We start from the raw sequence: 89,486 nt of genomic DNA on the forward strand, positions 1-89,486 counted from the left end.
CTCCTACTACGACGACCTCTTTCTCGCCCGAAGCAAAACCATCAGCCCCGAAGCCTACCTTACGCTGCTTGCACAAAGCATCACACGCGTACAGCAAACACAAGGCCGTCTGAAACAAACACTTGCCCAATCCAGTTTCAGCGCATGGGACAAGTTCTACAAACAAGACGAAAACAGCCCCAACGCCATCGTCAGCTACTATCAAAAAGGCGCACTGGCCGCACTTTGCCTCGACCTCATCATCCGTGAAAAAAGCCAAGGCAAATACACCCTCGACAGTGTAATGCAGCAACACTATCGCGACTGGTGCAACACCCATCAAGGCATACCTGAAAAACACTGGCAAACCCGTTGCCAAGAAATGACCGGTTTAGATTTAGCAACCTTCTTTCAGACGGCCTTATACAGCACCGAAGACCTTCCGCTCGCAGAATGTCTGCAAAGCGTAGGTGTCAAACTCGACTTTATCCCCCTGCCACGCCAGCACGGTGGAGCATTTGCCAGCGAACCCCAATCGGTTGCCCCCACCAATGATTTGGGCGCACGTTTCAAACAAAACGGCGACCATGCTGTCCTGACTCATGTATTTAACGGCGGCAGCGCAGAAAATGCCGGACTCTGCCCGCAAGACAAAATCATCGCCTTAGGCGGCTATGCCTGCAACGACCTTGCAGCGCAGTGGAGCAAACTGCCTATCGGCACACGCACCACCATCCATTTCTTCCGCCAAGGCCTATTGCGCGAAACCAGCATCACAGTTCAAGCAGCAGAAGCCAATACCGCCCTGCTGCACATTACCGATCGCCAAAAACTCGAAAACTGGTTGTACAATCATTAAATAAAACTTCAAACGGCCTACCACTTCCTAGGCTGCCTGAAATCAACATATCCGCTCAATATAAAGAAAGGAAAAACTATGCCCATCCGTAAACTGACCGACACCCTCTATATCGCCCCCCAACTGACCGAAGCCGATGTCCAAGAAGCCGTACGCTTCGGCATCCAAACCGTCATCTGCAACCGCCCGGACGGCGAAGAAGAAAACCAACCGGCTTTTGCCGAAGTGCAAAACTGGTTTAAAGAGGCCGGCATCAACCAATTCTCACACCAGCCCGTTGTTGCGCCTCAAATCAACGCAACCGATGTTGCAGCCTTCCAAAATCTGTTGCAACAATCTCCGGCTCCTATTCTTGCCTTCTGCCGCACCGGTACTCGCTGCTCCCTGCTTTGGGGTTATCATCAAGTGCAACACGGCGCATCTGTAGCCGAAGTAGTTGCCGCAGCCGAACAGGCAGGCGTCAATCTCAGCAACTTTGAAGCCCGCCTGCAAGAAGCCAAAGATAAAGGTCTGGCTTAATACTTAATTTATGTATAAGTAGCAGCCTTTAAACCAATCAGGCCGCCTGAAACCAATTCTTTCAGACGGCCTAATGACTTTTATTCACAATCAAACCTTATTTTTAATTTATTTCCACTATCCTAAAAATATATTTTCTAAATCAAGCCCGAATTGACCTGTATCAATACCCTAACCCTATTTTCATTTATAATGCCTTTCAATGCTTCAGGGCCAAGCCCGAATCCTCCAGTTTTCCTCTATAAGAGCCAGCTCTCTTATTAAATGATTTTTCTTTCCTCTTGATGTGTGTGTGTTTGGGTGTGGCCGAAAGCCACCCCCTTTTTTTTATACCTACTCTCTTTAAGGCCGTCTGAAAACTTTCAGACGGCCTTTCCTTTCCCCTCACAAAAATAGTATAAAATCCCCTTATCGTTCAAACCACAAACTCAAAACGCCATGGTCAATAAACTCACTCCCCCTCCAAGCCTGCCCGATCCGCAAGACCTCCGCGCCGTTATCGCTTACAACATGCGCCTCTACCGCGTTAATCACGGCTGGTCGCAAGAAGAACTAGCACGCCAATGCGGACTTGACCGCACCTACGTTTCCGCCGTCGAGCGCAAACGCTGGAACATCGCCCTTTCCAACATCGAAAAAATCGCATCCGCACTTAAAATCGCCCCGTACAAACTCCTCCTTCCGCCGCAAGAAATGCTCCGCCAAATGACCGAGCCTGCCGATACCCAAGCTTAATTCACAGCCAGATACCATCATGACCGCCGCCCAACAAGCCATCCAAACCTACCAGCAGCAAAAAGCCGCAGCAGAAACTGCCTACCGCAAAAACAACCGCCCTACCGTTTACTTCCGCGACCATATCGCCGCTGCTGAAACCCTGTTGCAAACCCTCTGGCAAATCCACTTCCCCGACAGTAACGACATCAGTCTCATTGCCATCGGTGGCTTCGGGCGTTGCGAACTCTATCCCCATTCTGACTGGGACTTAGCGATTATTTCCTCGACCCCATTTTCAGACGGCCTGCAACAACAAACCGCCCAATTTATCCAAACCCTTTGGGACGCACGCCTCAATCCCGCCATCAAAAGCGGCAGCATAGAAGAAATCCTCCAAAGCACCCAAAACGACATTACCGGCGAAACCGCCTTTCTAGAAGCACGCCACCTACAAGGCAATGCCGACCTTACCGCCCAGCTGCTAAACAAACTCAACACACGCCGCGACACAGCCGCCTTTATCGAAGCCAAACTCCTCGAAATGGAGCAACGCCATACCAAATCCCAAGGCACAGGCGCACAACTCGAACCCAACATCAAAACCTGCCCCGGCGGCCTGCGCGACATCCACACCCTTATTTGGACAGCCAAAGCACAAGGCATAGACAGCAACCCCACCGCCCTCGTTACCGCCGGCGTCCTTACACGCACCGAAGCCGGCATGCTGGCTCATGGCTACCGCCGCCTCGCCAACATCCGCATTCACCTCCACCTTACCGCCGACCGCTCCGAAGACAGGCTGCTTTTCGACTACCAGTCCCAAGTTGCCGAAAGCTTAGGCTATACCCAACCCGACATCCGCGGCCGAAGCGAAGCCCTGATGCACACCTTCTACCGCGCCACCAAAGCCATCAAACAACTCAACGGCATCCTCATTCCGGTTCTCAAAAACCATCAAACCCCCGGCCGCCTCCAGCACATCCACCCCATCGACAGCCGCTACAAACGCATCGGCCACCAAATCGCCGCCAACGACCTTGCCCTGTTCGAACAAAATCCCGAACACATCTTCACCATCATCCAAACCATGCAGGAGCAAAACATCACCACCATCGAGCCGCAAACCCTGCGCGCATGGTGGGCGGCCACACGAAAAATCAACACCCGTTTCACCCAAAATCCAGAAAACCGCCGCCGCTTCATCCAATTCTTCAAACACGGCACCGGCCTTACCCAAACCCTCCGTTTTCTCAACCTCTACGGCGTACTTGGCCGCTATCTCCCCGCATGGGAAAAAATCATCGGCCTGCTCCAACACGACCTCTTCCATATTTACCCCGTAGACGACCACATCCTGACCGTCGTCCGCAATATGCGCCGTCTCGCCATCGAAACCCACAGCCACGAAATGCCCGAAGCCAGCGCCATCATGCAGGCCTATCCGCGACCACATGTCCTCTACACCGCCGCCCTGCTGCACGACATTGCCAAAGACCGTGGCGGCGATCACGCCAAAGAAGGCATCAAAGACGCACAACAATTCGCTGCCAACCACTACTACACCGAAGAAGAAAGCCACCTCCTCGCATGGCTGGTTGAAAACCACCTGCTCATGTCCACCGTTGCCCAAAAAGAAGACATCCAAGATCCCCATATCCTCCAAGCCTTTTGCCGCCGTATTCCCACACGCGAATACCTTGACGCACTCTACCTACTTACCATTGCCGACATCCGCGGCACCAACCCCAAACTTTGGAACACATGGCGCGCCAGCCTGCTCCAAACCCTCTACCACAGCACCGCCGCCGTTTTAAACAGCAAACACCACGATCCCGAACGCCTCCCCAACCGACGCGAACAAGCCTCGACCGATCAGCTCACGCGCGCCGCCGTCCCCCTCAAAAACCAACAAAAACTCCGTCGCATCCTCGGCAGCGCATACTACGTCCGCCATCAAACACGGGAAATCCTCTGGCACACCGCAAACCTCGCCTACGACACCGAAAGTCCGGCCGTCCGCAGCCGCATCCTTCCCCAAAGCAACAGCCTTCAAGTCATGGTATTCATGCCCAATGGCGACCGCCTCTTCGCACGCCTCTGCCGCATCTTCAGCAGCCACCGCTTCGACATCCAAGCCGCCCGTGCCTTTATTACCGAGCACGACTACATCCTCGACACCTTTATCCTCCAACTTCCTGACAATCTCCCGCCCGAAGAATATCCCGACCGCCAAAGCGCACTCGAAGCCGAACTCAACAGCTTCATCCACGGCAATACCACCGTCCAAAAACAAAGCGGCCGCCCGCACATCAGCCGCCGCATCCGCCACATCCCCATTCCGCCTACCGTAATCATCACCCCCGAAGAAGATTATCCCGGCTGGCACACCATAGACATCACCGCAGTCAACCGCCCTCACCTCCTCGCCGACATCGCCGAGACCTTCTTCGCACACAACATCAGCCTGCGCTACGCCAAAATCACCACCTTGGATCAGCGCATTGAGGACAGCTTCATCACCTACAGCCCATCCCTGCAAGACCCGCAAACCCAAAACACCCTAAAACAGGCATTGATCGAAGTCTTAACCCCATAAAGGCCGTCTGAACATCTTAAAAACATAGGGTGAGCATTTTTTGCCCACCCTAATCACATCCAAAAATATAAACATCCTGAATATACCCTTCTAAAACACTTAAGAAATCCAAAGCCTTAAAATTTAAAACCAGAACTTCCTTCTGACATAAAACTACATTCCAAAATCATAACTCATATGAATATAATTCTAATAACAAATTTTCATTCACCTATTACGCCAAATTCTCTTCAAAAATACTTCCTTTCAAATCTTTTCCTCATCCGTATTCAAACAAAATACGCATAAAAAATAAAACCCATAAAAAACAAAAAAATAAAATCACAAGATATTAAACCCACCGATTAATCCATAAAAACACCGCCCATCTAAATCAATTAACATATTATTAACCAAGCCAAATTTCTGACAAAAAACGTCACATAACCAAACTTGCACACACTCTCTGTCACAAAAAACACAAAACTGACAAAAAACGTCAACCCCCTAATTTTCCTAAAATCCTGAAACTTTCAAACAAAACCACAAAAAACTTAAAAATTAAAAAATAATCCCAATAAAAACAATAAACAAAAAATAAAAAATAAATTTTTTAATCAATTTTGCGCACTTGGCACACAGACTGCTTGAAGCAACACGTCCGATAAGGCCCAAGCCTCAAAGCAGCAAGCCCGACGGAAGCTGTATATTCCTTCTTACTTATGGTTTACTCATAATACATAGTGCCAAGCACATTACGGACTTTTTACTTAAACACAATTATTCACACTTTCAAACTGGAGTTTTAATCAATGAAAGCAATCCAAAAAGGTTTCACCCTGATCGAATTGATGATCGTTATCGCGATTATCGGCATCTTGGCAGTTATCGCCCTGCCTGCATACCAAGACTACACTGCACGTGCTCAAGTTTCTGAAGCCATCTCTTTGATGGAAGGTCAAAAGTCTGCTGTGGTTGAATACTATGCAGATAAAGGCAAATGGCCTACTAGTAATGCCGAAGCAGGTATTGCAGATAAGGAAAGCATTAAAGGTAAATATGTTGCACAAGTAGAAGTTGGTAGCAATGGTATTATTACTGCCACAATGAAAGATAGTGACGTAAATAACGAAATTAAAGAAAAAACCGTATCACTTACTCCAACAGCAACTACAACTACAGGACAAGGTCAAAATGCCAAAACATCTGGCAACGGATCTTTTACTTGGACTTGTAAATCAGGTACAACCAATGGCGTAGATTCAAAATTCTTACCTTCTTCTTGCCGTTAATAATTTGTTACCAACAAATTTAAAAGCTTATAAAGCAAATCCCATAAATATAATTATGGGATTTGCTTTATAAAATAAAAATAAGAAAACGATATACTCAAAAAATGAAAAAACTACGCAAAACCCAAACCGGTTTTAGCCTGATTGAGTTGATGATTGTTATCGGCATTATCGGCATTTTGGCAGTAGCAGCTCTTCCCGCATACCAAAACTATGTTGCCAGAGCACAAGTAGCAGAAGGCATCATGCTTGCCGGCAGTATGAAAAGCTACGTCGAAGAAGCCTATGCAAATAAAGGCAGCTTGCCGCTTGACCTAAATATCAAGCAACTCGCTTCAGACGACAATAAAGTCGGCAACTATGTAAAGATTGTCCGTATTGAAGATAACGGCACCATTGTTGCCGCCATCGGTAATCAAGCCGCTGTTCCTGTGAAGAATACCGAAATCCACCTGACACCAAGTTTTGCAAAAACAGGGGCTACTAAAGGTACAACAGTTTGGTCTTGCGGTGGCACCATGGATACACACTTCCTTCCCGTATCCTGCAAACAGAGCCTGTAAGCTTATTTCCCAAAACACAAAAATACATTGCGAAGAAAATACCCCAAAAAAAAGCCAAATACAAACGCGGAAAATGAATCAAAGCAAAAGAACAAAACTCTCCAAAACAAGGTCATTAAGAGCCTGAATGATCACATTACGAAAATAAATGCCGTCTGAAATCATTTTCAGACGGCCTCTTTATATCCAATTCTAATATGACATAAAGCTTTGGCCTTGATTAGTTTCAGACGGCCTTCATCTTTTCACCACTACATAAAACAAATTCGCAACACTCCTTATAAGACAATTTGTCGCACATCTGAACTCAATATATAATTTAACCATACAAGTCTTTATTTTTAAGCATTTTTCATTTCCAAAACATACATTGCCTACATTGGGAGAACCATCATGCCTCATCTGAACTTGGACAAAACGGATTTAAAGATTCTGCAGGTTTTGCAGGAAAATGGGCGGTTGAGCAATGTTGAACTTTCTGAAAAAGTGGCGCTCTCCCCTTCTCCTTGCCTGCGCCGTCTCAAACAGCTTGAAGATGCGGGCATTATTCAAAAATACGCGGCCCAGCTTTCTCCCGTATCTTTGGGCTTGGGCTTGCAGGCTTTTATCCGTGTATCGATTAGCAAGGCAAAAGATGCGCGCGAGGATTTTTCCGAATCTGTCCGCGCTTGGCCGGAAGTATTGAGCTGCTTTGCTTTAACGGGTGAAACCGACTATCTGCTCCATGCCTTTTTTACCGATATGAACGCGTTTTCCCATTTTGTTTTGGATACGCTGCTTTCGCACCACGGCGTGCAAGATGCGCAATCGAGTTTTGTGTTGAAAGAAATTAAAAACACGACCGCTCTGCCTTTGGTTCATTTGGTTCAGGATTGATAACTTGAAACTGATAAAGGCCGTCTGTTGTTCAGACGGCCTTTTAAATTCCAATGGTTTGCTTTCACGTCCATACACTTGTATACTTTTTAAGAATAATTCACATAAGCTTTTACTATGACTGACGTCGCCCATCTCGATATCGATACTGTTTCAGAACATACCAAACAATGGCTGGAAAAAGCCGTTATCGGGCTGAATCTCTGCCCGTTTGCCAAAGCGCCGCACGTTAAAAACCTGGTTCGCATCGTTGTCAGCGAAGCCCGTCATTTGGACGGTTTCCTTGAGGACTTGGATCGTGAATTGCAGCTTCTGGGCAATACACCCGCTTCAGAATTGGAAACCACTTTACTGGTTCATCCGACGCTATTCCCTGATTTTGAAACCTTCAACCAAGTGCTGGAAATTGCCGACGATGCCGTTGTAGAAAACGAATTGGAAGGCATTGTCCAAATTGCACCGTTCCATCCCGATTTCCAATTTGAAGGCACGGAAGCCGACGACATCAGCAACTACACCAACCGCTCGCCTTACCCAACCTTGCATCTGATTCGTGAAGACAGTATTGCCAAAGCCGCTGAAGCATTTCCTGATGCCTCGGCAATTTTTGACCGCAATATCGCGCTGCTGGAAAAAATGGGGCATGAGGGCTGGGATAAATTAGACATTCCGCGTTGCCCATTTCCACATCACAAGCCGTCTGAAAACAAATAATTGGTGATGGGAAGATGGTTCGCTATTTATTGATTTTTTGCGGCGCAGTGTCGCTTGTCTTGGGCATTATCGGCATTTTCCTGCCATTACTGCCGACTACGCCTTTCATTTTATTGACCGCCGCCTGCTGGGCAAAAGCTTCGCCGCGCTTTCACAATTGGCTCTATCATCACCGCCATTTCGGCCCGATCATACAAAACTGGGAAAACAACGGCGCCGTGCCGCGCAAGGCAAAGTTCTTCGCTATCGGCATGATGGCCCTTTCTTGCCTGTTTATGTTTTGGCGGTTTCCGGAACGCTGGTGGATCGGTGTCATATCATCAGTCTGTTGCAGCTGCGTAGCTGTGTGGATGTGGTTACGGCCGGAAGCATAAAATAAAACAGGTGGGCATTTTCGCTTACCTGTTTTTTATTTTCATACCCAATTTATCCATTAAAACAATCAGTAAGAACCAAAACACCCTATTCATCCTCATTTTTCAGACGGCCTCCATTTATTCAATCAAATGTAAATTTTAGCTAAAATTAATTCAAAGCATTTTTTCGATAGCATTCTTTTCAAGATTTCAAACTCCTGTTTCAAAATCATTTTTTTACTACTTCCCACTACTCCCATCGCTTTTATTTCTTTATTTTTATCAACATTTCTTTTGATTCCAATATTCTAAACCATCCCTTAACACTTGCTTTGCGTTATACTTTCCCCTGACACAACCGCGCAGTTCGTCTGGATATTTTCAGACGGCCTGAATATTTCACCGCCGTGCTCTCTCAACGAAGTTCCTCACGGCGCAACAGAATAAAAAGGAAATACCATGCGCTATCTCTCATTTTCACTGCTTCTTGCCGCCCTTCCTGCTGCGGCATCCGATTTTGACGGCTCATCCGCAAGCCTGCTTTGGGGTCTGCCGTTTGCACTGATTCTCTTGTCTATTGCACTCGGGCCTCTGTTTTTCTCCCATACTTGGCACCATCACTTCGGCAAAATTACAGCGTTTTGGACACTGCTGTTTTTAACGCCGTTTATCGTAACCTTTGGTTTCGGAGCCGGCGTACATACCGTTGCCCATGCTTTGGTTGAAGAATATATCCCTTTTATCCTGTTGCTTTTGGCGCTCTATACCATTTCAGGCGGTATTTTTGTCAGCGGCGATTTGCACGGCTCGCCCAAATTGAACACAACCCTGTTGGCAGTCGGCACGGCTTTGTCTTCCATCATGGGGACAACAGGCGCGGCGATGTTGATGATTCGTCCGCTTTTGAAAGCCAACCATAAACGCCACTACCGCGTTCACATCGTGATTTTCTTCATTTTCTTGGTGGCGAATATCGGCGGCGGTCTCACTCCTTTAGGCGATCCTCCGCTGTTCTTAGGATTCCTGAAAGGCGTAGATTTCATGTGGACGGTCAAACACATGCTGATGCCTGTATTGATTAGTTCTGTGGTTTTACTGACCGTTTTCTACATCATCGACAGCCGACACTTCAACCGTGAACAAAGCGAACACCTGGCTCCTACTCCTTCCGATAAAGAAGACAAAGTCAAAATCTACGGCAAATGGAATTTTCTGTTACTGGCCGGTGTAGTCGGCGCGGTTTTGCTGTCCGGTTTGTGGAAACCAAATCATCCGGGCTTTGAAATCTTGGGCAGCCATTATGCCTTGCAAAACCTGATGCGCGATGGCATTTTGCTGGCTTTGACCGCCGTATCTTGGATTATTACGCCCAAACAGGTACGCGCAGGCAATGAGTTCAACTTCGAGCCGATTGCCGAAGTGGGCAAACTGTTTTTGGGTATTTTCATTACCATTTCACCTGTTTTGGCAATTTTGAAAGCCGGCGAAACAGGCGCATTGGCTTCCGTTGTTTCTTTGGTTCACGACGCGGCAGGCAATCCGATTAATGTGATGTATTTCTGGATGAGTGGCATTTTGTCGGCATTCTTGGATAACGCGCCGACTTATTTGGTGTTCTTCAATATGGCCGGTGGCGATGCCCAAGCCTTGATGACAGGCCACCTGTTCCATTCGCTGCTGGCAATATCCATGGGCTCTGTATTTATGGGTGCGCTCACTTATATCGGTAATGCGCCGAACTTCATGGTCAAATCCATTGCCGAACAACGCGGCGTACCGATGCCTTCCTTCTTCGGCTACATGGTATGGTCGGTGATTGTATTGGTACCGCTGTTTGCCCTGCATACGATGATTTTCTTCGTTTGGCAGCTCTTTTAAACTTAGAGGCCGTCTGAATTTCAGACGGCCTTTTATTTTCAGCTACACCATCAAATATAGCGTTTAAATATCAATCAGTTAAAAATTATTCCTCTTAACACTCGATTACACATTCCTACTTTTTTCCCACTTTCCCCGTAAAAATAAGCGTAAAACTGACATAAAGCAGCCTATACCTGATAAAATCTAAAGATCTGTTGTTTGCGTTTATTCGTTGTTTTTATAGCAAACCTCTGCTTTTTTCAGACGGCCCATCCTTTGTTTCAAAGCATTACATGCCGTCTGAAAAAACAATCCGACATCCGAATCTCAACCCACCAAAAAGTAACGCATCCTTATGATTAAGATAAAAAAAGGCTTAGACCTGCCTATCGCGGGCAGACCGGAGCAAGTCATTTATGACGGCCCGGCCATTACCGAAGTCGCGTTGCTTGGCGAAGAATATGTCGGCATGCGCCCCTCGATGAAAATCAAGGAAGGCGAAGCCGTCAAAAAAGGCCAAGTGCTGTTTGAAGACAAAAAGAATCCGGGCGTAGTATTTACTGCTCCGGCTTCAGGCAAAATCGCCGCGATTCACCGTGGCGAAAAGCGCGTACTTCAGTCAGTCGTGATTGCCGTTGAAGGCAACGACGAAATCGAGTTCGAACGCTACGCACCTGAAGCGCTGGCAAAATTGAGCAGCGAAGAAGTGCGCCGCAATCTGATCCAATCCGGTTTATGGACTGCGCTGCGCACCCGTCCGTTCAGCAAAATCCCTGCCGTCGATGCCGAGCCGTTCGCCATCTTCGTCAATGCGATGGACACCAATCCGCTGGCTGCCGATCCTACGGTCATCATCAAAGAAGCCGCCGAAGACTTCAAACGCGGCCTGCTGGTATTGAGCCGCCTGACCGAACGTAAAATCCATGTATGTAAAGCAGCCGGCGCAGACGTGCCGTCTGAAAACGCTGCCAACATCGAAACACATGAATTTGGCGGTCCGCATCCTGCCGGTTTGAGTGGCACGCACATTCATTTCATCGAGCCAGTCGGTGCGAACAAAACTGTTTGGACCATCAATTATCAAGATGTGATTGCCATTGGCCGTTTGTTTGCAACAGGCCGTCTGAACACCGAGCGCGTAATTGCCTTGGGCGGTTCTCAAGTCAACAAACCACGCCTCTTGCGTACCGTTTTGGGTGCGAAAGTATCGCAAATTACTGCGGGCGAATTGGTTGACGCAGACAACCGCGTGATTTCCGGCTCAGTATTGAACGGCGCGATTGCACAAGGCGCGCACGATTACCTCGGCCGCTACCACAATCAGATTTCCGTTATCGAAGAAGGCCGCAGCAAAGAGCTGTTCGGCTGGGTTGCGCCACAACCGGACAAATACTCCATCACGCGCACAACCCTCGGTCATTTCCTGAAAAACAAACTCTTCAAGTTCAACACAGCCGTCAACGGCGGCGACCGCGCCATGGTACCGATCGGCACTTACGAGCGCGTAATGCCCTTGGATATCCTGCCTACCCTGCTCTTGCGCGATTTAATCGTCGGCGATACCGACAGCGCTCAGGCACTGGGTTGCTTGGAATTGGACGAAGAAGACCTCGCTTTGTGCAGCTTCGTCTGCCCGGGCAAATACGAATACGGCCCGCTGTTGCGCAAGGTGCTGGAAACCATTGAGAAGGAAGGCTGATTATGGGCTTGAAACATTTTCTTGAAAAAATCGAACCGCACTTCCTGCCGGGTGGCAAACATGAAAAATGGTATGCCCTCTACGAAGCTGCGGCGACGATTTTCTATACATCAGGCGCGGTAACGCGCAAAGCGGCCCACGTCCGCGATGCGCTCGACTCCAAGCGTATGATGATTTTGGTGTGGCTGGCTTTGTTCCCTGCCATGTTCTACGGTATGTACAACGTCGGCGTACAGGCATTTGGTGCGTTAACGCCTGATTTGTTGCAACAAAATATCGCCAACGACTGGCATTACGCCCTTGCCAACGCTTTGGGCATCAATATGTCGTCTGAAGCGGGCGTATTGAGCAAAATGCTGTTCGGCGCGATTTTCTTCCTGCCGATTTACGCGACTGTATTTGTTGTGGGCGGCTTCTGGGAAGTCTTGTTCGCCACTGTACGCAAACACGAAATCAACGAAGGTTTCTTCGTGACTTCGATTCTGTTTGCTTTGATCGTTCCCCCTACCCTGCCTTTGTGGCAAGCGGCTTTGGGTATTTCTTTCGGCGTTGTGGTTGCGAAAGAAGTATTCGGCGGTACGGGTAAAAACTTCATGAACCCTGCTCTTGCAGGCCGTGCGTTCCTGTTCTTCGCCTACCCTGCCAACATTACCGGTGACACCGTTTGGACTGCGGTTGACGGCTATTCCGGTGCCACTGCTTTGGCTCAATGGGCTGCACACGGTTCGGAAGGTCTGAAAAACGCCGTTACCAATCAATCCATTACTTGGATGGATGCGTTTATCGGTAACGTGCCCGGCTCAATCGGCGAAGTATCCACTTTGGCGCTCTTAATCGGCGGCGCGTTTATCGTGTTTGCCCGCATTGCCTCTTGGCGCATTATTGCCGGCGTGATGATCGGCATGATTGCCATGTCTTCGCTGTTTAACTTCATCGGTTCGGACACCAACGCCATGTTCTCCATGCCTTGGTACTGGCACTTGGTAGTCGGAGGCTTCGCCATCGGTATGCTGTTTATGGCGACCGACCCCGTTTCCGCTTCCTTTACCAATGTCGGCAAATGGTGGTACGGCGCGCTTATCGGTGTAATGTGCGTATTGATCCGCGTGGTCAACCCTGCTTACCCCGAAGGCATGATGTTGGCGATTCTGTTTGCCAACCTGTTTGCCCCGATTTTCGACTATTTCGTCGCACAAGCGAACATCAAACGCAGAAAGGCGCGCAGCAATGGCTAAGAAATTCGATAAAGACAGCTTCAGCGGCACGCTGATTGTGGTATTGGTTGTCAGCCTGATTTGTTCCATCATCGTTGCTGGTGCGGTCGTTGGCTTGAAACCCATCCAAGAAAAACAAAAACTCCAAGATAAACAAGGCTATATCTTGAGCGTAGCCGGTTTGATGGATAAAAACACCGACATCAGCAAAACCTTTGCCGAGCGTATCGAGCAACGTGTCGTGGACTTAGCAACCGGCGAATACGTCGCCGATGCGCCTAAAGACTTCAGCGCACGCGTTGCCGGCAAAGACCCTGCCCAAAGCATCCAAATCAAACCTGAAGACGATTTGGCAGGCATCAAAAGCCGTGCCAAATACACTGAGGTTTACTTGGTAAAAGGCGAAGACGGCAAAGTCAGCCAAATCATCCTGCCTATGCACGGCAACGGTTTGTGGTCTGTCATGTACGGTTTTGTCGCCATTCAACCTGACGGCAACACCATCAACGGCATTACCTACTACGACCAAGGTGAAACCCCGGGTTTGGGCGGCGAAATCGGCAACCCTCTGTGGCAAAAAAAATTCGTCGGCAAAAAACTGTTTGACGAACAAGGCAAATTTGCCCTGCATGTCGGCAAAGGAGCAAGCTCAGACAAAGAACACGGCGTAGATGCCCTCTCCGGCGCATCGCTGACGTCTAAAGGTGTGCAAGGTTCGTTCGACTACTGGTTCGGCGAAAACGGCTATATCCCCTACCTGAACAAATTGAAATCAGCAGGAGCACAATAATGGCTGACATGAAACGCTTGAAACATTTGATGTTTTCACCCTTTATCGACAACAACCCGATTGCCTTGCAGGTTTTGGGTATTTGTTCGGCTTTGGCGGTTACCACCAAACTTCAGACGGCCATCGTAATGGGTATTTCCGTAGCTTTGGTAACCGGTTTTTCCAGCTTCTTCATTTCTTTGGTACGCAACTACATCCCCAACAGCATCCGTATTATCGTGCAAATGGCGATTGTTGCTTCCTTGGTAACGCTGGTTGACCAACTGCTCCAAGCCTTTGCTTATGAGCTGTCCAAACAGCTCTCCGTATTCGTCGGCCTGATTATTACCAACTGTATCGTAATGGGCCGTGCCGAAGCATTCGCAATGAAAGAGCCGCCGCTGGAAAGCTTGGTTGACGGTATCGGCAACGGCGCAGGTTACGGCATGATGTTGATCATCATCGCAACCATCCGCGAACTGATCGGCTCTGGCAAGCTCTTTGGCTACACCATTTTCCAAACCGTACAAGATGGCGGCTGGTATCAAACCAACGGCTTGTTCCTGCTCGCCCCCAGCGCGTTCTTCATCATCGGCTTCTTGGTATGGGGGCTGCGCACTTGGAAACCTGAACAGGCGGAGAAATAACACATGGAACATTACTTAAGCCTCTTTGTAAAATCCGTCTTTCTGGAAAACATGGCACTTTCCTTCTTCTTGGGGATGTGTACATTTTTGGCGGTATCTAAAAAAGTATCCACTGCGTTCGGTTTGGGCGTGGCTGTAACTTTCGTACTCGGCCTGTCCGTCCCTGCCAACCAACTGGTTTACTCGCTGTTGAAAGACGGCGCGCTGGTTGAAGGCGTGGACCTGACCTTCCTGAAATTCATCACCTTCATCGGCGTGATTGCCGCTTTGGTGCAGATTTTGGAAATGTTCTTGGACAAATTCGTCCCTGCCCTTTACAACGCATTGGGTATCTACCTGCCTCTGATTACCGTAAACTGCGCGATTTTCGGTGCCGTATCGTTTATGGCGCAACGCGAATACAACTTCGGTGAGTCCGTTGTATACGGTTTCGGTGCAGGTTTGGGCTGGCTTTTGGCTATTGTCGCTTTGGCGGGCATTACTGAAAAAATGAAATATTCGGATGTCCCTAAAGGCCTCAAAGGCTTGGGTATTACCTTTATTGCCGCTGGCCTGATGGCAATGGCGTTTATGTCGTTCTCCGGCATCCAGTTATAAGAAAGGAATCGGCATGGAGATTATTTTAGGTATCGTGATGTTTACCCTCATCGTCTTGGTTTTGGCACTGATGATTCTGTTTGCCAAATCCAAGTTGGTGAGCGAAGGCGACATCACCATCAAAGTCAATAACGAAAAAGAGCTGACGATGCCTGCCGGCGGCAAACTGCTGGGTGCGCTTGCCAGCCAAGGCATCTTCGTTCCTTCCGCCTGCGGTGGCGGCGGCTCATGCGGCCAGTGCCGCGTTGTCGTGAAAAGCGGTGGCGGCGACATTCTGCCAACCGAATTGTCCCACATCAGCAAACGCGAAGCGCGCGAAGGCTGCCGTCTGTCTTGTCAGGTCAACGTTAAAACCGATATGGACATCGAAGTACCGGAAGAAGTGTTCGGTGTGAAAAAATGGGAATGTACTGTCATCTCCAATGACAACAAAGCAACGTTCATTAAAGAACTCAAGCTTGCCATTCCCGAAGGCGAAGAAGTTCCCTTCCGCGCCGGTGGCTACATTCAAATCGAAGCCCCGCCGCACACCGTTGCCTACAAAGACTTCGACATTCCTAAGGAATACCACGAAGACTGGGACAAATACAATCTGTGGCAATATGTTTCCAAAGTGGATGAGCCGATTTTGCGTGCCTACTCTATGGCTTCATACCCTGAAGAAAAAGGCATCATTATGCTGAACGTGCGTATCGCCACGCCACCTCCGCGCGTACCTGATGCGCCTCCGGGACAAATGTCTTCTTACATCTGGTCGCTTAAACCCGGTGATAAAGTAACCATCTCCGGTCCGTTCGGCGAATTCTTTGCAAAAGATACCGATGCCGAAATGGTATTTATCGGCGGCGGTGCGGGTATGGCTCCGATGCGTTCTCACATTTTCGACCAACTGAAACGTTTGAACTCCAAACGTAAGATTACCTTCTGGTATGGTGCACGTTCTAAACGCGAGATGTTCTATGTCGAAGACTTCGACCAACTCGCAGCAGAATTCCCGAACTTCACATGGCACGTCGCCCTGTCCGACCCATTGCCTGAAGACAACTGGGACGGTTACACAGGCTTCATTCACAACGTGGTTTACGAAAACCACCTGAAAAACCATGAAGCACCGGAAGACTGCGAATTCTACATGTGCGGCCCTCCGATCATGAACCAGTCCGTGATCAAAATGCTCAAAGACTTGGGCGTGGAAGACGAAAACATCCTCTTGGACGATTTCGGCGGCTAACAAACAAAAAGGAAGAAACTTCGGTTTCTTCCTTTTTTATTGCCAGGCCGTCTGAAAACCATACTTTCAGACGGCCTGAACCTTTCTTTTACGATACAATAAAGGCTTCAAAAAATAATCCGCAAATCCCTTATGCCGTTTCTTTCCAATTCGTTTTACCGTCCGATAATCGTTTGTACCGTTGCCATCGTTTCCGCACTCACACTCTCTGCCTGCCAACCTGAAAAACAACAAACCATTACCCTGCAAGGCGAGACCATGGGCACGACCTATACCGTCAAATATCTTTCAGACGGCCAAGACAAACTCCCCTCCCCTGCCGAAATACAAAAACGCATTGATGACGCGCTTAAAGAAGTCAATCGGCAAATGTCTACCTACCAGACCGATTCCGAAATCAGCCAATTCAACCAGCTGCGCACCGTCAATCAGGCAATGCCCATTTCCCAAGACTTTGCCTATGTAACCGGCGAAGCCTTGCGTTTAAGCAAACTGACGCACGGCGCACTGGACGTAACCGTCGGCCCTTTGGTCAACCTTTGGGGATTCGGCCCGCAAAAAGAAATCACACACGAACCGACTGCGCAAGAAATCCAACATGCTTCAGAAATGGTCGGTACGGACAAACTCAAACTTTCCCAAGACGGCCAGCAGCCTACACTAGCGAAAACCCATCCCGAAGTCTATTTAGACCTATCCTCCATCGCCAAAGGCTTTGGCGTGGATAAAACCGCTGCCGAACTTGAAAAACTCAATATCGGCAATTATTTGGTAGAAATCGGGGGCGAGTTGCATGGCAAAGGCCATAATGCGCAAGGCAACCCTTGGCGTATCGGCATCGAGCAGCCCAATATCATTCAAGGCGGAGCAACCCAAATCACCATTCCATTGGACAATAAATCACTGGCTACGTCCGGCGACTACCGCATTTTCCATGTTGATAAGTCAGGCCGCCGCCTTTCCCATATCATCAACCCTAAAACCAAACAACCCATCAGCCACAACCTTGCTTCCATCAGCGTAGTAGCTGAAAACGCCACACTTGCAGACGGCCTTTCAACCGGCTTATTCGTCCTCGGAGAAACCGAAGCACTTAAACTTGCCGAGCAAGAAAATCTCGCCGTTTTCCTTATCATCCGAACTCCGCAAGGCGGCTACCATACTGAAATGTCCAGCGCATTCAAAAAATTATTAAACTAACCTTCAGGAATACACACATGAAAACCCTCCTCCTTACTTTCGGTATCTTTATCCTTGTCATCCTCGGCATGGCAGTCGGCTATATTTTCTCCAAACGCACCATCAAAGGCAGCTGCGGCGGCATTTCCTCTCTCGGTATGAAGAAAATGTGCGATTGCGATACGCCATGCGATACCTTGCAAAAAGAGCTGGGTAAAAAACAACATTCCGACAACCAAGGCATCAAGGTCGATCATTAAGTCATTGTTGAATGTTTACTCATGATTTAAGGCTGCTTATCTCCTATCAGGCCGTCTGAAAAATAAAAGAGCGCAATCCCAATGGATACACGCTCTTTTATTTTGCCTCTTATTAAAGCAATTCAAAAATATCTTGCATACACATTTGAAACAAGCCTCCAAACCAATCGGGAAATAAAAAAGAAAAGCTCCTGCAAAACAGGAGCTTTTTCTTGGAAGAAACCGGATTATTTCAATTTAGTTTCTTTGTAAATAACGTGTTTACGGGCTACTGGGTCAAATTTTTTGATTTCCAGTTTGCCAGGCATAGTACGTTTGTTTTTAGTAGTTGTGTAGAAGTGACCAGTACCAGCGCTGGACTCCAGTTTGATTTTATCGCGCATTGCAGTAATCCTTAATTAATGGTGTTTAAATTAAGCTTCGCCGCGAGCACGCAAATCAGCCAATACGACATCAATGCCTACTTTATCGATGGTGCGCAATGCAGCGTTAGAAACGCGCAGGCGAACCCAGCGGTTTTCACTTTCTACCCAGAAACGACGTGATTGCAAGTTAGGCAAAAAACGACGTTTGGTTTTGTTGTTGGCGTGTGATACGTTATTGCCAGACATCGGGCGCTTACCGGTCACTTTGCAAACTCGTGCCATGGTTAGTCTCCAAACTTCTAAAATAGTAAAACGCGATTTATACCACGAAATCCGCCTTCAGTTCAAGTCGTTTGCTGAAAAAACGGGATTTGTGGAAATAAATCTTCTCAATATGTTGCATCTGCGAAACGGTATTTCGCAAAGCCTTAACTTTTCAATTATAACGGATTTCTTTAAAAAAATCATCTGTCGTTTGCGTGGCCGGCGAAATAAACAGGCCGTCTGAACATTTCAGACGGCCTGTTTGTTATCATGCCTTTTTCTTCAATGCCGCATTCAAAATGCAGCCGAGTATAAAGCAGGCTAAAGAGGGAACAACCCATCCTAAACCGATATTGTAAAACGGCAATGCGCGCTCGATGGCAGCCGCGGTTTCGGCATCAAATCCAAACGCGGCCTTATAGGCATCGAGTAAGCCAACCATAAGAGCCGCCATCATGGTACAGAAATAGACAATACGGCCGCCGCCAAACAATTTATCTGTCAAAGCCAGCAGAATAATAACGATGGTCAGCGGATACAACAGCATCAACATAGGGATAGAAAACTGCAAAATCGCTGACAGGCCTTTGTTGGCCAACAGGATAGACACCACCGTATTCAGTATCACAAAGATTTTATAAGAAATACCCGGGCAAAGACGGTTGAAATATTCGGCGCATGAAGTAATCAAGCCAACCGCCGTACTCAGACAGGCAAGCAACACCATGACGCCAAGCAACACAATACCGGCCGTACCGAAATAGTGCTGTGCGGTTTTAGATAAAACCGACGCTCCGTTTTCCTGCAAGCCGATACCTGCCACACCTGTCGCGCCCATATAGCCGATAAACAGGTAAACCACTGCCAAACAAGAAGCCGCCAACACACCGGAAATCGTCGTGGTCTTCAGCAAGTCCGCGCGGTTGTCCACGCCCATGGCGCGAACAGCATCAATGACGATAATGGCAAACACCAGCGAAGCCAGCGCGTCCATGGTGCCGTAGCCTTCCAAAATGCCTTTAACCAACGGATAAGTGGCAAAATCGCCTTGCGCCGCCTGCGGCACACCCATCGGATTAATGGCGGCATAGCCGACCAATATCGCAATTGACAACAACAAAACAGGCGTGAGGATTTTACCGATACGGTCAACCAGCTTACCTGGAGAAACCGACAGCCAATAAGTAATACCGAAAAACACCAAGCTGAATACGGCCAATGCGATGTTTTTCCAAGATTCGTCAATGAAAGGGGAAATCGCAGTTTCAAAAGACACAGTCGCCGTACGCGGCATGGCAAACAAAGGGCCGATTGCCAGATAGAGCGCAGTGGCAAAAGTCACGCCGTACCAAGGCGCAACACGGGAGGCTAATGCTTCCACATCGCGCGAGCCGGAATAGCCGACGGCAATCACACCCAGCAATGGCAAACCCGCCCCTGTCAGCAAAAAGCCAAACATCGCCGAAAGCCAGTTTTCACCGGCCTGTTGTCCCAAAAAAGCAGGAAAAATCAGGTTCCCCGCCCCAAAAAACAGGGCAAACAACATTAAGCCCACTGCCCATAAAGAAGCTTTGGTATGGCTTGTCGTCGAATCCATTTTAGTTCTCTTTATTCAAATTCTCGTTATCGGTTTCATCGGTTTCAAGGCCGTCTGAAAGCATTTTGGCTTCATTTGTTTCCAAACCGTCTTTCAGGCTGATTTCAATTTCCCCATAATTTTCAGGCTGCACGATACGCACTAAGCCTTCTTTAGCCAATTCCAGCAATGCAATAAAATTGACCACTACATATGTCGCGCCCTGCTCCGGCTTAAACAAATCGCTAAACTTGCTGATACCACTTTCGTTCAAGCGACGCAAAATCGCCGTCATCTGCGCGCGCACGGAAATGGTTTCCCGCACCACTTCATGACTGCGTGTATGCTTGGCACGCGACAAAATACCCAACCAAGCCTGCGTCAAATCAGCAACGTACACTTCCGGCAACTTCGCTTCGATCGCAATTTCCAACGGCAAATACGCCCAAGTAAAATCACGCCCAGCACGCGGCAATGCGTCCAAACCCTGAGCCGCCAGTTTCATCTGTTCGTAAGCCAAAAGACGGCGCACCAACTCAGCACGCGGATCCGCCTCTTCATCCTCAACTTCTTCAGGACGCGGCAGAAGCAGGCGCGATTTAATTTCAATCAACATCGCCGCCATCAGCAGGTATTCCGCCGCCAAATCAAACTGATACGCTTCCATTTGGGCAATATAGTGCAGATACTGCTCGGTAATCTTCACCATCGGAATATCGAGGACATCGATATTTTGCTTGCGGATAAGGTACAGCAGTAAATCCAACGGCCCTTGGAAGCTGCTCAATACCACCTTCAACGCATCAGGCGGAATAAACAAATCCTGCGGCACATCGGTGACAGGCTGACCGAACACCCACGCAACGGTATGTTCAGACGGCGTTGCGGCAGTGGAAGAAATAAGGTGTTCTGAAGGCATGGTTAAAGGGTCTTTTTCTTTTTAAGTTTAGTAAGAAGTTTCATCAACAAAAGGCCGTCTGAAATGAGGACAGCCCGTTTTTAATATAAAAATCAACGTTTTTTACGATTGATTTGCAAAGAAACAATGGCAACGGCAAAGGTCTGGGCCAAGGCCATCCCCAACAGCGGCAGGCTGGCAAAAACTGTACCCGTCAGTACCGAGCCAATATCTCGGGACAACACAAAACCATCCCTCGCAAGCATCGCCACGATCAAAGCCAACAGCAACAAACTTTCGCAGCCGACCAAAAACCAAATCATTTTAACCGAACGGCGTTTGCGCCATTTCATAATACCGGCGTGCAAAAGGCTAAATATCACAATAGACAGAAACGGATAAAGAAAAGTGGTGAGTGGGCGGTCATAACCGCTTTGCACACACAAATAATCGCCCGGCAGCGTATTGCATTCCATCACATCGAGAAACATCGGATCGACAGCATACATCAACACGCCGAACCATACCGCATAAATCAGACTAGCAATAAAGTAGGCTTTAAAAAATCGGCTCATAGGCAAAAAAGGTCGTCTGAAAAAATAAATTTCAAAAGGCTTAAACCCACATCAAATTTTCTGATTGGCATTTGCAGAAGAGTCCAACACACTCAGGGCTTGAACTGCTGCCATGCCATAAACAGGCAATCCAAAAAAAATGACTCCCGTTATTGCCGTCCAACTACTATCCAGACTACTCCACTCCCACAGTAAAAAAACAAACCAAACAATCCACCATTCGATGATAGGCAAGGCAAGAGTCGTTAAAGTTGTACAGCGTTTGGTCCACTTCATAATGCCGGCATTGAGTAGGGACAATAACATTACAGATAAAAACGGAAAGAAGAAAAACTCCAAAGATGCTTTCTCAAAAGCCGACATTTCATGAGCTCGTGAACAATACTGTAGACGCTGTTCATTTTCAGGGTCAATATCAAAACAATCGAATCCTGTAAGCAGCAAATCGACACCGTACATCAACAAACCAAAGACAATTGCATAAATCAGACTACTGATAAAGTAGGCTTTAAAAAATCGATTCATCTCACTTCCGTCCCGCAATATGCTCCACCGCCGCCTGCGCACAATACAATCCAAACGAAGCCGTCACCAGCATACTCGCGCCGTAGCCCGCGCAGGACAAACCTTGCGGCGCGGCATCGGTCGAACACGCTTCGCCGGATTGTGGCGGCGTAATATTCTCGGTTGAATAGACGCAAGGCACGCGCATTTTTTCTTTGGTATCGCGGCTGAAGCCGTAGCGTTTGCGCAAGGTGTAGCGCAAATTGGAAAGCAGAGGATCGTGGGTAACGCGGCTCAAATCGGCGGTTTGAATCAAAGCCGGATTTTTCTGTCCGCCCGCGCCGCCGCTGATAATAAACGGTTGTTTATGTTGCACGAAATACGCCGCCATCGCCGCTTTGACACGGATTTGATCAATGGCGTCAATGACAAAGTCAAAAGGCCGTCTAAAAAGCTCGTCCAGATTGTCTTCGGTAACAAAATCTTCAATTTCCGTCACTTCGCATTGCGGATTGATTTGGGCGATGCGTTCGCGCAAAGCGGTAACTTTTGCCTTACCGAAATCATCGGTCAAAGCGTGCAATTGGCGATTGACATTGGACTCGGCAACGTTGTCCAAATCAATCAGCGTTAAACGACCGATACCGCTCCTCGCCAAAGCTTCCACCGCCCACGAGCCGACGCCGCCGACACCGACCACGCATACATGCGCACATGAAAAGCGCGCCAGTGCTTCGTCTCCGTAAAGTCTGGCAATGCCGCCAAAGCGGCGCGAAGAAAGAAAAGCGGCGTCCTGCATAAGTAACCTTGTGATATATCAATAAATTAATGAAAAACGCCACAGGCGAATCGGACCGATATTATACTTGAAAGCAGATGGGCTGTTGTACCCGCCCGAAAGAGTTTATAATCGTTTCACATTCAGACAAGTTCTGATTTCATATTAAACGAAAGTGCCGCTACTCGGCGCAAAAGGAGAATAAATATGTACAAACATCTGGTTGTAGCCGTTGACGGTAGCGAGACTTCCCTCAATGCATTGAAACACGCCGCCGAACTGGCAAGCCTCAACAAAGCCCAACTGACTTTGGTTCACGTTGCCAACCCTGCCGAATACATGGCTTTGGCTCCTGAATTCCTGCAACACGAAAGCTATGAAGCCGCCGCAGTGGCTCAAGGTAACGAAGTTTTGGATTTCGCAGAAAAAACAGCGCGTGAAAGCGGCGTTGAAAACATCGTGAAACACCTGTTGGTTGCCAACAAAGGTGCGCGCGAAATGGCGCAAGACTTGGTTGACTACGCCGACAACAACGGCGCAGACCTGCTGGTACTCGGCACACACGGCCGCACCGGCCTGATGCACCTGCTGATGGGCAGCTTCGCCGAGACCGTCATGCGTCAAAGCCACCTGCCTCTGCTGATTATCCGCAGCAAAGCCGAAGAAGCATAATCAAGCATTGATTTAAAATAGCGAAAGGCCGTCTGAATATTTTTCAGACGGCCTTTTTTTCACATGACAGCTTCAGCTTTTATTTCGCCATTTCTTTGAACACTTCGTGTGCCACAGCAATGGTTTCGTCAATCAGCTCAGGCGTATGCGTGGCGGAAACAAAACCGGCTTCGTAAGCTGACGGGCCGAATGCGACATTGCGGTCGAGCATACCGTGGAAGAAATGTTTGAAACCGTCGATATTGGAACGCGCCATGTCGGCATAGTTTTGCGGCGTATGGCTGGCAAAATACAAACCAAACATGCCACCCACGCTGTCCGCCGTAAATTCAACGCCATGTGCTTTAGCCGCATCGGCAATACCGTTGGCAAGGCGTTGGGTCAAGGCAGTCAGGTTTTCATAGAAGCCTTCGCGCTGAATGATTTCCAGCGTTTTCAAACCGGCGGCAACCGCAATCGGATTGCCGGACAATGTACCTGCCTGATACACGCCGCCCAATGGGGAAATACATTCCATAATGTCTTTACGGCCACCGAACGCCGCCAAAGGCATACCGCCGCCGATCACTTTGCCCATGGTGGTCAAATCAGGCTTGATGCCGTGCAAAGATTGCGCACCGCCCAGCGCCACGCGGAAGCCGGTCATCACTTCGTCGTAAATCAACACGGCACCGTGTTTTTCAGTCAATTCGCGCAAGGCTTTGACAAAGGCTTCAGACGGCCTAACCAGATTCATATTGCCGACAAAAGGCTCCAAAATCACACAGGCAATGTCATTACCGCTTTGAGCAAAGGCTTCTTCCAGTTGGGCGATATTGTTGTACTCGAGTACCAAAGTATGTTTGGTAAAATCGGCAGGCACACCGGCGGAAGAAGGATTGCCAAACGTCAACAGGCCGCTGCCTGCTTTCACCAACAGGCTGTCGGAATGGCCGTGGTAGCAGCCTTCAAACTTGATGATTTTGTCGCGGCCGGTAAAACCGCGTGCCAGACGGATGGCGGTCATCGTTGCTTCCGTGCCGGAGCTGACAAGGCGCAGCTGCTCGACGGACGGCATGATTTTGGCGATTTCTTCGGCAATGACAATTTCGCCTTCAGTTGGCGCACCAAACGACAAACCGCCCAATGCTGCTTCGCGCACGGCTTCAATGACTTCGGGATGGGCATGGCCGACAATCGCGGGGCCCCAAGAGCCGACATAGTCGGTATAACGCGTGCCGTTTTCATCCCAAACATACGCGCCTTCTGCCTTTTTGATAAAGCGCGGCACGCCGCCGACGCTGCCGAATGCGCGCACAGGAGAGTTTACGCCGCCGGGAATAATGGCTTTGGCGCGGTTGAACAAGCTTTCATTACGGTTCATGGTCAATTCTTTCGTAAGAGGTCGTCTGAAAATCAAATCGGAGCCATTTTAACACCAAATCCTTTTCAGACGGCCCAAGCTTCAAAATAAGAATCGGGAGCAAAATCAAAATTATTCTTTAAAAACAAACACTCTATCCACATTTTTCCTGCTTGTGCTATAATCCGCGACCTATTGAAACAATAAAAGAAAAGCATCATGTTACGCGGATTCATACTCAGCCTCGCCCTTTTGGCGTCCTCCCTCGTCCATGCACAACGCAGCCTGCCTGATGATATGGACGTGGCCGTTTTAAAAACTGTCGATCTGCCTTATCTGAAAGTCAGCAAAGGTGGTTTTTCTTGGACGCGCCTGCTGACCTTGGGCATTGTGGACGGCAATGCGGCCAAACTGCAAATCACCCGCTTCACCAAAATCCACGATGAAAACGATCGTTTCATCCCCATGGGCCGCCTGCTGAACCAAACCGGCAAAGCCGTCGCGTTCAAATACAACGAAGAAAGCCGCCTCGTCCGCGAAATCTGGATTTTGACCGACGCCGAAGCCGACAGGTTCATCGAACACGCCAAAAAGCAGAAAAAGGCGGAAGAATAATTTTTCAGACGGCCCGAATATTTCACAGGCCGTCTGAACCCTTTTACAACAAGCAAATCAATCAAAACAAACCATGAAAAAAGTATTTATCCGCACCTTCGGGTGCCAAATGAACGAATACGACAGCGAAAAAATGCTGTCCGTCCTCGCCGAAGAACACGGCGGCATCGAGCAGGTTACCCAACCTGACGACGCCGACATCATCTTGTTCAACACCTGCTCCGTGCGTGAAAAAGCGCAAGAGAAAGTCTTCTCCGACTTAGGCCGCGTACGTCCGCTCAAAGAAAAAAATCCCGACCTCATCATCGGCGTTGCCGGCTGCGTTGCCTCTCAAGAAGGCGAAAATATCGTCAAACGCGCTCCGTATGTGGACGTGGTTTTCGGTCCGCAAACGCTGCACCGCCTGCCCAAACTCATCGTCGACAAAGAAACCACCGGCCTGTCTCAAATCGACATTTCCTTCCCAGAAATCGAGAAATTCGACCACCTGCCGCCTGCGCGCGTAGAAGGCGGTTCGGCATTCATTTCCATTATGGAAGGCTGCTCCAAATACTGCTCTTACTGCGTCGTCCCTTACACCCGCGGCGAAGAATTCTCCCGCCCACTTAACGACGTATTGACTGAAATTGCCGGTTTGGCGCAACAAGGCGTTAAAGAAATCAACCTCTTAGGCCAAAACGTCAATGCCTATCGCGGTGAAATGGAAAACGGCGAAATCTGCGACTTTGCCACCTTGTTGCGCATCGTCCACGAAATCCCCGGCATCGAACGCCTGCGCTTTACCACCAGCCATCCGCGCGAATTTACCGACGCGATTATCGAGTGCTACCGCGACCTGCCGAAGCTGGTTTCCCACCTGCACCTGCCGATTCAAAGCGGTTCCGACCGCGTATTAAGCGCGATGAAACGCGGCTACACCGCCTTGGAATACAAATCCATCATCCGCAAACTGCGTGCCATCCGTCCTGATTTGTGCCTCAGCTCCGACTTTATCGTCGGCTTCCCGGGCGAGACCGAGCGCGAGTTCGAGCAAACCTTGAAATTGGTCAAAGACATTGCCTTCGACTTGAGCTTCGTCTTTATTTACAGTCCACGCCCTGGCACGCCTGCCGCCAACCTGCACGACGACACGCCGCACGAAGAAAAAGTGCGCCGCCTCGAAGCTTTGAACGAAGTCATCGAAGCCGAAACCGCGCGCATCAACCAAACCATGGTCGGCACGGTTCAACGCTGCTTGGTTGAAGGCATCTCCAAAAAAGACCCTGACCAACTGCAAGCCCGTACCGCCAACAACCGCGTGGTCAACTTTACCGGCACACCCGACATGATCAACCAAATGATCGATTTGGAAATCACCGAAGCCTACACCTTCTCCCTGAAAGGCAAACCGGTATAAGCACACACAAACAAAGGCCGTCTGAAACTGTTCAGACGGCCTTTATCTTGGTTCGGCCCGGCATTATCTGATTCATGTATTTTTATTACCCGAACAAAAGGCTTTTCAGTATAATACCGCCCGAAAATTCCCTTATCTGTTGAGAAGTTAAGGCCAAAAACCAAACTTTTTGCAGACCAATCCGACGATGCCGTCCCGCAAGCGGCTTTCCCAAAAGGAATATTTTTAAATGAGTTCTTCAAATCAAAGCGTTTTGGAACGATTGTTCAACCTGAGTGCCAATCAGACCAACGTCCGCACTGAAATCATGGCCGGTTTGACCACCTTCCTCGCCATGTGTTACATCATCATCGTCAACCCCCTGATTTTGGGCGAAACCGGCATGGATATGGGCGCAGTATTTGTGGCCACCTGTATCGCCTCCGCCATCGGCTGTTTCGTGATGGGCTTTGTCGGCAACTACCCGATCGCCCTAGCTCCGGGCATGGGTTTGAACGCCTACTTTACCTTTGCCGTCGTCAAAGGCATAGGCGTGGACTGGCGTGTGGCTTTGGGTGCCGTCTTCATCTCCGGCATTATTTTCATCCTGTTCAGCTTCTTTAAAGTGCGTGAAATGCTGGTCAACGCCCTGCCTATGGGTTTGAAAATGTCGATTGCCGCAGGCATCGGCCTCTTCTTGGCATTGATTGCGCTCAAAGGCGCAGGCGTGATTGTGGCCAATCCTGCCACATTGGTCGGCTTGGGTGACATCCACCAGCCTACCGCCCTGCTGGCAATGGCTGGCTTTGTCATGGTGGTTGCACTTGGCCACTTCCGCGTTAAAGGCTCCATCATCATTACCATTCTGACGCTGACCGCTATCTCCACCATCTTGGGCTTGAGCGAGTTCAAAGGCGTGGTCGGCGAAGTTCCGAGCATTGCGCCAACCTTCATGCAGATGGACTTCAAAGGCTTGTTTACCGTCAGCATGGTCAGCGTGATTTTTGTATTCTTCCTGGTTGACCTGTTTGACTCTACCGGCACATTGGTCGGCGTTTCCCACCGCGCAGGCCTGTTGCAAGACGGCAAACTGCCGCGTTTGAAACGCGCCCTGCTTGCCGACTCTACCGCCATTATCGCAGGCGCCGCCTTGGGTACTTCTTCTACTACCCCTTACGTTGAAAGCGCGGCAGGCGTTTCTGCCGGCGGCCGTACCGGCCTGACTGCCGTCACCGTCGGCGTACTGATGCTGGCCTGTCTGATTTTCTCCCCGCTGGTTCAAAGCATTCCTGCATTCGCTACCGCACCCGCCCTGCTCTATGTTGGCGCGCAAATGTTGCGCAGCGCGCGCGAAATCGATTGGGACGACATGACCGAAGCCGCACCGGCATTCCTGACCATCGTCTTCATGCCGTTTACCTACTCGATTGCCGACGGTATTGCGTTCGGCTTTATCAGCTACACACTCATCAAACTCTTGTGCAACCGCACCCAAGACGTACCGCCTATGGTATGGATTGTCGCCGTATTGTGGGCATTGAAATTCTGGTTCTTGGGTTAAACCGTTCAAAAGAACAGGCCGTCTGAAAACTTTTCAGACGGCCTGTTTTATTTTACCCAGCGTTTAAAGCTGTTGGTAAAAAATTATTTTTTCGCTTTTTTAGCAGCAGCTTTCGCGCCTTTGTCCAGTGCGCAGAAGCGGGTAACGATTTGATCAACTACTTCTTGTTTACCGTTTACTTCGGTAGTACCGCGGATAGTCAGCATGTTGCCGTCAACTTTGTCTACGTTGGCTGCAGTGGCTGCCTCAGCAACCCAAGCGACATTGCCGCCCCAGAATGCGTTTACATCTTTGCTGCTGTCAGTGATACGGAACAGGTTTTCAGTTAATTGACCTTTGTATTTTACTTGTGCAGCAACAACTTCGTTGCCTTTGAAGCCGTACATTACGCTCAGAGGCTCTTTGCCGTCTTTACCGCATTTGTAGTGAACTTCTTTAGTACCGTCGATAGAGTCTACTTTCAAAGTATTAGGTACTGGAGCTTGAGCTTGTTGAGCCTGAGCTTGAGTTTGTTGTTGCGCAGTAGGCGCAGCTTTGGCTTCAGGTTTGGCTTTAGAACCGCTGCTACATGCAGTCAGGGCAACAGCCGCCAAAACAGCAGGAACGATTAATTTAACATTCATATTCATAATTGACTCCCAAATGGTTTCAATAAAAAACCGGCAAACGCCGGCTGACATTTACACATTAACAGAGATATTCTGTCTTGTCTTTATTTCAGACGGCATTTTTTAAGAAAAGTTCAAATAAATATTTTTATAATATAAAATCAAATAATTATAAATATGAAATCATGTAAATTCAGGTTTGGGAATTTTTAAGATGAATACTATTGTCAATAAATTGAGTTTTGGCAATGGTAAAATAAGATTGAAAAGCGCATATAGACGACCAAAAGTCTGGGCAATTATTTTACACACTTCTGTCTCTTGACTTGCTGAGCGTTTCAGACGACCTTAGAATACAAACAGTAAATGCAATAAAAAAACGCAATCTGAAACAGATTGCGTTTTTTTGAAAACTGGCACGCCCACGGGGAATCGAACCCCGGTTACCGCCGTGAAAGGGCGATGTCCTAACCGCTAGACGATGGGCGCGGATAAATCTTGTGGCGCACCCGGAGCGATTCGAACGCCCGACCCTCTGGTTCGTAGCCAGATACTCTATCCAACTGAGCTACGGGTGCATCCTCATCACTTCGCAAGTGCGTTGTGAATCAAGAAGACCGAATAATATAGGCTTTGCTGAAACCTGTCTACTCTTTTCACAGATATTTTTTTATATTTTTATTTAACCAATTGAAGTTAAACAATATAAAATTAACGCAAAATCCCTACTCCTGACAAATCCTGTGCCATTTTGGCGGCGGAGTTATCGGTCATGCCGCCGACAAAATCCAAAATCTTCATATAAGCCTGATACAGACTGTCTTCAGGAAGAATCGGATTGTGCTTTTTCAATAATTCCAACGCCAAAGACTGACGTGTTGCCAGCTGTTTTTCAGCAATCAGGGCATATGCGGCAGGGACAAGTAAATCCAAGATGGAGCCTAAACATGGGAACGTGGCGATCTCGGTCAAGAGCTTGGTGTGATGGCGGAAAATCCGTGTTTGCGCCAATTCTTTCGCTTTTGCCAAAGTGTTTTGCACTTGCGGGCTACACAGAGCAAGCAAGTCTTTGCCTTTGAATGTTCCGTCCAGTAAATCGGACTGATGCAGCATAAAGGTTTGTGCGACATCATCAATCGCCTTGCCAATCGCAATGCCGCGCAACATGGCGCAACGCTGGCGGCTGGAGCTGGCGTGCCATGCGCTTTCGGCAAAGGTCAGCTCGGACAAGATACTCTCCACTTCCGTATCCGTGAGCAAATCCAATTCGACGGCATCTTCCAAGTCCAGCAAGGCATAGCAAATATCGTCGGCGGCCTCCATCAAATAAGACAAAGGATGGCGCGCCCAGCTGTCTACTCCTGCGGAAACCAGCCCCAATTCGTCGGCAACTTGACGGATAAACGGCAACTCGGTTTGATAAATATTGAATTTCTTTCTGCCGTTTGGATGTTGCGTTGTCCACGGATACTTCAGCAATGCGCCGATGGCTGCCGCAGTCAGGCGCATTCCGCCCGCCTCCGGATACATTTCAAGGCTGGCGACGATACGCAGGCTATGCGCATTGCCTTCATAAGTTTGAATATCGTTGCGTTCCGCTTCGTTTAATGTGTTCAGATAAATTTGATGTTCAGGCCGTCTGAACCAATCGCGCAAAGCATCTTCGCCGGTATGGCCAAACGGCGGATTGCCCAAATCATGTGCCAAACAGGCAACCTGCACCACGGCACCAATATCGCTGGGCGTATTACCCTGCGGCAGAAAACCGCCGTTGTGCAACATCACGCCCACGCGGTTGCCCAAGCTCCTGCCCACGCTGGCAACTTCAACGCTGTGCGTCAGACGGTTGTGCGTCAAGTCATGTTGCGCCAACGGATGCACCTGCGTTTTACGGCCAAGGCGGCGGAAGGCTCCGGAAAAAACAACCCGGTCGTAGTCGATGTGAAAATCCGTACGCAAAGCATCGGCACCTTCCTGAGTCGATGGGGTAACGGTCGGCACGATTTCGCCGTTTTTGGTACGAAAGCGTTGGGTGGACAATAAGTTTTGCCAATTCATTCGGATGGTCATAAAGGTTCCTCAAGCAAAGTAAAGGCCGTCTGAAACATATTCAGACGGCCTTATGCTTATTTACCGCGCATCAATTCAAAGAAATCGTCGTTATTTTTAGAGTCTTTGAGTTTACCCACCAAAAACTCGGTTGCTTCGATTTCGTCCATAGGATGCAGGAATTTGCGCAAGAGCCACATACGTTGCAACTGATCGTTCGGCACCAGCAATTCTTCGCGGCGCGTACCGGATTTGTTGATACTGATGGCCGGGAACAGGCGTTTTTCTGCCATACGGCGGTCAAGGTGCAATTCCATATTGCCCGTGCCTTTGAATTCTTCGTAAATCACGTCGTCCATGCGGCTGCCGGTTTCAACAAGCGCCGTCGCAATAATGGTAAGCGAACCGCCCTCTTCCACATTGCGCGCTGCGCCGAAGAAGCGTTTCGGACGGTGCAAAGCGTTGGCATCGACACCGCCGGTCAGAATTTTGCCCGAAGTCGGCACGACGGTATTGTAGGCGCGCGCCAAACGGGTAATCGAATCCAGCAGAATCACCACGTCTTTTTTGTGTTCAACCATGCGTTTGGCTTTTTCAATCACCATCTCGGCCACTTGTACATGGCGTTGCGCCGGCTCGTCAAACGTAGAGGAAACCACTTCGCCGCGTACAGAACGGCTCATTTCGGTTACTTCTTCCGGACGCTCGTCAATCAACAGGACAATCAGCTCGACATCGGGATAATTGGCGGTAATCGCATGGGCAATGTTTTGCAACATCACGGTTTTACCGGTTTTAGGCGGCGCAACCAACAATGCACGTTGGCCTTTACCGATTGGGGAAACCAAGTCGATGGCGCGGCCGGTCAGATTCTCTTCGGCTTTGATGTCGCGCTCGAGTTTGAATTGTTCGGTTGGGAATAAAGGCGTGAGGTTTTCAAAAAGGATTTTGTGTTTGCAGACTTCGGGCTGATCGCCGTTGATGGTATCGAGGCGGACAAGCGCGAAATAACGCTCATTGTCTTTAGGCACGCGTACGCTGCCTTCGATGGTGTCGCCGGTATGCAGATTGAAGCGACGGATTTGCGTGGGCGAAACATAAATATCGTCAGGGCCGGCAAGGTAAGAAGTATCCGCGCTGCGCAAGAAACCGAAGCCGTCAGGCAGGATTTCAAGTGTACCGGAGCAGGTGAAGCTAACATTCTGCTTCATCATCTGGCGGACGATGGCAAAAACGAGGTCTTGTTTGCGGAAACGGTTGGCGTTTTCAATGCCATGTTCTTCTGCCATTTCCAAGAGTTTGGAAATGTGGAGGGTTTGGAGTTCTGAAACGTGCATAGTATTGATATATTTTGAATGGTATCAGAGAGATGGCACAAAGGCCGTCTGAAAGTATGAAATCGTACCGCAGGATACGGTAGATTTTTGAGAAAGTTGAATTTTAGGCAGTTGGAGGCAGGGTGTCAAATTTTTAAATCGAACACTGAGGCCGTGACTTGGTCTTATCCTTCAATAAGATTACGGCTGGAAGTAACGTGGCAACCGCAATCTTATTATCAAAAATCCGAGTATTTGCCCAACTTCAGACGGCCTTTTGCCCGTAGCGCATCAGCGTCATACCGCCAACCGCCGCCGCACAACCTGCGACCAGTGAAATATGCAGCGGTTCGCCCAAAAACCACGCCGAAGACAGTACACCGAAAATCGGCACGAGCGTAATATACGCCGCCGCGCTGCCTGCACCCAAAGTCTTCACGCCTTCAAAATACCACGCATAGGCCAATACCGTCGCACCGATAACCAGCCACGCCAAGGCCGTCCAGCCACGCCCATCCATTGCCGCTATTGCCTCAAACGGCAATCCGTCCGTCCACAACGCCACCATCGATAACATCAACGCGCCGATGAACGAAGTTGCCGTCGTTACCGTCAGCGCATCTATCCCGCGTAAAACCGCACGTCCGATTAAGGTATAAGCTGCCCAACAAACCACGCAGCCGAAAATCAGCCACTCTCCTGCCTTGATGCCACCGGATAACACTATCAACGGCTGCCCTTGCGTTACCACCATAATGGCGCCGCCGACCGCCAGCAGCATACCCGCCAAAATCTTCGCATTTAAACGCTCGCCGAAAAACCAAGTCGCCAACAGCAGCGTCAGCACGGGATTCAACGCCACGACCACCGCCGCCTTGCCTGCCGGCATAGTCTGCAAACCCAGCATAAAAAACACCGCATAGCCGCACACACCGACAGAAGCGGCCGCAGTCAAGCCCAGCCATTGCCGCGCCGACAAAGCCGCCAAAGTCGCAAACCTGCTGCGTGCAAACAACCAGCCCAACAACAAAACCGAAGCCAGCACAAACCGAACCGCCCCGCCCGTCAACGGCGGCAGCGACTGCCCCAGCATCCGCCCCATCGGCCAAGACGCACCCCACAACACCGCCATTCCCAGCAGTTTCAAATGTACAGAATAACGTTCCATCTCATCCCTTTTATCGACAAAGGCCGTCTGAAAACCGGATTTCACGTTTTCAGACGGCCTTCAATTTAACGACTGCAAACAGATTACTTAGGCTGCCAAGAATCTTTCAACGTCACCGTGCGGTTGAACACCGGAGTGTCTTTGCTGTGGTCTTTGCGGTCGGTGACGAAATAGCCGATGCGTTCAAACTGCCAACGGCTTTCTGCCGGCAGATCTTTTGCAACAGGTTCGGCGTAGGCGGTGATTTCCTTGATGGATTCTGGATTGAGGAAATCGGTGAACGGCAGGTAGTTGCCGTCTTCGCCGCGCACGGCATCGGGACGCTCGACAGTAAAGAGGCGGTCGTAGAGGCGGACTTTGATTTCGGCGGCGTGTTCGGCAGAAACCCAGTGAATCACGCCTTTGACTTTACGGCCTTCGGGGTTTTTACCCAAGGTATCGTGGTCGATGCTGCATTTGAGTTCAACCACATTGCCTGCCTCATCTTTGACTACTTCATCGCACTTGATGACATAGCCGTGGCGCAAACGCACTTCGCCGCCGGGAATCAGGCGTTTGAAGCCTTTAGGCGGATTCTCGGCGAAGTCGTCGGCTTCGATGTAGATGGTTTGTGAAATAGGTACTTCGCGATCGCCCATTTCCTCGTGGTTCGGATGGAACGCGGCACGGCGGCTTTGGGTTTTACCGGCTTCAAAGTTGGTCAGGGTTACTTTGAGCGGGTTCAAAACCGCCATCAGGCGTGGCGCAGAGTTTTCCAACTCTTCGCGAATCGCGCCTTCCAACACGCTCATGTCGACGATGTTTTCAGATTTGGAAATACCGGCGCGTTTGGCAAACAGGCGCAGGCCTTCGGGCGTGTAACCGCGGCGGCGCATGCCGGAAATGGTCGGCATACGCGGATCATCCCAGCCGGCAACGTGGCCGTCTGAAACCAGTTGGTTCAGCTTGCGTTTGGACGTGATGGAATACAAAAGCTCCAAACGGGAAAACTCGTATTGGCGCGGACGTGTGGCGTGCGGCGCGGGAATGTTGTCCAACACCCAGTCGTACAGCGGACGGTGGGCTTCAAATTCGAGTGTACACAAGGAATGCGTGATGCCTTCGATGGCATCGGAAATGCAATGTGTGTAGTCGTACATCGGATAGATGCACCATTTGTCGCCGGTGTTGTGGTGATGGGCGCGGCGGATGCGGTAGATGACCGGATCGCGCATATTGATGTTGCCTGCCTCCATGTCGATTTTCAGGCGCAGGGTTTTGCTACCGTCTGGAAATTCGCCGTTTTTCATGCGCGTGAACAGGTCGAGGTTTTCTTCGATACTGCGGTCGCGGTAAGGGCTGTTTTTGCCCGCTTCGGTCAGCGTACCGCGGTATTCACGCATTTCTTCTGGCGTCAAATCATCGACATACGCTTTGCCGTCTTTGATTAAACCGACGGCGTAGTCGTAAAGCTGGTCGAAATAGTTGGAAGCGAAACGCGGCTCGCCAGCCCAATGGAAACCGAGCCACTCAACGTCTTCTTTGATGGCGTTGACGTATTCGTCGTTTTCTTTTTCAGGGTTGGTATCGTCAAAACGCAGATTGCACAAGCCGTCGTAAATATACGCCAAACCGAAGTTCAGGCAGATGGATTTGGCGTGGCCGATGTGCAAGTAACCGTTCGGTTCAGGCGGGAAACGGGTTTGGATGGCTGTATGTTTACCGCTTTTGAGGTCTTCTTCGATGATGGTACGGATAAAATGGTTGTCCGCGAATTGGTCTTTATTCAACATAATATTTCTTTGATGGGAAAATGATTTTCTGTTTTCAGACGGCCTGAGCATTCAATCAGGCCGTCTGAAAGGAATGGAATGATGGCTCAATTGTACCCGACTTGGCTACTTTGATACAGGGTCGGCAACCTGCCACGCTACGCCGCGCTCGTTTAAAGTTTTCTGCATGGCGGCGGATGGTGTGCGGTCGGTAAACAGCTTATCGAATGCGCCGATATCGCCCAGTCTGACCAAGGCATTGCTGTTGAACTTGCTGTGATCGACGCCAAGATAGCGCACGCGGGCATTGTTTACCATCGCCTGCATGACGCTGACTTCCTTGTAATCGTCATCTAAAAGCGAGCCGTCGTTTTCTATGCCGTGGGTACTCATGATGGCATAGTCGACTTTGAATTGGTTGATGAAATCGACGGTCGCCACGCCAGTAATACCGCCATCCAAAGGGCGGACCACGCCGGAAGCGATGATGACCGTGTAGTCGGTACGCGCCGCAGTGATGGAGGCGGCGTAGATATTGTTGGTGATAATCCGCAGGTTTTTACGCTGTCTAACCAACTCGGCGGCAACGGCTTCCATGGTGGTGCCGATGCTGATAAACAGCGAGGCATTATCGGGAATGGTGGAAGCAATCAAACGGGCAATGGCGTTTTTTTCCTGCTGCTGATGGTTGCGCTGATCCTGCCCTGCCGTTACGACTGAAACGTCGCCCAAAGATGCGCCGCCATGATAGCGTTTAAGCTGTCCGGTCTCGCTTAACTCTTGCACATCGCGACGTATGGTTTGCGGCGTCACATCCAAATTCGCCGCCAATTCTTCCACCGTCATAAAGTTATGTTCGCGGACAAGGGTGAGGATATGTTCGTGTCTTTGGATTTTGGGTTTCATGGCGTTTCGTTTTATAGGGATAAACCAATGGCCGTCTGAATATTTCAGACGGCCTTTTTATTGTCAAACCGATTACATCTCGAGTTTCTGTTCCAAGCGTTCCATGCACGCGCCCAAGTGGCGGCGCATGACTTTGGTCACACGGTTGCGCTTACCTGCCAGCAACAAATCGAGGATTTCTCGGTGTTCATGGTGCGAATTGGAATCGATGTTGCGCTTTTCTTTGCGAAGCGGATCGGAAACGGCCACAATCAATGAAGAGCGCGCGCACAAGGTATTCATGATTTCAAACAAGACATTATTATCCAACAGCCGCGCCAATTCGACATGGAAGGCATTGGACAGGCGGTTCCAACCCACGCGGTCGCCGCTTTCGGAAGCTGCGCCCTCTTGCTCAATCATGGCGTAAAGCGGTTGCAGACGCGTTTCCAAATCAGGCATATCGATGAGGACGCTCAAAATCATGCTTTCCATTTCGATACGCGTGTTGAACACGTCTTTCATTTCTTTCAAATCCGGCACATGGACAAATGCGCCACGATTGGGCTGTAAATCGACAATTTTGTCGTGCGCCAAAAGCGACAATGCGCCACGCACGGTATTGCGCGAGCAAACCATTTGTCGGCAAAGCTCGGACTCGGTCAGTTTTTTACCCGGCAACAGCAGATGGTCGGTAATGCCGTCCAAAATCAATGCGTACACGCGGAAGAGTTCGGAATCGTGACGCTCTTCCAAAATAAGCGATGACGTTGCAGGCGCAACGTTGGTATTATTTTCGTAATCCATACTGTTTCCCCAGTATCCGTATTAAGGCGCAAGCGTTTACAAACCTGCATCTTTCGGGGTTGTTTAAAATATAATTAAAAATTGTTGACAATGTTAAACGAAACTTGCACAATGAGATCAACAAGCCAAGTTATAAAGGCTGATAGAGAGAGAGAAAAAGGAATAAAAAGCAAGCAGATATATTCATGTTAATGCGTGAATATATCTGCTTTTTTTGTGGGTAGCCGGTTCACGCTCCGACACGCCCACCCTAAAACCTCCCTATTCTGTTTCAACTATCTCGAAGCTGTGGCTCATTTTTGCCGCTTTGCCCAGCATAATCGATGCGGAGCAATATTTTTCGGCAGACATCTGTACGGCGCGTTCAATCGCGCTTTCTTGCAAATCCCGACCATACACTTTGAAATGGATCTGGATTTCAGTAAACACGCGCGGCGCGGTGTCAGCACGTTTGGCAGTCACTTCGGCACGGCAGTCGGTGATTTTTTGGCGTTGTTTCTCGGCAATCATCACGACATCGATGCTGGAACAGCCTGCTACACCCAACAACAGCATTTCCATCGGGCTGGGGCCGCGCTTGACTTCGCCTTCAGCCGCCGCGCCTTCCATCACAACGCTGTGTCCGTTTGCCGTTGTACCGACAAAGCACATTCCATCTATCCATTTTGAAGTAACTTGCATGGTGTCTTTTTTATCCGTAAAAGCATTCATCCGATATTGTAAACAATTTCAAGTGATAAACCTAGTCAGGCCGTCTGAAAAATACAATCAATTACAATTGGTCTGAACGCATGATTCGTCCCGATACGCCCAGTGGTTGACCGGCCCGTGCCCTGCCCCGATGCCCAAAGGATGGGAAATGGCGGCGGCAATATAGTTTTTTGCCGTTTGAACCGCCTCTGGAACGCTAAACCCTTTTGCCAACTCGGCTGTGATGCAGGCAGAAAACGTGCAGCCCGTGCCATGTGTATGCGGCGTCGGGAAACGTTTGCTGTTCAGCTCAATGGTTTCGTATGGCATAAACAGCCAGTCGGTGCAATATTCGCTTCGGCTGTCGGCAAGATGGCCGCCTTTAATCACCACATTTTTCACGCCCCAATCCTGAAGAATTTTGGCGGCACGTTCCGCATCTTGGCGGTTTTCAATATTGATACCCGTCAAAGCCTGCGCTTCGGGCAGATTGGGGGTCAATACGTCCGTATGCGGCAGCAGCAGGCGTTTCATGGCTTCGACGGCTGAGTTTTCCAACAACTGCGCGCCGCCTTTGGCAATCATGACCGGATCCAACACGCGTTTGCCGAAGTCGCATTCGGCGGTTTGTTCCGCCACGCATTCGATGATTTCCGCCGTACCCAGCATGCCGATTTTATAGGCACGGATTTGGAAATCCTCCTGAATCGCGGCAATTTGCGCGGCAATCATGTCGGTCGGTATCGGATGCACTGCCGATACGCCCAAAGTATTTTGTGCGGTAACCGCGGTCAGTACGCTGGTGCCGAACACGCCGCGCATCTGAAATGTCTTCAAATCCGCCTGTATGCCTGCGCCGCCGCCGGAATCTGAGCCAGCAATCGTCAACGTTTGAATAAAAAGTTCGTCCATCGTGTCCTCCTGTTTTTCAGACGGCCTTTTGCTTATCGTTATGGAAAGCCGTTTGGTTTTATCCGCAAACAAAGGCATGCGCCGTTTATCTTTCCGAATGCCTTATCCGTTGTTTTACCAAAAACAAATGTATGTTCTCGGGCGAAATATCTTAACAAACAAAAGGCCATCTGAAAACTATTTTCATTTTCAGACAGCCTGTTCAATTTTAAACCTATTCAGGCTTAATCTTCGTATGCGTCAATCGGCAAGCAGGAGCAAATCAGATTGCGGTCGCCATACACTTCATCTACACGTTTCACGCTCGGCCAGAATTTGTGTTCGCGGACAAACGGCAACGGGAAGACAGCTTCTTCGCGAGAATACGGATGCGTCCATTCGCCGGTTACGTCGGACGCGGTGTGCGGAGCGTTGACCAGCGGATTGTCTTCTTTCGGCCATTCGCCGCGCTCGACTTTCAGCACTTCCTGTTTGATTTGTTTCAAGGCGGCGATGAAGCGGTCGAGCTCGGCTTTGCTTTCGCTCTCGGTCGGCTCAATCATCAGCGTACCGGCAACAGGGAAGGAAACCGTCGGCGCGTGGAAGCCGTAGTCCATCAGGCGTTTGGCGATGTCGGTTTCGGTGATGCCGCTTTCGGCTTTGAGCGGACGCAAATCGACGATACATTCGTGCGCGACGCGGCCGTTTTTGCCTGTATACAGGATCGGATAGTCTTCGCCCAGACGTTTGGCAACGTAGTTGGCGTTGAGCAATGCCCAGCGTGTCGCCTGCTCCATGCCTTGTTTGCCCATCATGGTCAGGTACATCCAAGTAATCGGCAGGATGGACGCAGAACCGAAGGCCGCAGCAGCAACGGCGGTTTGGTCGGCACTGGCGCTGTGGGTGTCGGTCAAAGCGTGTCCCGGTGCAAACGGGGCAAGGTGGGCTTTCAAACCGATAGGGCCGACGCCCGGACCGCCGCCGCCGTGAGGGATACAGAAGGTTTTGTGCAGGTTCATGTGCAACACGTCCGCGCCGACTTCGGCAGGCTGCATGATGCCGATTTGGGCGTTGAGGTTGGCGCCGTCCATGTAAACCTGTCCGCCGTTTTCATGGATGATGCGGCAGATGTCGCGGATGCCTTCTTCGTACACGCCGTGGGTGGACGGGTAAGTAATCATGATGGCGGACAAAGCGTCGCGGTATTGCTCGGCTTTGGCTTTCAAATCGTCGATGTTGACGTTGCCGTGTTCGTCGGTATCGACAACGACGACTTTCAAACCGAGCATGGCGGCGGTGGCGGGGTTGGTGCCGTGGGCGGATTTGGGAATCAGGCAGATGTTGCGGTGTCCCTCGCCGTTGGCTTCTTGATAGCGGCGGATGGACAGCATGCCGCTGTATTCGCCCTGCGCGCCGGAGTTGGGCTGGAAGGAAATCGCGTCAAAGCCGGTGATGGCTTTCAGGCTGTTTTCCATGTCGGTCAAAAGCGCGCGGTAGCCTGCGGCTTGGTTTTTGGGGGCGTAGGGGTGGATGTCGGTGAACTCTGCCCAAGTAATCGGCAACATTTCCGCAGTCGCATTGAGCTTCATGGTGCAGCTGCCCAATGAAATCATGCTGCGGTTCATCGCCAAGTCGCGGTCTTCGAGTTTTTTCAGGTAGCGCAGCATTTCGTGTTCGGTGTGGTAACTATTGAACACAGGATGTTGAAGAATGTCGTCCTGACGCAGCAATTCGGCGTTCAGACGGCCTTTGACATCATCGGCAAATGCGAACGTATCCTTGCCGGTAAACGCACGGTACAAATCAACCAAATCTTCGTATGCCGATGTTTCATGGAATGCAGCTGCAACTTGAGTATCGTTGACGCGGCGCAGGTTGTAACCCGATTCCAGAGCAGCGGCAAACACTTGGTCTGCTTTCTCTTTGCTGCCGAAATCGACGGTAACGGTATCAAAGAAGACTTTGTGAACCACATTCAGGCCGGCTGAAACCAGTGCATCGGCAAAGGCAGAAGCCAATGCATGAATGCGGTTGGCAATGCGTTTCACACCTTCAGGGCCGTGGTAAACGGCGTACATGCCCGCCAAGTTCGCCAGCAACGCCTGTGCGGTACAAATATTGGACGTGGCTTTTTCGCGGCGGATGTGTTGCTCGCGGGTCGATAGTGCCATGCGCAGCGCGGGTTTGCCCGATGCGTCTTTGGATACGCCGATGATGCGGCCCGGAGCGGAACGTTTGAACTCGTCTTTAAATGCGAAATAAGCAGCGTGCGGACCACCAAAGCCCATCGGTACACCGAAGCGTTGGGTGTTGCCCAAAGCAATATCCGCGCCCAATTCAGCCGGAGACTTCAGCAAAACCAAGCTCATGATGTCGGCGGCAACGGCCACAATTGTGCCTTTTGCTTTCAGACGGCCGATAACATCCTGCAAGTCTTGTACGTCGCCGTCTTTGCCGACGTATTGGAGCAGCGCGCCGAAGTATTCGCCTTCATCCGCTTGGGCAAAATCACCGACCACCAGTTCAAAGCCGAAATATTTGGCGCGGGTTTTCATCACGTCCAAAGTTTGCGGATACACGCGCGCATCCACAAAGAAACGCTCAGTTTTCACTTTACCCACGCGGTGCGCCATCGCCATTGCTTCGGCGGCGGCAGTCGCCTCGTCCAACAAAGACGCACCTGCCACAGGGAAACCGGTCAAATCGATACACACTTGTTGGAAGTTCAACAAAGCTTCCAAACGACCTTGGGCAATTTCCGCCTGATATGGGGTGTAGGCGGTGTACCAACCCGGATTTTCCAATACGTTGCGCAAAATCACATTCGGCACACGGGTTGGGTAATAACCCAAACCGATATAGGACTTATTGATCACGTTTTTAGACGCAATGCCTTTCAATTTCGCCAACGCGTCCGCCTCGGTCAAAGCCTCGGGCAAATCGAGTTCGGACGGCATACGGATGCTTTGCGGCACGGTATTGCCGACAAAATCATCCATGCTCTTCTCGCCGAGCGCTTCCAAAAGCGCAGCCTCGTCGCCAAAGCTCAAATGGCGCGCGGCAAATTCGTTCGGGTTGAACAATTCAGATAGTTTCATTTCTACTCCTTCGGTGTTATCGATATCAACACTGTTTTTCTTGCAGATGTTGTTTCAGACGGCCTCCGCCCACTTTGGACGACATGCCAATATTTCCCTATAAACCGGGCAGGTTTCCACATGCGCGCCGGGCAGGTAGCCGGTACTCATCAGAAATTCGCCGACGATTTCGCCGCCGACAAATTTGAAATGTTTTTTAAACAGCTTCACCCATTCAGCCTTGTCGAGCGGATGGTTCGCATCGAGCCAGTTTTTGAATGAGCCGTACTCTTGCTGTATTTGTTTGATTTGTCGCGCATTGTAGATGGCTGCGTTGATTTTCAGGCGGTTGCGGACGATACCTGCATCGGCAAGCAACCGCTCAATATCGGCTTCGTCAAATGCGGCGACCGTATCGATGTCGAAACCTTTAAATGCCGTCTGAAATGCCTGCTGCTTCTTCAGCATCAGCGTCCAGCTTAATCCTGCCTGATTGATTTCCAACACCAGCCGCTCAAACAATTCATTGTCGTCCTCAATCGGAAAACCGTATTGCGTGTCGTGATAATGTTTGTTGGGGTTGTCCGTATCGTCAGAAAGCGTGGCGACAAATTCGCAGTAATTCATGTTTGCTGAGGAAAAATTGAAACAAAGGCCGTCTGAAAGCATTTTTCAGACGACCTAAGACCTGCAATATCAAACAGGCGCAAAACCTGCTTGGATGTTTGCAAAAATCAAGCTACTTCGCCTGCGTATTGTTCGGCAGTCAGCAGACCGTCGTAATCGGCAGGGTTGGCAGGTTTGATTTTGAAGAACCAGCCTGCGCCGTAAGGGTCGCTGTTGGCAGTTTCCGGAGCGCTTGGCAAATCTTCGTTGACGGCAACGATTTCGCCTGCAATCGGCGCGTATACGTCAGATGCGGCTTTTACAGATTCAACCACACCAGCTTGCTCTTCGGCAGCCAGGTTTGCGCCGACTTCGGGCAGCTCGACGAACACGATGTCGCCCAACAGCTCTTGCGCGTGATGGGTAATGCCGACGGTGATGGTACCGTCTTCTTCAAGGCGCAGCCATTCGTGGCTGGCAACGTATTTCAGTTCGGCTGGGATGTTGTTGCTCATTAAATGTTCTCCTATTAGATAAATATTTGCGTATAAACCTGGTTATAAACAAAGTTCCATATTAACGCTTTACTTACTATAAAAATCTTCTTTCGTTACTGCCACAATGTCTGCTTCAGAAACTCTTCCATCACCTATATAATCAGATTGATACTCATAAGAAATAACAACCATACTCTTCCTGAAAAATCGCAGTAATTAAAGCTTTACTGCCATCCTTTAATTTTACTTCATTATTAATTTTATATTTAGGCTCCATTGTTTTCCTTTATTCAATAGTTCAATCAAACTGTTTTTGACCGTTGCGGACAAACGGCAGCTTCAGTACGCGTACGTCCACTTCTTTGCCGCGCATCAGCACTTTGGCGGTATCGCCGTCAAAATCTTTCGGCACGCGGGCGATGGCGATGGATTGTTTCAGGCTTGGGGAGAATACGCCGCTGGTTGTTTCGCCTTTGCCTTTGTCGGTCAACACTTCCATATGCGCGCGCAGGATGCCGCCTTTTTCGAGCAACAGGCCGACCTGTTTGACGGCAACGCCTTTTTCTTTCAATGCCAGCAAGGCGGCTTTGCCGACGAAATCGCGGCTTTCGTCTTTTAAGTCAACGGTCCAACCCATGCCTGCTTCGAGCGGGCTGGTATTGTCGTCCATATCGTTGCCGTAGAGGTTCATACCGGCTTCCATGCGCAGGGTGTCGCGTGCGCCGAGGCCGCAAGGTTGTACGCCTGCTGCTTGCAGGGCTTTGAAGAATGCGACGGCTTCAGTGCCCGGCAGAATCACTTCGACGCCGTCTTCGCCGGTATAGCCTGTACGGGCGACAAACCAGTCGTTGCCCAAGTCTGCACCTTGGAACGGTTTGAGGCCGTGAATTACGTCCGCCCATTCAGGTTTGACGGTCAGGAGTTTTTCGATGGCTTTCGGGCCTTGTACGGCGAGCATGCCGAGGTCGTAGCGCGGATTGAAGGCAACGCCGAACTCTTGTCCGACTTTGTGGAATTGCGCCGTATCTTTTTCACGGGTCGCGCCGTTGGACACGATGCGGTATTGTGTTTCGGCTTCGTTGGTGCGGTAAACGATCAAGTCGTCAATCACGCCGCCGTTGTCGTTGAGCAAAGCGGAATAAAGGGCTTTGCCGACAAAAGCGAGTTTGGCGACATCGTTGGCAATCAATTTGCGGAAAAAAGCTTTGGCATTTGCGCCTGCTACGTCGGTAACGAGCATATGGGATACGTCAAACATACCGGCGTCGGTACGCACGGCTTCGTGTTCGGCGATTTGTGAACCATAATGGATGGGCAGCTCCCAGCCGGCAAAATCTACCAGCTTCGCGCCTGCATCTTGATGGGCTTGATGAAATGGGGTGGTTTTCAGAGCAGTCATTCTCAAGTTTCTCCGGATTTTTTGTTCAGATGCCGCCCGCGCACCTATGCGCGGATGACCCTATCTGTCCTTGAACCTGAGATTTTCGGCCGTATCCGCATGATGGCAAACCAGTCTGCTCACTGCTTTGCGCGGTTGTCTGAATGGTGGTTCAGACGGCCTTCTCCCCTTCGGTGGACGTTATTCTAACGCCGCTCTCCAGATTGTTTGTTTCAATGTGCAGTCCCTGATACCTGAGCGATTTAAGGGTGTCTGCGCCTTCGGTGGTTACATTGTAGTTGGGTGTAACACTCTCCTGCACATTTCCCGATTATGTCTTGAATCGGCGGTTTGGGCAAGTAGCCGACGAATATTTATGATGCGAATATTCGTCTTTTTATTGAGGCGGCAAAACCTTAGCCTTTATAAAATTGTTAGCTATGCGGCAAATGTTTTTGCAAAAGTCTCAGGCCGTCTGAAGCCCTTGCCCGTTTTTCCTATATAATTCTGTTTTTTCGATTTATCTGCGTCCATCATGAACCGCCTCAAACGCATTAAAACCATCCTCTGCACGCTCTACCGCTACCGCCTTGCCGAGCTGATTGCCTCGCTGGTCCGTCCAGGTTGGGCGCGGACTTTCCTCAATATGCTGCCGCAGTCGTCCAAGTTCAAACACGAGACGCCTGCCGTGCGCCTGCGTTTGGCGTTGGAAAGCCTGGGGCCGATTTTCATCAAATTCGGACAGGTATTGTCCACGCGACCCGATTTGATTCCGCATGATTACGCGGTCGAACTGGCAAGGCTGCAAGACAAAGTGCCGCCGTTTGACGCGCAGCTTTCGCGCTCGCAAATCGAAAAATCTTTGGGCCAATCCATCGACACTTTATACGCGGAATTTGAAACCGAGCCTGTCGCCAGCGCATCCATCGCCCAGGTACACAAAGCCCGCCTGCATTCTGGCGAACAGGTCGCTGTGAAAGTCTTGCGCCCCAACCTTTTGCCCGTTATCGAACAGGATTTGTCGCTGATGCGTTTTGGTGCAGGCTGGGTAGAGCGTTTGTTTTCAGACGGCAAGCGTTTGAAGCCGCGCGAAGTGGTGGCTGAGTTTGACAAATACCTGCACGACGAATTGGACTTGATGCGCGAAGCCGCCAATGCCAGCCAACTCGGGCGCAATTTCCAAAACAGCAATATGCTGATTGTGCCGAAGGTGTTTTACGATTACTGCACCAGCGACGTGCTGACCATCGAATGGATGGACGGCACTCCGGTATCCGATATTGCCAAACTCAAAGCAGACGGCATCGATTTACACAAACTTGCCGATTACGGCGTGGAAATCTTCTTCACGCAAGTTTTCCGAGACGGCTTTTTCCATGCGGATATGCACCCCGGCAATATTCTGGTCGCCGCCGACAACCGTTACATCGCCCTTGATTTCGGCATCGTCGGCACGCTGACCGATTACGACAAACGCTATCTCGCCATCAACTTCCTCGCCTTCTTCAACCGCGATTACCACCGCGTCGCCACCGCCCACATCGAATCGGGCTGGGTACCTGCCGACACGCGCGCGGAAGAGTTGGAAGCAGCTGTCCGCGCCGTGTGCGAGCCTGTATTCAACAAACCGATTTCGCAGATTTCCTTCGGCTTGGTGCTGATGCGCCTATTTGAAGTCAGCCGTCGCTTCAATGTCGAAATCCAGCCGCAGCTTGTGTTGCTGCAAAAAACACTGCTCAACATCGAAGGCTTGGGACGCCAACTAGATCCCGATTTGGACTTGTGGAAAACCGCCAAACCGTTTTTGGTGCATTGGATGAACGAACAGGTCGGCCCCAAAGCCCTTTGGCGCAACCTCAAAAACGAAGCCCCCGACTGGGCGCAAATCATCCCTTCCCTGCCGCGCAAAATCAGTGCTCTGGTTGATGAAAACCGCCAGCAGGAAATGCGCGATGCCTATGTGCATCTGGTCAAAGTACAGCAACGCCAAAGTCTGTGGCTGGGTATGATTGCAGTTGTTTTGCTGCTGATTTTGCTGTTTAAATAAACCTCAATACAGCTTTAAACGACATAATAAAGGTCGTCTGAAATTTAGTTTTCAGACGGCCTTTTATATGCCTATCTATTCTTTTTTCTCATGCGGAACATGTCCGCTTTCGGCTTCGATATGCCGTCTGAAGCGCAAACCTGCAGCATGGTAAAACGGATGCGGCGAGAATTGACGCGAGACTTGCGAAGCGAAGATGCAAGTCAGCAGCATCCAAAACAGTAAATTCTGTCCGCCCGTCATTTCCATTACCACCACGGCGGCGGTCAACGGCGATTGGGTCGCGGCGGCAAGAAATGCGGCCATACAGAGCAAAACCGCGACATTGGACGCGTCGCCCAGTTGCGCGAAAGAAGCCATGTGTTCGCCTATCATCGCACCGATGGTTAAAGACGGCGTGAAGATGCCGCCGGGAATGCCTGCCCAATAACTGAACACGGTCGCCGCCCATTTTGCGGCGGCCAAGCCGAACGGCGCTTCATACGCGCCTTTGAGTGCGGCAGCGGCTTCGTGATAGCCCGTACCATAGGTTTTGCCTTGATAAAACGTACCGAGCAGCGCCAGCAAGATACCCATTGCAAAGGCGACCACAAACAAATGACGGCGGATGAAACTGCGCCAGCGTACCGGTGCGAATGCCGCCGCGCCGCGATACAAAAAGCTGCCGAACAATCCGCCGGCCACGCCGCAGACAATACCCGACACCGCGGCCCACATCAGCATGTTTGGCAGCTCATGCCCTTGAAACCCTGAAAAATACGGGTTGTTGCCCTGTATCGCCACTTGAATGAAACCGGCCGCCAACACGCCCATCAAGATTTGGCGCTCCCAACGCAAAAGCACACCGCGCCCCAATTCTTCGATGGCAAACACCACACCGGCCAAAGGTGCGTTAAACGCCGCCGCCAAACCGCCGGCCGCGCCTGCGGCAATCAAATCGTTTTCCTGCATGCCCCTAAATGCCAGCCCGTGCTTTTTACACCACGCGCCCCAAGCGTTCATGACCGCCGCGCCCACTTGTACAGACGGCCCTTCCCTACCGATCGACGCCCCCAAAATCATGCCCAAAAACGTCAGCGGAATCTTAAAAAAGGTTTCGCCCAGACGAATCAGACGGGTTTTCTGTGCGCCATACGGCAAAGACAAAGAAGCGATGACCTGCGGAATACCGCTGCCGGAAGTGTACGGCGCAAATTTGCGCGTAAACCACGCCAAAAGCGGCAAGCCCAGCGGCAAGGCCACCCACGCAAACCACGGATATTTGCCCACCAGCAAAGCATTCCATTCCAAAGCCAAATCCGCCAAACGCGCAAACAGCAAAGCCGTCAGGGCAACCAGCGCCGAGCCTGCCAGCAAAAACAGAAAAGCCATGCTTTTTTTCGACAGGCGTTTGGTTTGGCGGATTTTGTGGGCGAGGCGCGCCGCCCAAGTCTGTGGAAATTTCATAATAGGCATGCAGTCAATGTGTTCAGACGGCCTTGATGCTTTTCTCAAAGGCCGTCTGAACACAAGGATAAAGGTTTTTAAGAACGATAATCCGCGTTAATCGACACATATTCGTGCGACAAATCGCAGGTATAAACAACCGCCTCCGTATCGCCGCGTTGCAAATCGATGCGGACGGTGATTTCCGGATGGTTCATCACCGCTTGTCCGGCCTCTTCGGTATAGCTTTCCGCACGGCCGCCGTTTTCGGCCACCAACACGTCATCCAGCCACATTTTCAAAGCATCGACATCCAAGTCTTCAATACCGGCATAGCCGACGGCTGCCAACAGACGACCCAAGTTCGGGTCGGAGGCAAAGAACGCGGTTTTCACCAAAGGCGAATGGGCGACGGTATAAGCCACTTTACGCGCCTCTTCGCGGGTTTTCGCGTTTTGCACTTCAATCGTGATGAACTTGGTCGCGCCCTCGCCATCACGGACAATCGCCTGCGCCAATTCCAATGCCAGCGAACCGAGCAAGGCTTTGAGCTGGGCATAGCGCGGATCGGCGGTATTGTCGATTTCGCTCTGACCGCAACGGCCTGTCGCCATAATCACGAAGCTGTCGTTGGTGCTGGTATCACCGTCCACGGTAATCGTATTGAAACTTTCATCTGCGATTTCTTGCGTCATCAGCTGCAAAATCGGCTGGGACACTTTGGCATCGGTGGCGATAAACGACAACATGGTCGCCATGTTCGGATGAATCATGCCCGAGCCTTTGGCGATGCCGGTGGCACGGACTGTGTGTTTTTCGCCGACCAAGCCTTGGCGCGAAGCGGCTTTCGGCACAGTGTCCGTCGTCATGATGGCACGCGCCGCATCCGACCAGAATGCAGGGCGCACTTGCGGCAAAGCGGCCACGATTTTATCCACAGGCAAGGGTTCTAAAATCACGCCGGTCGAAAACGGCATCACCTGATTGGATTGGCAGCCGACCTGTTCCGCCACAGCCGCACACACTTTAATCGCATCCAGACGGCCTTGTGCGCCGGTACCCGCATTGGCATTGCCCGTATTGACGACCAAGGCACACACGCCATCTTGGTCAAACAGGTGCGACTTGGCGATATGCACCGGCGCGGCGCAGAAACGGTTTTGCGTAAACACCGCGCCCACCGTATGGCCGCCGCCCAACACCATCAGCGTCAAATCGTCGCGGTTTTGTTGCTTGATGCCGGCACGACCCGTAAACAGACGGATGCCGTCGATTTCCAACAATTCATCTGCACGTTTTTCAGTCAAATTTACAGCCATATCATTTTCTCCTGTTTACACTATTTTCAGACGGCCTAAACGCTATACGCCCAATAAGGGAATCAAGATAGGCACCAATATCGCCGTCAACACACCGTTGAGCGTCAAGCCCAAGCCGGCATATGCGGCCATACGGCGGCCGTATTCCAAAGACGCCGCAATACCCATCGCATGTGAGGCTGTCCCCAAAGACATTCCCACTGAAGAAGGCATATACAACGCCCCTTTCAACACTTTATATCCGGCCATCTGTCCAAAAAGTCCGGCAATAATCACCGTTGCCGCCGTAATCGCCGGAATACCGCCGATAGACGCCGTGATTTCAATCGCAATCGGGTTGGTCACCGATTTGGGAGCCAGCGACAAAATCACTTCGCGCGAAGCGCCCAGCCATTTGGCAAAATACACACCCGTAACAATGCCTGTCACGCTGCCCGCCAACTGCGACAACACCACCGGAAACCACTGGCTGCGGATACGGTCCCAGTTTCGATAAAGCGGCACGGCCAGCAACACGACTGCCGGTTTCAACCAAAAATCAATAAATTGCGAAGCAGAATGGTACAGCTCGTAATCGATGGCAAATACCTTCAAATAACCCATCAACACCAGCGTACTGATCAATACCGGATTACACAGCACATTCCCCGTGCGCGCCCGAATCTGCACCGCCAAAGCATACACGGCCAAAGTCAGGAACAGCATGACCGAGGGCATACGCAACAGCCCGTCTATATTCATCACATCCACCTCCTGACCCACTCATGCACTTTGCCAGTCACCAACAATACGCAGATCGTACTGCCGATTGTGGCCGTCAAAATTGAAAACCAGTCGTTTGCAATCACATCCAAATAGCTGATGACGGCCACGCAAGGCGGCACCAAAAACAAAGTCAGGTTTGCCATCAAAATGTCTGCCAGTTCTCCCACCCAAGACAATTTGACCCAGCCGGCCTGAAGCGCGGCAAACAGCAAAGCCATGCCGACAATACTGCCCGGCAGCTTCAACCCCAAAATCCAAACGGTTGCCTCGCCCAAAGCCAGGCAACCCAATACCACCAATAAGGCACGAATAATATTCATTAAGCCGGTTTCTCCTTATCCTTTTTCAGACGGCCTCAAAAAATTTATTAATCATTGAATCATATCGTGCCACAGGCCGTCTGAAAAGGGAAGAAACGCCTTCCTTCAAGTTTAATGAAAGATAAGTATGATTACTCTAGCGGATTGGCTTAGGAATGTTGAAACCCCTACCCTGCTTTTTGTCTTTAACGGCCACTGCAAACCGGGCATTCGGGATTGCGTCTCACCCCGTATTGCTGCCATTTTCCGCTCAACGCGTTGTAGGTAGAAAGTTTGCCGTGCGACGGCGTACCGATACCGATCAGCACTTTAAGCGCTTCGGCGGCTTGAGTCGTTCCGATAACGCCGACCAACGGCGAAAAAACGCCGAACAATGCACAAGCGCCATCGCTGGCTTGTTCGCCGTCAAACAGACAGGCATAGCAAGGCGTATCGGGAAGATCGGGACGGTACACGGCGATTTGTCCGTCAAAGCCGACGGCCGCGGCGGAAACCAAAGGCGTGCGCGTGGCAACGGCGGCGCGGTTGACCGCTTGGCGTGTGGGATAATTGTCGGAACAATCGAGAATGATGTCGGCGGCCTTTGCTAATTCGACAAGCCTGGCCTCATCAAGAAATTCGGCAATGGCTGTAATGTGTATTTGGCTGTTGATTTGTTTCAGACGGTCTTGCATGACCAAAGCCTTATTTTTACCAATGTCGGCTTCGGTAAACGTGATTTGGCGTTGAAGGTTGGTCTCGTCGATGGTATCGGCATCGGCAATAGTCAGGCGGCCGATACCGGCGGCGGCAAGATACGGCAAGGCCGCCGCACCCAGCCCGCCGCAACCGACAACGAGCACATGGGCGACTAAGAGTTTTTCTTGGCCTTCGATACCGATTTCGTCAAGCAAGATATGGCGGCTGAACCGCAGGAGTTGTTGATCGTTCATCATGATAATAAGGCCGTCTGAAACCCAATGTCCAGACGGCCCGAGTGATTTAGAAATTAATATTTTCGTATGCGTTGTCAAACAGGAAAGGACGGCCTTCGCTGCTGGTTTCGGATTCAAGGCGGATGCCGCTGAGCATCATATTGCGGTCAACGTCTTTCATCATGTCGTAAACGCTCAAGAGCGCCAAATTGAGGCCGGTCAAGGCTTCGGTAGCAATGCTGCCGTTGCTGTGCGCTTGGACGGTCAGCGTGGCCTTCAGGCAGGCCAACTCAACGTTAATATCGAAATCAACCTGCACTCCAATGATACGGCCGGGCAGGTGCAGCGGAATCAGGTTGGCGGTTTGTTTGATGCTCTGAATGGCGGCAACACGGGCGATGGTCAGGATACTTGCCTTTTCGGTGGCATTCTCTATCAACACCCTTATCGCCTGCTGGCTCATGTTGACGGTGCCGACGGCGATGGCGGTGTGTTGTTCAGGAAAATCGGGCTGGTTGGGAAATTCAATCATGGGTTTCTCGCCTCTGTTTTAATGGGCAATATTTTACGGCATTTTATAGACAGCGACCACGCGGCGGATACGGACGGCCGTTTTCCGGTTTGAAATGTATCGGACGGCAGCATTGGCAGTTTACAAAAATTTGCTATACAATGGATTCACGATATACCCAAATTAACATTTAAATAAGAGAAAAATCATGCAACTGCATATCTTAAATAATCCAAAAGATGCCGCTCTGGCGGCGGATGCGGAATTTTTAAAACAGTCTCTTTTCAATCTGCTGCATGAGGAAGCGTCGCCTTTGGTGGTCGAAACCGTTAAGTTATTATCGACTTCAGACGACAGCGCTGCCTTGATTGAAAAGGTGTTGCCGCAATTGGACGAACAACAAACCCACGATTTAACCTTGGCCTGCGGCCTGTTCGCACAGATTTTGAACATCGCCGAAGACGTACACCACGAACGCCGCCGCCAAATCCACGAAGAGGCCGGACACAACAGCGCCGAAGGCAGCCTGACGGAAACCGTGCGCAAGCTCAAAGCCGGAAAAATCAACGGAAAAGCGGTGCAACAACAACTGGACAACACGGTCGTTACCGCCGTTTTGACCGCGCACCCGACCGAAGTGCAACGCCAAACTGTCTTAAGCTTCAACCGCCGCATCCGCGCTCTGCTGCCGCAACGCGAACGCTGTACCAACCCTGATGCGCTGGCTCAGTTGCGCCGCGAAATCGACACCGTGCTTTTGGGCCTGTGGCAGACCAGCGAAACGCGTCGCCACAAACTTAGCGTCAACGACGAAATTAACAACGGTGTATCCATCTTCCCGATGAGCTTCTTTGAAGCCCTGCCCAAGCTCTACCGTACAATGGAGCGCGATTTTCAGACGGCCTATCCCGGAGTCCGCGTTCCGAATATCCTCAAAATCGGCGGCTGGATCGGCGGCGACCGCGACGGCAACCCGTTCGTTTCTGCCGAAACCTTGCGTTTTGCGTTCAGACGGCATGCCGACGCAGTGTTCCGTTTCTATCGCGGCGAACTCGACAAACTTTACCGCGAATTGCCGCTCTCCATCCGCCGCGTCAAAGTCAACGACGATGTGATGGCACTGGCCGCCCTCTCGCCTGACGAAGAAATCGCCCGCACCGAAGAACCCTACCGCCGCGCCATCGCCTACATCATGGCACGCGCCATGGGCAAGGCACGCTCACTCGGTTTGGGCATGGGCTGCAAATTCGGCTTCCTCGAGCCTTATGCCACGGTCGAAGAGTTCCTCAACGACCTGAAAAAACTGCAACGCTCACTCCACGAAAACGGCAGCCAACTGCTGGCAGAAGGCCGTCTGTCCGACATTATCCGCAGCGTGTCCGTGTTCGGCTTCCACATGATGCCGCTCGACCTGCGCCAACACGCAGGCAAACACGCCGATGTGGTTGCCGAGCTTTTCCAACACGCAGGCTTGGAAGACTACAACAGCCTGAACGAAGAGCAAAAACAAACCGCCCTGTTGCGCGAATTGAGCCATCAACGTCCGCTGTACAGCCCGTTCATCACATACAGCGACCATACCCGCCACGAATTGGCAATTTTCAACGAAGCGCGCAAAATCAAAGACGAATTCGGTGAAGATGCCGTCACACAAAGCATTATTTCCAACTGCGAACAACCCAGCGACCTGCTCGCCTTGGCATTGCTGCTGAAAGAAAGCGGCCTGTTGGTGGTTGAAAACGGCAAACCGCACAGTCGCATCAACATCGTGCCTCTGTTTGAAACCATCGAAGCACTCGAAAACGCCTGTCCGGTCATGGAAACCATGTTCCGCCTCGACTGGTATGATGCCCTGCTCGAAAGCCGCGGCAACATCCAAGAAATCATGCTCGGCTACTCCGACTCCAACAAAGACGGCGGCTACGTTACCAGCTCATGGTGTCTATATCAGGCAGAGTTGGGCTTGGTCGAACTCTTCAAAAAATACGATGTCCGCATGCGCCTGTTCCACGGCCGCGGCGGCAGCGTAGGTCGCGGCGGCGGCCCTTCTTACCAAGCCATTTTGGCGCAACCTGCAGGCAGCGTTGCCGGACAAATCCGCATTACCGAGCAAGGTGAAGTCATTACCGCCAAATACGCCGACCCGGGCAATGCCCAACGCAACTTGGAAACCTTGGTTGCCGCGACTTTGGAAGCCAGCATCCTGCCGGATAAAAAAGACCCTGATGCCAAACTGATGCAGGATTTGTCGGACGTATCGTTCAAATACTACCGCGAACTAATTACCCACCCCGACTTCATCGACTACTTCCTGCAAACCAGCCCGATTCAGGAAATCGCCACCCTCAACCTCGGCAGCCGTCCCGCCAGCCGCAAAACCTTGGCTCGGATTCAGGACTTGCGCGCAATTCCGTGGGTATTCTCATGGATGCAAAACCGCCTCATGCTGCCGGCTTGGTACGGTTTCGGCAGCGCAGTGGAAACCTTGTGCGAAGGCAATCCCGACACACTGGCCGCCCTACGCGAACACGCCCAAAGCAACCCGTTCTTCCAAGCCATGCTCTCCAATATGGAACAAGTGATGGCGAAAACCGACATCACTTTGGCGGAAAACTATGCCGGCTTGAGCGAATCACCCGACAAAGCAAAAGTCATCTTCGGCATGATCAAGGAAGAATACCAACGCAGCCGCAAAGCACTGCTCGACTTGCTGCAAACCGAAGAGCTCCTGCGCGACAACCGCAGCCTCGCCCGTTCGCTTGCCTTGAGGATTCCATACCTGAACGCCCTCAACGGCCTGCAAGTCGCCATGCTCAAACGCCTGCGCAAAGAACCCGACAATCCGCACGCCCTGCTGATGGTTCACTTGACCATCAACGGCGTGGCGCAAGGTTTGCGTAACACCGGCTAAGGCAGCACGGAAAAAAGGCCGTCTGAAACAGTTTTCAGACGGCCTTTTATTATAAGAACACACCAGCATTGCGGCTGTTTTGAGTACCTCCACAATATGCTATAATCCGCCGTTAAACTTTTATCTTTTCAGGAAAAACCATGAGCTTGAAATGCGGCATCGTCGGTTTGCCCAACGTCGGCAAATCCACCCTCTTTAACGCGCTGACCCAATCGGGTATCGAAGCGGCAAACTATCCTTTCTGTACCATCGAACCCAACGTCGGCATCGTTGAAGTCCCCGATCCGCGTATGGCCGAATTGGCAAAAATCGTCAATCCGCAAAAAATGCAGCCCGCCATCGTCGAATTTGTCGACATTGCCGGTTTGGTTGCAGGCGCGAGCAAAGGCGAAGGCTTGGGCAACCAGTTCCTCGCCAACATCCGCGAGACTGACGCGATTGTTAACGTCGTACGTTGCTTTGACGACGACAACATCGTTCACGTTGCAGGCAAAGTCGATCCGATTGCCGACATCGAAACCATCGGCACCGAGTTGGCACTGGCCGACTTGACCAGCGTCGAAAAAGCCATCGTCCGCGAAGAAAAACGCGCACGCTCAGGCGACAAAGACGCGCAAAAACTGGTCGAACTGTGCAAAAAACTGCTGCCGCATTTGGACGAAGGCAAGCCTGTACGCTCCTTCGGTTTGGACGCGGAAGAACTCGCCATGCTCAAACCGCTGTTCCTGCTGACTGCCAAACCTGCCATGTATGTCGGCAACGTTTCCGAAGACGGTTTTGAAAATAACCCGCACCTCGACCGCCTGAAAGAATTGGCTGAAAAAGAAAACGCGCCGGTTGTGGCCGTATGCGCCGCGATGGAAAGCGAAATCGCCGAATTGGAAGACGACGAAAAAGCCGAATTCCTCGCCGAAATGGGCTTGGAAGAACCGGGCCTGAACCGCCTGATTCGTGCCGGCTACGACCTCTTGGGCCTGCAAACCTACTTCACTGCCGGCGTCAAAGAAGTCCGCGCCTGGACCATCCACAAAGGCGACACAGCCCCGCAAGCCGCTGGCGTGATTCATACCGACTTTGAACGCGGCTTCATCCGCGCCCAAGTTATCTCCTACGAAGACTTCATCGCTTTAGGCGGCGAAGCCAAAGCCAAAGAAGCAGGCAAAATGCGTGTGGAAGGCAAAGAATACGTCGTACAAGACGGCGATGTGATGCACTTCCTCTTTAACGTATAAACCCAGCGTACCGCTTTTTTCAGACGGCCTTTTCTAAGATTAAGGCCGTCTGAATTTATTTTCAGACGGCCTCATGTCTTAAAATATCAACAAAACAAGATATTATCTCCATAATCAATGCGGGCATGTCCCGTAATTTTTCTTTCTTAAAATCTCCCATTTCTTGCCGACGCCTTACCTAAAAATAGCGCAAGGTTACATCATCAACAACAATACCATTGATATGACAATAAACAATTAAACAATACCACATCGTATTGATTCATTATAAAAACAACATATTAAATATTATGTTGAAACTATCAACTGTATTCCTACTCTAATCCATTACTATTCAAACGCATATCATCAGCAATCATTCTAAGAAGGCAAACAAACTGCCCAATACTGACAAACAATGGCCGACCTCCGAAATGCCGCCATTCTCGGCAGGAATCACTTTTCAGACGACGCCATTAAAATAAACTAATTAAAATCAAAATATTATGAGCAAAGTTTTATCTTACCGCCCAGATATTGATACATTGCGTGCCGTTGCTGTTCTATCCGTTGTCGTTTTCCATATTGAAAAAAACTGGCTGCCTGGCGGCTTTCTTGGTGTTGATATCTTTTTTGTCATTTCCGGCTTTCTGATCACGATGATTATCCATCGTGAAATGAGCAGCGGGATTTTTTCGTTCAAAAAATTTTACATCCGCCGTATCAAGCGGATACTGCCCGCATTTTTTACCGTATTGACGGTAACGCTGGTATGCGGCTTTCTTTTATTCACCAAAGATGATTTCTTCCTTTTATGGAGGACAGCCCTGTCCACCTTGGGGTTCATCTCCAATATCTTTTTTGCAAAGGGCCAGGGCTATTTCGACCCCATACAAGAAGAAAAACCTTTGCTTCACATTTGGTCTTTATCGGTCGAAGAGCAATATTATTTCGTCTTCCCGATATTGCTGTTACTGGTTGTCCGCAAAAGTTGGCGCACTCAGTTTGCCTTTCTCATCACACTATGCGTATTCAGCATTTTGGCTTCTTTTATACCGACTACACTGGATAAATATTACCTTCCCCACCTGCGCGCCTGCGAAATGCTGATCGGCTCGTTGACGGCAGTGTGGATGCAATACCGGCAACAACAAGGGCTGGATACCGGCAAACAATATGCGGCGGCAGGCGCATTACTTTCCGTATGCGTACTGTTTGCCTGCCTGTTTACCTATACGGAAAAAACCGCCTATTTCCCGGGGCCTGCCGCCATCATTCCTTGTTTGGCCGCCGCCGCATTCATTTATTTCAATCAATTTGAACACCGGCTGAAAAAATTTTTCCAATGGAAAATTACTGTCGGCATAGGCTTGATTTCCTATTCACTGTATCTGTGGCATTGGCCTGTATTGGCTTTTATGAGATACATCGGTTCAAACAATCTGCCTTCGTATTCGACTGCGGTCGCGATTGTCTTAATGTTTGCACTCTCTCTGCTTTCTTATTATTTTGTCGAGAAACCGTTTAAAAACTGGAAAGGCTCTTTTGCCCAATCTGTGACATGGATTTATGCCGTCCCCATGCTTGTTTTGGCCATAACGCCTTTTCTTGCCATGAGGCTTCCGTTTATGGAGCAGTACGATCATATGGGATTGGCGCGTTCCTACACTTCTTGCCACAACAATACCGACAAGCAATGTGTTTGGGGCGATACCGACAAACAGCCGGAATTACTGATTTTGGGCGATTCGCATGCCGACCAATATAAAACGTTTTTTGATACCGTCGGCAAAAAAGAAAAATGGTCGGCAACGATGGTCACGGCAGACAGTTGTGCCTATGTAGAAGGTTATGCCGCCCCCGTATTCAAGCAAAACGCCTCCTGCCGTGCTGTTTATGAGTATGCCAAAGAGCATCTACCCCAATACTCAAAAGTGCTTTTGGCCATGCGCTGGGGCAGCCAAATGCCTGAAAACAGTCACTCCCTTGCTTACGATGCCGATTTTTTCAAAAAATTCGACCTCATGTTGCAAAAACTTTCTTCGGAAAAACAAGCGGTTTACCTGATGATAGACAACCCTAATCTGTCATACAACGGCTTGCGCGCCTATATTCTGTCTTACCGCATACCGGGATTTAGTCAGAATCTTGCCATTGATGAAACAGTCACCTCAAAAGGAAATGAACGCATCAAAGAATTGGCAGAAAAATATGCCAATGTGCACATTATCAATGCCACTGCCTATATTCCGGAAAATTTCAAAATCAACGGATTGCCGGTTTATTCCGATAGAGACCACATCAACCCTTACGGCGGCAGAGAACTGGCCAAGCGTTTTTCTGAAAAACACACGCTTCTTCAGTAAGCCATAGCCATTCATCCGATGAAATTTGTTACAATTAGCAGTTTGTAAAACTGCTAATTTTTTTGGAAGATAACAATGAGCGTCATCAAAGACCTACAATCGCGTGGCTTAATCGCGCAAACTACCGACATCGAAGCCTTAGACGCTTTGCTAAACGAACAAAAAATTTCCCTCTATTGCGGTTTTGACCCGACAGCCGACAGCCTGCACATCGGCCACTTGCTGCCTGTATTGGCATTGCGCCGTTTCCAACAAGCCGGCCATACACCGATTGCTTTGGTGGGCGGTGCGACCGGCATGATTGGCGACCCAAGCTTTAAAGCCGCCGAACGCAGCTTGAATTCTGCCGAAACCGTTGCCGGCTGGGTAGAAAGCATCCGCAACCAACTGACCCCTTTCTTAAGCTTTGACGGCGACAACGCGGCCATTATGGCCAATAACGCCGACTGGTTCGGCAGCATGAACTGCCTCGACTTCCTGCGCGACATCGGCAAGCATTTTTCCGTCAACGCCATGCTGAACAAAGAATCCGTCAAACAGCGTATCGAGCGCGACGATGTGGGCATTTCCTTCACCGAATTCGCCTATTCCCTGCTGCAAGGCTACGACTTTGCCGAATTGAACAAACGTCATGGCGCGGTTTTGGAAATCGGCGGCTCCGACCAATGGGGCAACATCACTGCCGGTATCGACTTGACCCGCCGTCTGCACCAAAAACAAGTATTCGGCCTAACCCTGCCTTTGGTAACCAAATCAGACGGCACCAAATTCGGTAAAACCGAAGGCGGCGCGGTATGGTTGAACGCAAAGAAAACCTCTCCGTATCAGTTCTACCAATTCTGGCTGAAAGTCGCCGATGCCGATGTGTATAAATTCCTGAAATACTTCACCTTCCTGTCCATCGAAGAAATCGATGCCATCGAAGCGAAAGACAAAGCCAGCGGCACCAAGCCAGAAGCGCAACGCATTCTTGCAGAGGAAATGACCCGTCTGATTCACGGCGAAGAAGCCCTTGCTGCCGCCCAACGCATTTCTGAAAGCCTGTTTGCCGAAGACCAAAGCCATCTCACCGAAAGCGACTTCGAGCAGCTGGCACTCGACGGCCTGCCGACTTTTGAAGTTTCCGAGAGCCTCAACGTGGTGGAGACTTTGGTAAAAACCGGTTTGGCGTCTTCCAACAAAGAAGCACGCGGTTTTGTAAACAGCAAAGCGGTTTTGCTCAACGGCAAACCTGCTGAAGCCAACAATCCGAACCATGCCACTGAAAAACCTGACGATGCCTACATGCTGACCGACGAACACAAACGTTTCGGCAAATACACCATCGTCCGCCGCGGCAAACGCAACCACGCTTTGTTGGTTTGGAAATAATCTTTAAACATTAAACGCATCGTTTAAAACAATCATGCCGTCTGAAATCAGCCACGCTTTTTCAGACGGCATTTTCTATTGATGATATTCAGTTTTCCCAAAAAGAAAGGGCAGGTTTTACACCTACCCTTCTATTAAGCCAATTTCCTTAAGAAACTTTTATCCCGTGCTTACTGCAAACGCTCATTTTCTTGGCGTACGGCATTCACCACATCCGCGCCAAACAAAGCGTTGACATCGGTTTCATCAAACACATACTTGGTATGACAGAAATCGCAATCGATTTGAATGCTGCCTTGTTCCGCCACCACACCGCCAACTTCCTGACCGCCAAGCATCAACAGCATATCGCTGACTTTGCCGCGAGAGCAGGTGCAGGCAAATTCAATGGCTTCCGGTTCAAAAACGCGGGGCGGGGTTTCATGGTAAAGGCGGTAAAGGGCGTGATGCGCATCTAAACCGGTCAATTCTTGCGGAGTAAGCGTTTGCGCAAGCGTAGTCACATGCTCCCATGCGGCATCATCCAATTCTTCTTCCGGCAGACGTTGCAGCAATAATGCGCCTGCGGCTTGGTCGTCGGCGGCAAGCGTAATATAGGTATCGAGCTGCTCGGAACGTTTCATATAGTTGACCAGCATTTGCGCAATGCTGTCGCCTTCCAGCGGGACAACACCTTGCCATGGGTCGGCATCTTTAGGCTGATGGGTCAAAACGAACACGCTGTTTTCGCCCAACAGCGCAGTCAGGCTTTCATCATCACGGATGTCAGCGGTTTCGTCCCAACGCGCGGTAGCACGGACAGTATTTTCAGAAGTCGCTTCCACCACCAACATTTTCAGACGGCCCTGACCTTGAACCTGAACAATCAGCGTGCCTTCGTTTTTAAGGTTGGCAGACAATAAAGAACCGGCGGCCAACAATTCACCCAATGCGCGACGAATGGCGACAGGATAATGTTTTTGGTTGACGATGTGGTGCCAAACCTTTTCGAGGCGGATGTGCATGCCGCGGATAGGCATATCGTCGAAGATAAAGCGTGTACGGATATCGCTGTGATTTTGTGTCATGTCAGTCTCTGAAAATAAATCAATGAATGCCGCTTATATGGTTGCAGCGGCGGATAAATCAAGCGAAACCGCTTTTGATGTTTTTCTAGTTTGTTTGGAAACAAGGGTTTAACGCAAAATAACAGCAGTTTTTTTGCCAAAAAGACGGTTTTTGAATACAATCAAACAGATAACAAGAGAATGATACGGGATAACATCTCAGAAACCGGCAATGTGCCTGCAATCGGCAGGGAATGCCTTCTGAAACGGAAGTTTTTATAATGAATTTTTTACTCCGGCTCGCAGCAGTTTGGACTTCGGTCGCCATGCTCGCGAGCGTCAATTTTTCTTACGCCGATGATTTGGAAAACCTGATTACCACCCGTCAGCGTGTTTTAAACCAATTCAACGACAACGCCAACGTTTACGGCGATACGCGTCAGGCAACCCCTGTCCACCCCGTCAATACATACTCCGCTCCAAGCAACAATACGCGCTCCCCTTCAGGCAATGCAGACGAATTGATCGGCAGCGCCATGGGCTTGCTCGGCGTGGCCTACCGCTACGGCGGCACATCAGCTTCTACTGGCTTTGACTGCAGCGGCTTCATGCAACACATCTTTAAACGCGCCATGGGCGTAAACCTGCCGCGCACCTCTGCCGAACAGGCGCAAATGGGCGTTGCCGTGAGCCGTTCCGAGTTGCAGCCGGGCGACATGGTCTTTTTCCGCACCATGGGGCGCGGCCGTATTTCCCACGTCGGCCTTTACATCGGCAACAACAATTTCATTCATGCGCCGAGAACAGGCAAACGTATCGAAATTACCAGCCTCGGCCATAAATATTGGAACGCGAAATACGCCTTTGGCCGCCGCGTGAAGAAAAATGATCCATCCCGTTTCTTGAATTGAGGTACATGATGGCAATGCCGCAAATGCCCAAATGGTATGACGATGACGGTCAGATTGTTTCCTGCACCGAAAAAGTCAAAGTCATGACCGAAAACTTGAACGAACTGTACCAAATAGCGCAGGACGCATTTGAAGACGCGCTACTGATGGGTTGCTCCGAAAAACAGTTGCGCGAATACTTCCGCGACTTAATGGCCGGACTGGAAAACCCTTATCAAAAAAACGGTTAGTTATTCGATCCATACAAAAAAAGGCCGTCTGAAAGTTTCTCAGACGGCCTTTTTTTATCGGGCATATCCCCTACCCTATTACTAACATTCCACCACGCGCACGGATACCGGCACGGCTTTTTTCTGCAAGGTAATAGCCAAACCTGCGAGTGAGGTTTCTTTATAAGTTGCCTTCATATCGCGGCCGGTTTGCAACATAGTTTGAATCACTTCATCAAGGGAGACTTTTTTGTCTGTGCCGTCTTCCAAAAGCGCGAGGGTGGCGAGCTTGAGGGCTTTTTCGGCGGCGATGCCGTTGCGCTCGATACAGGGGATTTGCACCAAGCCGCCGACAGGGTCGCAGGTCAGACCTAAGTGGTGTTCCATGGCCATTTCGGCGGCGTTTTCCACTTGTTTCGGGGTACCGCCGATAACTTCGGCGTATGCGCCTGCCGCCATGGAACACGCCACGCCGACTTCACCTTGGCAACCGACGTCCGCACCGGAAATCGACGCGTTGGTTTTATACAAAATACCGATGGCGCCGGCAGTCAGCAGGAAATCTTCGACACGCGATTGGTTGGCGTGCGGATTAAATTTGCGGAAATAGTGCAAAACGGCAGGAATAATGCCTGCCGCGCCGTTGGTGGGTGCGGTTACGACACGGCCGCCGGCGGCGTTCTCTTCATTGACCGCCATGGCGTATACCATCGGCCAAAGTTGGGTATTGACGATTTCGCTCTCGCGCAGGACTTTGAGTTTGGCTGCCAACTGCGGCGCGCGTCGGCGCACGTTCAAGCCGCCGGGCAACTGCCCTTCCGCACCCAAGCCGCGCTTGATGCAGTTTTCCATCACATCGGCCACAGCGGCCACACGGCGGCGCACTTCAGCCTCATCGCAACCTGCCAACGCCGCTTCATTGGCCAACACAACTTCGGAAATATTCAACTGGTTCAGACGGCATTGTGCCAACAACTCGTCGCAGTTTTTGTATGGATACGGCACATCGCCATTTTCCTGCGCCTCTTGTGCAAATCCTTCGTCTGTTACGATAAAACCGCCGCCGACCGAATAATAAATCTGCTCTTTCAGCTTCAAGCCGTCTGAATGGTAGGCGATAAAGTTCAAACCGTTCGGATGTTTGGGCAACACTTTGTCGCCGCGGATATCCAAATCTTTTTCAGGATTGAAGGCCATTTCGCGGCCGTTGAGTTTTAAAACGTGCTGCGTTCGGATGAGTTCCAAGCGTTGGGGGATATCTGCAAGCGGGATATCGTGCGGCAGGCTGCCTTCCAAACCGAGCAGCAATGCGTCGAATGTGCCGTGTCCGATGCCGGTTAAAGCAAGCGAGCCGTATACTTCAATGACAATGCGCGCCACTTGTGTATCCAAGTTTTCGGCATGCAGCAAATCGGCAAAAGCAGCCGCTGCCTTCATCGGGCCGACAGTGTGCGAGCTGGACGGGCCGATGCCGATTTTGAAAATATCAAAGATGCTGATCATAACTTTCCTATTATTGTGTGTGCGGGCTGTGTTTTTCAGACGGCCTTAAGGCCTAAAGAGGAATCTTGTACGCCGCTTGCCAATGCAAGTACCAGATGCCCAACAGTCATCAAAGGATCGCCTGCTTCCGGCGAGGTGTATTTCAGCATCAGCGGTTTTTTACGCAAGGGTTCGTAACGGCTGACTTTACAATGCGGGTCTTCCAAACTTGTAGAGCCGGAGCGGTATCTGTATGCCAACAGCCGTAAATCGTTCAAGTCCATCTTCATGCCGTTATCCAACAATTCGCGCAACTGGTTTTCCCAGGCAATATCGTTGCTTCCGTCTTTAATGGCAATCAAGATGGACTTTTCGAGGATTTTTTTGATGTGCTGGTTCAAGGAGCGGATTGGGAAATGCCCCAGCCACAACAAATCGGTCTCTGCAAATTGTGCGGAAAACTGCTCGATAAACCAGGAATGTAAACCTCGATAATCCGGCGAATGAAACAGGGTTGATTTAACCTTATTGCCATCTTTATCCAACATATAATGGCTGCCGATAATCATGCTGCAAGATTCAGCAGCCCATCTGGGAATAATGACTTTGGGGGTAAAGAGCGTTTCGAGGCGTTGCTCGGTAAATTGTGTGGTGAAATCGGGGTTGTATTGCAACGATGTCGGCAAATAGCCGCGCCAAAGGTACATACCGATCCTGCTTTCTCCGATGATATCCAAGAGTTGTTCCAGCATGGTACGGCTAGGACATGAAATAAATTCGTCCGCATCCAGCGGGAAAACGAAATCTATCGCTTCATCTTTTGCTACAAGCTGCTTCATAAGCAGGTTTACCAATTGGTCTTGATTGAACTTGAGCGCTTGATATTGATAGATAAATATCGGTAAACCTTCTTCTTTCAATTGAATCAGGATTTCCCTTGTGCCATCGCTGCTGCCATGATCGATGATGTGCATTTCATCCATCAGCTCGAGATTATGACGGACAAACGATTCGATAACGTCGTTTTCGTTGCGCACCATACTGATGCTGATTAATTTTTTTCCCATAAATTACGCAATGTATTGAGATGTTTTAATATTTTTCAGACGGCCTCTATCCAACCGGCAATGCGTTTTTCAACGGCTTCGGCATTCAGCCCCAAATCGGCTAAAAGTTTTTTCGGATCGCCGTGTTCGGTAACTTTGTCTTCTACACCCAGCAGCAATACAGGTTTGCAGATGCCGTGTTTCGCCAACACTTCCAACACCGCGCTGCCTGCGCCGCCTTGTTCGGCGTTTTCTTCAGCGGTAACGATGTAATCGTGGCTCCGGGCAAGGCTGACGATCAGCTCTTCATCTATCGGTTTGACAAAGCGCATATCGGCAACGGTCGCATTCAGCTTGTCGGCGGCGGTCAATGATGGGGCAACCATGCTGCCAAAAGCAATAATGGCAATTTTCTCGCCTTCGCGACGGATGATGCCTTTGCCGATTTCAACGGTTTCCAGGCCGTCTGAAACGGTTGCGCCCGTGCCTGTGCCGCGCGGATAACGGACGGCGGACGGCGAATTTGCCTGATAGCAGGTTGAGAGCAGCAGGCGGCATTCGTTTTCATCGCTAGGTGCGGCAATAATCATGTTCGGCACACAACGTAAAAAACTCAAGTCGTATAAGCCGGCATGGGTCGGGCCGTCTGCACCGACAATACCTGCACGGTCGATGGCGAACAAAACAGGCAGGTTTTGCAAGGCAACGTCGTGCACCAACTGATCGTAAGCGCGTTGCAGGAAAGTGGAGTAAATCGCCACGACAGGCTTAATGCCTTCGCATGCCAAACCGCCTGCAAAGGTAACGGCGTGTTGCTCGGCGATGCCGACGTCGAAATAGCGGTCGGGGAATTGCTGTTCAAACTCAACCAAGCCGCTTCCCTCGCGCATGGCAGGCGTAATGGCAACCAAACGTTCGTCCGCCGCCGCTTGGTCGCACAGCCATTGGCCGAACACTTGCGTATAAGTCGGTTTGGCCGCGGCAGGTTTGACTTCCGGCGCAGGCACTTCGCTCGGCAACTTGGCGACGGCGTGGTATTTGACAGGGTCGTTTTCGGCGAATTTGTAGCCGTTGCCTTTTTTGGTGATGACGTGCAACAACTGAGGGCCTTTGCGGCCGCGCAAGTCTTTTAATACGTCCACCAGATTTTCAACGTTGTGGCCGTCCACCGGGCCGGTGTAACGGAAACCGAAGTTTTCAAACAAAGACAGCGACTGTTTAGCGTGTTCCGCTTCGCCTGCCAAGGTTTTGATTTTATTTTCGACTTTTTGGGCAAGCTCCATCGCGCCGGGCAATTTATCCAATACTTTGCTCGATTGGGCTTTGATGGTGCTCAACAGGCCGTGCATATCGCGCACGACGTTGCTGGCAAGGTATTTCGGCAGCGCGCCGACATTGGGGGAAATCGACATTTCGTTGTCGTTAAGGATAACCAGCAAATCGACATCCATATCGCCTGCGCAGTTCAGGGCTTCAAATGCCTGACCTGCCGTCATGGCTCCGTCGCCGATGATGGCGACGCTGCGGCGGTTGTTGCCCAACTGTTTGTCAGCAACGGCCATGCCCAATGCCGCGCCGATGGATGTGGAAGAATGCCCCACGCCGAACGCGTCGTATTCCGACTCACTGCGTTTCGGGAAACCCGCCAAACCGCCGTATTGGCGCATGGTATGCATTTGATTTTTGCGGCCGGTGAGGATTTTGTGCGGATAGCTTTGATGGCCGACATCCCAGACCAAATGGTCTTCGGGCGTGTCGTACACATAATGCAGCGCCACCGTCAGCTCGACCGCGCCCAAGTTACTGGCGAAATGGCCGCCCGTCTTACCGACGGAATCCAACAGAAATTCGCGCAATTCGGCGGCGACTTGCGGCAGCTGTTTTTTCTCCAGACGGCGCAAATCCTGAGGCGTATCGATAATATCGAGCAAAGGGCTTGGGTTCATGATTTTTGGCGGTGATTTTTTGTGTAACGGACGATTATATCAAGAGATTGCACAACTTGTTACAAATGCTTTCAGACGGCCCGAACCTTTATCCTTTATAATACTGCCAACTGAAAACACAAGGCCGTCTGAAATGACCCAAAACGCAAACAATCTCTGCTGGCTCGATATGGAAATGACCGGCCTCAACCCGGAACATGACCGCATTATCGAAGTTGCCATGATCATTACCGACTCCGATTTGAACGTACTGGCGCAATCGGACGTTTACGTCATCCATCAAAGCGACGAGTTGCTCGACGGCATGGACGAGTGGAACACCGCCACCCACGGCCGCACCGGCCTGACCCAACGCGTGCGCGAATCCAGACTGACCGAAGCCGAAGTCGAGCAAAACCTGTTGGACTTCATGTCCGCATGGATACCCGAAAAATCCACGCCCATGTGCGGCAACTCCATCCATCAAGACCGCCGTTTCATGGTCAAATACATGCCGCGTTTGGAAGCCTATTTCCACTACCGCAACTTGGACGTATCCACGCTGAAAGAATTGGCCAAACGCTGGAATCCGGCTGTTGCCAAAAGCGTGGTTAAACGCGGTTCGCACAAGGCATTGGACGACATCCTCGAAAGCATCGAAGAAATGCGCCATTATCGCGAGCATTTCCTCAAACTTCCTTCCGAACAATAATCCCAAGGCCGTCTGAAACAGGTTTTACACCGTTCAGACGGCCTCATCGGCTTCCTTCATCTCATGAAAATCACCAAAATCTTTACCTTCGATTCCTCGCACATGCTCGACGGGCATGACGGCAAGTGCCAAAACCTGCACGGCCACACCTACAAACTCGAAATCACCGTCTCCGCGCCCGTTATCCAAGGCGGCGCAAAAGACGGCATGGTGATGGACTTTACCGACCTGAAAGCCATTGTCAAACAACACATTACCGACCCGTTCGACCATGCCTTCATCTATCACGGCAACAACGAACGCGAAAGCCAAATCGCCGCGCTTTTGGAAGGCTGGAACATGAAAACCCTGCGCCTGCCCTGCCGCACCACCGCCGAAAACATGAGCGTAGAAATGTATGGCCGTCTGAAAAACGCCGGTGTCAAAGTGTGCAGCGTAAAATTATGGGAAACGCCGACTTCGTGTGCAGAATATGAAGGGGAATAAACCGACGGCCTGTATTTTTCAGACGGCCTGTTCCCCAAACACACCCATCCGCCAAACATCAAAAGGAATCTTCATGAAACTCCTCTCCACCCTCCTCGTCCTATTCGTCGCTGTCGAACATTTCTACATCGCCTGGCTCGAAATGACGCAAATCCCAAGCGAAAAAGCATCAGAACTGTTCAACATGCCTTACGAATTTATAGAACAAAAACACGTGCAAACCCTGTTTTCCAACCAAGGTCTGTACAACGGCTTCCTCGCCATCGGCTTGGTATGGGCGCGCTTTGCCGCACCCGACAACGCGGTTTACGGCGCGACCATCCTGTTCCTCGGCTTCGTCCTCATCGCCGCCGCATGGGGCGCGTTTTCATCCGGCAACAAAGGCATCTTGCTCAAACAAGGCTTGCCGGCATTTTTGGCCGCCGCAGCCGTCATTAACGCTTAAATACAACAGCCATTCTTTCCCCTCAAACTAACAGAAAGAATGGCTGCCTCAACCGATTTCTCAAAACGCTTCACCACAACAATTAAAACCCGCACACCCAATATTCATGACCATTCAAATCACTCCGAACAATCCCCAATACCGCATTGTCGAAATCTTTGAAAGCCTGCAAGGCGAAGGCTGGAATACAGGCATGCCCGCCGTTTTCATCCGTTTGGGTAAATGCAATCTCGCCTGCAGCTGGTGCGATACCGACTACCTTAAATTCGGCATGATGAGCCTGTCCGATATTTTAGGCCGTCTGAAAACCTACACGGCGCGCAACATCATCATTACCGGCGGCGAACCCACCATTCAACCGTATTTGGATACCCTGCTCAATGCACTCAAAGCCGAAGGCTATTTTCTGTGTATCGAAACCAACGGCCTCAACCCCGCGCCGCCGCAAATCGACTACGTTGCCACCAGTCCTAAAGCCTGCTATGCCGCCAAATATGAATCTAGTTGCATTGAGAAAGCCAATGAAGTGCGCATTATTGCCGACGGCGATGTCATTGCGTTTTGCCAAGAAATGGAACGCAAAATCCGCGCCCAACATTACTACCTCTCGCCTTGCGAACAAGACGGTGTGATGAATATCTACGACACCATCCGCCAAATCGGCGTATTAAACAGCCGACCCGACGCCCCCGTCCATTGGCAACTGAGCGTACAAACGCATAAATGGGCAGGAATAGAATAATTCGTTTGAAATCAATTAAAAACAAAACCTTTACAAAATATTGAATGTAAATACCATTAGATATTCGACCAAATGCACTACTGGCAATGCTCTCAGGCCGTCTGAAAACCCAATTTCAGACGGCCTTTTTTGTTACAAACCTCTTGACCGATTACATAAGATTACGTAAAGTGTGCAACAGTTTTCATAAATTGGTAAAACCAATTTACCTGATAACTGGTTGCATCTAAAAGGTGGCAATCCTTATTCGAAAAACATCTATTACTCAACACATCGCATCAAACCGCCATTGATTGACGGTTATGATGCTTGTTGCCCCGAGGATAATCCCATGGCTCTCTTTCTCAGTATTTTTCCCATCGTGCTGCTGATCTGGCTGATGGTTAAGAAAAACAGTATGCCGTCCTACGTCGCGCTGCCAATTACCGCCGCGCTGATTTATGCCATCAAACTGTTTTATTTCGGCGACGACGCCATGTTGCTCAATGCAACAGCCGCATCCGGCCTCGTCTCTACCCTGACCCCGATTACCGTGATTTTCGGTGCCATTATGTTTAACCGCATGATGGAAACCACCGGCTGTATCGACGTCATCCGCAAATGGCTGGCTACCATCAGCCCGAATCCGATTGCCCAGTTGATGATCATTGGCTGGTCTTTCGCCTTTATGATTGAAGGCGCATCCGGTTTCGGTACGCCTGCCGCCATTGCCGCGCCAATCCTGATGAGCTTGGGCTTTAACCCGTTAAAAGTAGCTATCTTCGCTTTGGTCATGAACTCCGTACCTGTTTCCTTCGGTGCAGTAGGTACTCCGACTTGGTTCGGCTTCGCACCTTTGGGCTTGGACCAAAAGAGCATTATGGAAATCGGTATGCAAACCGGCGTAATGCACTTCTTTGCAGGTTTCGTGATCCCTGTTATCGGCTTGAGCTTCATCGTACCTTGGGCTGAAATCCGCAAAAACTTGGGCTTCATCGGTATCGCCGTATTCTCCTGTACCCTTCCTTACGTCGCGTTGGCAATGGTCAATGAAGAATTCCCATCTCTGGTTGCTGGCGCAATCGGTCTGATGGTGTCCGTATTCGCGGCCAACCACGGCTGGGGCTTGAGCAAAGACCATCCGAAAGACCCGAATGCCGAAAAAGTACCTTTCGCCCAAGTTGCCAAAGCACTTGCCCCTCTGGGTATGCTTATCGGTATGCTGGTGGTTACCCGTATCAAACAGCTCGGCATCAAAGGCCTGCTGACCAGCAAAGAAGAATGGTTCAGCTTCCAACTGCCGTTTGATTTGTCCAAAATCACCGTCAGCGACTCTCTGACCATCACCTTCGGCAACATCTTCGGCCAAGGCGTAAATGCTTCCTACCAAACCCTCTACGTTCCGGCCTGGATTCCGTTTGTCTTCACTGTTTGGATTTGCATCCTGCTGTACAAAACCAAATTCAAAGATGCGTGGTCTTTCTACGCTGCAACCTTCAACCAAACTAAAAAACCTCTGCTTGCCCTGATGGGTGCGCTGATTATGGTTCAACTGATGATGGTTGGCGGCGACGACTCCATGGTAAAAATCATCGGTAAAGAATTTGCCAATATGGCCGGTGAACACTGGGTGTACTTCTCCCCATACTTGGGCGCAATCGGTGCATTCTTCTCCGGCTCCAACACTGTATCCAACCTGACCTTTGGCCCGATTCAACAACAAATCGCGCTTGATACCGGCCTGTCCGTTACCCTCATCCTCGCCCTGCAATCCGTCGGCGGCGCAATGGGCAACATGGTCTGCATCAACAACATCATCGCCGTGTGCAGCGTGTTGAACGTGAACAACGCCGAAGGTGCCATCATCAAGAAAACTGTTATTCCTATGACCATCTACGGCATCATCGCCGTGACTGTGGCTGCAATTTTCTTCTTGTAAACCGCTTCATATCAAAGGCCGTCTGAATATTCAGACGGCCTTTTTTGTATTCTTTCGCTATATTTCTTAAAGAATCATTAATGTATATATTCCGCAACAACCCGCATAACCACTTTGCAACACCAAATCACAAACAACTTTCTATTAATAAACAATCGGGTAACCATAAGTAAACACTGTTTTGCAATTTACCTAATTGCCACTACCGACAAAACGCCTAAAATACGCTTCATCTGCAAACGAAAACCCTTTCTCACTTTGCAAGATAACACACAACCCTCATATGGAGCTTAGATCATGAAATTACTTTCTGTTATCACTGCAGCCGCATTGGCTACTGTTTCCTTCTCCGCTGCCGCTGCACCTGCCGGCTTCGTTTCTTACAGTTGTGACGGTGGCAAATCACTGAACGTGATGTACGGCTTTGACCGTAGCGGCCGTGCAGTTACTGCCGACGTAAACGCCGGTGGCAAAAAAGCCTCTTTGGTTGTCGACAAAAAACGTTCTGACAGCACTGGCACTACTTTCACCAACCGCCGCGGCTATACAATGTCTGCCGGTTTCATCGACAAAAACACCCACACTACTTCTGAAGTAGTTGGCGTGAACGCCCCTAACGGCTCATTCCTGGTGAAAAACTGCGAACCACGTCCACGTTAATCCCAGTTTTCCTATTTAACCGAATCATCCCGGTTTGATAGAAAGACCGTCTGAAAAACAATTTTCAGACGGCCTTTTGATTCAAGCATATAAAAAAGAGCGTGTACTGTACACGCTCTTTTTGTTTGTTCACACAACAATTAAATACGCATCGGCATTACGATGTATTTGAAGTTCGGATTGTTCGGCATAGTAAACAGCGTTGAACGATTGGCATCGCCGAAGGCAAGCTGCATATCGTCGGAGTGGATGTTACGCAACACATCCATCAGGTAGCCGATATTGAAACCGACTTCAAGTTCTCCGCCTTGGTAAGCGATTTCCAGCTCTTCGCGCGCTTCTTCCTGCTCGTTGTTGCTACATACGACACTCAGCAAACCAGGCTGCAGGAACAGTCGCGCGCCGCGGAATTTTTCATTGGCAAGAATGGCAGCACGTTCAAGCGCACCCAAAAGCTGGGTACGGGATACGAGGAAAATCTTGTCGTTATCCAAAGGAATCACGCGGTTAAAGTCAGGGAACTTGCCGTCGATGACTTTGCTGACAATCGTTGTGCCATTGCATTGGAAGCGTACTTGATTGTCCAAAAGCTCAACGGTGATGGACTCGGACGGATTGTTCAACAGCTTGAAGAGTTCCAATACCGTTTTGCGCGGCAGGATCACTTCCGTTTTCGGCAGTTCTGCTTCAATTTGGCTGGCCGCATAAGCAAGGCGGTGACCGTCGGTTGCAACAAGGCGCAGTTGGTTTCCTTCAACCTGCATCAGCAAGCCGTTGAGGTAATAGCGGATATCTTGAACCGCCATGCTGTATTGCACTTGCGAAAGCATGGTTTTGAAGGTTTCTTGAGTCAGTGAGAAAGTCGCGCTGACGTCGCTGCCGACATTCATCAACGGAAAATCTTCAGCCGGCAGGGTTTGCAGGGCAAAACGGGATTTGCCCGCGCGCAGAGTCAAACGGTTGTCCGCCCAATCCAGTGACACCAGCGCACTGTCAGGCAGGGCACGCAGGATGTCCTGGAATTTTTTAGCGTTGGTCGTAATACGGAAATCGCCTGCCTGACTTTCAGGGCCGGCGGTATTGATTTGGATTTCCAAGTCGGTTGCCAAAAGTTTGGTTTGTCCATCTTTGCTTTCCAGCAACACATTGGACAAAATCGGCAGAGTATGGCGACGTTCGACAATACCGGTAACGGCTTGCAACGGCTTGAGCAGACTGTCGCGATCGGCTTGTAAAATCAGCATGTTCCATTCCTTTGAATTTGAAATCGGTTGATTTGGATATTTTAAAATATTTTTTGTTTTCAGGCGGCCTCATATTGACATCAGGCCGTCTGAATATTGCATTAGGTCAGTTCTGAATCAAAATCAGCAGTTTTTCGTAGTCTTGCGCCAATTCGGGATCTTCTTCACGCAGTTTCGCCACCGCTTTGACGCCGTGCATCACAGTCGTGTGGTCGCGGCCGCCAAAGGCATCGCCGATAGAAGGCAGGCTGAGCGTGGTCAGCTCTTTGGTCAGGCTCATGGCAACTTGACGCGGACGGGCAATATTGCGCGTGCGTTTTTTGCCCAATATATCGCTGATTTTAATACGGTAGTATTTGGCTGTCGCATCGATAATGATGTCGGCGGTAATGACTTTGTGTTTCTCGGCAATAATATCCTGCAAAGCCGTACGCGCCAAATCCATATCGATGACAGGACGGTTCATAAAACGGCTGCTGGCGCTGACACGGTTGAACGCGCCTTCCAGCTCACGCACATTGGAGCGGATCAGATTGGCAATAAACAAAGCGGCTTCGTCTTCGATACTGATACCGGCTGCTTCTGCCTTTTTCTGCAAAATCGCCACGCGCATTTCCAATTCGGGCGGTTCGAGTTCCAAAGTCAAACCCCATGAGAAACGGGACTTGAGACGGTCGTCCATACCTTCGATTTTGGCAGGCAATACGTCGCACGTCAGGATCAGCTGTTTTTTCTCGTTGTGAAAATGGTTGTACAGGTAGAAGAATTCTTCCATCGTACGGTCTTTGCCTTTGATGAACTGAATATCGTCGATAATCAGCAGGTCATATTGTTTGTATTGTTGCTTGAACACATCATAAGTGTTGTTGCGCACAGCCTTCATAAAGCTGCGAATATAGTCGTCCGAGTGCATATAGCGCACTTTGGCATCAGGACGGTTTTTCAGCAATTCATTGCCGATGGCTTGCACCAAGTGGGTTTTACCCAAACCGGTACTGCCGTATAAGAAAAATGGGTTATAGCCCTGCCCCGGATTTTCAGCAATCGCTTGGGCGGCTGCGGCGGCAAGGCGGTTGCCCTTACCTTCTACCAAAGTTTCAAATGTATAGTCACGCGACAGATTGGTCTGTTCGTAGCGCGCTTCTTCCGCATCGTGTTGCGCGTCGGTTTTGGCTTTGGCAACTGCTTTAGACTCAGCCGAAGCAGCAGTTTGCACTTGAGGCTCATGCGGCAGGTTTTTCATGCGTTGCGCCAAAATCTCGGCAGCCGTCATGGCAGCGGCAGGTTTGGAAACCGTTTCAGACGGCCTGTCTTCTTGCGTCGCAGCAGTTTGCAAAGGCATTTGAACAGGCTCTACAAATTCTTCAACTTCAACGACTTCTTGCACTTGCACCGGCGCAACAGTCTGAGCCGCCATTTCATAATGCGTACCTACGCCCGGCTTAAACGCGAAAGCAGCCTGCTGAGGCACCAATTCGGCACGCACAGCATCAATTTTGGCGGCAAACTGGCTTTTGAGCATATTGCAGGCAAATTGGTTTTTACCATACACCACCCATACTCCGTTTTCTTCACCCACGGTCAAAGGCGCAATCCATTGCGCAAACTGCCCGGCAGGCAACATTTCGTGAAGGCGGCGAAGGCACAGCGGCCAAAATTCAGCTAACGTCATGAGATTAAGCTCGGAAAATGGAAGATTTGGGAAATACAAGAAGGCAGAGCAGACAGGCAATCCGATAAAAATCAAATTTTTACGATACTCCCGCTACTTTCAGACGGCCTTGCGCACAGAGAAAAGCAAGGTTGGGCGATTATACCCATTCCGCTCTTTTTTATCCACAACCGCCGCAAAATTTTATCCACAAATTCTATCAATGCATAAAACCCATTGTCACACTTTGGCCAACGAAAAGTTTTTATATTGATTGACAAAAGCAGCAAATTGGAGTGTAATTCACGGTTTAATTATCTACCAATTTTTAGGAAACATCATGAAACGCACTTATCAACCTTCCGTTACCAAACGCAAACGCACCCACGGCTTCTTGGTTCGCTCCAAAACCCGCGGTGGTCGCGCAGTATTGGCTGCCCGTCGCGCCAAAGGCCGCAAACGCCTGGCTGTATAATTTTGAATTACGGCTTCTCGAAGCAGTATCGCTTATTAAAAACGGATGATTTTTCATCCGTTTTTGCGTTGAAAAACCGACGCAGCCGCGATTTGCTGCAAGTCTCCCAGTCCGCAGACAACGCGCTTGGTCATCCGCGCCTTGGCTTGGTCGTCAGCAAAAAAACCGCCAAACGCGCCCATGAGCGCAATTACATGAAGCGCGTCATCCGCGACTGGTTCAGGCTGAATCAACACCAGCTGCCGCCGTATGATTTTGTTGTGCGCGTGCGTCAGGCGTTTAATCGGGAAACTGCTCCGGAAGCCCGAAACCAACTTGCCCAGCTGATGAAAAAACGCCGATGAACACCCTGCTTTCCAAGCTCCTCCTTGCACTCATCCGCTTTTACCAATACTGCATCAGCCCCCTCATTCCGCCGCGCTGCCGCTATACCCCGACCTGTTCACAATACGCGGTCGAAGCCGTCAAAAAATACGGCGCATTCAAAGGCGGATGGCTGGCAATCAAACGCATCGCACGATGCCATCCTTTCGGCGGACACGGACATGACCCTGTTCCATAATGCTGCTGTCAACCATTTAAAGAACACGATTTCCTTTAATTTCCCGTCGGTTTCTATATAATGCCGTCTGAAGCAGTTTTCATCTCGATTACCTATCCGTCAATTCCAGGAATCTCTTATGGATTTTAAAAGACTAATGGCGTTTTTTGCCATTTCAGTGGCAATCTTTGCCGGCTGGGAACATTTTTTCCCCAGCCCCAAACCTAATCCGGCGCAACAAGCCGCGCAACAGCAAACGGCTGCCGCTCCGGCAAAAGCCGCTGCCGAAGCCGCGCTTACCCCGGCCTCTCCTATTACCGTTACCACAGACACGGTTAAAGCCGTCATCGATGAGAAAAGCGGCGACCTGCGTCAGCTGACCCTCTTGCAATACAAAGCAACCGGCGACGAACACAAACCTTTCGTCCTGTTTAACGACGGCAAGGAATACACCTACGTTGCCCAATCCGAGCTTTTGGACGCACAAGGCAACAACGTTCTGAAAGGCATCAGCTTTACCGCTCCGCAAAAACAATACAGTTTGGAAGGTGACAAAGTTGAAGTCCGCCTGAGCGCACCTGAAACCAATGGCCTGAAAATCGACAAAGTTTATACTTTTACCAAAGGCAGCTACTTGGTTAACGTCCGCTTTGACATTACCAACAGCAACGGCCAACCTGTCAACCTAAGCGCAGACTACCGCATCGTTCGCGACCACAGCGAACCTGAAGGCCAAGGCTACTTTACCCGCTCTTACGTCGGCCCGGTGGTTTACACCCCTGAAGGCGACTTCCAAAAAGTCAGCTTCTCTGATTTGGACGACGATGCCAAATCCGGCAAATCCGAAGCCGAATATATCCGCAAAACCCCGACCGGCTGGCTCGGCATGATTGAACACCACTTCATGTCCACTTGGATTTTGCAGCCTAAAGACGGCCAAAGCGTATGCTCTGCAGGCGAATGCAACATCGACATCAAACGTCGCAACGACAACCTGTACAGCGCAAGCGTCAGCGTGCCTTTAGCCGCCATCCAAGCCGGCGCAAAAGCTGAAACCGCCATCAACCTGTATGCCGGTCCGCAAACCACTTCCGTTATCGCTAACATCGCCGACAAACTGCAACTGGCCAAAGACTATGGCAAAGTACACTGGTTCGCCTCACCGCTCTTTTGGCTCTTGAACCAACTGCATAACATCATCGGCAACTGGGGTTGGGCAATCATCGTCTTGACCATCATCGTCAAAGCCGTACTGTATCCATTGACCAACGCCTCTTACCGCTCTATGGCAAAAATGCGTGCCGCCGCACCTAAATTGCAAGCCATCAAAGAGAAATACGGCGATGACCGCATGGCGCAACAACAAGCCATGATGCAGCTTTATAAAGACGAGAAAATCAATCCGCTGGGCGGCTGTCTGCCTATGCTGTTGCAAATCCCCGTCTTCATCGGTCTGTATTGGGCATTGTTCGCCTCCGTAGAATTGCGCCAAGCGCCATGGTTGGGTTGGATTACCGACTTGAGCCGTCCGGATCCTTTCTACATCCTGCCTTTGATTATGGCGGTAACCATGTTTGCACAAACTTATCTGAATCCGCCATCAACCGACCCTATGCAGGCGAAAATGATGAAAATCATGCCTTTGGTTTTCTCCATCATGTTCTTCTTCTTCCCTGCCGGCTTGGTTCTGTACTGGGTAGTCAACAACCTCTTGACCATCGCCCAACAATGGCACATCAACCGCAGCATCGAAAAACAACGTGCCCAAGGCGAAGTCGTTTCTTGATAAAGGTTTAGGCAACACAAAGGCCGTCTGTTGTTCAGACGGCCTTTTTTATTTCCTCAAATACAGTTTGAGATTGAACCCAATACAGTTTTAAGCGGCATGCAACACAAAAATCGTCGGGCGTTTTTTCAAATTCGGCATTTCTTTTCTTTTTCGCCACTGCGCAATCGTCTGACTGATAATTTCCTGTGTCGGCAAGGTCAAGTCCGTAGCCACACACAAACGCGTTTCAGGATACAGGTTCTCCACCGCATCAGCCAACAACGCATCGTTGCGATACGGCGTTTCGATAAACAGCTGCGTTTCATTCTGCTGACGCGAACGTTGCTCCAAAGCCTTCAAACTCTGAATCCGCTCATTTTTTTCAGACGGCAAATAACCCTTAAACGCAAAGTTCTGCCCATTCGCACCCGAAGCCATCAGCGCCAGCAACAAGCTGGACGGGCCGACCAAAGGCCGTACTTCAAAACCGTGTTTATGCGCCAATGCCACCAAATTCGCGCCCGGATCGGCTACAGCCGGGCAACCTGCCTCACTGACAATACCCATGCTGCGTCCCTCTTGCAAAGGTTTCAGCAATTCCGGCAAAGTCTTCAAATCCGTGTGTTCATTCAACGTTTGCAGATTCAGCTCACGGATAGGCGTAGTCACGCCCAAATGCTTCAAATGCGCGCGCGCTGTTTTTTCCGCTTCTACGACAAAATCCGTCAGCCCGACAATCGCCTGTTGTTCATGCGGCAACAGGCATGGCGTATCAGGCGCACCCAAAGGGGTAGGAATCAAATACAAAATCGGTTTCATTCTTGCAACTCCAAAAAATCTCAGGCCGTCTGAACACATTCAGACGGCCTCAAACTATAAAACTTCCACACCTTCGTTTTTCAAAAAATCAATCAGACGGAAAATCGGAAGGCCGATCAAAGCATTCGGGTCCGTACTTTCAATCCGCTCCAACAAAGCGGCGCCCAAACCCTCGCTCTTCGCCGCACCGGCACAATAAACCGCATCCGGCTCGCGTGACAAATATCGGCTGATTTGTTCCTGCGTCAACTGGCGCATGGCAACCACCGTATGATCGACATGATACTGAACCTTACCCGTAGCAGTATTCAAAAGCACGATTGCGCTGTAAAATTCAATCCGTTTTCCGCTCAAGTCCGCCAGCATCTGTTGTGCATTTGCGACGTTCATCGGCTTGCCCAATTGCCGTCCTTCGCACCATGCGACTTGGTCTGCGCCGATAATCAGCGCGGCAGGAAAAGCTGCCGCCAATGAACGGGCTTTGCCTTCAGCCAAACGCAGCGCCGTCTCGCCTGCATGCTCGCCTGCAATAGGCGTTTCGTCAAAATCAGGCGATGCCGTCTGAAAATCGATACCCAAACGGCGAAGCTGTCCGCAGCGGAAAACCGAACTCGACCCTAAAACCAAAGGCAGTTTTACTTCCATATTTTTACTTAAAAACATTGACGTTAGACTGCCGAAATTATATCATACTCCGTTTATGTCATACCCTAATTTGATTGACCCAGAAGTTTTCGCCGCCGAAGGGCAGAATCTGCAAGGCAGCTTCCTGCTCGAAGAATTGGATGAACGAGTTAGTTCGCACGATTATCCGGCCGACAAACAGACACGCGTGTCGTTTACGCTGCAAGGCGGTCGCGACCGGCTGCAACGTCTGTTTCTCGATTTAAACGTCAAAGCCGACATGCCCCTGATTTGCCAGCGTTGCATTACGCCCATGCCGTTTCTGCTCGATGAAACCAGCCGTATCGTCCTGTTTGCCGATGAAGAGAGTTTGGACGAAGCCATGCTTGCCGATGAAGAATTGGAAGGCATGCTGCTCGAAAAAGAGCTTGACGTGCGGACTCTGGTTGAAGACCAAATCCTGATGTCGCTCCCTTTCTCCCCTCGACACGAAGACTGCGGCAACGATGGAACACTGGACGAAGTCAATCGGGACAAACCAAACCCCTTCGCTGTTTTAGCAGGTTTGAAAAGCAGTTAATTAGGACACAGTTTATTTATCTAGGAGCTTGAAATGGCCGTTCAACAAAACAAAAAATCCCCTTCTAAACGCGGTATGCACCGTTCACACGACGCTCTGACTGCGCCTTCTCTGTCTGTTGACAGCGCAACCGGCGAAGTGCATCGTCCACACCACATTTCTCCAAACGGTATGTACCGTGGCCGTAAAGTGGTAAAAGCTAAAGGCGAATAATCCGTTCGTCTGACTGAAAAAGCCAGAATATTGCCATGCAATGACTGGCTTTTTTGCATTGCACCCTGTATTTTCCTCTTCGGAAGCACACCATGAAACGTAAAATCTGGTACACCTACGACGACATCCACCGCGTAATCAAAGGATTGGCGGAAAAAATCCAAAACTCCGGCACAAAATACGATGCCATGATTGCCATTGGCGGCGGCGGTTTTATCCCTGCCCGCATGTTGCGCTGCTTCTTGGAAATTCCAATTTACGCCGTCACCACAGCCTACTACGACAGCGATAACGAAGGTCAAGTGACCGAGGAAGTGAAAAAAGTCCAATGGCTTGATCCCGTTCCCGATGTACTGAAAGGCAAAAACGTACTGGTTGTTGACGAAGTGGACGACAGCCGCGTTACCATGGAATTCTGCCTGAACGAATTGTTGAAAGAAGATTTCGGCACCATCGGCGTGGCAGTATTGCATGAAAAAATCAAAGCCAAAGTCGGCAAGATTCCCGAAGGCATCCCTTATTTCAGCGGCATTACCGTGGAAGACTGGTGGATCAACTATCCTTGGGACGCGCTAGACATCGACGAACACAACAAATTGGCCGTGCAAAACCAATAAATTTGGTACGACTATCGCAACAAGCCTTTTCATCTGATTTTCAATTCAATTTCCTGAAAATCAGATGAGCGTGCTTGTCCGATTGTTTGAGGCCGTCTGAAACACACAAACCGGAGAACAACATGATTACACTGGCCGTAGATGCCATGGGCGGAGATGCAGGCCTTGCGATTACCGTCCCCGGTGCAGTGGATTTCCTAAAACAACAATCCGACGTACATCTGATTATGGTCGGTGATGAAGCAGCAGTCCGCCAAGCATTAAACTCAGCAGGTGCGCCTATGGACCGCATCACCGTCTGCCATGCAGCGCAAGTCGTCGAAATGGATGAAGCGCCACAATCTGCGCTGAAAAATAAAAAAGAATCCTCCATGCGCATCGCCATCAACCAAGTTAAAGAAGGCAACGCGCAAGCCGCCGTATCGGCAGGCAATACCGGCGCACTAATGGCGACCGCCCGATTCGTCCTCAAAACCATTCCCGGCATTGAGCGCCCTGCCATCGCCAAATTCCTGCCATCCGACAGCGAACACGTTACGTTGGCCTTGGATTTGGGTGCCAACGTTGACTGTACGCCCGAACAACTGGTTCAATTTGCCATCATCGGCAGCGAGCTGGTACACGCACTACACCCTGAAAAAGGCAGCCCGCGCGTCGCCCTTTTGAACGTCGGCACAGAAGACATCAAGGGTACGGATGCCGTCAAACAAACCTTTAAACTGTTGAGCAGCAGCAAACTCAACTTCATCGGCAATATCGAAAGCAACAGCGTTTTGTATGGCGAAGCCGATGTCGTTGTCGCAGACGGTTTTGTCGGCAACGTTATGCTCAAAACCATCGAAGGCGCGGTTAAATTCATGAGCGGCGCCATCCGCCGTGAATTCCAAAGCACCCTGTTCAACAAACTTGCCGCCATTGCCGCCCTGCCCGCACTCAAAGGCTTGAAAGGCAAACTGGATCCGCGCAAATTTAACGGCGCCATCCTGCTTGGTTTACGCGGTATCGTGATTAAGAGCCACGGTGGAACCGACGAAGTCGGCTTCCGTTATGCTTTGGAAGAGGCCTACCACGAAGCCAAATCCGCCGGCCTCGCTCAAATCGAACAAGGCGTAGCCACCCAATTGGCTGCTTTGGAAGCCGCCAAAGCAGCAGCCGAACTGGAAGAAACCGCTGCTCCAACAACGGAAGCTTAAGGCTGATATACACAGGCCGTCTGAAACTCCAAAATGTTCAGACGGCCTGTTTTTATCTTTAATCACCGACTTCATTCTTAATATTGGGAATTTTCCCATTTTCGCTTACAATACCCGACTATCTGAATCAACTCTCTAAAAAGGCCGTTCTCATGCAATATGCCAAAATTTCCGGTACAGGCAGCTACCTTCCTGCCAACCGCGTCAGCAATGACGACCTTGCCAAAAAAGTGGACACTTCCGACGAGTGGATTACCACGCGTACAGGTATCAAATTTCGCCATATTGCAGACGACAGCGAAAAAACCAGCGATTTGGCCGCCGAGTCAGCGCGCCGCGCCTTGGCAGATGCCGGTTTGCAGGCTGACGATATCGACCTGATTATCGTCGCCACAGCTACCCCCGATATGCAGTTCCCTTCTACGGCAACCATCGTGCAGCAAAAATTGGGCATTGCCAACGGCTGCCCTGCCTTTGACGTACAAGCCGTGTGCGCCGGTTTTATGTATGCCCTGACCACTGCCAATGCCTACATCAAAAGTGGCATGGCGAAAAACGCTTTGGTTATCGGCGCTGAAACTTTCAGCCGCATCGTCGATTGGAACGACCGCACCACCTGCGTCCTCTTTGGTGACGGTGCGGGCGCGGTTGTCTTAAGTGCATCTGACGAACCGGGCATTATCCATAGCAAACTCAAAGCCGACGGCAACTACCTCAACCTTTTGAACGTCCCGGGACAAATTGCCAACGGCCAGATTTGCGGTTCGCCCTACATCAGCATGGACGGCCCCGGCGTATTCAAGTTTGCCGTCAAAATGCTGTCCAAAATCGCAGATGACGTTATCGAAGAAGCCGGTTATACCACCAATCAAATCGATTGGCTTGTGCCGCACCAAGCCAATAAGCGCATTATCGACTCTACCGCCAAACACTTGGGCTTGAGCATGGACAAAGTGATCCTGACCGTCCAAGATCACGGCAACACGTCCGCTGCCTCTATTCCGCTGGCACTGGATGTCGGTATTAAAAACGGCCAAATCAAACGCGGACAAAACCTCTTGCTCGAAGGCATCGGCGGCGGTTTTGCCTGGGGTGCGGTTTTGGTGAAATACTAACGGTTGGGCCGTCTGAACACCCCTTTCAGACGGCCTATTCTGCTCAAACCCATGAAATCCCTAACGTTTGCACTCTGCATCAGCAGCCTGTTTTTAAGCATAACGGCTGTAATATTGCCCAAACTGGCAATCGCCTATCTCGCACTGAGTGCATACGTTTTCCTGCTTTACTACCAAGACAAACAGCGCGCACGCAACCACGGCAGACGCATACCCGAAGCAAAATTGCATCTGCTCAACCTGCTTGGTGGCTGGACGGGCGGTTATTGCGGCAGCCTCGCATTCAGGCACAAAACCAGCAAACCCGGATTTGTCCGCACCTTCCGGCTGACCGCCGCAACCAATACTGTCGCCACCCTCCTTCTGCTGGCGGACACCCTCAAACATTCAAACCAATAAGGAATTACCATGTCTTTCGCATTCTTCTTTCCCGGACAAGGCTCACAAAGCCTAGGCATGATGAACGGCTTTGCCGAGCAAGCCATCGTTAAAGCCACATTTGACGAAGCTTCCGCCGTATTGGGTCAAGACCTGTGGGCAATGATTAACGGCGAAGATGCCGAATTAATCGGACAAACCGTCAACACCCAGCCCATCATGCTGGCTGCCGGTATTGCCACCTACCGCGCCTACTTGGAAGCCGGCGGTAAAATCCCTTCCGTTGTTGCAGGCCACAGCCTCGGCGAATACACCGCCCTCGTCGCTGCCGGCGCATTGGATTTCGCAGACGCGGTCAAACTCGTCCGCCTGCGTGCCGAACTCATGCAATCCGCCGTACCACAAGGCGTAGGCGCAATGGCCGCTATCTTGGGTTTGGAAGATGAACAAGTAAAAGCCATTTGTGCCGAAGCCGCACAAGGCGAAATCGTTGAAGCCGTAAACTTCAACTCCCCAGGCCAAGTCGTAATTGCCGGTAACACTGCCGCAGTCGAACGCGCCATGGCCGCCACCAAAGAAGCCGGAGCCAAACGCGCCCTGCCGCTACCTGTTTCCGTTCCTTCACATTGCAGCCTCATGAAGCCTGCAGCGGAAAAACTTGCCGAAGCACTGAAAGACATCACCATCAAACAACCGCAAATCCGCGTTATTCATAACGCCGATGTTGCCTCTTACGATGATGCCGACAAAATCAAAGATGCCTTGGTACGCCAACTGTACAGCCCGGTGCGCTGGACAGAAACCGTCAACGCACTTGTTTCCGAAGGCATCACCGAATCCGCCGAATGCGGCCCCGGCAAAGTCCTTGCAGGCCTCGCCAAACGCATCAATAAAGAAGCCGCGTGCAGCGCATTGACCAATGCCGATCAAGTGACTGCATTTATCGAAGCCCACTAAAATGTTTTCAGACGGCCTTATCCTGTCAGGCAAGGCCGTCTGAAAAATCAGCCCACTCCAATCCGAATACATTATGAAAAAAACCATTATTCTTGCCGTTCCCTACATGTACGGACTGGATCAATGTATCGAAAAAAATCTGCGTTTTCTTGGTTTTGATGTCATTAATCTGTGCTATGACGACCGAGATTCATATTACCCGAACTTGGGCAGCAGACTCAAAAACCTCTACCACAAACACATCACCAAAGACGGCAACTATAAAAAATACCTCAAATACAGCCGCCACCTCGACGACATTCAGCAAAAACTGGCCTCACTAAACGGCAAAAAAGCCGATTATGCGCTCTGTATCCGTGCCAATATTTACCCCAAAGAAATCATCGCCACCATCCGCGAACACAGCAATGTTTGTGTGAATTATCAATGGGATGGCGTAGGTCGTTTCCCAGACATTATTGAATATTTGGATTATTTTGACCAATGCTGGGTTTTCGACCCCGACGATATTCAAAAATATCCACAATGCCATTTCAAAGCCACCACCAATTTTTACTTTGACTTTCCCGTAGCGGAATATGCGCCCACCAACAAACTCTACTTTTTAGGCGGCTACGAACTCCGACGCGAAGAGCAAACCAAACGCTTTATCCAAGAAACCGAACGCCTCAACCTACCCTTGGATTTTCATATCTACTGCAAAGACGACAGGGCTGAAAAAGCCTTCGGACACAACGGCATCCGCTATCTCGATCGCAGCAGCATCCTCAGCTTTGAAGAAAACCTCAGCCAAGTGCAAAGTTGCGGCGCAGTTGTCGATTTTGCACAATTCGAACATTACGGCTTATCATTCCGTATCTTCGATGCATTGCGTTTCGATAAAAAACTGATTACCACCAACAAACATATCTTGGAAACCGACCTATACCACCCAGACCACGTATTCGTATGGGACGGCGGTAATTTAGACGCATTGCCTGAATTTTTGGCACGTCCGTATCAGCAACCTGCCCCTGAAATCAAAGCCTATTATTCGTTTACACAATGGCTAAACCGCCTGCTCGGCATTGATTAACCCTATTGCCTATGGCAAATACTCCTGCCTGACAAAATATTATATTGAATACATTATGAGTAAGAAAAAAGTCATTCTCGCCATGCCGGAACTCTTCAAAATCCACGAACTCATTATTGAGAACTTGGAGAAATGCGGATTTGAAGTACTGTCCCTGACCTATGAAGAAAAAGAGTTCAAATACAAAAATGTATTTCAACGGCTGAAAAAAATCTGGTATCGAAATATTCTTGGACAAAAAGACTTCAAAAAACGGACCATGTTCCGCGCCGTAGAAGAACGCCTCAATACCCTGTTAAGCGAACATCCCGAACAAGCGGATTATTGCTTCATGATTTGGCTGGGCGCATACCCGAAAGACTTCATCGCCAAGCTCAGAGCGCATTCAAAATTAATGGTGTATTACAACTGGGAAGCCCTGACCTTCTTAAAAGAAGACTTCGACAACATCGAATTTTTCGACAAATTTTACTTTTTCGATCCGTTTGACCAAGGCAAACACCCCGAATACGCCGAAAAACTCTTTCCAACCACCAGCTTCTACTTTGACAGCTTCAGGCCGTCTGAAAACCCGCAAAACAAAATCTTGTTTATCGGCTCGTACGCTGCCGACCGCAACAATGACATCCGTGCATTTTGCGAAGCTGCACGTTCAATCAGTTTAGAAATAGATTTCCGCTTGGCCAGTAAGAAAATCGAAGAAGAAAAAGCGGCTTTAGGCATTCCCGAAGTCGAGTTCTTCTCATTTGAAAACGCCCTCTCCTATCGTCAAAACTTAGAAGAAGCGGCCAAATCCTCTGTATTGGTAGATTTCCTCAACCGCAAGCACTACGGCCTCTCTTTGCGGATTTTCGAAGCGATTGGATTGGACAAAAAACTGATTACGACCAATCCGACCATCGTACATTACGATTTTTATCACCCGAACAATATGTTCTACTGGAATGGAAGCAACCTTGATGAACTCAAAGCCTTCCTGACCTTGCCGTATGTACCGCTTGCTCCCGGCCTGAAACACAAATACAGCTTCAGCAACTGGATCAGCTGCGCATTTGATATTGAACCGAATATCCCTATCAGATTACCTGAAATCAATAGAGAAGTTGTGGAGAATTTAAATGTTTGATAGAGAAAAATTAGTATTAGAAACTGTTCATATCCGCAAACGAGAATTTATTGAACAGCCGAGACATATTGTTTATGCAGCCGATCAAAACTATATCAAACACATCGGCACTGCGTTACTTTCTGTGCTGCAAAACAATACCAGTCCAATACATTTTCATTTGTTAGTTAGTGGTTCAGAAGGTTATGATTTTAATATTTTCGATCAAATTGAAACATCAAATCAAAACTACGCGATAAGCGTTTACCATTTAAATACAGAATACTTTTCTACCCTGCAGACTACCCATTATTTTACTATCGCTATGTATTACCGTATGAGTATCCCTTGCTTATTAAAAGGTATTACTCATACTGCGCTTTATTTAGATACTGATGTACTGTGCTTGGGCAACATTGATGATTTATTTGAAATCGACATTTCAAATTCTTTGATTGCTGCCGTACCTGATGCAATCTTATACAGAGCATATATAAAACAACTCAATCAATTTGGTTTTACAGATACTGAGCCTTATTTCAACTCTGGGGTCATTCTATTCAATATTGACAAATGGAATGATATGGCAATAGATAAAATTTTGTCTGAAACAATGCAAGCCGTAGAAAAACAGAATTTTAAACTCTCCTGTCCAGACCAAGATATTTTGAATTTAGCCTGTATAGGTCATGTACACTGGCTTTCAGAAAACTTTAACTGGATACATTGGCATCAAAAATACAGTGAATTAATCGACAATCCCAACAATATCCGCTTAGTCCATTTTGTTGGTCATATCAAACCGTGGCATCAATTAGGCTTCCACCCTGCATATGATCAATATTTTAAGAATTCCCCATGGAATAACGGATATCTAGAACAACCTCTATCAACTTGGTTGCCCTTTCCAAATCCTAAAAGGAAATTTAGACAAGCAGCCAAACGGCTTTGGAAACAAGGACAAAAAAAGCAAGCATGGGCATACTACAGAGAATATTTATTACGAAGAATCAACAAACGACGGTATCAAGCACCCTCCCCAGGTAAATAAGGCCGTCTGAAACCATTTTTCCAATCTCAATTAAGGAATAAAACATGAGTACACAAGATTTGAGCGGCAAAATCGCTTTAGTAACCGGCGCATCGCGCGGTATTGGTGCGGCGATTGCCGATACTTTGGCTGCGGCCGGTGCAAAAGTTATCGGTACAGCCACCAGTGAGAGCGGTGCGGCTGCAATCAGCGAACGCTTGGCACAGTGGGGCGGCGAAGGCCGTGCATTGAATTCTGCTGAACCTGAAACCATCGAAAACCTGATTGCCGACATCGAAAAAGAATTCGGCAAACTGGATATTTTGGTCAACAACGCCGGCATTACCCGTGACAACCTCCTGATGCGCATGAAAGAGGAAGAATGGGACGACATCATGCAGGTCAACCTCAAATCTGTGTTCCGTGCCTCCAAAGCCGTATTGCGCGGCATGATGAAACAGCGTACCGGCCGCATTATCAACATCACATCCGTTGTCGGCGTGATGGGCAATGCCGGTCAAACCAACTATGCGGCGGCAAAAGCAGGCTTAATCGGCTTCTCCAAATCTATGGCACGTGAAGTCGGCAGCCGCGGCATTACCGTCAACTGCGTCGCCCCCGGCTTTATCGACACCGATATGACCCGAGCCCTGCCGGAAGAAACCCGCAAAACCTTTGAAGCGCAAACTTCTTTGGGCAAATTCGGTGAAGCGCAAGATATTGCCGATGCAGTCTTGTTCTTGGCTTCTGATCAGGCAAAATACATTACCGGTCAGACACTTCATGTCAACGGCGGCATGTTGATGCCTTAAACCATTTATTTAAAGGCCGTCTGAATATTTCAGACGGCCTTTTTTGTCAATCAAAACACTACTTTACATTCTATCTTGATATAATCTTAATAATCCGTTAGATAACGCTCGAAACAGTAAGTCCAAATAAGCATGATACGGGAAATCAAATCGCAGAAATGAAGTTCGTTCTGTGCGTTTTTATTTGGGTTTGCTGTCGGTTTTCGACGTGTTTCAGACGGCCTATATAACAATAGCTACTTTTAACGAAAGGCCGCCCACTCTATGCACGAATTCTCCCTCGGTCCCATTGTCATTGTCCTATTGGTTTCCGTCATTACGGTTATCTACTGTCGCAAGTTCAACATTCCTTCCATGCTCGGTTATCTTTTGGTCGGTTTTATTGCCGGTCCGGGTATGTTCAAACTGATTCCGCAAAGCCACGCTACCGACTATTTGGGCGAAATCGGCATTGTGTTCTTGATGTTCAGCATCGGTCTCGAATTCTCCCTGCCCAAACTCAAAGCCATGCGCCGCCTCGTATTCGGCTTGGGTGGTTTGCAGGTCATCATTACCATGCTCTCGATTATGGGTATTTTGATGGCAATGGGCACGCCGTTTAACTGGGCGTTTGCCACTGCGGGCGCACTGACCATGTCGTCCACCGCCATCGTCAGCCGCATTCTGTCGGAGAAAACCGAGCTGGGTCAGCCACATGGTCAAATGGCTATGGGCGTTTTGCTGATGCAAGATATTGCCGTGGTACCGCTGATGATTCTGATTCCTGCACTTGCTGGCGGCAGCGAAGGCAACTTGTGGGTAGAGCTGGGCTTGGCCGGTTTGAAAATGTTGCTGACCTTGGGCATTTTGTTCGTTATCGGCAGCCGAGTGATGTCGCGCTGGTTCAGACTGGTTGCCAAACGCAAATCGTCCGAACTCTTCATGATCAACGTTTTGCTGGTTACTTTGGGCGTGGCCTATCTGACAGAGCTTGAAGGCCTGTCTATGGCATTGGGCGCATTCGTCGCCGGTATGTTGCTTTCCGAAACCGAATACCGTATTCAGGTGGAAGACGACATCCGTCCATTCCGCGACATCCTGCTGGGCTTCTTCTTCATTACCGTCGGTATGAAGCTCGATATTCAGGCACTGATCGGCAACTGGCAGCAAATCCTGATTTTGTTGGCAATCCTGTTGGTCTTGAAAGCACTGGTCGTCTTCATCATCGCTTTGCGCATGAAAAACCCTGTGGGCGACAGCCTCAAGAGTGCGCTTTATTTAGCGCAAGGCGGCGAGTTCGGCTTCGTGATGCTGGCCATTTCCAGCAAAATCAATATGGTTTCGCCCGAATTGGAACAAGCGGCCACTGCAGCCGTCTTGCTTTCCATGATTGCCGCGCCATTCATTTTGGGCAGCAGCGATGCCATCGTCAGCCGCTTCGTTAAATCTGACTGGGACATGAAAGCCTTGGACTTGCACTCCATGTTGGTGGAAACCATGAGCAAATCCGAACACGTCCTGATTATCGGTTTCGGACGCGGTGGTCAATCGGTTGCCCGTGTATTGGCGCAAGAAGGCATCCCCTACTTTGCCCTTGACTTGGACATTGCCCGCGTACAAGTGGCACGCAACGCAGGCGAACCGGTTTCCTTTGGCGATGCCAAACGCCGTGAAGTCTTGGAAGCCGCCGGCTTGGGACGCGCCAAAATGGTGGTCATCACGCTGAACAATATGCATGAAACCCAACATGTTCTCGGCAACATCATGTCTATGCATCCGAGCATGCCGGTTTATGTTCGAGCCACCAATGACGATTACGTCAAAACCTTTACCGAAATGGGTGCGGAAGAAACCGTCTCCGATACCAAAGAAACCAGCCTGGTGCTGGCAAGCTATGCCATGTTGGGCCACGGCCTCTCCTACAACCATGTTTATCAAACCATAACCCACATCCGTCACAGCCGCTATGCATCATTGCAAGACTTGTTTGTCGGCAGTGATGATGACAGCTTCTCCGATGAAGACAGCAAGGCCGTCTGCCGCCATGCCTTCCCATTGCAAGGCGAGGCACACGCCATCGGTAAAACCATCCGCGAATTGCCATTGGCAGCGCATTATTTAAAACTATTGTTTATCCGCCGCAATACCGGAAAAATCCAAGACCTTGACCCTGATTTCGTTCTGGAAACCGGCGATATTTTGGTTGTCGCAGGCAAGCAGGAAGAAATTATTTCCTTTGAAAACTGGTGTTTGCAGGGAGATATCTAATTATCGGCAAATAAATCTTGCGCGCATCAGGATTTTTTGGTTTAATAGCGTCTTCGCAATTTTGCGCATGGGTGATTAGCTCAGTTGGTAGAGCGTCTGCCTTACAAGCAGAATGTCGGCGGTTCGACTCCGTCATCACCCACCAA

Annotated in this window: 86 protein-coding genes, 3 tRNA genes and 1 riboswitch (1 of these 90 only partly in view); of the genes, 52 read left to right on the forward strand and 37 right to left on the reverse strand. The window is 50.0% G+C overall.

The features are described from left to right. From ACTHSX_RS04980 to nqrM, 18 genes are all read left to right on the forward strand, one after another. Positions 1-838, forward strand: the final stretch of a protein-coding gene (locus tag ACTHSX_RS04980) for a M61 family metallopeptidase (protein WP_440376976.1). The gene continues 914 nt to the left of window position 1, outside the view; only the last 838 of its 1,752 coding nucleotides appear in the window; its start codon lies off the left edge, out of view; its stop codon occupies positions 836-838. Between the two features lie 78 nt (positions 839-916). After that, positions 917-1,357 (forward strand): TIGR01244 family sulfur transferase, encoded by a 441-nt coding sequence (locus ACTHSX_RS04985; protein WP_440376975.1) that lies wholly within the window; start codon positions 917-919, stop codon positions 1,355-1,357. A gap of 438 nt (positions 1,358-1,795) precedes the next feature. Next, entirely contained in the window at positions 1,796-2,092 is a 297-nt protein-coding gene (locus ACTHSX_RS04990; protein WP_003680870.1) for a helix-turn-helix domain-containing protein, read from the forward strand. A 19-nt stretch (positions 2,093-2,111) separates the two neighbouring features. After that, positions 2,112-4,670 carry a [protein-PII] uridylyltransferase gene (gene glnD / locus ACTHSX_RS04995; RefSeq protein ID WP_440376974.1) on the forward strand — a complete coding sequence of 853 codons (2,559 nt, stop codon included), beginning with the start codon at positions 2,112-2,114 and terminating at the stop codon, positions 4,668-4,670. 791 nt (positions 4,671-5,461) lie between these two features. Next, positions 5,462-5,941, forward strand: coding sequence for a pilin (locus ACTHSX_RS05000; RefSeq protein WP_440376973.1), 480 nt, complete (start codon positions 5,462-5,464; stop codon positions 5,939-5,941). 104 nt (positions 5,942-6,045) lie between these two features. Then, positions 6,046-6,504, forward strand: coding sequence for a pilin (locus ACTHSX_RS05005; protein ID WP_440376972.1), 459 nt, complete (start codon positions 6,046-6,048; stop codon positions 6,502-6,504). A gap of 393 nt (positions 6,505-6,897) precedes the next feature. Then, complete coding sequence (locus ACTHSX_RS05010) at positions 6,898-7,380, forward strand: Lrp/AsnC family transcriptional regulator (protein WP_003684427.1); 483 nt, start codon at positions 6,898-6,900, stop codon at positions 7,378-7,380. A 117-nt stretch (positions 7,381-7,497) separates the two neighbouring features. Next, positions 7,498-8,094, forward strand: a complete 597-nt coding sequence (locus ACTHSX_RS05015; RefSeq protein WP_440376971.1) for a DUF1415 domain-containing protein — start codon at positions 7,498-7,500, stop codon at positions 8,092-8,094. A gap of 14 nt (positions 8,095-8,108) precedes the next feature. Further along, positions 8,109-8,468: a YbaN family protein gene (locus ACTHSX_RS05020; RefSeq protein WP_254347004.1), complete on the forward strand. Its 360-nt coding sequence runs from the start codon at positions 8,109-8,111 to the stop codon at positions 8,466-8,468. A 441-nt stretch (positions 8,469-8,909) separates the two neighbouring features. After that, positions 8,910-10,328 (forward strand): sodium:proton antiporter, encoded by a 1,419-nt coding sequence (locus ACTHSX_RS05025; RefSeq protein WP_440376970.1) that lies wholly within the window; start codon positions 8,910-8,912, stop codon positions 10,326-10,328. A 337-nt stretch (positions 10,329-10,665) separates the two neighbouring features. Continuing rightward, on the forward strand, positions 10,666-12,009 hold the full coding sequence (locus tag ACTHSX_RS05030; RefSeq protein WP_070615826.1) for a Na(+)-translocating NADH-quinone reductase subunit A: 1,344 nt from the start codon (positions 10,666-10,668) through the stop codon (positions 12,007-12,009). Positions 12,010-12,011: 2 nt separating this feature from the next. Next, the gene (locus tag ACTHSX_RS05035) at positions 12,012-13,244 is read left to right on the forward strand and encodes an NADH:ubiquinone reductase (Na(+)-transporting) subunit B (RefSeq protein WP_440376969.1); all 1,233 of its coding nucleotides are present in this window, start codon (positions 12,012-12,014) and stop codon (positions 13,242-13,244) included. Continuing rightward, positions 13,237-14,013, forward strand: a complete 777-nt coding sequence (locus ACTHSX_RS05040) for a Na(+)-translocating NADH-quinone reductase subunit C (RefSeq protein ID WP_070615830.1) — start codon at positions 13,237-13,239, stop codon at positions 14,011-14,013. Before ACTHSX_RS05035 ends, ACTHSX_RS05040 begins: the two co-directional genes overlap by 8 nt. After that, complete coding sequence (locus ACTHSX_RS05045) at positions 14,013-14,639, forward strand: NADH:ubiquinone reductase (Na(+)-transporting) subunit D (RefSeq protein ID WP_049329022.1); 627 nt, start codon at positions 14,013-14,015, stop codon at positions 14,637-14,639. Before ACTHSX_RS05040 ends, ACTHSX_RS05045 begins: the two co-directional genes overlap by 1 nt. 3 nt (positions 14,640-14,642) lie before the next feature. After that, positions 14,643-15,236 (forward strand): NADH:ubiquinone reductase (Na(+)-transporting) subunit E, encoded by a 594-nt coding sequence (nqrE, locus tag ACTHSX_RS05050; protein ID WP_003684365.1) that lies wholly within the window; start codon positions 14,643-14,645, stop codon positions 15,234-15,236. 13 nt (positions 15,237-15,249) lie between these two features. Then, entirely contained in the window at positions 15,250-16,467 is a 1,218-nt protein-coding gene (gene nqrF, locus ACTHSX_RS05055; protein ID WP_004519569.1) for an NADH:ubiquinone reductase (Na(+)-transporting) subunit F, read from the forward strand. Positions 16,468-16,599: 132 nt separating this feature from the next. Beyond that, entirely contained in the window at positions 16,600-17,667 is a 1,068-nt protein-coding gene (locus ACTHSX_RS05060; RefSeq protein ID WP_440376968.1) for an FAD:protein FMN transferase, read from the forward strand. A gap of 17 nt (positions 17,668-17,684) precedes the next feature. Then, the gene (nqrM, locus tag ACTHSX_RS05065; protein WP_440376967.1) at positions 17,685-17,906 is read left to right on the forward strand and encodes a (Na+)-NQR maturation NqrM; all 222 of its coding nucleotides are present in this window, start codon (positions 17,685-17,687) and stop codon (positions 17,904-17,906) included. A 227-nt stretch (positions 17,907-18,133) separates the two neighbouring features. On the opposite strand, the gene rpmG is transcribed toward nqrM, so the two are convergent. The 7 genes from rpmG to ACTHSX_RS05100 form a co-directional block, all read right to left on the reverse strand. Continuing rightward, positions 18,134-18,289, reverse strand: coding sequence for a 50S ribosomal protein L33 (rpmG, locus tag ACTHSX_RS05070; RefSeq protein ID WP_003684373.1), 156 nt, complete (start codon positions 18,287-18,289; stop codon positions 18,134-18,136). Between the two features lie 30 nt (positions 18,290-18,319). After that, the gene (gene rpmB, locus ACTHSX_RS05075) at positions 18,320-18,553 is read right to left on the reverse strand and encodes a 50S ribosomal protein L28 (RefSeq protein WP_002216391.1); all 234 of its coding nucleotides are present in this window, start codon (positions 18,551-18,553) and stop codon (positions 18,320-18,322) included. Between the two features lie 250 nt (positions 18,554-18,803). Beyond that, positions 18,804-20,132 carry a branched-chain amino acid transport system II carrier protein gene (brnQ, locus tag ACTHSX_RS05080; RefSeq protein ID WP_440376966.1) on the reverse strand — a complete coding sequence of 443 codons (1,329 nt, stop codon included), beginning with the start codon at positions 20,130-20,132 and terminating at the stop codon, positions 18,804-18,806. Position 20,133: 1 nt separating this feature from the next. Further along, entirely contained in the window at positions 20,134-21,030 is an 897-nt protein-coding gene (locus ACTHSX_RS05085; RefSeq protein WP_440376965.1) for a segregation and condensation protein A, read from the reverse strand. Between the two features lie 92 nt (positions 21,031-21,122). Beyond that, positions 21,123-21,584, reverse strand: a complete 462-nt coding sequence (locus tag ACTHSX_RS05090) for a hypothetical protein (protein ID WP_440376964.1) — start codon at positions 21,582-21,584, stop codon at positions 21,123-21,125. 51 nt (positions 21,585-21,635) lie between these two features. Then, positions 21,636-22,109: a hypothetical protein gene (locus ACTHSX_RS05095; protein ID WP_440376963.1), complete on the reverse strand. Its 474-nt coding sequence runs from the start codon at positions 22,107-22,109 to the stop codon at positions 21,636-21,638. 1 nt (position 22,110) lies between these two features. Beyond that, on the reverse strand, positions 22,111-22,887 hold the full coding sequence (locus ACTHSX_RS05100) for a tRNA threonylcarbamoyladenosine dehydratase (RefSeq protein ID WP_440376962.1): 777 nt from the start codon (positions 22,885-22,887) through the stop codon (positions 22,111-22,113). Positions 22,888-23,073: 186 nt separating this feature from the next. Here ACTHSX_RS05100 and ACTHSX_RS05105 point away from each other — a divergent pair, with 186 nt between their 5' ends. After that, positions 23,074-23,538, forward strand: coding sequence for a universal stress protein (locus ACTHSX_RS05105; protein ID WP_003680896.1), 465 nt, complete (start codon positions 23,074-23,076; stop codon positions 23,536-23,538). Between the two features lie 79 nt (positions 23,539-23,617). Here the strand turns inward: ACTHSX_RS05105 and hemL are convergent, their stop codons facing one another. Next, positions 23,618-24,901: a glutamate-1-semialdehyde 2,1-aminomutase gene (gene hemL / locus ACTHSX_RS05110; RefSeq protein WP_440376961.1), complete on the reverse strand. Its 1,284-nt coding sequence runs from the start codon at positions 24,899-24,901 to the stop codon at positions 23,618-23,620. A gap of 198 nt (positions 24,902-25,099) precedes the next feature. Here hemL and ACTHSX_RS05115 point away from each other — a divergent pair, with 198 nt between their 5' ends. The 3 genes from ACTHSX_RS05115 (at position 25,100) to ACTHSX_RS05125 (ending at position 28,431) form a co-directional block, all read left to right on the forward strand. Beyond that, positions 25,100-25,495 carry a hypothetical protein gene (locus ACTHSX_RS05115; protein ID WP_049333912.1) on the forward strand — a complete coding sequence of 132 codons (396 nt, stop codon included), beginning with the start codon at positions 25,100-25,102 and terminating at the stop codon, positions 25,493-25,495. A 73-nt stretch (positions 25,496-25,568) separates the two neighbouring features. Continuing rightward, positions 25,569-26,891, forward strand: coding sequence for a tRNA (N6-isopentenyl adenosine(37)-C2)-methylthiotransferase MiaB (miaB, locus tag ACTHSX_RS05120; protein WP_036492978.1), 1,323 nt, complete (start codon positions 25,569-25,571; stop codon positions 26,889-26,891). Between the two features lie 229 nt (positions 26,892-27,120). Further along, entirely contained in the window at positions 27,121-28,431 is a 1,311-nt protein-coding gene (locus ACTHSX_RS05125) for an NCS2 family permease (protein WP_440376960.1), read from the forward strand. An 83-nt stretch (positions 28,432-28,514) separates the two neighbouring features. Here the strand turns inward: ACTHSX_RS05125 and ACTHSX_RS05130 are convergent, their stop codons facing one another. From ACTHSX_RS05130 to gcvT, 15 genes are all read right to left on the reverse strand, one after another. Next, positions 28,515-29,060, reverse strand: a complete 546-nt coding sequence (locus ACTHSX_RS05130) for a hypothetical protein (RefSeq protein WP_440376959.1) — start codon at positions 29,058-29,060, stop codon at positions 28,515-28,517. Between the two features lie 393 nt (positions 29,061-29,453). Continuing rightward, a tRNA-Glu gene (locus tag ACTHSX_RS05135) sits at positions 29,454-29,528 on the reverse strand. Positions 29,529-29,540: 12 nt separating this feature from the next. After that, positions 29,541-29,617, reverse strand: a tRNA-Arg gene (locus ACTHSX_RS05140). 133 nt (positions 29,618-29,750) lie between these two features. Continuing rightward, on the reverse strand, positions 29,751-31,109 hold the full coding sequence (locus ACTHSX_RS05145) for a deoxyguanosinetriphosphate triphosphohydrolase (RefSeq protein ID WP_049336415.1): 1,359 nt from the start codon (positions 31,107-31,109) through the stop codon (positions 29,751-29,753). A gap of 56 nt (positions 31,110-31,165) precedes the next feature. Next, positions 31,166-32,425, reverse strand: a complete 1,260-nt coding sequence (gene rho, locus ACTHSX_RS05150) for a transcription termination factor Rho (RefSeq protein WP_003680905.1) — start codon at positions 32,423-32,425, stop codon at positions 31,166-31,168. Between the two features lie 244 nt (positions 32,426-32,669). Beyond that, a complete protein-coding gene (locus tag ACTHSX_RS05155; RefSeq protein WP_440376958.1) occupies positions 32,670-33,572 on the reverse strand; it encodes a DMT family transporter in 903 nt (300 codons plus the stop codon). Between the two features lie 83 nt (positions 33,573-33,655). Beyond that, complete coding sequence (locus tag ACTHSX_RS05160; protein ID WP_440376957.1) at positions 33,656-35,344, reverse strand: glutamine--tRNA ligase/YqeY domain fusion protein; 1,689 nt, start codon at positions 35,342-35,344, stop codon at positions 33,656-33,658. Positions 35,345-35,449: 105 nt separating this feature from the next. Then, a complete protein-coding gene (locus ACTHSX_RS05165) occupies positions 35,450-36,229 on the reverse strand; it encodes a DeoR/GlpR family DNA-binding transcription regulator (RefSeq protein WP_440376956.1) in 780 nt (259 codons plus the stop codon). Positions 36,230-36,301: 72 nt separating this feature from the next. Then, positions 36,302-37,015, reverse strand: coding sequence for a GntR family transcriptional regulator (locus tag ACTHSX_RS05170; RefSeq protein WP_070589703.1), 714 nt, complete (start codon positions 37,013-37,015; stop codon positions 36,302-36,304). A gap of 261 nt (positions 37,016-37,276) precedes the next feature. Further along, positions 37,277-37,696 carry an OsmC family protein gene (locus ACTHSX_RS05175; RefSeq protein WP_440376955.1) on the reverse strand — a complete coding sequence of 140 codons (420 nt, stop codon included), beginning with the start codon at positions 37,694-37,696 and terminating at the stop codon, positions 37,277-37,279. An 87-nt stretch (positions 37,697-37,783) separates the two neighbouring features. After that, complete coding sequence (gene thiD / locus ACTHSX_RS05180) at positions 37,784-38,617, reverse strand: bifunctional hydroxymethylpyrimidine kinase/phosphomethylpyrimidine kinase (protein ID WP_440376954.1); 834 nt, start codon at positions 38,615-38,617, stop codon at positions 37,784-37,786. Positions 38,618-38,841: 224 nt separating this feature from the next. Continuing rightward, positions 38,842-41,694 carry an aminomethyl-transferring glycine dehydrogenase gene (gene gcvP, locus ACTHSX_RS05185; protein ID WP_440376953.1) on the reverse strand — a complete coding sequence of 951 codons (2,853 nt, stop codon included), beginning with the start codon at positions 41,692-41,694 and terminating at the stop codon, positions 38,842-38,844. A gap of 54 nt (positions 41,695-41,748) precedes the next feature. Then, positions 41,749-42,300, reverse strand: a complete 552-nt coding sequence (locus tag ACTHSX_RS05190; protein ID WP_440376952.1) for a DNA-3-methyladenine glycosylase I — start codon at positions 42,298-42,300, stop codon at positions 41,749-41,751. A gap of 107 nt (positions 42,301-42,407) precedes the next feature. Continuing rightward, positions 42,408-42,794, reverse strand: a complete 387-nt coding sequence (gcvH, locus tag ACTHSX_RS05195) for a glycine cleavage system protein GcvH (RefSeq protein ID WP_100066423.1) — start codon at positions 42,792-42,794, stop codon at positions 42,408-42,410. A 280-nt stretch (positions 42,795-43,074) separates the two neighbouring features. After that, on the reverse strand, positions 43,075-44,175 hold the full coding sequence (gene gcvT, locus ACTHSX_RS05200; RefSeq protein WP_440376951.1) for a glycine cleavage system aminomethyltransferase GcvT: 1,101 nt from the start codon (positions 44,173-44,175) through the stop codon (positions 43,075-43,077). Between the two features lie 210 nt (positions 44,176-44,385). Beyond that, a riboswitch (glycine riboswitch) is annotated at positions 44,386-44,483 on the reverse strand. Between the two features lie 206 nt (positions 44,484-44,689). On the opposite strand from gcvT, the gene ubiB reads away from it, so the two are divergent. Next, positions 44,690-46,201, forward strand: a complete 1,512-nt coding sequence (gene ubiB, locus ACTHSX_RS05205; RefSeq protein ID WP_440376950.1) for a ubiquinone biosynthesis regulatory protein kinase UbiB — start codon at positions 44,690-44,692, stop codon at positions 46,199-46,201. A gap of 75 nt (positions 46,202-46,276) precedes the next feature. On the opposite strand, the gene ACTHSX_RS05210 is transcribed toward ubiB, so the two are convergent. From ACTHSX_RS05210 to ACTHSX_RS05235, 6 genes are all read right to left on the reverse strand, one after another. Then, the gene (locus ACTHSX_RS05210) at positions 46,277-47,647 is read right to left on the reverse strand and encodes a chloride channel protein (RefSeq protein WP_440376949.1); all 1,371 of its coding nucleotides are present in this window, start codon (positions 47,645-47,647) and stop codon (positions 46,277-46,279) included. 77 nt (positions 47,648-47,724) lie between these two features. Then, positions 47,725-48,945 carry a bifunctional glutamate N-acetyltransferase/amino-acid acetyltransferase ArgJ gene (argJ, locus tag ACTHSX_RS05215; RefSeq protein ID WP_440376948.1) on the reverse strand — a complete coding sequence of 407 codons (1,221 nt, stop codon included), beginning with the start codon at positions 48,943-48,945 and terminating at the stop codon, positions 47,725-47,727. A 42-nt stretch (positions 48,946-48,987) separates the two neighbouring features. Further along, entirely contained in the window at positions 48,988-49,686 is a 699-nt protein-coding gene (locus ACTHSX_RS05220; protein WP_440377035.1) for an LrgB family protein, read from the reverse strand. Beyond that, a complete protein-coding gene (locus tag ACTHSX_RS05225) occupies positions 49,686-50,030 on the reverse strand; it encodes a CidA/LrgA family protein (RefSeq protein ID WP_049343552.1) in 345 nt (114 codons plus the stop codon). Before ACTHSX_RS05225 ends, ACTHSX_RS05220 begins: the two co-directional genes overlap by 1 nt. 185 nt (positions 50,031-50,215) lie before the next feature. Then, on the reverse strand, positions 50,216-50,962 hold the full coding sequence (locus ACTHSX_RS05230) for a HesA/MoeB/ThiF family protein (RefSeq protein ID WP_440377034.1): 747 nt from the start codon (positions 50,960-50,962) through the stop codon (positions 50,216-50,218). A 49-nt stretch (positions 50,963-51,011) separates the two neighbouring features. After that, on the reverse strand, positions 51,012-51,476 hold the full coding sequence (locus ACTHSX_RS05235) for a cyclic pyranopterin monophosphate synthase MoaC (protein ID WP_440376947.1): 465 nt from the start codon (positions 51,474-51,476) through the stop codon (positions 51,012-51,014). A 187-nt stretch (positions 51,477-51,663) separates the two neighbouring features. On the opposite strand from ACTHSX_RS05235, the gene ppc reads away from it, so the two are divergent. The 4 genes from ppc to tyrS all read left to right on the forward strand — a co-directional run bounded on the left by ppc (position 51,664) and on the right by tyrS (position 59,314). Continuing rightward, positions 51,664-54,366 carry a phosphoenolpyruvate carboxylase gene (gene ppc, locus ACTHSX_RS05240; protein WP_440376946.1) on the forward strand — a complete coding sequence of 901 codons (2,703 nt, stop codon included), beginning with the start codon at positions 51,664-51,666 and terminating at the stop codon, positions 54,364-54,366. 140 nt (positions 54,367-54,506) lie between these two features. Next, entirely contained in the window at positions 54,507-55,598 is a 1,092-nt protein-coding gene (gene ychF / locus ACTHSX_RS05245; RefSeq protein WP_440376945.1) for a redox-regulated ATPase YchF, read from the forward strand. 485 nt (positions 55,599-56,083) lie between these two features. Next, entirely contained in the window at positions 56,084-57,943 is a 1,860-nt protein-coding gene (locus ACTHSX_RS05250) for an acyltransferase family protein (RefSeq protein WP_440376944.1), read from the forward strand. Positions 57,944-58,018: 75 nt separating this feature from the next. Beyond that, the gene (gene tyrS / locus ACTHSX_RS05255) at positions 58,019-59,314 is read left to right on the forward strand and encodes a tyrosine--tRNA ligase (protein ID WP_440376943.1); all 1,296 of its coding nucleotides are present in this window, start codon (positions 58,019-58,021) and stop codon (positions 59,312-59,314) included. Positions 59,315-59,484: 170 nt separating this feature from the next. Here the strand turns inward: tyrS and hslO are convergent, their stop codons facing one another. Continuing rightward, positions 59,485-60,381 (reverse strand): Hsp33 family molecular chaperone HslO, encoded by an 897-nt coding sequence (gene hslO / locus ACTHSX_RS05260; protein WP_440376942.1) that lies wholly within the window; start codon positions 60,379-60,381, stop codon positions 59,485-59,487. A 260-nt stretch (positions 60,382-60,641) separates the two neighbouring features. On the opposite strand from hslO, the gene ACTHSX_RS05265 reads away from it, so the two are divergent. Further along, a complete protein-coding gene (locus ACTHSX_RS05265) occupies positions 60,642-61,271 on the forward strand; it encodes a C40 family peptidase (RefSeq protein WP_440376941.1) in 630 nt (209 codons plus the stop codon). 8 nt (positions 61,272-61,279) lie between these two features. Beyond that, positions 61,280-61,501 (forward strand): hypothetical protein, encoded by a 222-nt coding sequence (locus ACTHSX_RS05270; RefSeq protein ID WP_004519529.1) that lies wholly within the window; start codon positions 61,280-61,282, stop codon positions 61,499-61,501. A gap of 81 nt (positions 61,502-61,582) precedes the next feature. Here ACTHSX_RS05270 and ACTHSX_RS05275 read toward each other — a convergent pair whose 3' ends face one another. The 3 genes from ACTHSX_RS05275 to dxs are packed head-to-tail and all read right to left on the reverse strand — an operon-like array spanning position 61,583 to position 65,954. After that, a complete protein-coding gene (locus ACTHSX_RS05275; RefSeq protein ID WP_440376940.1) occupies positions 61,583-62,983 on the reverse strand; it encodes an L-serine ammonia-lyase in 1,401 nt (466 codons plus the stop codon). Between the two features lie 35 nt (positions 62,984-63,018). Continuing rightward, positions 63,019-64,029, reverse strand: coding sequence for a glycosyltransferase family 2 protein (locus tag ACTHSX_RS05280; RefSeq protein WP_440376939.1), 1,011 nt, complete (start codon positions 64,027-64,029; stop codon positions 63,019-63,021). 35 nt (positions 64,030-64,064) lie between these two features. After that, the gene (dxs, locus tag ACTHSX_RS05285; protein ID WP_440376938.1) at positions 64,065-65,954 is read right to left on the reverse strand and encodes a 1-deoxy-D-xylulose-5-phosphate synthase; all 1,890 of its coding nucleotides are present in this window, start codon (positions 65,952-65,954) and stop codon (positions 64,065-64,067) included. A gap of 133 nt (positions 65,955-66,087) precedes the next feature. Here dxs and orn point away from each other — a divergent pair, with 133 nt between their 5' ends. From orn to ACTHSX_RS05315, 6 genes are all read left to right on the forward strand, one after another. Continuing rightward, a complete protein-coding gene (orn, locus tag ACTHSX_RS05290) occupies positions 66,088-66,645 on the forward strand; it encodes an oligoribonuclease (RefSeq protein ID WP_295862205.1) in 558 nt (185 codons plus the stop codon). A gap of 63 nt (positions 66,646-66,708) precedes the next feature. Next, positions 66,709-67,131: a 6-carboxytetrahydropterin synthase QueD gene (queD, locus tag ACTHSX_RS05295; RefSeq protein ID WP_003748900.1), complete on the forward strand. Its 423-nt coding sequence runs from the start codon at positions 66,709-66,711 to the stop codon at positions 67,129-67,131. A gap of 73 nt (positions 67,132-67,204) precedes the next feature. Next, positions 67,205-67,576: a DUF1304 domain-containing protein gene (locus ACTHSX_RS05300; protein ID WP_440376937.1), complete on the forward strand. Its 372-nt coding sequence runs from the start codon at positions 67,205-67,207 to the stop codon at positions 67,574-67,576. Positions 67,577-67,682: 106 nt separating this feature from the next. Beyond that, complete coding sequence (locus ACTHSX_RS05305; protein WP_440376936.1) at positions 67,683-68,318, forward strand: 7-carboxy-7-deazaguanine synthase QueE; 636 nt, start codon at positions 67,683-67,685, stop codon at positions 68,316-68,318. Positions 68,319-68,649: 331 nt separating this feature from the next. Further along, positions 68,650-70,236 carry an L-lactate permease gene (locus ACTHSX_RS05310; protein WP_314597228.1) on the forward strand — a complete coding sequence of 529 codons (1,587 nt, stop codon included), beginning with the start codon at positions 68,650-68,652 and terminating at the stop codon, positions 70,234-70,236. 297 nt (positions 70,237-70,533) lie between these two features. Then, on the forward strand, positions 70,534-70,896 hold the full coding sequence (locus tag ACTHSX_RS05315; RefSeq protein WP_049328541.1) for an ACP-like domain-containing protein: 363 nt from the start codon (positions 70,534-70,536) through the stop codon (positions 70,894-70,896). A 140-nt stretch (positions 70,897-71,036) separates the two neighbouring features. Here the strand turns inward: ACTHSX_RS05315 and dnaN are convergent, their stop codons facing one another. Beyond that, a complete protein-coding gene (dnaN, locus tag ACTHSX_RS05320) occupies positions 71,037-72,140 on the reverse strand; it encodes a DNA polymerase III subunit beta (protein ID WP_003682174.1) in 1,104 nt (367 codons plus the stop codon). A gap of 106 nt (positions 72,141-72,246) precedes the next feature. Then, positions 72,247-73,812: a chromosomal replication initiator protein DnaA gene (dnaA, locus tag ACTHSX_RS05325; RefSeq protein ID WP_440376935.1), complete on the reverse strand. Its 1,566-nt coding sequence runs from the start codon at positions 73,810-73,812 to the stop codon at positions 72,247-72,249. Between the two features lie 319 nt (positions 73,813-74,131). Here dnaA and rpmH point away from each other — a divergent pair, with 319 nt between their 5' ends. From rpmH to yidC, 4 genes are all read left to right on the forward strand, one after another. Next, on the forward strand, positions 74,132-74,266 hold the full coding sequence (gene rpmH / locus ACTHSX_RS05330; RefSeq protein ID WP_002214728.1) for a 50S ribosomal protein L34: 135 nt from the start codon (positions 74,132-74,134) through the stop codon (positions 74,264-74,266). 2 nt (positions 74,267-74,268) lie between these two features. Further along, positions 74,269-74,610: a ribonuclease P protein component gene (rnpA, locus tag ACTHSX_RS05335; protein ID WP_311460443.1), complete on the forward strand. Its 342-nt coding sequence runs from the start codon at positions 74,269-74,271 to the stop codon at positions 74,608-74,610. Then, positions 74,607-74,828 carry a membrane protein insertion efficiency factor YidD gene (gene yidD, locus ACTHSX_RS05340; protein WP_003682178.1) on the forward strand — a complete coding sequence of 74 codons (222 nt, stop codon included), beginning with the start codon at positions 74,607-74,609 and terminating at the stop codon, positions 74,826-74,828. Before rnpA ends, yidD begins: the two co-directional genes overlap by 4 nt. Positions 74,829-74,946: 118 nt before the next feature. After that, a complete protein-coding gene (yidC, locus tag ACTHSX_RS05345; protein ID WP_440376934.1) occupies positions 74,947-76,593 on the forward strand; it encodes a membrane protein insertase YidC in 1,647 nt (548 codons plus the stop codon). A 90-nt stretch (positions 76,594-76,683) separates the two neighbouring features. Here yidC and ACTHSX_RS05350 read toward each other — a convergent pair whose 3' ends face one another. Together ACTHSX_RS05350 and ACTHSX_RS05355 are read right to left on the reverse strand one after the other, a co-directional pair. Beyond that, the gene (locus ACTHSX_RS05350; protein WP_440376933.1) at positions 76,684-77,394 is read right to left on the reverse strand and encodes an SAM-dependent methyltransferase; all 711 of its coding nucleotides are present in this window, start codon (positions 77,392-77,394) and stop codon (positions 76,684-76,686) included. A gap of 54 nt (positions 77,395-77,448) precedes the next feature. Continuing rightward, positions 77,449-78,039: a Maf family protein gene (locus ACTHSX_RS05355; RefSeq protein WP_254347305.1), complete on the reverse strand. Its 591-nt coding sequence runs from the start codon at positions 78,037-78,039 to the stop codon at positions 77,449-77,451. A 55-nt stretch (positions 78,040-78,094) separates the two neighbouring features. On the opposite strand from ACTHSX_RS05355, the gene ACTHSX_RS05360 reads away from it, so the two are divergent. From ACTHSX_RS05360 to ACTHSX_RS05420, 13 genes are all read left to right on the forward strand, one after another. After that, a complete protein-coding gene (locus ACTHSX_RS05360; protein WP_371459791.1) occupies positions 78,095-78,598 on the forward strand; it encodes a YceD family protein in 504 nt (167 codons plus the stop codon). A 33-nt stretch (positions 78,599-78,631) separates the two neighbouring features. After that, a complete protein-coding gene (gene rpmF, locus ACTHSX_RS05365) occupies positions 78,632-78,811 on the forward strand; it encodes a 50S ribosomal protein L32 (RefSeq protein WP_002240035.1) in 180 nt (59 codons plus the stop codon). 92 nt (positions 78,812-78,903) lie between these two features. After that, the gene (locus ACTHSX_RS05370) at positions 78,904-79,428 is read left to right on the forward strand and encodes a phosphoribosyltransferase (protein WP_371459790.1); all 525 of its coding nucleotides are present in this window, start codon (positions 78,904-78,906) and stop codon (positions 79,426-79,428) included. Positions 79,429-79,550: 122 nt separating this feature from the next. Beyond that, positions 79,551-80,621 (forward strand): phosphate acyltransferase PlsX, encoded by a 1,071-nt coding sequence (plsX, locus tag ACTHSX_RS05375; RefSeq protein ID WP_440376932.1) that lies wholly within the window; start codon positions 79,551-79,553, stop codon positions 80,619-80,621. 152 nt (positions 80,622-80,773) lie between these two features. Next, positions 80,774-81,736 carry a beta-ketoacyl-ACP synthase III gene (locus tag ACTHSX_RS05380; protein WP_049336364.1) on the forward strand — a complete coding sequence of 321 codons (963 nt, stop codon included), beginning with the start codon at positions 80,774-80,776 and terminating at the stop codon, positions 81,734-81,736. 51 nt (positions 81,737-81,787) lie between these two features. After that, entirely contained in the window at positions 81,788-82,135 is a 348-nt protein-coding gene (locus tag ACTHSX_RS05385) for a DUF1294 domain-containing protein (RefSeq protein ID WP_314511154.1), read from the forward strand. A gap of 9 nt (positions 82,136-82,144) precedes the next feature. Continuing rightward, on the forward strand, positions 82,145-83,071 hold the full coding sequence (fabD, locus tag ACTHSX_RS05390) for an ACP S-malonyltransferase (RefSeq protein ID WP_440376931.1): 927 nt from the start codon (positions 82,145-82,147) through the stop codon (positions 83,069-83,071). Positions 83,072-83,144: 73 nt separating this feature from the next. Further along, on the forward strand, positions 83,145-84,146 hold the full coding sequence (locus tag ACTHSX_RS05395) for a hypothetical protein (protein WP_440376930.1): 1,002 nt from the start codon (positions 83,145-83,147) through the stop codon (positions 84,144-84,146). 55 nt (positions 84,147-84,201) lie between these two features. Further along, positions 84,202-85,272, forward strand: coding sequence for a hypothetical protein (locus ACTHSX_RS05400; RefSeq protein WP_107724167.1), 1,071 nt, complete (start codon positions 84,202-84,204; stop codon positions 85,270-85,272). Continuing rightward, positions 85,265-86,302 (forward strand): glycosyltransferase family 8 protein, encoded by a 1,038-nt coding sequence (locus ACTHSX_RS05405; RefSeq protein WP_440376929.1) that lies wholly within the window; start codon positions 85,265-85,267, stop codon positions 86,300-86,302. The genes ACTHSX_RS05400 and ACTHSX_RS05405 overlap by 8 nt, the downstream gene beginning before the upstream one ends. 44 nt (positions 86,303-86,346) lie before the next feature. Continuing rightward, the gene (fabG, locus tag ACTHSX_RS05410) at positions 86,347-87,093 is read left to right on the forward strand and encodes a 3-oxoacyl-ACP reductase FabG (protein WP_107724043.1); all 747 of its coding nucleotides are present in this window, start codon (positions 86,347-86,349) and stop codon (positions 87,091-87,093) included. 264 nt (positions 87,094-87,357) lie between these two features. After that, entirely contained in the window at positions 87,358-89,340 is a 1,983-nt protein-coding gene (locus ACTHSX_RS05415; protein ID WP_440376928.1) for a cation:proton antiporter domain-containing protein, read from the forward strand. Between the two features lie 69 nt (positions 89,341-89,409). Next, positions 89,410-89,485 (forward strand) — tRNA-Val (locus ACTHSX_RS05420). Position 89,486 lies beyond the last annotated feature (1 nt).

Source organism: Neisseria sp. P0014.S002 (assembly GCF_051958295.1).
Taxonomy (GTDB): domain Bacteria; phylum Pseudomonadota; class Gammaproteobacteria; order Burkholderiales; family Neisseriaceae; genus Neisseria; species Neisseria flavescens_B.

Bases quoted from the DNA above. Each gene is read 5' to 3' on its own strand.
- ACTHSX_RS04985 (WP_440376975.1), top strand. From the start codon at position 917: ATGCCCATCCGTAAACTGACCGACACCCTCTATATCGCCCCCCAACTG.
- ACTHSX_RS04990 (WP_003680870.1), top strand. From the start codon at position 1,796: ATGGTCAATAAACTCACTCCCCCTCCAAGCCTGCCCGATCCGCAAGAC.
- glnD (WP_440376974.1), top strand. From the start codon at position 2,112: ATGACCGCCGCCCAACAAGCCATCCAAACCTACCAGCAGCAAAAAGCC.
- ACTHSX_RS05000 (WP_440376973.1), top strand. From the start codon at position 5,462: ATGAAAGCAATCCAAAAAGGTTTCACCCTGATCGAATTGATGATCGTT.
- ACTHSX_RS05005 (WP_440376972.1), top strand. From the start codon at position 6,046: ATGAAAAAACTACGCAAAACCCAAACCGGTTTTAGCCTGATTGAGTTG.
- ACTHSX_RS05010 (WP_003684427.1), top strand. From the start codon at position 6,898: ATGCCTCATCTGAACTTGGACAAAACGGATTTAAAGATTCTGCAGGTT.
- ACTHSX_RS05015 (WP_440376971.1), top strand. From the start codon at position 7,498: ATGACTGACGTCGCCCATCTCGATATCGATACTGTTTCAGAACATACC.
- ACTHSX_RS05020 (WP_254347004.1), top strand. From the start codon at position 8,109: ATGGTTCGCTATTTATTGATTTTTTGCGGCGCAGTGTCGCTTGTCTTG.
- ACTHSX_RS05025 (WP_440376970.1), top strand. From the start codon at position 8,910: ATGCGCTATCTCTCATTTTCACTGCTTCTTGCCGCCCTTCCTGCTGCG.
- ACTHSX_RS05030 (WP_070615826.1), top strand. From the start codon at position 10,666: ATGATTAAGATAAAAAAAGGCTTAGACCTGCCTATCGCGGGCAGACCG.
- ACTHSX_RS05035 (WP_440376969.1), top strand. From the start codon at position 12,012: ATGGGCTTGAAACATTTTCTTGAAAAAATCGAACCGCACTTCCTGCCG.
- ACTHSX_RS05040 (WP_070615830.1), top strand. From the start codon at position 13,237: ATGGCTAAGAAATTCGATAAAGACAGCTTCAGCGGCACGCTGATTGTG.
- ACTHSX_RS05045 (WP_049329022.1), top strand. From the start codon at position 14,013: ATGGCTGACATGAAACGCTTGAAACATTTGATGTTTTCACCCTTTATC.
- nqrE (WP_003684365.1), top strand. From the start codon at position 14,643: ATGGAACATTACTTAAGCCTCTTTGTAAAATCCGTCTTTCTGGAAAAC.
- nqrF (WP_004519569.1), top strand. From the start codon at position 15,250: ATGGAGATTATTTTAGGTATCGTGATGTTTACCCTCATCGTCTTGGTT.
- ACTHSX_RS05060 (WP_440376968.1), top strand. From the start codon at position 16,600: ATGCCGTTTCTTTCCAATTCGTTTTACCGTCCGATAATCGTTTGTACC.
- nqrM (WP_440376967.1), top strand. From the start codon at position 17,685: ATGAAAACCCTCCTCCTTACTTTCGGTATCTTTATCCTTGTCATCCTC.
- rpmG (WP_003684373.1), bottom strand. From the start codon at position 18,289: ATGCGCGATAAAATCAAACTGGAGTCCAGCGCTGGTACTGGTCACTTC.
- rpmB (WP_002216391.1), bottom strand. From the start codon at position 18,553: ATGGCACGAGTTTGCAAAGTGACCGGTAAGCGCCCGATGTCTGGCAAT.
- brnQ (WP_440376966.1), bottom strand. From the start codon at position 20,132: ATGGATTCGACGACAAGCCATACCAAAGCTTCTTTATGGGCAGTGGGC.
- ACTHSX_RS05085 (WP_440376965.1), bottom strand. From the start codon at position 21,030: ATGCCTTCAGAACACCTTATTTCTTCCACTGCCGCAACGCCGTCTGAA.
- ACTHSX_RS05090 (WP_440376964.1), bottom strand. From the start codon at position 21,584: ATGAGCCGATTTTTTAAAGCCTACTTTATTGCTAGTCTGATTTATGCG.
- ACTHSX_RS05095 (WP_440376963.1), bottom strand. From the start codon at position 22,109: ATGAATCGATTTTTTAAAGCCTACTTTATCAGTAGTCTGATTTATGCA.
- ACTHSX_RS05100 (WP_440376962.1), bottom strand. From the start codon at position 22,887: ATGCAGGACGCCGCTTTTCTTTCTTCGCGCCGCTTTGGCGGCATTGCC.
- ACTHSX_RS05105 (WP_003680896.1), top strand. From the start codon at position 23,074: ATGTACAAACATCTGGTTGTAGCCGTTGACGGTAGCGAGACTTCCCTC.
- hemL (WP_440376961.1), bottom strand. From the start codon at position 24,901: ATGAACCGTAATGAAAGCTTGTTCAACCGCGCCAAAGCCATTATTCCC.
- ACTHSX_RS05115 (WP_049333912.1), top strand. From the start codon at position 25,100: ATGTTACGCGGATTCATACTCAGCCTCGCCCTTTTGGCGTCCTCCCTC.
- miaB (WP_036492978.1), top strand. From the start codon at position 25,569: ATGAAAAAAGTATTTATCCGCACCTTCGGGTGCCAAATGAACGAATAC.
- ACTHSX_RS05125 (WP_440376960.1), top strand. From the start codon at position 27,121: ATGAGTTCTTCAAATCAAAGCGTTTTGGAACGATTGTTCAACCTGAGT.
- ACTHSX_RS05130 (WP_440376959.1), bottom strand. From the start codon at position 29,060: ATGAATATGAATGTTAAATTAATCGTTCCTGCTGTTTTGGCGGCTGTT.
- ACTHSX_RS05145 (WP_049336415.1), bottom strand. From the start codon at position 31,109: ATGACCATCCGAATGAATTGGCAAAACTTATTGTCCACCCAACGCTTT.
- rho (WP_003680905.1), bottom strand. From the start codon at position 32,425: ATGCACGTTTCAGAACTCCAAACCCTCCACATTTCCAAACTCTTGGAA.
- ACTHSX_RS05155 (WP_440376958.1), bottom strand. From the start codon at position 33,572: ATGGAACGTTATTCTGTACATTTGAAACTGCTGGGAATGGCGGTGTTG.
- ACTHSX_RS05160 (WP_440376957.1), bottom strand. From the start codon at position 35,344: ATGTTGAATAAAGACCAATTCGCGGACAACCATTTTATCCGTACCATC.
- ACTHSX_RS05165 (WP_440376956.1), bottom strand. From the start codon at position 36,229: ATGAAACCCAAAATCCAAAGACACGAACATATCCTCACCCTTGTCCGC.
- ACTHSX_RS05170 (WP_070589703.1), bottom strand. From the start codon at position 37,015: ATGGATTACGAAAATAATACCAACGTTGCGCCTGCAACGTCATCGCTT.
- ACTHSX_RS05175 (WP_440376955.1), bottom strand. From the start codon at position 37,696: ATGCAAGTTACTTCAAAATGGATAGATGGAATGTGCTTTGTCGGTACA.
- thiD (WP_440376954.1), bottom strand. From the start codon at position 38,617: ATGGACGAACTTTTTATTCAAACGTTGACGATTGCTGGCTCAGATTCC.
- gcvP (WP_440376953.1), bottom strand. From the start codon at position 41,694: ATGAAACTATCTGAATTGTTCAACCCGAACGAATTTGCCGCGCGCCAT.
- ACTHSX_RS05190 (WP_440376952.1), bottom strand. From the start codon at position 42,300: ATGAATTACTGCGAATTTGTCGCCACGCTTTCTGACGATACGGACAAC.
- gcvH (WP_100066423.1), bottom strand. From the start codon at position 42,794: ATGAGCAACAACATCCCAGCCGAACTGAAATACGTTGCCAGCCACGAA.
- gcvT (WP_440376951.1), bottom strand. From the start codon at position 44,175: ATGACTGCTCTGAAAACCACCCCATTTCATCAAGCCCATCAAGATGCA.
- ubiB (WP_440376950.1), top strand. From the start codon at position 44,690: ATGAACCGCCTCAAACGCATTAAAACCATCCTCTGCACGCTCTACCGC.
- ACTHSX_RS05210 (WP_440376949.1), bottom strand. From the start codon at position 47,647: ATGAAATTTCCACAGACTTGGGCGGCGCGCCTCGCCCACAAAATCCGC.
- argJ (WP_440376948.1), bottom strand. From the start codon at position 48,945: ATGGCTGTAAATTTGACTGAAAAACGTGCAGATGAATTGTTGGAAATC.
- ACTHSX_RS05220 (WP_440377035.1), bottom strand. From the start codon at position 49,686: ATGAATATAGACGGGCTGTTGCGTATGCCCTCGGTCATGCTGTTCCTG.
- ACTHSX_RS05225 (WP_049343552.1), bottom strand. From the start codon at position 50,030: ATGAATATTATTCGTGCCTTATTGGTGGTATTGGGTTGCCTGGCTTTG.
- ACTHSX_RS05230 (WP_440377034.1), bottom strand. From the start codon at position 50,962: ATGAACGATCAACAACTCCTGCGGTTCAGCCGCCATATCTTGCTTGAC.
- ACTHSX_RS05235 (WP_440376947.1), bottom strand. From the start codon at position 51,476: ATGATTGAATTTCCCAACCAGCCCGATTTTCCTGAACAACACACCGCC.
- ppc (WP_440376946.1), top strand. From the start codon at position 51,664: ATGCAACTGCATATCTTAAATAATCCAAAAGATGCCGCTCTGGCGGCG.
- ychF (WP_440376945.1), top strand. From the start codon at position 54,507: ATGAGCTTGAAATGCGGCATCGTCGGTTTGCCCAACGTCGGCAAATCC.
- ACTHSX_RS05250 (WP_440376944.1), top strand. From the start codon at position 56,084: ATGAGCAAAGTTTTATCTTACCGCCCAGATATTGATACATTGCGTGCC.
- tyrS (WP_440376943.1), top strand. From the start codon at position 58,019: ATGAGCGTCATCAAAGACCTACAATCGCGTGGCTTAATCGCGCAAACT.
- hslO (WP_440376942.1), bottom strand. From the start codon at position 60,381: ATGACACAAAATCACAGCGATATCCGTACACGCTTTATCTTCGACGAT.
- ACTHSX_RS05265 (WP_440376941.1), top strand. From the start codon at position 60,642: ATGAATTTTTTACTCCGGCTCGCAGCAGTTTGGACTTCGGTCGCCATG.
- ACTHSX_RS05270 (WP_004519529.1), top strand. From the start codon at position 61,280: ATGGCAATGCCGCAAATGCCCAAATGGTATGACGATGACGGTCAGATT.
- ACTHSX_RS05275 (WP_440376940.1), bottom strand. From the start codon at position 62,983: ATGATCAGCATCTTTGATATTTTCAAAATCGGCATCGGCCCGTCCAGC.
- ACTHSX_RS05280 (WP_440376939.1), bottom strand. From the start codon at position 64,029: ATGGGAAAAAAATTAATCAGCATCAGTATGGTGCGCAACGAAAACGAC.
- dxs (WP_440376938.1), bottom strand. From the start codon at position 65,954: ATGAACCCAAGCCCTTTGCTCGATATTATCGATACGCCTCAGGATTTG.
- orn (WP_295862205.1), top strand. From the start codon at position 66,088: ATGACCCAAAACGCAAACAATCTCTGCTGGCTCGATATGGAAATGACC.
- queD (WP_003748900.1), top strand. From the start codon at position 66,709: ATGAAAATCACCAAAATCTTTACCTTCGATTCCTCGCACATGCTCGAC.
- ACTHSX_RS05300 (WP_440376937.1), top strand. From the start codon at position 67,205: ATGAAACTCCTCTCCACCCTCCTCGTCCTATTCGTCGCTGTCGAACAT.
- ACTHSX_RS05305 (WP_440376936.1), top strand. From the start codon at position 67,683: ATGACCATTCAAATCACTCCGAACAATCCCCAATACCGCATTGTCGAA.
- ACTHSX_RS05310 (WP_314597228.1), top strand. From the start codon at position 68,650: ATGGCTCTCTTTCTCAGTATTTTTCCCATCGTGCTGCTGATCTGGCTG.
- ACTHSX_RS05315 (WP_049328541.1), top strand. From the start codon at position 70,534: ATGAAATTACTTTCTGTTATCACTGCAGCCGCATTGGCTACTGTTTCC.
- dnaN (WP_003682174.1), bottom strand. From the start codon at position 72,140: ATGCTGATTTTACAAGCCGATCGCGACAGTCTGCTCAAGCCGTTGCAA.
- dnaA (WP_440376935.1), bottom strand. From the start codon at position 73,812: ATGACGTTAGCTGAATTTTGGCCGCTGTGCCTTCGCCGCCTTCACGAA.
- rpmH (WP_002214728.1), top strand. From the start codon at position 74,132: ATGAAACGCACTTATCAACCTTCCGTTACCAAACGCAAACGCACCCAC.
- yidD (WP_003682178.1), top strand. From the start codon at position 74,607: ATGAACACCCTGCTTTCCAAGCTCCTCCTTGCACTCATCCGCTTTTAC.
- yidC (WP_440376934.1), top strand. From the start codon at position 74,947: ATGGATTTTAAAAGACTAATGGCGTTTTTTGCCATTTCAGTGGCAATC.
- ACTHSX_RS05350 (WP_440376933.1), bottom strand. From the start codon at position 77,394: ATGAAACCGATTTTGTATTTGATTCCTACCCCTTTGGGTGCGCCTGAT.
- ACTHSX_RS05355 (WP_254347305.1), bottom strand. From the start codon at position 78,039: ATGGAAGTAAAACTGCCTTTGGTTTTAGGGTCGAGTTCGGTTTTCCGC.
- ACTHSX_RS05360 (WP_371459791.1), top strand. From the start codon at position 78,095: ATGTCATACCCTAATTTGATTGACCCAGAAGTTTTCGCCGCCGAAGGG.
- rpmF (WP_002240035.1), top strand. From the start codon at position 78,632: ATGGCCGTTCAACAAAACAAAAAATCCCCTTCTAAACGCGGTATGCAC.
- ACTHSX_RS05370 (WP_371459790.1), top strand. From the start codon at position 78,904: ATGAAACGTAAAATCTGGTACACCTACGACGACATCCACCGCGTAATC.
- plsX (WP_440376932.1), top strand. From the start codon at position 79,551: ATGATTACACTGGCCGTAGATGCCATGGGCGGAGATGCAGGCCTTGCG.
- ACTHSX_RS05380 (WP_049336364.1), top strand. From the start codon at position 80,774: ATGCAATATGCCAAAATTTCCGGTACAGGCAGCTACCTTCCTGCCAAC.
- ACTHSX_RS05385 (WP_314511154.1), top strand. From the start codon at position 81,788: ATGAAATCCCTAACGTTTGCACTCTGCATCAGCAGCCTGTTTTTAAGC.
- fabD (WP_440376931.1), top strand. From the start codon at position 82,145: ATGTCTTTCGCATTCTTCTTTCCCGGACAAGGCTCACAAAGCCTAGGC.
- ACTHSX_RS05395 (WP_440376930.1), top strand. From the start codon at position 83,145: ATGAAAAAAACCATTATTCTTGCCGTTCCCTACATGTACGGACTGGAT.
- ACTHSX_RS05400 (WP_107724167.1), top strand. From the start codon at position 84,202: ATGAGTAAGAAAAAAGTCATTCTCGCCATGCCGGAACTCTTCAAAATC.
- ACTHSX_RS05405 (WP_440376929.1), top strand. From the start codon at position 85,265: ATGTTTGATAGAGAAAAATTAGTATTAGAAACTGTTCATATCCGCAAA.
- fabG (WP_107724043.1), top strand. From the start codon at position 86,347: ATGAGTACACAAGATTTGAGCGGCAAAATCGCTTTAGTAACCGGCGCA.
- ACTHSX_RS05415 (WP_440376928.1), top strand. From the start codon at position 87,358: ATGCACGAATTCTCCCTCGGTCCCATTGTCATTGTCCTATTGGTTTCC.